The following is a 115343-nucleotide window of genomic DNA, read 5'->3' on the forward strand; positions in this document are numbered from 1 at the left end:
CACCGCCGGAAGGCGGACCCCCGGCCGAAGGCGAACCACCGACCGAAGGCAAGCCAACCGCGGAACGCCAGGCCGCAGCCAGAGACGAGGCACCGCCGGAAGGCGGACCCCCGGCCGAAGGCGAACCACCGACCGAAGGCAAGCCAACCGCGGAACGCCAGGCCGCAGCCAGAGACGAGGCACCGGCCGGAAGCAGGACGCCGCCCGAACACGGGACGCCGGCCGGAAGCAGCACGCCGGATGGAGACGGGGTGCCCGCGGCCGGAGACGGGGTGCCCGCGGCCGGAGTCGGAGGGGCGCCAGGGGTGATGCCGGGGGCGGGCGGCGCGGGATGGGAGGACGTTTCCCGGCCTGCCTTTCAGCCGCGTGTCATCCGTACCGCCCGGGACGCCGTCACCACCGCCGCGCTGTATCTGCGCTGGCTCGGCTACCGGGACATCCGGCGTGCCGACCAGCGGCCGCCGAGCGGCATCGGGCTCGCCGCCCACGGGCTCCTCGCCCAGGTGGACCCGACCGTCCGCCCCGCGGCGCCGCGGGACGTGGAGTGCCTGTGGCTGACGGCGATGACGGAGGACGCGGACTGCGTGTACTTCTCGCTGGCCGGCTACACGGACGACGCCCGGCTGCGCGCGGCCGCCCTGGCCGTCCCCCTGTTCGTGCTGGACCTCGCGGGCGTCCCCCAGCCGATGAACGACGCGGCGCAGGCCCTGCACACCCAGGGCGCACCGGAGCGGGGGACGCGGGCGCGGGACGGACGGACCTGAGGCCGGCCGGCCCCGGCTCAGCCGCCGTAGGTCTCCCGCAGTTCGATCTTGCGCACCTTCCCGGACACCGTCATCGGGAAGGAGTCGAGCAGCCGGAGCCTGCTCGGGATCTTGTAGTGGGCGAGCCGGCCCTCGCAGAAGGCGCGCAGGTCCGCCAGGGTGAGCGGGTCCGCGGGGTCCTGCGGGATGACGCAGGCGAGCACCTCCTCGCCGTACTTCTCGTGCGGCACCCCGACGACCTGGACGTCCTTGATCCGCGGATGGGCGTAAAGGAACTCCTCGATCTCGCGCGGGTAGATGTTCTCGCCACCCCGGATGATCATGTCCTTGGTGCGGCCGACGATCTCGACGTACCCGTCCTCGCGCATCGTCGCCAGGTCCCCGGTGTGCATCCAGCGGCCCGCGTCGACGGCCTCGGCGGTCTTCTCGGGCTCGTTCCAGTAGCCGAGCATCACGCTGTAGCCGCGGGTGCACAACTCACCTGCCGTGCCCCGGGGTTGAGTGACCCCCGTGGCCGGGTCGACGATCTTCACCTCCAGGTGGGGCAGCACCCGCCCGACGGTGGCCGTGCGGTGTTCGAGGTCGTCCTCGATGCGGGTCTGGAGCGAGACGGGAGAGGTCTCGGTCATGCCGTAGCAGATGGAGACCTCGGCCATGTGCATCTCGGCGACGACCCGCTTCATCACCTCCACCGGGCACGGCGAGCCCGCCATGATGCCGGTGCGGAGGGTGGAGAGGTCGTACGTCCGGAAGTCGGGGAGGTTCAGTTCCGCGATGAACATGGTCGGCACGCCGTACAGGGACGTGCAGCGCTCCCGCTGCACCGCCGCCAGCGTGGCCCCCGGTTCGAAGGACGGCGCCGGGATGACCACGCAGGCGCCGTGCGAGGTGGCCGCGAGGTTGCCCATCACCATGCCGAAGCAGTGGTAGAAGGGCACGGGGATGCAGATCCGGTCCTGCTCGGTGTAGGAGATCGACTCGCCCACGAAATAGCCGTTGTTGAGGATGTTGTGGTGGGAGAGGGTGGCGCCCTTCGGGAAGCCGGTCGTGCCCGACGTGTACTGGATGTTGATGGGGTCGTCGCAGGACAGCTCCGCGTACGGGGCGTCGCCGGTGCCCCGCGCGAGCAGCGCCTCCCAGCTCGGGTCGCCGATGTACACGGTCTCGCGCAGCTCGGGGCACCGGCCCCGGACCTCCTGCACCATCGCCCGGTAGTCGCTGGTCTTGTGGCCGGGGGAGGCGAAGAGCAGGCAGATCCCGGCCTGGCGCAGGACGTACTCGACCTCGTGGGTGCGGTAGGCCGGGTTGATGTTCACCATGATCGCGCCGATGCGGGCGGTGGCGTACTGCACCAGGACCCACTCCGGGCAGTTGACCGCCCAGATGCCCACCCGGTCGCCCTTGACGACCCCGGCGGCCACCAGCGCCTGCGCCAACTCCTCCACTGCCGCGCCGAACTGGGCGTACGTCCAGCGCCGCCCCGAGGGCACGTCGACCAGCGCCTCGCGGTCCGGCCAGGCGGCCACGGCCCGGTCGAGGTTGGCGCCGATGGTGTCGCCGAGCAGGGCGGTGGTGCCCGTGCCGTGCGTGTACGACTGCACAGACGGCTGCGACGGCTGGGCGGTCACCGGAAGTCCTCCTCGCGGTACTCGTTCGCGGAGCCCTCGGCCGTCGCCTCGCGCAGCTCGATGCGGCGGATCTTGCCGGAGACGGTCTTGGGCAGGGCTCCGAACTCCAGCCTGCGGATGCGCTTGTAGGGGGCGAGCACCTGGCGGGAGTGCTCGAAGACGACCTTCGCGGTGTCCGGGCCCGCCTCGTAGCCCTCGGCGAGGACGACGTACGCCTTCGGCACGGCGAGCCGCAGCTCGTCCGGGGCGGGCACGACGGCCGCCTCGGCCACCGCCTCGTGCTCCAGCAGCGCGCTCTCCAGCTCGAACGGGCTGATCTTGTAGTCGGAGGCCTTGAAGACGTCGTCCGCGCGGCCGACGTAGGTGAGGTAGCCGTCCGCGTCGCGGGCGGCGATGTCGCCGGTGCGGTAGTAGCCGCCCGCCATCGCCTCGGCCGTACGGTCCGGGTCGCCGTGGTAGCCGGTCATCAGGCCGACGGGGCGCTCGGACAGGTCGAGGGCGATCTCGCCCTCGGCGGCGCCGGGGGCGCCCGAGACCGGGTCGAGCAGTTCGACGCGGTATCCGGGGCTCGGGCGGCCCATGGAGCCGGTCTTGAGGGCCTGTCCGGGGCTGTTGGAGACCTGCACGGCGGTCTCGGTCTGCCCGAAGCCGTCCCGGACGGTGACGCCCCAGGCCCGCCGGACCTGCTCGATCACCTCGGGGTTCAGCGGCTCTCCGGCGGCCACCACCTCGCGGGGCGGGGTGCGCAGCCGGCCGAGGTCGGCCTGGATCAGCATCCGCCACACCGTCGGCGGGGCACAGAAGGAGGTCACCCCGTGCCGGTCCATCTCGGCCATCAGCCGGGTCGCGTCGAAGCGCGTGTAGTTGTGGATGAACACGGTCGCCTCGGCGTTCCACGGCGCGAACAGGTTGGACCAGGCGTGCTTGGCCCAGCCGGGCGAGGAGATGTTCAGGTGCACGTCGCCGGGTTTCAGGCCGATCCAGTACATGGTCGCCAGGTGCCCGATGGGGTACGAGGTGTGGGTGTGCTCGACCAGCTTGGGGCGGGCGGTCGTACCGGAGGTGAAGTACAGCATCAGCGGGTCGTCGGCCAGGGTCGGGCCGTCGGGCTCGAACGCGGCGGGCGCGTCGTACGCGTCCTCGTACGCCTCCCAGTCCGCCCCGGCCGCCTCCCCGACGGCTCCGCCTACCGCGATCCGCGTGTAACCGCCGGGCACCCCGGCGAACTTGGCGGCGTCCTCGGCCCGCGCGATCACGTGCCTGACCCGGCCCCGGTCCACGCGGTCACGCAGGTCGGCCGGGCCGAGCAGCGGGGTGGCCGGGATGACGACCGCGCGCAGCTTCATCGCGGCCAGCGCCGTCTCCCACAGCTCGGCCTGGTTGCCGAGCATGACCAGGATGCGGTCCTCGGCGGCGACGCCCCGCGCGCGCAGGTGGTTCGCGACCCGGTTCGAGCGCTCGGCCATCTCGGCCAAGGACAGTTTCGTCTCGCAGCCGTCCTCCTCGACGATGTGCAGCGCGGTCCGGTCGTTGCCGGCGGCGATCACGTCGAACCAGTCCAGCGCCCAGTTGAAGTGCGCGGGCCGCGGCCAGGCGAAGCCCTCGCAGGCGGTGGCATAGTCCTCGCGGTGCGCCAGAAGGAAGTCCCGGGCGTCGCGGAACACCTCAGTCACCGTGCTCATCACATAACTCCTTGCTGTTCCGGACCATTGCCGGGCGGCTCTCTGGCATCGTCTAATCCGTGATGCAGGTCTCACCACCCCCGAACGGGGGTGTGGGCGGCCGGAAGGACGGACCAGGTGACGGCGGACGCGGCGGGGGCAGTGGAGATCGGTGGCGCGCTGGCCCGGCTGCGCCGGACGACGGGGCTCCCGGTGGCCTTCGGCGGGCTGCTGGAGTCGGGGCGGCCGCAGATCCGGATCAGCGAGCTGAGCGGTACGCACACGGCGGCCCTGCGCGCGCTCGCGGTGACGTCCGGCAACGGGCTCGGCGGCAAGGCGGTGGCGCTGGCCCGGCCGTGCGCGGTGACGGACTACTCCAGCTCCCGGCAGATCAGCCACGAGTACGACGTCCAGGTGGCCGCCGAGGGCATCCGCTCGGTCGTCGCCGTGCCGGTGGTGGTACGGCGCCGGGTGCGCGGGGTGCTGTACGGCGCGCTGCGCTCGGTCCAGCCCCTCGGTGACCGCACGCTGGGCGCGGCCATGGCCGCCGCCCGGGACGTGGAGCAGGCGCTGGTGGTGCGGGACGAGGCGCGGGAGCTGCTGGCGGCGGCACGGGCGGAGCCGGCCGTGGCCGTCCGGGGCGCGGCCTGGGAGCAGGTGCGCGAGGCGCACGCGGCGCTGCGCGCGCTCGCGCCCCGGATCCCGGACCCCGGGCTGCGGGCGGAACTGCTGGACGCCTGCGGGCTGTTGACGGCATCGCGCCCGGCCGGCGGCGCGACTCTGGCGCCGCGCGAACTCGACGTGCTGTCCTGGGTGGCGGCGGGGGCCACCAACGCGGCCGTGGCCGAGCGGCTGGGGCTGCGCCCGGAGACGGTGAAGGGCTATCTGCGTTCGGCGATGCGGAAGCTCGGCGCCCATACACGAGGGGAGGCGGTGACCGCGGCCCGCAGGGCGGGGCTGCTGCCGTAGCCCGGCACGGGCGGCCGCGACAGCAGTAAACAAACCTTCCTATTCAATGGGAACGGCCTTGATTTTCCCCGAGCTTGCCCTTCTGTTATTTCCCTCACGACGACTTCCGGCCGAATTTCAGCGATCGTTGCCTAGAATTTGGCCCGGACACGCCACACGAGGGGAGCGGTGACCGTGCGACGGGACTTCCAGGAGCCTGCCAAGTGCCGTCCCGACCTGGTCATCGGCCGCGAGGAGCTGTTCACCGGTGCCCGGGACCAGCTCGCCTCGGGCGGCAGTGTGCTGCTCCACGGTCCCGCCGGAATAGGGAAATCGACCGTCCTGCGGGCATTGGCCGAGGAATACGGCGCCACCGCGCACACGGTCCTGCGCTGCTCGGCCACCGAGTCCGAATCCCATCTTCCCTTCCTGGCCCTGGCCGACCTCCTCGGTCTGGTCCTCGACGACGTCTCGCCGCGGCTGCCGGCCGCCCAGCGCACCGCCCTGGAGTCGGCCCTCACCGGCCGCGGCGAGTCCAGCCTCCAGCGCGACGGCCTCGCCCTGCGCCTCGCCGTGCTCTCCGCGCTGCGCGCGCTCGCCGCACGCGGCGGGGTCCTCGTGGTCGCCGACGACCTGCAGTGGCTGGATCCGGCCAGCGCCGAACTGCTCGGCTTCGCCGCCCGGCGCCTGGAGGGCACCCCGGTCCAACTCCTGTGCGCGGTACGCACCGAGGGCACCGGGAGCCAGGAGTACGACCGGCATCTGCGGGCCTGCCCGCCGGACACCCTCGCCGTCCGGCTGGGCGCGCTGACCCGCGCCCAGGTCGCCCAGCTGCTCGACCACCGGGGCCACGGCCACCTGCCCCGCTCCACCGTCCGCGAGATCCACCGCACCTCCGGCGGCAACCCGCTGTTCGCCCTGGAGCTCGGCCGCGCCCTCGCCGAGAGCCCCACCCCGCCCCGGCCGGGCGAGCCGCTGCCGGTGCCGACCAGCTTGCGCGCCCTGGTCCTCAGCCGCCTGGACATGCTCTCCGTGGAGGCCCGGCGCACCCTGCTGGTGGCCAGCGCCGGCGCGAGACCCACCCCGGCCCTGCTGCACGCGGCGGGCCGGCCCCACGCCGAGGCCGAATGCGCCCAGGCCGCCGAGCTGGGGCTGCTGGCCACCGAACCCGACGCCCCCGCCGTACGCTTCGCGCACCCGCTGATCTCCGCCGCGCTGTACGCCGAGGCGCCCGCCCCCGAGCGGCGGGCCGCGCACGCGGCGCTGTCCACGGCCGCCTCCGACCCGATCGAGCGGGCCCGGCACCTGGCGCTGGCCACCGTGGGCGCCGACCCGGAGGTCGCCGCCCGGCTCGCCGAGGCCGCCGCCCTCGCCCGGGACCGGGGCGCCCCCTCGGTCGCGGCCCAGCTGGGACTGCTCGCCGCCCGGCACACCCCGGCGGACGGCGCGCCGCGCCAGGAGGAGCGCCGGCTCCAGGCCGCCGAGGACGCCATCACCGCGGGCGAGATCGACCTGGCCCGTGACATCGCCCGCGAGGTGCTCGCCCGGGCGGCCGTGCCCGCCGACCGGGTGCGGGCCTGGATGATCGTCATCGACAGCGCCGGGCACACCATGGCCGAGGTGGACGCCGTCTTCCCGCAGGCCCTCGCCGACGCCGGCGACGACCCCCGGCTGCTGGCCCTGGTCCACTACCAGCTGGCCTGGCGGGCGCTGATCGTGGCGGGCGACTTCACCGAGGCCCGCGAGGCCGCCGCGCACGCCGCGGAGCTGGCCGCGCGCGGCCGGGAACGGCGCACCGAGCTGCTCGCGCTCGCCTTCCAGGCGCAGACCGAGACCCTGATGGGCCATCCGGAGGCGCCCCGCACCATCCAGCGGGCCCTGAAGGAGCCGCAGGACCCCCGGGTGACCTGGCACCACAACGGGGCGCTCAGTGCCCGGTTCCGCTGGCTGGTCATGGGCGACCAGCTGGTGGAGGCGCGAGCGACGGTCACCGCGCTGCTGCGCGAGGTGCGCCGGCGCGGCTCGGTGGAGAGCGAGGTGCACTTCCTGCGCGGCCTGGCCGAGACCGAGCTGCGCGCCGGGCACTGCGGGCGCGCCCTGGAGCTGGCCCGCGACAGCCTGCGACTGGCCCGGGACTCCGGGATCGGCGAGACCGCCTCGGCGATGCTGACCTCGCTCGCGGAGGCCTCCGGCGGCGATGTGGACCGGGCGCTCGCGCTCGCCCGGGAGGCGGTGCAGCACGCGGAGGAGGACGGCGACCAGATGTATCTCTCCCGGGCGCTGGGCGCGCTCGGGTACGCCCAGTTGGTGGCCGGGGACCCGGCGGGCACGGTGCGCTCGCTGCGCCGGGTGCGCCGGCTGGAGCTGGGGCTCGGCATCACCGACCCGGCGCGCGGCCGCTGGCAGGGCGACCTCGCCGAGGCACTGGTCCGAACCGGTGAACCGGCGGAGGCGCAGGACGTCATCGACGTGAGCCGCGAGCACGCCCTCAGGCTCGGCCGGGAGAGCGTCCTCGCCGTCCTGGACCGCTCCGAGGCGCTGGTGCGGGCCGCCCGGGGCGACCTGGAGGCGGCGACGGCCCAGCTGACGTCCGCTCAGGACCGGCTCGGCAAGCTCGGCTACGGGCTGGAGGAGGCGCGGGCCGCGTTCGCCCTGGCCCGGCTGCGGCCGCGACGCCCCGTGGGCGGCGCGGGCGGCTCAGGAGGCACGGCGCGGGGAGCGGGCGGGGCGGGCGGGGGCGGCCCGGCGGGGACGCGGAGCACGGGCGGCCCCGGGGGCGCAGGCGTTGCGGAGGGGGCCGGGGCGCGGCGCCAGCCGGCGGGCTTCGACGAGGCCACCCGGATGTTCCGCCGCTGCCGGGCGCTGCCCTGGCTGCACCAGGTGGACGAGGCCATGACCGCCCCCGAGCCGGATCCGGCGCCGGCCGCGGCGGACGCCCTGGACGCGCTCGGCGTGCTGGCCGCGATGGAGCGTCAGGTCGCCGCACTGGTCATGGAGGGCGCCACCAACCGGGAGATCGCCGCCCGGCTGTTCATCAGCGTCAAGACGGTGGAGGCGACGCTGACCCGGGTCTACCGCAAGCTGGGGATCCGGTCGCGGGTCGACATCGTCCGATTGGCGGCGGCTCACCGCGCGAAGTGACGACGTGGCCGGTTAACTGATGCCGACCGAGGGTTTTCCCTCACCCCACTCGCTAGGGGGTTCCCTCATTGGGAGCCGACGGATCCGGGTCCTAGCGTAAAGGGCGTGCCGCTCGCCCGGGCACACGGGGTCCGGTCCCGCGAACCCCGTACACCCCGCCCGTGCGACCCCCCACCGGTGCAACCCCCACTGAGGAGACTCATGTTCGGGCTCAGACGTGCCAGAAAGACGGCCGCGATCACGGTGGCCTGTGCCGCCGCCGCGGCGACCACGCTGCTCGCCTCCCCCACGGCGAGCGCGGCCCCGCAGCCCATCGTCGGCGGTACGGCCACCACGACGGCGGCGTACCCGTTCGTCATGCAGATCACGGACGCCTCCGGCAACCAGTTCTGCGGCGGCACCCTGGTGTCCGCCAACAAGGTCGTCACGGCCGCGCACTGCATGGCCGGCGAGTCGGCGAGCAGCGTCCGGGTGGTCGGCGGCCGGACCTTCCTGAACGGCACCGACGGCACGGTCAGCAACGTCAGCAAGATCTGGACCAACCCGAACTACACGGACGCCACGCAGGGCAACGACGTGTCCGTGCTGACCCTGGCGACGTCGATGCCGTACACCGCGGCGAAGTACGTGTCCGCCTCGGACACCGGGGTGTACGGGGCCGGTGCCTCGGCCCGCATCCTCGGCTGGGGCACCACCTCGGAGAACGGCAGCTCCTCCAACCAGCTGCGGACCGCGACCGTCCCGCTCGTGGCCGACTCCAGCTGCAAGAGCTCCTACGGTTCGGACTTCGTCCAGTCCGACATGGTTTGCGCCGGATACGCGTCCGGCGGCACAGACACCTGCCAGGGCGACAGCGGCGGTCCCCTGCTCATCGGGGGCGTCCTGGCAGGGATCACTTCCTGGGGAGAGGGGTGCGCGGAGGCCGGCTACCCGGGTGTCTACACCCGGCTGGCCACCTTCTCGGACCTCGTGACCGCGCAGGTCACCTCGTGACCGGGAAACCGGACACCTGAGCATCCCTCAGGTCGATGCCAGGGGGACGTTGCGAGCCACCACGAGCGGCCCGCAACGTCCCCCTCTCCACTGCCGTACGGCGTTGAGCCGCCGGGGGGCCGCTCAGCGCCGTACGACGGCCGTAAACCGAATCCCGGACACATCCCTCGATCGAGTGGTCCCGGCCCGTCTTCAGGGCGTCTCCCGGCCGACGGGTGCACCGACGTGGTCGCACACGGACTGGAGCCAGGTCAGGCCGTGGGTCAGGCGCAGGGAGTCCAGGTCCTTCAGCAGGGTGCCGAGGTGGCCGGGATGGGCGAGGTACTCGATCGTCGCCTCGGCGAAGGCGTCGCGCACCGAGGGCGGCATCGCGTCGGAGGCGTCGAAGCAGTGCACCGCGCGGTCGTCGAGGAGGGTCGCGGCCGCCGCCCGGTGCCAGTCGGCGCCCCGGGCGGCGGGGGCGGGCTGGGCGTCGGGGCTGACCGAGAAGCCCGACTCCCGGGCGTTCCAGGCGCGTTGGGCGTCGGCCGAGGCGAGGTAGCCGATCAGGGTGCGGGCCGGTGAGGTGTCGTGCAGCAGGGCGACCAGGTCGCCGGAGACCTCCCAGGCGTCCTCGGCCCTCGCCCCGGGGATCAGCCGGGCGGAGGGCTCGTACCGCCCGTCGGCCCGTTTCCAGACGTCTTGGTTGCGGATGAAGGACGCCTGGTGCTCCAGCGTGCAGCCGCGCGGCGTGCGGGTGACCGGCCCGGCCGCGTCCTGGTACGGCGTCTTCAGCGCCCGGCGCACCAGGGCCGGGTCCCCGCCCGCGCCGACGAGGCGGCCCCAGGCCGTCCAGGCCCCCTGCACCTGCGCGGACCGCCAGGGCAGTTCGCCGCGCGCCCAGCGCTGGTAGGCGTCCGGGCCGTACTGCTGGAGCAGGATGTCCTCGATCCAGTCGGTGCCGGGCCAGCCGCTGGTCGCCCCGGAGCCCATGCCGAGGCACCACTGCCCGGGCCGCCGCGCGGCCGCGGCGCGCTGCTGTGCGCTCAGGCCGCCCGGGTACCAGACGATGCTCTTCAGGTCGGCCTTGAGCGGGAACCAGTAGACGTGCCCGTCCAGCGGCGTGGTCCAGGACGCGCCGAAGCCGGACCGGGGCAGCAGGCCGTCGAGCGGCTTCAGCTGTCCCTGCCGGGCGTAGTCGGCGAGTTCGCCGGGTCCGGTCAGCACCACCACGTCGGGCGGGGTGCCGGCCTCGGCGTCGGCGCCGAGCACCTGGCTCTCGGCGGAGCTGCCCTGGTAGTCGACGTGGATGTGGTGCGTGCGCGCGAACGGGTCGAGGACCGTCTCGCGGAAGTTGCGCTCGTCCGTGCCGGTCCAGTTCGCCAGCAGGGTGACGGTCGGCTCCTGCCCGAGGGCGCGGACGCCGGCGGCGAGGCCCGCCGCCAGCAGGACGAGGCAGCCCGCCAGCACCGTGAGGGTGCGCACCCGGCGGCGGCGCGGGGCGGCGCCGGGTGCGCCAGCGGGCGTGGGGGCGGTGGCCGGCACGGGGCCGGTGTGCGGGGCGCTCACCGGGGCCTGAACCGGTAGTCGTCGATGTGCCGCCGCAGTCCCGTCTCGGCGAGGGCCATGAGCAGGATGCCTCCGATCAGGATCCACACCGCCGCCGACGCGCGGAAGCCGGTGTGGGCGAGGTACGAGGCGGTGTGCCGCCCCGCGTCGGTGATGAGCGGTCCGGACAGCGGGCGGTCGAGCAGGGCGCGGGTGTGCGCCATGCCCCGGTGCGTCCACGCGGTGAACAGCAGCGCGGTGACCACCCAGACCACGAGCAGGCCGCCCGCCGCGAGGAGCCCGCGGTTGAACCGGCGGCGGAAGCGGCGGCGCAGGAACAGCTGGGTCTCCAGCAGGGCCGCGGCGAGGACGAGGGTCAGCAGCAGGGTCATGGTCCAGCCGCACCACAGCAGCGGCCCGAAGCCGGTCTGGCGGTGCACCGTGGCACGCAGCTGGGCGCGCAGCGCCGTCAGCCGGGCCTGGATGCCGGAGCCCTCGTCCGTCAGGACGCTGGTGGCGTAGCTCAGGTAGGCCTCGCGCAACACGCTGCCGGCGGGCTGGAGTTGGGCCTGCTGGACCTTGACGGCGTACACGGTGATCAGCCCGGCGACGGTCTGCAGGGCCTGCCGGCCCGCCGGCCCGCCGATGTCGTCCCCGGCGGCGGCCGCGAGACTCTGCGCGGCGACCGAGATCTGCTTCTGGAAGTCGCTGGTCGGCGCCGCCGCACCGGCGTCCCGCTGGGCCTGGTCGAGCGCGTACAGGGCCGTGTCGAGGGACAGCACGGCCGGCGCACTGGCGGTGCGCAGCGGATCGGCGTCCCCGTGCACCCCTTCGTACGACAGGAACAGACACAGCGTCAGCAGCCCCGACAGGGCCAGCAGCAGACGATGGCGTACGGCGAGGTCGTGCGCCGTGGCGCTGACGGCCGCACCGGGGCGGCCGGTGTCGTACGGGGGCGTGAGGGGCACGGACGCCGGGGTCATGAGGGGGATCCCCGCAGGGGTCGGCCGCAGTCGCCGCCGCAGTAGGCGGAGTCGGCCGGGCCGAGCCACCCGCACTCCGGGCACTCGACGAGGTCCCCGGGCCCGGGGCCGCCCTGCGGCGCGAGGCCGGCGCCGGGCGGCGGGCCGGGGGCGGGCGGCTCGGGCGGGGTCGTCAGCGCGCTGGAGAGGATCAGGTGCTGCCAGTCCACGTCCTTCAGGCCGCTGCGGACCCGGCCCGTGCCCCGCCCCGCCCCGCCCTCTCCCCTCTCCTCGATGCGCCGCAGCGCGCCCACCAGCTGGGCGTCGTCCAGCTCGGCGGCCACCGCCAGCACCCGCGCCAGCGCACGGTCCGCCGCCGACCGGCCCTCGCTGCCGCGCAGCCACGCCCGGTAGGCCTCGGCCACGGCGCCCTCCACCTGCCGGTACAGCTCGCGCCGGCGCACCCCGGGATGCTGCCGGGAGGCGTCGAGCGGGTTGTCGGTCCAGCGCACCAGGACGGGCCTCGGCGGGGGCAGCCGCACCGGGCGCCCGGCCTCGGGCACGACGACCTCCACGGCGGCGAGCTGGAGGTCCTCGCCGGTCTCGCGGCCGGTCGGGTCGGCGCTCAGGACGGCCTGGAAGTGCCGTACTTCGTCGCCCCAGGCCCGGGTGACGTACTCGGTGCCGCGTCCGCCGGAGCCGGCGGCCGGGACGGCGGTCAGCTCCTGCTCGTTCGGCACCACCTGGGTGACCCGGCGGATCACCGTGCCGGGTGTGGGGGTCAGTCTGATGCGCAGCTCGGGTACCGCCGTGCCGAGCAGGTCCCGCATCAACTCCTCGTAGGCCGCGGTCAGTTCGGACACGTCGCGGACCGCTCCGGCCCGGCCGTGCAGCCGCCGGGTGATGCGCAGCAGCAGCTCGGCGTCCCAGTCGTCGCCGATGCCCCAGGCGTCGCAGACGAACCGGCCCTCGCACGCGTCCAGCGCGGTCTGCAGGGTCATGGCGGCCCGGTGGTCGTGCTCGTTGCGCCCGTCGGTCAGCAGCAGGACGTGCTTGACCGGGGCGCTCTGCCGCGTCAGCAGCCGGCGGGCGAGGTCGAGCCAGGTGCCGATGGCGGTGCCGCCGTCCGCGTCCAGGATCCGCACGGCCCGCTCGGCGGCGTCGCGTTCGGCGGGCCCGGCGACCGCCATCGGCGGGCCGCCGGGCCCGGGATGGACCACCCCGGCCCGGAACCGCCCGGAGAGCACGGCGAAGGGCGTGCCGTCGGGCAGCAGCCGGACCGCGGCGACGGTGGCGTCCTTCGCGGCGTGCAGCTTGGCGGCCGGGTGGAGCATGGAGCGGGAGGTGTCGACGATCAGCACCTCGGCGAGCGCGGGCCCCGCCCCGGGGCCGGCGGCGAGCCCCGCCGCGCCGTGGCTGCTGACGCCGATCTCCAGGATCGCGTGCATCTCCCGGCCGGCAACGCTCCCGGCCGTGGGCGGGGCGGCGGGCAGTTCCTTCTGCTGGCCGACCGCGAGCGTCACCTCGATCGGTCCGGGCACGGTCATCGTCGTCCCCCACGTGGTGGTCAGAAGGTGGTCGTCGGGCGGACCGCGTGGGCCAGGTCGAGGAGCCGGCCGTGCTGCGCGGCGGTGCGGGCCTGCGCGGCCAGCTGCCGGAAGGAGTGCTCCAGCAGGGCGCGCAGGGCGTCCTCGTCGCCGGGCCCGAGGACGTCCCCGGCGCACGTCTCGCCCCAGCCCGGCTCCGGCCGGCCGTACAGGGCGTGCTCGCGGACCTCGGCGGCCAGCCGGGCCCGGGACTCGCCGTCGGCGGCGCCGCCGTCCAGGCGCAGCTCGGGCAGCCGCCGGGCGGCGTCTGCCAGGTCGGCCGGCGAGGGCGGGCCGACGCGCAGGAGCCCGGCGCGGACGCGTACCGCCGCGATCCGGGCCGCGTCGTGGTGGCGGGAGGTGCCCGGTACGTCGTCGAGGACGTGCACGGCCGCGTCCCGGTCGCCGCGGGCCAGATGGCAGCGGGCCAGCCCGAACGCGGCGGCGGTGTGGGCGAAGTCCCGTTTCCACACGGCCTCGTAGAACAGCACGGCGCGGGCGAGGCACTGCCGGCGGACCCGCACGGCCTCGTCATCGGCCCCGGGCTCCGCCTCTTCCGGTGCTCCGGCTTCCGCTTCGGGTACGGCTGCCGCGTGTTCCGAGCAGTAGCCGAGGGCCAGTTTGGGGACGTACTCGCCGGGCAGTGCGCCGTACACGGCGTCGAAGTGGTTCCCGGCCTCGGCGACTTCGCCCCGGCTGAGGCGCAGGACGCCGCGGTGCCAGGCGATGCGCCAGTCGTGGGCGGCGGCGCGCTCGCCGAGCTGGGTCTCGGCCTCGGCGAGCCAGCTCTCGGCCTGCCGCTGCTCACCACGTCTGAGGTAGGCGCGGCACAGCCACAGCGCGGTCTCGGGGGTGCCGAGCCGGGCTTCGCGGGACCAGGCCAGGGCGACCTCGTCGGGGGCGTCGGGCGAGAACGTGTCCAGCAGCAGGGCGGCGCCGTCGTCGGGATCGGGCACCGGCTCCGGGAGGGCGCCGGCGACCTCGGCGGCGGAGGGCGGGGCGACGCCCAGTGGTCCGGGCCGTGCGCCGGGGCGTGCGGTCCAGTGGTCCAGGGCCGGGATCGCGCCGAGCCCCGCGTCGAGGCTGGCGCCGGCGGCGCGGAACCGGGTGGAGCTCTCCGGCAGCTGCTCGCCGAACTGGAGCGAGCGGAACTCCCGCAGCGCCTCCCACAGTTGGCGGGACATCTCGGCGGCCGAGCGGAAGCGGGCGGCGGGTTCGGGGTGGGTGGCGCGGTCGACGATCCGGCGGAAGGAGGCGGAGGCGAGCCCGCGGGCCGGTTCGGCGGCGCGGTGCAGGGCCTGGAGGGTCATGCCCACGGTGTAGAGGTCGCTGTCGACGTGCCAGCCGCGCCGGTCGATCTCCTCCTTGGGCGGGGCGAAGCCGGCCGTGTGGACGTAGGCGGAGGTGCGGTCGCCGATCGCGCGGACCGCGCCGAGGTCGATGACCTTGACCGCCCGGCCGAAGTGGATGACGTTGGCCGGCTTCATGTCGCAGTACAGCAGCCCGCGTTCGTGCATGTACTGGAGGGCGCCGAGGATCTTGCAGCCGTAGGTGAGGACGTGGTCGAGGCGGGGGCGGCCGTGGAAGATCCGCTCGGCGTCGTCGGCGTCGAAGAGCTGCTGGAGGGAGCGGCCGCCGATGTAGTCCATGACCAGGTAGCCGGTGGGCGGGCGGCCGGGGGCGCGGTGGTCGGCGTAGGTGATGATGCGGACGATGTCGGGGTGGTGCAGGGCGGTCAGGGAGCGGCGCTCCTCGACGGCGCCCAGGCGGGCGAGGGTGTCGTGGACGTCGATCCGGCCCTTGAGGACGACCCGGTGGCCGTCGGCGCGGGTGTCCTCGGCGAGATGGATCCAGCCGAGGCCGCCGCGGGCGAGACAGCCGAGGACCCGGTAGTGACCGGCGACCACGTCACCCTTGTCCAGCTGGGGCAGGAAGGAGTACGGCGTGCCGCAGCGGGGGCAGCGGCCGGTGGCGCGGGCGGGCTGGCCGCCGTAGCCGAGGCCGACGGTCATGGTGCAGCCGTTCGCTCCGCAGCGGCGGCCGCCGGTGGGCGGGCGGGGGTCGGCCACGAGCACGTCGTCCGGTACGGGGACCTCCGGCAGGACGACCAGGCCGTGCGGGTCGAGTTCCCCGACCCCGGCGACCGCGTGCACGGCGGGCGGTCCGGCGCTCTCCTCGGCGGCGGACGGCACCGGTCGCACGGCCCGCGCGGGCGGCTCGCCGGGCGCCTCGACGTGCCGGTGCCCGCAGGTGTCGCAGTAACCGGTCCCCATGATGTGCCCCGCGCAGCCGGGCCGGACGCATGAGATCACGACGTGCTCTCCTCTCCGGAGCGGGGGACACGGAGCGCCGGGCCCCGAATCCCGGGGTCGCCGTCGCCCCGCGCCGCGGCCGGGTCGCCCTGTGCCGCCGCCGGGGGCCCACCCCCGAGAACCCCGGCGGTCGGGCGGCCGGGCACCGGCCCCGGGTCGCCGGCCGGGCCGGCCGGGTTCCCGTGTGCCGTCACCGTGCCTCCGGCACCGGCACGGGCGCCGCCCGAACTGCCGTGCGCGGCATCCTGACCGTCCGGTTCCGGGCGGCCGGGTGCCGCGCCCGCGCTTCCAGGGGCCGGACCGCCCACTGCCCTGTCCTCCCGCCCCGGTCTCGCTCCCCGGTCCGTGGGGCGGGAGCCGTCCGGTGGCGGGGGCGGGGTGTCCCCCGGCCTCGCCGGGCTCCCCGGCGTGGGCGGCGAGCAGAACGTGATGAACCGTTCGACGGCCGCCTCGGCGCACTCGATGTCGCACGGTGTGTGCCGCAGTACGCGGAGCGCGTCCTCGTAGCGCAGGTACGCCTCCATGACCGGGTCGCCGGACTCGGCCCGCGCACCGGCCGCCCCCGGGGCACCGGCCGCTTGGGCCGTTTCCGCCGCCGTCGCGGCGCGCCGGCGGCACAGGGGCCACTCGGCGCTGACCCGGCCGAGGAGTTCCTCGCGGCGGTGGAGGCGGGTGTCGAGGTGGCCGATGGCCTGTTCCAGGCGTCGGCGGCGGCGCTCGGCGGCGTCCTCGAACGCGAACAGCTGCCCGGCGCGGCCGGGTTCGCGCTCGCTCTGCGGGGTGTGGGCGACCCACGCGCGCAGCATCCGGGTGCGCCGCAGGCCGCCGTCGGCCTGCTCGACCAGCCGCCGGGCGCCGGGGCCGGGCAGCACCCGGTCCCGGAGCCGGTCCAGGGCCGGGCCCAACTCCTCGACGATCCGGTCGAGTTCGCCGTGCAGCCGGACCCAGCGGTCGCGCAGCGGGCGGTCCACCAGCAGCTCGGTGGCGTGTTCGGCGTACTCCCCCTCGCGGCGGAAGACCAGCAGCAGCCGGGCCCCCTGGCGGGCGAGCCGGTCCAACAGGCCGAGCAGGGCGGCGGGTTCGGCGGCACGGTCGACGCCGACGAGGACCGCGGCGAGCGGGACGTGCAGCCCGCCGAGCCGTTCGGGCCGGGGGTCGTCGCGGATGCCGAGCCGGGCGGCGACGCGGTCCATGACCTCGGCGGCCGTGAGCCCGCCCGCGTCCAGGGCCAGGTCGTGGGCGCCGGCCGGGGGCACGGTCTCGGGCGGGTCCTGGCTGAAGACGCTGGTGTTCCGGTCGGTACGCAGCTCCCGGTCGGCGAGCGTGACGGCCCGGCCCAGGGTCCAGTCGCGGTCGCCGCGCTCGGGGACGACGGTGACCAGCACCGGCCAGCCCTCGCCGCGGAACCAGGAGGCGAGTTCGGTGGCGAACGGCACGTCGAGCGCGCCGGGCGCGTCCTGGGCGCCGGTGCGCAGCCGGGGGTCGACGGCCTCGGCGCCGTCGGCCCAGGCGGCGACCTGCGGCAGATGGCTGAGGATGGTCTCGGTGGGGCTCATGTAGCTGAAGGCGGAGGGGGTTCCCTCGTCCACGCTGAGGACGATGCCGATGACCCGGCCGGTCGCGTGGTCGACCACCGGGCCGCCGCTGAAGCCGGGTGCGGCCAGCTCACCGGGGGTCCGCGGGCGCAGTTGCACCTGGCTGTCGCGGCCCCGGGCGGCTTCCAGCGTGGCGCCGTGCCAGCGGCCGCCGTCGTCGCCGTCCGGGAAGCCGTACATGCTCACGGCTCCGTACGGCACGGCGAGCCGGTGGAGCCGGGTGGTGTGGCCGTCGGGCAGGCGTCGGTCCAGGCGCAGCAGGGCGAGGTCGCCGCTGCGATCGCCGAGGCCGTCCTCGCGCTGCGGCACGTGCTCGTCCTCGCGGACGGTGGCGGGTACGGCGTCCAGGCCGGGCACCGCGACCAGGCGGACGGCGTAGCGGCGGCCCGGCGCGACGACGTGCGCGGCGGTGAGCACGCGGTCCGGGGCGAGCAGCACCCCCGCACCGAGCACCTGTCCGTCCGGCGCCTCGATGCGGGCGATCCAGGACGGCATCCGTAACCGCGTCGTGACGGCTCGCTCCCCCGTGCGCGTCATGGCCTCCAAGTTACTCCGCGTACCGATCCACTCCTACTGGTGTGCACGGGGACGTTGCCGAGAGGCGGGGACCGGGACGAGCGAGGGGCTGTTCAGTGCGCGTGCAGCGCGGCCAGCACCTGCGCGTCGGTGAGCTGCTCGAAGTCCTCGTACCACTGCCCCACGGCGGCGAAGCCGGCCGGCCGGTGCGGGCAGAGGACCGTGTCGGCCTCGCCGGTGAGCGACTGGACCGAGTCGGGGGCGCCGACGGGTACGGCGAGGACGAGGTGGGCGGGCCCGCGGCGGCGGACGTGGCGCAGGGCCGCGCGGGCGGTGGCGCCGGTGGCCAGCCCGTCGTCGACCACGATCACCGTGCGTCCGGCCGGGTCGGGGGGCGGGCGGCCCGCGCGGTAGCGCTCCTCGCGGCGGCGCAGTTCCCGCCGCTCGCGTTCGACCGCCGGGGCCATGTACTCCTCGGTCAGACCGAGCATGTCGAGGGTGGCGGCGTCGAAGAGCGGCGGGTCGTCCGCGGCGAGCGCGCCGACGGCGAACTCCTGGTGGTGCGGCGCGCCGATCTTGCGGACGACGAGCACGTCCAGCGGGGCGCCGAGGGCGCGGGCGACCGGCTCGGCGACGGCGATGCCGCCCCGGGGCAGCGCGAGCACGAGGGGGTCGGCGAGGGACTCCCGCGCGCACAGGTCCACCAGCAGTCCGGCCAGTTCCCGCCCGGCCTCGGCACGGTCCCGGAAGCGCATGACTGGTCCTCCTCCGCGCAGCCCCCTACCCCTCCATGGTGCTACGACAGTGCGGACCGAGGCGCTTCGGTAAATATTTGGTTATACACCGCATGTATAGTCCTGGCATGCCTCTTTGGACCGACATGATCCCGACGACGAAGCGTGCCTCCCGCAAGACGCGCGCGAGCGCCCGAAGGTTGCGTCCCGCCGCGCTCGCCTCGGCGGCCGCCGCCCTGGCCCTCACGCTGTCCGGCTGCGCCCAGGTCGACGCGATCTCGCCGAGCACCGCGCGGGCCGCCGCGGCGAATGGGGCACCGGCGAAGCTCGGGACCGTCGACTGCCGTGAGGCCAAGTGCATCGCGCTCACCTTCGACGCGGGCCCCAGCGAGAACTCGGCGCGGCTGCTCGACATCCTCAAGGAGAAGAAGGTCCCGGCCACCTTCTTCCTGCTCGGCAAGAACCACATCGAGAAGTACCCGCAGCTGGTCAGGCGGATGGCGGCCGAGGGCCACGAGGTGGCGAGCCACACCTGGGACCACAGGATCCTCACCGAGATCTCCGACGCGCGGATACGGGACGAACTGAAGCGCCCGAACGACGCGATCGAGCGGCTCATCGGGCGCCGGCCCACGCTGATGCGCCCGCCGCAGGGCCGTACCGACTCCGACGTGCACAAGATCACCAAGGAGATGGGCATGGCGGAGGTGCTGTGGAGCGTGACCGCCAAGGACTACATGACCAACGACTCGGCGCTCATCACGAAGCGCGTGCTCGAACAGTCGTCGCGGGACGGGATCATCCTGCTGCACGACATCTACCCCGGCACCGTGCCCGCCGTGCCCGGCGTCATCGACGCCCTGAAGGAGCGCGGCTACGTCTTCGTGACGGTGCCTCAGCTGCTGGCGCCCGGCAGGGCGGAGCCGGGCGAGGTCTACCGCCCCTGACGTCCGTCACGGGCCCTCTACGATCCTGCCGTGCCGATCTTTTCCTTCACCCGCACGGCCCCGCTCCCCCTCGACGAGGCGTGGCGCCGGCTCACCGAGTGGCCGCGCCACGCCGACGCGGTCCCGCTGACCCGGATCAGCGTGCTCACACCCCCGCCGACCGGGACGGGCACGCGTTTCGTCGCCCGCTCCGGCCTCGGTGCGCTGGCCGTCGACGACGTCATGGAGGTCACCGTCTGGCGCCCGCCCGCCGGCGACCGCCCCGGTCTGTGCCGCCTGGAGAAGCGGGGGCGGGTGGTGTTGGGCTGGGCGGAGATCGAGGTCGCGCCGGGGCCGGGGGGTCGCAGCAGGGTGGTGTGGCGGGAGGAACTGCGGGTGCGGTTCGCCCCGCGGCTCCTCGACGGCGTACTGGAACGTGCGGCGACCGTGGTGTTCGGGCGAGCGGTCAACGAGTTGCTCCGACGGCCGTGAGCGGCGCGCGGTGTGCCCTCGCGCGTCCGGGGAACTCAGTCCTTCCGCCCCGTCACGGCCACCGTCACCCCGAGCCCGATCATGGTCAGTCCGCCGATCCCACCGACGGCGGACAGCCGTCGGGGCGAGCGCGCGAACCACTCCCGCGCGCCGGAGGCGACCAGCCCCCACACGCTGTCCGAGGCGAGCGCGATGGCGTTGAAGACCAGTCCGAGCAGCAGCATCTGCCCGGTGACGTGCCCCTGACGGGGATCCACGAACTGCGGCAGCACCGCGGCGAAGAACACCATCGTCTTCGGGTTGGCCACGCCGACGGCGAAGCCCTCCCCCAGGGTCCGCAGGGACCCGTGCCCGGGGCCGCCGCCCGGCTCCGCGAACGCGGCCCGCAGCGAACCCCGTCGGCGCCACGCCGTGACGCCCAGGTACACGAGATACGCGGCGCCCGCGAGCTTCAGGCCGGTGAAGACGGGCACCGAGCGCTCCACGACCGAGCCGACGCCGAGCGCGACGGCCGCGACGAGCGCGTACGCGCCGAGGGTGTTGCCGGCGACGGTGGTCAGCGCGGCCCGGCGGCCGTGCGCGAGGGCGCGGCCGACCACGAACAGCACGCTGGGGCCGGGCACCACGATGAGCAGGAGGGACAGCGCCGCGAAGGCGGCCAGCCGGTCGGTGGGCACCATGGCCCCATGCAAGCCGGGCCCGGCCCCGCCCCGCAAACCCTTTTGGCGCCGGCCGCTCAGGCCACCGAGCCGATGCGCACCGCCGGCCGGGACACCGGGTCGTGGTGGATCGGGGTGTGTGCGCCGGTCAGCGCGACGCCGCTGCCGCCGCGCCGGCAGGCGACGATCTCCGCGCCGATGGACAGGGCCGTCTCCTCGGGCGTACGGGCCCCGAGGTCGAGGCCGATGGGCGAGCGCAGACGGGCGAGTTCGAGTTCGGTGACGCCGACGTCGCGCAGCCGCTGGTTGCGGTCGAGGTGGGTGCGGCGCGAGCCCATCGCGCCGACGTAGGCGACCGGGAGCCGCAGGGCGAGCCGCAGCAGCGGCACGTCGAACTTGGCGTCGTGGGTGAGGACGCACAGCACCGTGCGGGCGTCGGTGTCGGTGCGCTCCAGGTACCGGTGCGGCCACTCGACGACGATCTCGTCGGCGTCCGGGAAGCGGGTGCGGGTCGCGAACACCGGGCGGGCGTCGCACACGGTGACGTGGTAGCCGAGGAACTTGCCGACGCGGACCAGCGCGGAGGCGAAGTCGATGGCACCGAAGACGATCATGCGGGGGGCGGGGACGGACGACTCCACCAGGACCGTGAGCGGGGCGCCGCAGCGCGAGCCCTGTTCGCCGATCTCCAGGGTGCCGGTGCGGCCCGCGTCCAGGAAGGCGACGGCCTCGGCGGCGACGGTGCGGTCCAGTTCGGGGTGGGCGCCGAAGCCGCCGTCGTACGAGCCGTCGGGGCGGACGAGGAGGGCCCGGCCCCGCAGCTCGGCCGGGCCGTCCACGATCCGCGCGACCGCCGCCGCCTCCCCACGGGCGGCGGCGGCCAGCGCGGCCGCGAGCACCGGCCGGACGGGACCGTCCGCCCGGACCGGTGTGACGAGGATGTCGATGATTCCGCCGCAGGTCAGGCCGACGGCGAAGGCGTCCTCGTCGCTGTAGCCGAAGCGTTCGAGCACGGACTCACCGTCCTGGAGCGCCTGCCGGCACAGCTCGTACACGGCGCCCTCCACACACCCGCCGGAGACCGAGCCGATCGCGGTGCCGTCGGCGTCCACCGCGAGGGCGGCACCGGGCTGGCGCGGGGCGCTGCCGCCGACGGCCACGACGGTGGCGACGGCGAAGTCACGGCCCTGCTCGACCCACCGGTTCAGCTCCTCGGCGATGTCCAGCATCTCTCGATCTCCTCACGGGGTTGGTTTCCCCGGGCGTCGGCCCGGCTAGTGGACGCCGAGCCAGGCCTCGACGGGATGAAGGGCGAAGTAGATCAGGAAGACGACCGTCAGACCCCACATGAAGGCGCCGATCTCACGGGCCTTGCCCTGGGCCGCCTTGATGGCGGTGTAGGAGATGACGCCCGCGGCGACACCGGTGGTGATGGTGTACGTGAACGGCATCAGGACGACGGTCAGGAAGACCGGGATCGCGGTGGCGCGGTCGGCCCAGTCCACGTGCCGGGCGTTCATCAGCATCATGGCGCCGATGACGACCAGGGCCGCGGAGGCGACCTCCTGCGGGACGATCGCGGTGACCGGGGTGAAGAAGAGGCAGGCCGCGAAGAACAGACCGGTGACGACGGAGGCGAGGCCGGTGCGGGCACCCTCGCCGACGCCGGTCGCGGACTCGATGAAGACCGTCTGGCCCGAGCCGCCCGCCACGCCGCCGATCGCACCGCCCATGCCGTCGATGAACAGCGCCTTGGACAGGCCGGGCATCCGGCCCTTGTCGTCGGCCAGGTCGGCCTCGGTGCCGACGCCGATGATGGTGGCCATCGCGTCGAAGAAGCCGGCGAGCACGAGGGTGAAGACGATCATGGCGACCGTCATCGCGCCGACCTTGCCCCAGCCGCCGAACTCGACGTGCCCGAGCAGCGAGAAGTCGGGCATCGACACGGCGCTGCCGTGCAGTTCGGGGGCGCCGTTGGCCCACTGCTTGGGGTCGATGACGCCGAGGCCGTTGAGGACCGAGGCGACGATCGTGCCGGAGACGATGCCGATGAGGATGGCGCCGGGGACGTTGCGGGCCTGGAGCATGAAGACCAGCAGCAGGGTGCCGGCGAAGAGCAGCACCGGCCAGCCGGTGAGCTGGCCCGCCGGGCCGAGGCTGAGCGGGGTCTCCGCGCCCTTGTGCACGAAGCCGGACTTGTAGAGTCCGATGAGCGCGATGAACAGGCCGATGCCCATGGTGATGCCGTGCTTGAGCGCGAGCGGGATGGCGTTCATGATCATCTCGCGCAGGCCGGTGACGACCAGCAGCATGATGACCACGCCGTACATCACGCACATGCCCATGGCCTGCGGCCAGGTCATGTTGGGGGCGACCTGCGAGGACAGCACGCCCGAGACGGACAGGCCGGCGGCGAGCGCGAGCGGCACCTTGCCGACGAAGCCCATCAGCAGCGTGGTGAACGCGGCGGCCAGCGCGGTCGCGGTGATCAGCGCCTTCTGGCCGAGCGTGTCGCCGTGGACGTCCTTGCCGGACAGGATGAGCGGGTTGAGCAGGAGGATGTAGGCCATCGCCATGAAGGTGGTGATGCCGCCGCGCACCTCACGCGCGACCGAGGATCCTCTTATGGAGATGTGGAAGTACCGGTCGAGCCAGGACCGTCCGGCCGGGACGCGGCTGCCGTCACCGGCGTCGTCGGCTGCGGTCCTGGGCTCCACTGACTGCTGGGTCATGGGCCAACTCCCAAGGTTCACAGGGGCACCCGTGCCATTCCTTGTCGGCACGAGATTTGGGATTGGACGACCCGGGGGACGGCCCGAGACGAACAGTGGGGGCCGGGGGGACGAAGTCCCCCCGGGAGAAAACCGGTTGGAACCCCGAAGGGTCAGGTCCCCGTGAGGTGCTCGGGCCGTACCGGAGTGCGGTTGAGCTCCAGCCCAGTCGCGTTCCGGATCGCCGCGAGGACGGCCGGGGTGGACGACAGGGTGGGGGCCTCGCCGATGCCGCGCAGCCCGTACGGGGCGTGGTCGTCGGCGAGTTCGAGGACGTCGACCGGGATGGTCGGCGTGTCGAGGATGGTCGGGATCAGGTAGTCGGTGAAGGAGGGGTTCCTGACCTTCGCCGTCTTCGGATCGACGATGATCTCCTCCATCACCGCGACGCCCAGGCCCTGGGTCGTACCGCCCTGGATCTGGCCGACGACGGAGAGCGGGTTGAGCGCCTTGCCGACGTCCTGGGCGCAGGCCAGTTCGATGACCTTGACCAGGCCGAGTTCGGTGTCGACCTCGACGACGGCGCGGTGCGCGGCGAAGGAGTACTGGACGTGCCCGTCGCCCTGGCCGGTGACCAGGTCGAAGGCCTCGGTCGGCCGGTGCCGCCACTCCGCCTCGATCTCGACGCTCTCGCCCTCCAGGACGTCGGCCAGGTCGCCGAGGACCTCGCCGCCGTCGGTGACGACCTTGCCGCCCTCCAGCAGGAGTTCGGCGGTCGCCCAGGCCGGGTGGTAGCTGCCGAACTTGCGGCGGCCGAGCTCCAGGACCTTCTCGCGGACGAGTTCGCAGGTGTGCTTCACGGCGCCGCCGGTGACGTACGTCTGCCGGGAGGCCGAGGTCGAACCGGCGCTGCCCACCTGGGTGTCGGCCGGGTGGATGGTCACCTGGGTGACGCCGAGCTCGGTGCGGGCGATCTGCGCGTGGACGGTGACACCGCCCTGGCCGACCTCCGCCATCGCGGTGTGCACGGTGGCGACGGGCTCGCCGCCGATGACCTCCATGCGGACCTTGGCGGTGGAGTAGTCGTCGAAGCCCTCGGAGAAGCCGACGTTCTTGATGCCGACCGCGTAGCCGACACCGCGTACGACGCCCTCGCCGTGCGTGGTGTTGGACAGACCGCCGGGCAGCTGCCGTACGTCGGCGCCCTCGCTGGACTCCCACTGGCGCTCGGGCGGCAGCGGCATCGCCTTGACGCGGCGCAGCAGTTCGGCGACGGGGGCCGGGGAGTCGACCGGCTGCCCGGTCGGCATGATGGTCCCCTGCTCCATGGCGTTGAGCTGCCGGAACTCCACCGGGTCCATGCCGAGTTCCTTCGCCAGCTTGTCCATCTGCGCCTCGTAGGCGAAGCACGCCTGGACCGCGCCAAAGCCGCGCATGGCGCCGCAGGGCGGGTTGTTGGTGTAGAGGGCGATGGCCTCGATGTCGACGTCGTCGATGACGTACGGGCCGACGGAGAGCGAGGAGGCGTTGCCGACGACCGCCGGGGAGGCGGAGGCGTAGGCGCCGCCGTCCAGGACGATCCGGCACTTCATGTGCGTCAGCTTGCCGTCGCGCGTGGCCCCGTGCTCGTAGTACAGCTTGGCCGGGTGGCGGTGGACGTGTCCGAAGAAGGACTCGAACCGGTTGTAGACGATCTTGACGGGCTTGCCGGTGCGCAGGGCGAGCAGGCAGGCGTGGATCTGCATCGACAGGTCCTCGCGGCCGCCGAACGCGCCGCCGACGCCGGCCAGCGTCATCCGCACCTTGTCCTCGGGCAGGCCGAGGACGGGCGCGATCTGGCGCAGGTCGGAGTGGAGCCACTGGGTGGCGATGTAGAGGTGGACGCCGCCGTCCTCCTCGGGCACGGCGAGACCGGACTCGGGGCCGAGGAAGGCCTGGTCCTGCATGCCGAAGGTGTACTCGCCCTTCACGATCACATCGGCGCGCCCGGCGGCCTCGTCCGCGTCGCCGCGGACGATCGGCTGGCGGTGCACGATGTTGGGGTGCGGGACGTGGCCCGAGTGGTGGTCGTCGCGGCCCTCGTGGACGAGGATCGCGTCCGGCGCGGTCGCGGAGGCCTCGTCGGTGATGACCGGGAGCTCCCTGTAGTCGACCTTGATCTTGGCGGCGGCGCGGCGAGCCGTCTCCGGGTGGTCGGCGGCGACGATCGCGACCGGCTCGCCGTGGTGGCGCACCTTGCCGTGCGCGAGGACCGGGGTGTCCTGGATCTCCAGGCCGTAGTTCTTCACCTCGGTGGGCAGGTCGTCGTACGTCATGATCGCGTACACGCCCGGCATGGCGAGGGCCTCGGAGGTGTCGATCGAGACGATCTCGGCGTGCGCGACGGTGGAGCGCAGGATCTGGCCCCACAGCATGTCCTCGTGCCACATGTCGGACGAGTACGCGAACTCGCCGGTGACCTTGAGGGTGCCGTCCGGGCGGAGCGTGGACTCGCCGATGCCGCCCTTGGTCTGCGAGCCCTGCGTGATCTTCGTAGGAGCGCCGTTGGTCGGCATGTCTGTCAGACCCCCTCGGACTGGCGGGCGGCCGCGAGGCGGACCGCGTCCATGATCTTCTCGTAGCCCGTGCAGCGGCACAGGTTGCCCGACAGCGCCTCGCGGATGTCCGCGTCGCTCGGGTTCGGGTTGCGCTCCAGGAGTTCGTCGGAGGCGACGAGCAGACCCGGGGTGCAGAAGCCGCACTGGACGGCGCCGGCGTCGATGAACGCCTGCTGGACGGGGCTGAGTCCGGTGCCCTCGCCGGTCTGCGAGTCGGAGGCGGGCTTGGCCTTCCACTGCTGGGCGTCCTGCAGCGTCGTACCGCAGGCACCCGTGCCGCAGGACCGCTCCTTGGCGAAGTCCGCGAGGCCCTCGACGGTCACGACGTCACGGCCCTCGACCTGGCCGGCCGCGACCAGGCAGGAACAGACCGGCACGCCGTCCAGGCGCACGGTGCAGGAGCCGCACTCGCCCTGCTCGCAGGCGTTCTTGGAGCCGGGCAGGCCGAGGCGCTCGCGCAGGACGTACAGCAGGGACTCGCCCTCCCAGACGTCGTCGGCCTCCTGCGGACGTCCGTTGACGGTGAAGTTGACGCGCATTACGCAGCTCCCTCAGATGCGCGGCGGGCGCCGCGGTACGACTCCCAGGTCCAGGTCAGCGTCCGGCGGGCCATGACACCGACCGCGTGGCGGCGGTAGCTCGCGGTGCCCCGGACGTCGTCGATCGGGTTGCAGGCGCCGGAGCACAGGTCCGCGAACTGCTTGGCGACCGACGGGGTGATGATCTCGCCGTTGTCCCAGAAGCCGCCTTCCTCCAGCGCGGCGTTCAGGAACTCCTCGGCGGCCTTGGCCCGCACGGGGGTGGGCGCGGCCGAGCCGATGCCGGTGCGCACGGTGCGGGTCTCGGGGTGCAGCGCGAGACCGAAGGCGCACACGGCGATGACCATGGCGTTGCGGGTGCCGACCTTGGAGTACTGCTGCGGGCCGTCGGCCTTCTTGACGTGCACGGCGCGGATCAGCTCGTCGGGCTGGAGCGCGTTGCGCTTGACGCCCGTGTAGAACTCGTCGATCGGGATGAGCCGGGTGCCGCGGGCCGCGGACTCCGCCTCGACCTCGGCGCCGGCGGCGAGGAGGGCGGGGTGGGCGTCACCGGCGGGCGAGGCCGTGCCGAGGTTGCCGCCGACGCCGCCGCGGTTGCGGATCTGCGGGGAGGCGACCGTGTGCGAGGCGAGCGCCAGGCCCGGCAGCTCGGCACGGAGATTCTCCATGATCCTCGTGTACGGGACGGAGGCACCCAGCCGTACGCTCTCCTCGCCGATCTCCCACTCGGTGAGCTCACCGATGCGGTTGAGGTCCAGCAGGTACTCGGGCCGGCGGTGGTCGAAGTTGATCTCGACCATCACATCGGTGCCACCCGCAATCGGCACAGCGGTGGGGTGCTCGGCCTTCGCGGCGAGCGCCTCCTCCCAGCTGGCGGGGCGAAGGAAGTCCATGACCGGCTCTCTTCTTCGTCTCGTGAGTCGTGCAGATTGAGCCAATCCGTGTGCGGCGGGCGCGGCTCGTTCATGTCCTGTTAACGCGGAGTGGACTCAGTACACCGCCCCGTACTCCGGCGGGGTCAGTCACCGAAACCATGAAGGAGTTGGCTGGCCACCACGGGCATCTTGTAGATTCGTATGAACGGAGGTCATCGGTAACCTCTCCGATTTCCTGGGGAAACGCAGGAAACGCTGCGGAGACTCCGGACTGCGCCCTGTACGGCCCGTGCCGGGCCCTTCCCGCGTCACCCTCCAAGATCCATCGTAGGTTTCGAGACACAAGAACGGCGGCGACGAGATGCGGCTGCGCGCACTTCTGGACACCGATGTGCTGGGGCTGCGGCTGCTCGGCGGCGAGGAGGAGCTGGACCGCTCGGTGCGCGGGGTCATGACGACCGACCTGCGCGACCCGAGCCGGTACCTCTCCGGCGGCGAGTTGGTGCTGACGGGCCTCGCCTGGCGTCGGGACGCCGACGACTCCGAACCGTTCGTCCGCATCCTGGTGCAGGCCGGGGTGGCGGCCCTCGCGGCCGGTGAGGCGGAGCTGGGCGATGTGCCGGAGGACCTGGTGCTGGCCTGCGCCCGGCACCGGCTGCCGCTGTTCGCGGTGCACGAGTCGGTGGCCTTCGCGACGATCACCGAGCACGTCGTACGGCAGGTCTCCAGCGAGCGCGCCGGGGACCTGGCGGCCGTGGTGGACCGGCACCGGCGGATGATGACCTCGGGCCCGGCGGGCGGCGGCCCGGACGTCGTCCTGGACCTGCTCGGCACCGACCTGGACCTGCGTGCCTGGGTGCTCTCCCCCACCGGCCGGCTGATCGCCGGCTCCAAGGAGGCGGGCCCCGGCCTGCCCGCCGAGACCTGCGCGAAGCTCGCCGCCGAGCACCTGGCCGCCACCCGCACCGGCCGGCGCGGCCCGCACCGGGTCCTGCTGGGCGGCGCCACGTACTCCCTCTTCCCGATCCGCTCCACCGGCCGCTCCCCGCAGGCCGCCCGCGACGTGCGCGAGACGGTCCTGTCGGACTGGCTGCTGGCCGTCGAGGCGGACGCGGGCGACTGGCCCGAGGAGCGCATGGACCTGCTCCAGGGCGTGACCCAGCTGATCGCGGTCGAGCGGGACCGCCGGGACGCGGCGCGCACGGTGCGGCGCCGGCTCGCCCAGGAGGTCCTGGAACTGGTCCAGACGGGTGCCGCGCCCGCCGAGATCGCGGCCCGGCTGCGCGTGGCCGCCCCGGTGCTGCTGCCCGGGCTCGGCGCGGCCCCGCACTGGCAGGTCGTGGTGGCCCGCGTGGAGTGGGACGGCGAGCAGGTCGAGGGCGGCCCGGTCGCCCAGTCGCTGCTGGAGGAGGTGCTGGTCGACCCGCAGGCCACGGGCCCGGAGCCGTCGGACCGGATCGCGGTCGCGCACACCGGCGACGAGGCGATCGCCCTGGTCCCCCTCCCGGCGGTCTCCACCGAGCACGACGGCTCCGAGACCGGGCTGCTCGCCGACGCCCTGCTGAAGGCCGTGCGCGAGCCGCTGTCGGCGGGCCTGGACGACGACGGGCGGCTCACCCTCGGCGTCAGCGCGGCCGTGCACTCGGCGGAGGGCCTGCGCGGCGCCCTGGAGGAGGCCCGGCACGCCCGCCGGGTGGCCGCCGCCCGCCCGGGCCGGGTCTGCGCGGCCGGCCACCAGGAGCTGGCCTCGCACGTCCTGCTGCTGCCGTTCGTCCCGGACGACGTCCGCCGCGCCTTCACGGCCCGGCTGCTGGACCCGCTGACCGACTACGACCGCCGCCACCGGGCCGAGCTGATCCCGACCCTGGAGGCGTTCCTCGACTGCGACGGCTCCTGGACCCGCTGCGCCACCCGGCTCCACCTGCATGTCAACACGCTGCGCTACCGGGTCGGCCGGATCGAGCAGTTGACGGGACGGGACCTCTCGCGCCTTGAGGACAAGCTGGACTTCTTCCTGGCCCTGCGGATGAGCTGAGGTCAGCGGGGGCGCGTGGGGGCAAGACACGCAAAAGCGGTCACGCCCGCACCCCACTACTTTGTGAAAACTTTCACCCACCCCCTTGGCCCGGCCCGTCGATCGGTGCTGGAATGCCGCCACCACTCAACAGCTCGATGGCGTGCTCGGGGAGGGCAACGTGGCGCACTCCGCCATGTCTGGCAACGGAACGACCGCCGGTGACGATCCGCTCCAGACCGCGGTGTGGCGGCTGCGCTCGCGGGCCTGCTGGGCGGACGCGGCGGCCCTGCTGCCGCACGACACGCCCGCGTCGGCCCTCCAGCGGGCCGCGCTGCTGGTCGAACGGTGTCTGTACACCGAGCGGGGCTGGGCGGAGGCGGAGGACGCGCTGCGTACGGCGGAGGCGCTCGCGCACACCGACGAGGAGCGCGGCGCGGCGGCCTGCGAGCGCGGCCAACTGGCCTACGCGGCAACACTGCACACGGTGCGCGACCGCGCGGACGAGGCGCGGGCGGCACTGGGCCGGGCGGCGGCGCTGATCCCGCCGGGCGGGGCGGGCCGGGCCCTGCTGGACTTCCGGCGGGGCCTGCTGGCCGAGAACCTGACGCGCTCCCCGCAGGCGGCCCGCGCGGCCTACCGCCGGGCCCACGCGGGCGCGACGGCCGACGCCGACCCGCTCCTGCTGTCCTTCACCTGGCGCCACCTGGCCGGACTCGCCCTGCGCGACGGCGAGTTGGCGGAGGCGCGGCACGGTTTCGCCGAATCCCTGCGGATCAGGGAGGAGTTGGGCTATCTGGTCGGCACGGCCCCGGCACTGGCCTCCCTGGCCGACGCGGAGTCCGAGCCGGAGGCGTCCCGGCTGCGGGAGGAGGCGCGCCGCCTGTTCCGCCTGCTGGGCGGCGTACCGACATGGCTGGCACGGCAGTTGGCCCCACCGGCGCCGGGGGTGGCGACGGCGTAGGGGGTACAGCCGCGTCGCCGGGTGAGGGCGCCCCCTGGGGGCGCGGGGCTGTACCGATACGCGGCTCCGCCGCGTGGGCGCGAACAGCCCCACCGGGCCGCACCCGGGGGACGGCACAACCCCCGCGGCGCTCACCCGCCCCGCTCAGCACGCGCCCGCGAAGTGCTCCGACACCAGCCCCCGCACCACGTCCACGTCCCCCGTGACCAGCGCCTCCAGCAGCGCCATGTGCTCCGCCGCGTCGGCGACCAGATACCCGCGCCCCTGCCGCACCGGCGGCCACTGGGAGCGGCGGTGCAGGTCGGAGGCGATGCGGACCAGCTGTTCGTTGCCGGACAGGGCGAGGAGCGCGGCATGGAAGGCCCGGTCGGACTCGGCGTACGTGGCCGGACAGCCGGCGGCCGCCGCGCGGACCGTCTCCTCCGCCAGCGGCCGCAGCTCGGCCCACCGCTCGGCCGGCACCGTACGGGCGAGCCGCAGCATCACCGGCACCTCGATGAGCCCGCGCACCTCCGCCAGCTCCGACAGCTCCCGCGCACCGCGCCGCACGACCCGGAAGCCCCGGTTGGGCACGACCTCGACCGCGCCTTCCTGGGCGAGCTGCTGCATGGCCTCCCGCACAGGCGTCGCCGAGACCCCGAAGCGCTCGCCGAGCACCGGCGCCGAGTACACCTCGCCCGGCTCCAGCTCGCCGGTCACGAGCGCGGTGCGCAGCGCGTCCAGGATCTGGCCGCGCACCGAGGAGCGCTGCACCGCGGCCCGGGACCCGGGTATCGGCGGCTCGGCGTGCGGGTGCTCACCGCGGGCGCCGGGCGGCACGTCCTCCCGCTCCCAGGTGCCGCCGGAGGGACCGGAGGGGCCGGAGACCTGCGCCACACGTGCCTGCGCGGGCACCCGGGCGCAGCCCTGGGTGCCCTGCTTCACGGGGTCCACGGGATCCTCCTGGCGGCTTGTCGGTACTTGGGCCATTAACGGCGGGTTGTCACCTGTCCGTCAAGCACCTTAGGCGCAGAACCCGGAGGGTCAAACCCACCGGCCCGCCGTCGCTGAATCGATACAGCCAGGCTCGCCTCGGTGTGATCAAGACGGCACGGCCCGTCCGCTAAGATCATCTACGGCAGCCCGGCCCCCCTTTCACAACCCCCTCACACGTCACGGGAACTTTCCGCGACACCATCCGTGCGGGTACTCTTATTCGAACTCAACTCCCGCCCCTCATGCGGCAGTTCGAGCAGAACGCCGTCCGTGGGCATCCCCTTGCACCTCCTTGGCGGCCTCTTGCCCCGAAACCCCCTGAGGGCCGTCGGGCGTGGGCCACTATGGCGGGCGTTACGCCCTATCCCAATGCAAGGGACCCCTGATGAAGCTGACCGACATATCGCTGAACTGGCTGCTTCCGGGCGCCGTACTGCTCCTGGGCATGCTGGCGGCGGTGGCGGTGCTCGCGCGCGGCAAGCGCTCCTCCGGGGAGAACGCGAGCACGGACGACTCCTGGGAGCGCAGCGAGGAGCGCCGCAGACGCAAAGAGGCCATCTACGGCACGGCCTCCTATGTGCTCCTGTTCTGCTGTGCGGCGGTCGCCGCAGCCCTCTCCTTCCACGGCCTCGTCGGCTTCGGCGAGCAGAACCTGGGGCTGACGGACGGCTGGCAGTACCTGGTGCCGTTCGGCCTGGACGGCGCGGCGATGTTCTGCTCGGTGCTCGCCGTGCGCGAGGCCAGCCACGGTGACGCGGCGCTCGGCTCCCGGATCCTCGTGTGGATGTTCGCCGCCGCGGCGGCCTGGTTCAACTGGGTGCACGCGCCCCGGGGCGCCGGCCACGCCGGTGCCCCCCAGTTCTTCTCCGGCATGTCGCTGTCGGCGGCCGTCCTGTTCGACCGCGCCCTGAAGCAGACCCGCCGGGCCGCGCTGCGCGAGCAGGGCCTGGTGCCGCGTCCGCTGCCGCAGATCCGCATCGTGCGCTGGCTGCGCGCCCCTCGCGAGACCTACAAGGCCTGGTCGCTGATGCTCCTGGAGGGCGTGCGCAGCCTCGACGAGGCGGTCGAGGAGGTCCGCGACGACAAGCGGCAGAAGGACGAGACGCGGCAGCGCCGGCGTGACCAGCAGCGCATCGAGCGCGCCCAGCTGAAGGCCATCAGCCGGGGCCACCGCGGCTTCGTCGGACGCGCCGGCCGCCAGGTCGAGGTCGAGGTGGGCGCCGTCGAGCGCGCCCCCGCCGAAGTCGCCGCGGAGCCTGCCATATCCGGCGCGGAGCAACTGCCCGTGCGCGCCCGACCCTCCCTGCAGCCGGTCCGCAGCGGATCTGAGCCGGTGACCGTCGACCTCACCGCGGAGGACGACACCATGGCACTGCCGCGCCTGGACTCCCTGGAGCGCAAGCTGAAGGACCTGGAGCAGCAGTTCGGCTAGGACGCCGTACGCCTGTTCCGGGCCGGGGGCGTGACCGTACGGGTCACGCCCCCGGCCCGTTGTGCACCGCCCGCGCGCTCACGCCGCCTCGGCGCCCAGTTCGAACCACACCGACTTGCCCACGCCGTGCGGCCGTACGCCCCAGGCGTCCGCGAGGGACTGCACCAGCACCAGGCCCCGCCCGTGGGTGTCCTCGTCCGTCTCCAGCCCCCGGGGTTCCGGTCTGCCGGCCACGAAGTCCCGTACCTCCACGCGCAGTCCGCCCGGCGCCACGACGGCCGTGAGGACCGCGTCGTCGTCGGTGTGGACGAGCGCGTTGGTGACCAGTTCGCTGGTGAGCAGTTCGGCGATCTCCGAGCGGCCGGGCTTGCCCCAGTGCCGCAGCAGTTCGCGCAGCTCCCGCCGGGCCTCGGGCACCGCCCGCAGATCCGCCCGCCCCAGCCTGCGCCGGAACCGGTGCGCGTGGTCCGTGGTGGTGCCGGCCTCTTCCCCCGTCGTGTCCGTGGCGGCCCCGACGACCATGGGACCGCCCCCTCGTGCCTGCCTCTTCATGACCCCCGCCCGCACGATGTCTGCCCCTGCCCCTCCTGGTCGAACACGTTCACGGGGGATGCTTGCCCAGCAGAAACCCGGGCAGTCCTGGCCCCCGCCCGAGGACCGCTGTTCGGCCACGGGCGCGGGGCGTGCGGTCCGCCCGGCGGGCCGTGCCGCACCCGCGTCCCCGCCTCCCGGTAGGGCGCCGGCCGCCACGGACGCCCCGGAACGGCCGGGCAGATGCGCCCGGCACCGGCCGTCGGCACCCCGTCACACCCCGTGAAACTGGCCGAAACCCGCCCCTCCGGTCGCCCTGAGGAGGCGGCCCAGGGGGGTGTCGTTCGGATCAGGCCGGCCGTGATGAACAGTGCGGTCCGGCCGACCCGAGCGGGGTCGTGGGGCCCCTCCCGCGCGAGCGAAGCCGAGCGCGGGGGAGTCGCCGACCGACGACAACGCGGCTGGGGGTGCCCCCTCCGGGGGAGCGCGTGCCAGGCGTCGCACGGCAGGCGGGAAGGTGACGACACCCTAGGGCCGCGGCACGTTGCGCAGGTTGGAGCGGGCCATCTGGAGCATCCGGCCGACGCCGCCGTCCAGCACGATCCTGGACGCGGACAGCGCGAACCCGGTGACCATCTCGGCGCTGATCTTCGGCGGGATGGACAGCGCGTTGGGGTCGGTGACGACGTCCACCAGCGCCGGTCCCCTGTGCTTGAAGGCGTCCCTGAGCGCCCCGGCGAGCTGCTTGGGCTTCTCCACCCGCACCCCGTACGCACCGCAGGCCCGCGCGACGGCGGCGAAGTCGGGGTTGACGTTGGTGGTGCCGTACGAGGGCAGTCCGGCGACCAGCATCTCCAGCTCGACCATGCCGAGGGAGGAGTTGTCGAACAGGACGACCTTGACGGGGAGGTCGTACTGCACGAGCGTGAGGAAGTCGCCCATCAGCATCGCGAACCCGCCGTCGCCCGACATCGACACCACCTGCCGGCCCCGGTCGGTGAACTGGGCGCCGATCGCCATGGGCAGCGCGTTCGCCATCGACCCGTGCGAGAACGAACCGATGATCCGGCGGCGCCCGTTGGGCGAGACGTAGCGGGCCGCCCACACGTTGCACATGCCGGTGTCGACGGTGAACACGGCGTCGTCGTCGGCGACTTCGTCGAGGACTGCGGCCACGTACTCGGGGTGGATCGGGACGTGCTTGTCGACCTTGCGGGTGTACGCCTTGACCACGCCCTCCAGCGCGTCGGCGTGTTTCTTCAGCATCCGGTCGAGGAAACGCCGGTCGGTCTTCTCCTTCACCCGCGGGATCAGACAGCGCAGCGTCTCGCGTACGTCGCCCCACACCGCGAGGTCGAGCCGCGAGCGGCGGCCGAGCACCTCGGGCCGTACGTCGACCTGCGCGATCCGTACGTCGTCCGGCAGGAAGGCGTTGTACGGGAAGTCGGTGCCGAGCAGGATCAGCAGGTCGCACCCGTGGGTGGCCTCGTAGGCGGCGCCGTAGCCGAGCAGGCCGCTCATGCCGACGTCGTACGGGTTGTCGTACTGGATCCACTCCTTGCCGCGCAGGGCGTGCCCCACCGGCGACTTGATCCGCCCGGCGAACTCCATCACCTCGGCGTGCGCGCCGGCGGTGCCGCTGCCGCAGAACAGGGTGACCCGGCCGGCCTCGTCGATCATCTCGGCGAGCGCGTCGATCTCGGCGTCGCCGGGGCGGACGGTGGGCCGGGAGGTGACGAGGGCGCTCTGCGCGGCCTTCTCCGGGGCCGGCTCGGCGGCGATGTCACCGGGCAGCGAGACGACGCTCACGCCGCTTCGGCCGACCGCGTGCTGGATGGCGCTCTGGAGCAGCCGGGGCATCTGCCGGGCGTTGGAGATCAGCTCGCTGTAGTGGCTGCACTCCTGGAAGAGCCGGTCGGGGTGGGTCTCCTGGAAGTAGCCGAGGCCGATCTCGCTGGAGGGGATCTGCGAGGCGAGGGCGAGCACCGGGGCCATCGAGCGGTGGGCGTCGTAGAGGCCGTTGATCAGGTGCAGGTTGCCGGGGCCGCAGGAGCCGGCGCAGGCGGCCAGCCTGCCGGTGATCTGCGCCTCGGCCCCGGCCGCGAACGCGGCGCTCTCCTCGTGGCGGACATGGATCCAGTCGATGGCGGAGTTGCGGCGCACGGCGTCCACGACGGGGTTGAGGCTGTCGCCGACCACCCCGTACAGACGGCGTACGCCGGCGCGGACGAGGATGTCGACGAACTGCTCGGCGACGTTCTGTTTGGCCATGCCTCCATACAGTCACAGGGCCGGCGCTCACGCCTCCCACACGGCCGCCGCCGTACGGTCGTCGGCGTAACCCTTCACCCGCACCTGGGTGTCCGCGAGGAACGCGGCGAGGCCGGGCGGGGTGCGACCGGACCAGCGGCGGGCCAGGTAGGAGCCGAGCGCGGGCTCGCCGCGCAGCGGTTCGGCCAGGCCGGCGCTGCACATCACGAGGGCGTCACCCGGCCGGGCGAGGCAGGCGCGGAAGCGGAACGGCTCGCGCGGCGGCTGCGGCGCCGGCTCGTACGGGCTCGGCGGGGTGGGGATGCCGAGGTCCATGGTGAACCGGTCGCCCTCGGACGTCAGGGGCACGGCGGTGTCGTCGTCCGGCGCGGGCTGCGGCTCGATGTCCTGCCAGACGCCGTCCCGCAGCCGGAACAGCCCTCCGTCGCCGACGCCGAAGAACACGCGCGTGCGGCAGTCCGGATCGCCCGGCAGCAGCAGACAGCGCAGGCTCGCCGTGTACTCCCCGGGGTCGACGCCCCGCTCGGCCGCGCTCGCCCGGAGCCTGCCGAGGCTGCGGTCGGCCAGCCGACCCAGCCCCGACTTCAGCTCGCCGCGCCGGGCCGCCCGGATGTCCTCCACCAGCCCGGGATGGCTGCGCCCCACGGCCCGCCCGATCCACCGGCACGCCTCGGCCGCCGCCAGATGCGCCCCCGGCGTGGCCCGCGCCCCGGTCGCCACCGCGACGAGCACCAGCGCCCGCTCCCCCGTCCCGAACCGCGCGGTGAGCACCGCGTCCCGCCGGGGCTCGCCCCGGAACCGCGCCGAGTCCCCCCGCAACGACACGGCCCGCAGCGTGCAGGCCCCGTACCGGGCCCCGTCCAGCACGGTGTCCGCGACCAGCTCCCCCAGCGCGTCGGGCTCGGCGACGGGCAGCGCGGTCGGCTCGGGGTCGTAGGTGGGCGGCCCGGAGCCCACGTAGTCGAGCGCGGAGGGCGGCGGGGGCGGGACCGCGAGTGAGGAGGAGTTCCGCACCGGTGACGGTTCCGGGGGCGCGGCGGCGGTGGCGGTGGCGGGCTGTTCGAGGGTGGCCGGGGGCCCGGTCGTGCGCTGCGCCGGCAGCGCGGGCTCCCGGGGTGCCCGGTCGTGCGCGCTCTCGGTGCCCCCGGTGCTCCCCGTGCCCCCTGTACGCGGTCCCGCCACCGTGTTCTTCGCGGAGGCGAAGCGGTCGTCCAGGGAATCGGGTGCCGTCGTGGGGCCCGTGTCCGCGGTGGAGTCGTCGTACAGCTGCCCCCACCAGTCGTCCTCGGGACGGGCGGGCCTTCCCCCCTGCTGGCTCATGCCGGTAATTGTCCACCGCGGGGGCCGCGGGGAAACGGGGCATCGGGAAATTCCGCCGCCCACGGCCACACCCGGCAGCGGGTCGGGTGAGGGGGTGAACTGCCGTACGAAAGAAGGCTGATGGCCGCCGGGCGGCCCCACCCCCCCACGGGAGGACCGCCCGGCGACGTCCGCGGTGGCCCGGCCCCGAATCCCCTTCGCGCGTCTCGCACACGTACGGGCCCGGGCCACGTTCCGCGCGACCGGGCCGGGTGGACGGCGCCGGTCGGATGGCCGGATTGTGGCTTGGTTTCCTGAGACGGGGCGGTGAATCGCGATCGCGACCACCTGCCCCAGGTGCTGCCACCTTGGCAGAGTCACCCGCACAGCGGCGATGATGTTCCGCGGCGGGTTTGCGCCGTGGCCGGTTTCCGCCAGGCCGGGCCCGCCGAGATGACGGGACCGTGGCGTGTGGTGGCGCGTGGGAGGGGCGAAGGCCGATGCTGGCAGCGATAGGGCTGGACGACACGCACGAGGCGGCGTACCGGGCGCTGGTGTCCGTCGGCGCGGCCGAGGTGGGCGATCTGGCGCGCCGTCTGACGCTGGCCGAGCCGGACACCGAGCGGGCGCTGCGCCGGCTGGAGCGGCAGGGGCTCGCCGCGCAGTCCCCGGCCCGGCCCGGCCGCTGGGTGGCCGCTCCGCCAGGGGTCGCGCTCGGCGCACTGCTCACCCAGCAGCGGCACGAACTGGAGAAGGCGGAGCTGGCGGCGGCCGTGCTCGCGCAGGAGTACCGGGCGGCGGCGGCCGAACCGGCGGTGCACGACCTGGTGGAGGTGGTGACCGGCGCCTCGGCGGTCGCCCAGCGCTTCCTCCAGCTCCAGCTGGGCGCGGCACAGGAGGTGTGCGCGCTGGTCACCGCCCGTCCCCAGGTCGTGTCCGGCATGGCGAACGAGGCTGAGGAGCGGGCGGCCGCGCGCGGGGTGCGCTACCGGGTGGTCGTGGAGCGCGCGGCACTGGACCTGCCGCACGCGGTGACCGAGCTGACGGCCGCCCTCGGCCGCGACGAGCGGGTGCGGGTGACGGACCGGGTGCCGACGAAGCTGGTCGTGGCCGACCGCTCGCTGGCGATGGTGCCGCTCACCTCGACGTCGGCGGAGCCGGCCGCGCTGGTGGTGCACGCCAGCGGGCTGCTGGAGCTGCTCGCCGGGCTGTTCGAGTCGGTGTGGCGGGAGGCGCTGCCGCTGCGCATCGGCGCGTCGGGGGCGGCCGAGGAGCGGCCGGACGGCCCGGACGGCACCGATCTGGAGGTGCTGTCGCTGCTGCTGGCCGGGCTGACCGACGCGAGCGTGGCGAAACAGCTCGATCTGGGCCTGCGCACGGTGCAGCGCCGGGTGCGGCGGCTGATGGAGCTGGCCGGTGTGACGACGCGGCTGCAACTGGGCTGGCACGCCTTCGAACGGGGCTGGGTCACCCGCTCCTGAGCAGCGCCCCGCGCCGCTGTCCCGGTGCGCGGTCCTGCCGTTCCGTGGCTTGTCCGGCACTCTGGGCAGATGGGAGTGTCGGAACTCCTGCTGGTCGGCGTGGTGATCGTGCTCGGCCTGTGCGGAGTGCTGGTGCCCGGGGTGCCGGGATCGTGGCTGGTGTGGGCCGCGGTGCTGTGGTGGGCGCTGACGGATCCGCAGCCGCTGGCCTGGTCCGTCCTGGTGGGTGCGACCGTCGTGCTGCTGCTGTCGCTGGCCGTGCGCTGGGCGCTGCCGCCGCGCCGGCTGCGGCAGAGCGGTGCCACGCCGCTGATGGGGGTGTACGCGGGCGGCGGGGCGTTCCTCGGCTTCGTCCTGCTTCCGGTGGTGGGCGCGCTGCCGGGCTTCATGGCCGGGATCTACCTGCACGAGCGGCTGCGCCTGGGCCGGCACGGCGAGGCGATGGCCGCGCTGCGTACGGCGATGCGCTCGGGCGGCTCCAGCGTGCTGGCCGAACTGTTCGCCTGCCTGCTGATCGCGGGCGCGTGGCTGGGGGCGGTGCTGTGGGGCTGACCGCGTTCGACGGCATGGCTCAGGCGGTCAGGGCCTTGAGGACGGTGTCGGCGACGGCGGCCATGCCGGTGTCGTTGAAGTGCAGGTGGTCGCCGGGGTCGTAGGCGGGCAGGATGCGGGCCTGGTCGTCGGGGTCGCGGACGGCGGCGTCGGCGTCGGCGACCGCGTCGAAGGCGCCGCCGGTGCGGATGAAGCCGTTCACCTGCTGCCGTACCGCCTCGCGGGCGTCGGTGTAGGCGGCGAAGCCGCGGAACGGGGTGAGGGTGACACCGATGACGCGGATGCCCCGGGCGTGGGCGCGGGCGACGAGCGTGCGGTAGGCGTCGGCGTAGGCGGTGACGTCGTCGGCGGCGGGGGTGCCCTTGATGTCGTTGATGCCCTCCAGGACCACCAGGACCCGTACGCCCGCGCGGTCCAGGGCGTCGGGGTCGAGCCGGGTGAGGGCGCGCGGCCCGACGCCGTCGTGCAGCAGCCGGTTGCCGGAGATGCCGGCGTTGAGGACGCCGTACCGGCCGGCCCGCAGCGTGGCGGCGAGCCGGTCGGGCCAGCGGTGGTTGGTGTCGGGGGTGGAACCGGTCCCGTCGGTGAGGGAGTCGCCGAACGCGGCGACGCTGCCGACGCAGTCGCCGAGGACGTCGACGCCGGTGACGTAGTACCAGCGGGTGACGGTGGCCGTGTAGTCGGTGCCGTCCTCGTCGGCGGCGCGGCCCGCGCCGTCGGCAGCCAGGTAGCTGGTCTGGAGGGCGGTCTGGTGGGTGGTCGCGGGGCCGCCGTCGCCGGGGGTGTACACGGTGACGAGGAGGTCTGCGGCGGCCGGGACGCGCAGCGGCACCGGGTCGGTGACCGTGTCCTGGCCCGGCGCCACGGTGACGCCCGGGGCGCCCTGGAAGGTGGCGGTGCGCAGCGTGCCGGGCAGGGCGTCCGCGCCGGCCGCCGCGCGCAGCGCGACGGTGACCGTGCCGAGGCTCAGGGGCGCGGTGCCGAACCGGTTGCTGAGCCGTACGCGCACCGCGTCGCCGCCGCAGCTGAGGTGGACGACGTTGCGGATGGCGGCGCCGGGCCGGGCCGCGGCGGTCCCGGACGGGGCGGTCTCCCAGCTGCCGGTCCACAGGGGCAGCGCCGCCGGCTGCGGGTGGGCGAGGGCCGGCGCCGCCAGGCCGGGCAGCACGGCCAGCAGCAGCACCGCGAGGATCCGTCCGACCTTGGCCATGTCTGCGCCCGCCTTCCCCGTGGCCCGTCGGAGGCGACCGTCCCACACGCCCGGCCCGTACCCCCCGCGGCGTGCACGGTGATCCACCCGCTCGGCGTAACAGGGCATGGCATCGGAACACGAGGGCGTCGGCGGCGCTAGGGAGGTGTCGTTTGGATCATCCCGGCGTCGCGGGCCCTGGCACGCGCTCCCCCAGAGGGGGCACCCCCAGCCGCGTTGTCGTCGATCGCCGACTCCTCCCACGCTCGGCTTCGCTCGCGCGGGAGGGGCCCCATCGCGTCGACTCACTCCTCCGCCTTGCGGCTGCACGCTCCCCCACTCTCGGCTTCGCTCGCGCGGGAGGGGCCCCCACGACCCCGCTCGGGTCGGCCGATCCGCACCGTTCGTCTCAGCCGGACCGATCCAGACGACACCCCCTAGCCGTGCAGCGCGCCCTCCAGGGTCAGCAGCAGGGCCTTGCGGTCGAGGCCGCCCGCGTACCCGGTCAGCGAGCCGTCCGCGCCGATCACCCGGTGACAGGGGAGCACGATCAGCAGGGGGTGGGCGCCGATCGCCCCGCCGACGGCGCGCACGGCCGCGCGGGAGGCGCCGATGCGCGCGGCGATCTCGCCGTAGGTGACCGTGCCGCCGTACGGCACCTCGTCCAGCGCGGCCCATACCCTCCCCCAAGCTCTCGGCTCTGTTCGAGCAGGGGGGACCCCCACTGCAACGCGGTGCCGTGTGCGGCCAACGGGAGCCGGAACGCGGTGAGTTCACCGGCGAAGTAGGCGCCGGGCTGGTCCGCGGCGGTGCGGAACGGCCCCGGGTCGCACCGCCACCCCTCCTCGACGCTCCGCCCGCCCTTCTGCCCGGGCACGGACAGCGAGGTCAGCGCCCCGTCCGCGGCGGCGGTGAGCGGCAGCGTGCCGACCGGGGAGTCGAGGCGCGTCCAGTACGTGTCGGCCATCAACCCAACTCCCCCGCCACGCACAGGTGTTGGACGGCGTACGACCGCCAGGGCCGCCAGGCGTCGGGGACCTCGGTGCCGGGCGGGGCGACGTCCGGATCGCCGAGGGCGCGGACGCGGACGGCGGCGACGGCGGCCGGCTCCATACCGGGCAGGGCGAGCAGGGCGGCCGCGGCGTCGTCCCGGTCGGCGCCCGCGTCCAGCCGCAGGGTGCCGTCGGCGAGGGCCGCGGCGAGCGCGCGCAGCGGACCGTCGGGCGCGGCCTCGGCGAGCACGGCGGGCTCCGGGAAGAGATGGGTCAGGCTGCCGCAGGGCGCGTCGAGCGCCTTGCCGTAGCGCCGCACCAGCGGCTCGGCGCCCGCCCTGCCCACCAGTGCGCGCACGGCGGGCTCCAGCGGGTCGACGGCGCCGGGCGAGCGCAGTCCGGGCCGGGCGGCGACGAGCGGGGCGAGCCGCGGGTCGGCGCCGAGCCGTTCGTCGACGGCGTACGGGTCGGCGTCGAGGTCGAACAGCCGCCGCAGCCGCTGCACCGCGGTCGTCAGGTCCCGGGGGTCGGTCAGGTGCAGCCGCGCGTCGAGCCAGCCGCCCGGCCGGGTGCCGGTGCGCGCCGCCCGGGTGCGCTCCTCGACGGCTGCGATCCCGGTGCCGTACGGCAGCCGCAGGGTGCGCCGGTAGGTACGGCCGCCCGGCGGGCCGCAGACCTCCTCGACCCCGGCGACCGCCTCGGCCGCCAGCTGGTCGAAGACCGCGGCGGCCTGGTACGGGCCCCGGTGGGCGAGCCGCAGCGGTATGCCGGCGCCGGGTGCGGCGCGGCGGCCGTCCCGGGCGCGGGGGGCGGCGGCGCGCACCTCGGTCGGTGTCGAGGCGTACACCTCCCGGACGGTGTCGTTGAACTGCCGCACGCTGGCGAACCCGGCGGCGAAGGCGATCTCGGTGACGGGCAGCCCGGTGGTCTGGAGCAGCACCCGCGCGGTGTGCGCCCGCTGGGCCCGGGCGAGCGCCACCGGTCCGGCGCCGAGTTCGGCGGTGAGCTGGCGCTGCACCTGCCGGGCGCTGTAGCCGAGCCGGGAGGCGAGCCCGGAGACGCCTTCGCGGTCCACGACGCCGTCGGAGATCAGCCGCATGGCCCGGCCGACCACGTCCGCCCGTACGTTCCACTCCGCCGACCCCGGCACCGCGTCCGGCCGGCACCGCCGGCAGGCCCGGAACCCGGATCCCTGCGCAGCGGCGGCCGTGGCGAAGAAGCGCACGTTGTGCCGCTTGGGCGTCACCGCCGGGCAGCTGGGCCGGCAGTAGATCCCGGTGGTCTCGACGGCGAAGAAGAACGCCCCGTCGAACCGCCCGTCCCGGCTGCGCACCGCCTCGTACCTGCTGTCCTCGTCCATCACGCCTTCCAGTGTGGGGCGGGGGGAGGAACGCGGCTAGCGGAAATCGGACGCGACGCTGCGGGCGTGGCTACTGGTACCGCGCCCGCTTGAGCTCCCTCGCCGCCCTGCCCTCGGCCTCCTTCCTGCGCCCGTGCCGCCCGCGCTCCGCGCGCACGCGTGCGTCGGTCTTGGCGACGATCCACCGGTTCTCGCGCATCAGCTTGCGGTAGCTCTCCAGCCGCCGCGCGGGCAGTTGCCCGCTGTCCACGGCGGAGCGGACCGCGCAGCCCGGCTCGGTCTCGTGCGCGCAGTCGTGGAAGCGGCACCGCCCGGCCAGCTCCTCGATCTCGGAGAACACCTGCCCGACCCCGCTCGCGGCGTCGAACAGGCCGACCCCGCGCAGCCCGGGCGTGTCGATCAGGACCCCGCCCGAGGGCAGGACGAGCAGATTGCGGGTGGTGGTGGTGTGCCGCCCCTTGCCGTCGACGTCCCGGGCGGCCCGTACGTCCATGACGTCCTCGCCCAGGAGGGCGTTGGCCAGCGTGGACTTGCCCGCGCCGGACTGGCCGAGCAGCACGGACGTACCGGAGCCGACGCGCGCGAGGAGCGCGTCGAGTCCGTCGCCGCGCAGGGCGCTGACGCCGAGCACGGGTACGCCGGGCGCGCTGGTTTCGACGTCGTGCACGAGGTGGGCGAGGGTGACCGGGTCCGGCACGAGGTCGGCCTTGCCGAGGACGACGACGGGCTGGGCGCCGGACTCCCAGGAGAGCGCCGACTTATGCAGCAGCGCCTCACCACTCGAACAGGACATGGCCAAGGCCAGGAACCGCTCGATCCGCCCGAGGTCCAGTTCGCCCGCGAGCGACACACAGATGACGACGTGATCGATGTTAGTGGCCAGCACCTGGCCGTCGGAACGCTTGGACGACGTCGAGCGCACGAAGGCGGTACGCCGTGGCAGCAGCATCCGCACGTATCGCGGGTCGCTGCCTTCGGGGTCGACGGCGACCCAGTCCCCTGTGCACACGACCTTCATGGGGTCACGGGGGACGACGAACTCGGTGTCGGCACGGACGGTGCCGGCCGGGGTGACGACGTCGCACTGGCCGCGGTCGACGCGTACGACGCGGCCGGGCAGGAGGCCCTGCTCGGCGTAGGGAGCGAACTCGGCTTCCCAGTCCTCGTCCCAGCCGTACGGGGCGAGAGGATGCGGGGAAGACGAGGACGAACTCACGAGAAAGGAGAAAGACAAGGGAGGACCCTTCACAAGGGTGGCCTCGGCGCCGCGCTCACGGGCGCGGGAGAAGAGTGAGGTCAGCCGGAGACCACGGAGGTGGACTGCATGAACTTCCGCATGCGGGCAACGCCCGTCTCAACGACAGCCATCGGTCACACCTCCCGTTCTCCACACGACTGACCGCGGCAGCCAGCGGCCACCGCGAGGAGCAGGCTCCACTGTAGGGGCGCTCCCTCTGCGGCACCACGGAATTTCCCCCGTCGTTCCTCGAGGGGACGGCCAGGCCGCCTCCGGTGGACGACGGGCTCGGCACCCCATGCGCCGTCGGCCTCCTGGAGTCGCGCCGTCAGCCCCCCCGGTCGTGAAGCGCCGCCATGACCGGCCCGGCTGCGGCCCGGAAACAGCGGAGACATGTGTCAGAGTGGAGAGGCGAGACGACGACGTCCGCGGGCGGAGGAGACAGGAGAGGACGTCCTGTCATGTCCATATATTTCGATCCCCACAGTTCGGCCATGGCCCGCTCTGTCCCCATCGACCGGCGGAGCGAGGAGTACGCGGACCTCTTTGGGCAGGCCCCGGTGATCTTCGCTGCGCTCAGCGGCCCGAGACACCTGCTGGAAGTGGCGAACTCGGCATTCTTCGAGGCCATGGGGTGCGACCGCGGGCGCGTCGGCGAGCCGGTCGGAGAGGTGATTCCGGAATTGGTTCCGCAGGGCGTCCTCGACCGGCTCGACGAGGTCTACCGCACCGGTGTCGCATACCGGGCCCGGGACGGGCGGCTGATGCTGGGAGAGCCGGGCCGGCAGCGGGAGGGGTTCTTCGACTTCACCTACGAGCCCCGTTGGGACGGGGCCGGCCGGATCGACGGGGTCGTGGTGATCGCGGTCGAGACCACCGCATACCACGACGCGCATCTCCTGGCCTCGGAGCAGCGCGTGTTGCTGGAGCAGATCGCACGCGACGCCCCTCTCGCCGAGATCCTCGACGGCATGGTTGCGGCAATCGAAGAGTTCTCCCCGGACATGATCGTTTCGGTACTGCTCGTCGATCCCGACGGACAGCACCTGCGGCACGGCACCGCCCCACACCTGCCCGACTTCTACAACGAGGCGATCGACGGGACACCCATCGCCGACGGTGCCGGCTCGTGCGGCACGGCCGCCTTCCGGCACGAACCCGTGATCGTCACGGACATCGCCACCGATCCCCTGTGGAAGGACTACCGCGACCTGGCACTGCGGGCCGGGGTCGCGGCGTGCTGGTCCACGCCGATCCAGGACGCGGACGGCCGGCTGCTGGGCACCTTCGCGATGTACCACAGCACCCCCAAGGCTCCTGCGGACAGGGATGTGAAGCTCAGCGTCGCGTTCGCACGCATAGCCGCGCTGGCCATCGAGCGCCACTGTGCGGTGGAGGCGCGGCGCGCCGCCCAGGAGCGTGAGAAGGCGGTCCGTGAGGATCTGGCCTTCCTGCTGGAAGCGAGCACCGCCATCACGGGCGAGACACACTATTCGGAGAGCCTGCAGTGCATGGCCAGGCTGACCGTTCCGGGCCTGGCGCCGCTGTGCGCCGTCCACGTGGTCGAGCGCGGACGGACCCGCCGCATCGCCGTCGCCGCCTCGACCCGGGAGGGGGAACAGCTCCTCTCCTCCCCCGCGCTGTGCGACGACGTGGACGCCGCCGTCGCCCGCGTGCTGGCCTCCGGCGCCATCGAGACGTCCCCCACGGGCAGCTCCTGCGCGCAGTTCGGCGTCACGGGTTACGTGTGCGTGCCGCTGGCCACCCGGGGCCGCACCTTCGGCACGCTGACTCTCCTGACCACCGCCCTGACTCTGGACGGCCACACGATCGCCCTGGCCCAGGAGCTCGCCCGCCGGGCCGCTTCGAGTGCCGACAACGCCCACCAGTTCACCGACCGCGTCCGGCTGGCCCACGACCTGCAGGCAGGCCTGTTGCCTCCCGAGTTGCCCAGAATTCCCGGCGTGACCTTGGCCGCCTCGTACCATCCGGCCGGGGAAGGACTCGACGTCGGCGGCGACTTCTACGACGTCTTCCCGCTGTCCGGCGACCGCTGGGCGTTCATGATCGGCGATGTGTCGGGGCGCGGCGCACTGGCGGCCACCACCACCGGAATGGTCCGCCACACCGCACGCGCCGCCGCCCGCCTCGGGAACGACCCGACCGCGGTGGTCACCGCCATCAACGACGCGTTGACGGCAGGCACCGCCGATGAGGACCAGTTCGTTTCACTTGTCTACGGCGAGCTGCGGCACTCCCCGTCTCGCCTCGCGCTCAACCTGATTCGAGCGGGCCACGTACCGCCCCTCGTGCGCCGGGCCGACGGCACGGTCGAAGAACTCCCGCAACCAGGCCTGCTGTTGGGCATCCGTCCCGACCCCGCCTTCTGCCCGTTCGACATCGACCTGCGCCCCGGCGACAGCCTGGTCCTGGTCACCGACGGCATCACCGAGGCCCGCTCCGCCGACGGCGAACTCTTCGGCGAGGACCGCCTGGCCGACGCGCTCGTCGTCGACCGGACCACGACACCCACCGCCCCCACCCTCATCGAGTCCATCACCGCTGCAGTCACAACGTTCGCAGGCAATGCCACCCTCGACGACCGGGCCGCGTTGGTTGTCACCGCCACCTGATGGTCGCGATGGCGCAGCAGCCATTGCCGCGCTCACAGCGCGCAGCGGGCAGGAAGTTCAGCCGGAGACCGCAGGTGGAGTGGATGAACTTCCGGATACGGGCAGCGCCCGTCACAGGCCGTGCTGGTCAAGGAGCGGGAGCTGTTCGCGGGTGGCGGGCCCGGGCACCCGGCCTTGGCCGCCGAGTCCTACGCGGGCATCACGCCATGGATGCGGGAGAGAGTGAAGACGCGATCCGCTTCGCGCAGGTGGCACCAGGCGTCGAGGTAGGGCGGGTCGAGTTGCAGGTCGCTGAGGGTGCGTACGGTCCGGTTGCCCGAGGTGGCGACGTACTCGACCGTGATGGCCGCACCGGTGTCGATGGCATGGGCGACCTGGCGGACGTCGCTGTACGACAGGTGCTTCGCGTATCCGGCGACGATCTCCTCGGTGTCCGTCGCGAAAGGCACCCCGCTGCCGAACGGGTCGGGTTCCGGTGCTGCCGGCGGTGCCTTGAGCAGCCGGTCAGCCAGGGCGTCCGTCCCGGCGTCGGTGGGCATGTCCGAGGCGCGGGTTGCGGTGGTCCGGGGGCCGCCCCTCCCGACGTTCCCTCGTGGGGGCGGGACGGCAGCGGCGGCCCTGTGCGGCAGGCGCTTTTCGACGCGTACCGTTCCCCCGGCGGTCTCGGCAACCGGGGCGTAGCCCGCAGCGCGGAGCGTGGCGAGAGTCGTCGCGGGTGGGCTGCTGCTGACCAGGACCGTCGGGGCGAGCTGCCGCAGGGCGAGCTTGGACAGTGCGCGGTGGGCGGCGAGTTCGGCCAGGAGTGCGGGTTCCTCGCCGTGGATGACACAGGCCGCGGGGGCGATGCGCATCCGTCCATGACCTCGTGCGGTGTCGGCGATGAGATAGGTCAGCGGCTGTGGCAGGGCCGTGGTGGAGCCGGCGGCCAGGTCGGCTGTGATGTCGTCCGGGGTACGGCCGGCGTCCAGGGCCCGGCGGATACTGCCGGCACTGAAGCGCCATACCGACGCCGTGCCACTGGTCTCCCGGTCGGCCATCGAATCCAGCAGCGCTGCGAGTCGCGCGGACGGGGTGCCGGTGACGACGGCGGTGAGGTCGGCGCCGATCCGGGCCGTCGTGGTCGCGGGGGGCAGCAGCCGCCGGGTCGTGATGGCGAGTTCTTCGTCGGCGTGGGCCGCCAGATGGACACCGAGCGGGGACAGCGCACCCCGTGCCAGCACGCCCAGCAGTTCGCCTTCGCGGATCACAGTGCTGAACGGTGCCGTGTCCTCGGGCGAGGCGTCGTCGGCGAGCGGACGGTGCCAGGCCACGAGCGGCCCCAGCTCCGAAGCGGCCTTCACACCCTGTCCTGCCGGAAGCCCCGCTGCCGCGGTGAGCAGCCCGTGGCGGGCCTGCAGACAGCCGTCGCAGTCAGGCGCACCGGCGAGCGCGGGAAGCGCCTTGTTGTCTTCGTCGCGCGCCCGGGTGGGGGTGAGCGGCAGGTCCCCCCATGCCCGGAGCAGTACGGCGAGTTGTTCTGCGGGCTCCTGCTCGGCCCAGGCGTCGTAAGCCTCGGTGGGAGGTACGCGATCGCCGTCGCGGGCCAGCAGCCCGGCGGCGTACGCGGTCTCCAGGGCGATGCGTACGACGGCGTCGTCCGCTTGGGCGGCCTTGCCGAGCCGGGCCAGTTCACGTGCGCCGATCCCGCCCGACTTCAGCCGGGTCGGCGGAGCGGTCGCGCACACCGAAAGGACGGAGGCGGCATGGGCCGCGAACGCGGTGGCTGCCGCCGCGGCCTCCCGCTCCACCGCCGAGGAGGTGATGGGCACCAACTGTGTGACGGGCGGCAGAGGTTCGAACGGAGCGTGCCAATCGGAGCCCCGCAGAGCCAAGGCCACCTCGACCGGCGTCCGGACGAACCCGTACCGGTGACGGTCCTGCAGCAGAAGCCCGCGGTCGAGGGCCCATCGGGCGCCTGGTTGGAGGTCGCGGGCAGGAGCCCCGAACGCGACGAACAGTGACTGACGCGGCGTGGACCTGGCACTCTGATCAAGCAACTTCCTTGTGGCCGCCGGTGCCTCCGCCACCAGCGCGGCGACTCGTTCCGCGTCACTGTGATGCTCCACGAGAGCCGCGAGTCGCTGCTGCTTGGTGCCGGGGGGCTTGATGCCCAGGACCGCCAGCATGCCGCGCAGTTCCTCCGAGGTGGCGCCGGCCAGCAGCTCTTCCAGCGGAGCGTCAAGCCCCAGGGGCGTGCTCCACGCCTGCCGCAAGGGCGTGGACATGCGGAGTGCCCCGTTGCCGTCGTGCCACACGAGCGCCCGATCCGACAGTTCCTCCAGGGTCGCGTCCAGCGCGTGTACCGCCGCGGCGGACGTCGCGCCGAGCAACTCCGCCAGGCTGTCCCGGGTCGCTCGGGCTCCCAGGGCGGCCAGGGCCTCGGCGGCCTGCAAGCACGGCAGCGTGAGTTGCGGCAGGACGAGTGCCACGGACCCCGGACGTTGGAGGCGGTCCGCCAGTTCCCCCACCGAGCGGGGCTCCGGCGAGGAGGCTGCGTCCTTCCGCATCGCGAGTACGCGTGCCAGGCGGGAGCCATCGAGTGCGCTCAGCCAAGTCGCAAGCGTCGATCGGGACTTCATGAGGGTGCACCTCGACGGGTAGGGGAGACCACCGGCGGGCCGAAGCGCTTCGGCACCAAGGTCAAGGATGGCGCAGTTCCATGATCGGCGGATGCCGTACGAAGACGGAGTCCGGGGCACCGCCCCGCCGCGGGCCCAGCCCGACGATACGGGCCGACGGCAGTAGAAGATCTGGCTACCCGCTCGCCGAAATATCCTTGATGGGGCGATATAAATGCAACCAAAACTGGAGCCGGCGCACGACGAGGAGCCGAGCCACAGTCGCGGCTCGGCTCCTCGTCTCGCCTGTTCAGGCGGCTGCGGAGGATACGAGATTCGAACTTGTGAGGGGTTGCCCCCCACACGCTTTCCAAGCGTGCTTCACCGCTGCGCAGTCGCGCCTCTCTCCCAGGCGAGGGCGAGGAAGCGCTCGACGCGGCCCAGGTCGAGTTCGGCGGCGAGGGACACGACGAGGACGGCGTGGTCGACGTCGGCGGCGAGGACCTGCCCCTCGGACCCCTTGGAGGAGGAGCGGACGAAGGCGGTGCGGCGGGGCAGATACGCCCGGACGTACCGCGGATCACCGCCGGGGCCGACGGCGACCCAGTCCGCCGTGCACACGACCTTCATCGGGTCGCGGGGCACGACGAACTCGGCGTCGGCGCGGACGGTTCCGTCGGCGGTGACGACGTCGCACCGGCCGCGGTCGACCCGTACGACCCGGCCGGGCAGCAGCCCGGCGGCGGCGTGGGAGTCGAACGCGCCGGCCCAGGCCTCGTCCCAGCCGAGGGGTGCCAGCGCGGTGAACACAGCGGAGGTGGAAGTCAAGGGAGACCCTTCACAAGGGTGGCCCCGGGCAGGCGCGCGGACGCGGTCGGATCAGCCGGTGGCCGCGGAGGTGGACTTGAGGAGTTCCTGGACGGGGGCAGAACCCGGCGCCGTGACAGCCATCGGTCGACACCTCCTCCTCTCTCTCGCACCGCTCGTGCGCACACCACCTCAACATGCGTGATCAATGCAGCCCCCGGGCGGGACCCGGCGTCAAAGCATTTGTTCAGCCGGCCGCGCAGGACGCCCCGTTGAGTGTGAAGCCGTACGGTGCCCGGTTCGCGTCCTGCCAGGTGGCGAGGAAGCCGAAGGACAGGGTGCCGTGCGCGGCGACGGTCCTGTTGTAGTCGGCGGCGGTGGCGGTGACGCGCGAGCCGTCCTGGTGGACGGTGGCGTCCCACATCTGGCCGACCCGCTGGCCGTCGTGGAAGCTCCAGGAGACCCGCCAGTCGGTGAGGGGCCGGTCGGTGGTGACGGTGACGGCGGCCTGGAAGCCGGCGGCCCACTGGTTGACGACGTCGTAGGCGACCCGGCAGGACGCGTCCGCGGACCCGGCGGCGCCGGACTGCTGCTCGGCCGTGGAGGTGCTGCCCTGCGGTTCGGGATCCGGCTGCGTACGGCCGGGGTTCGCCGCCGTACCGGTCGCGGAGGGGGTCGCGGACGGGCTGCCCGCGGTGGACGACGGCGGCGCGGCGGAACGGCTCGCGGAGCGGGAGACGCTGGGGTCGGCGACCGGCTGACGGTCGTCGCGGCCGCCGGCGGCCGTGTCGTCGCCGGAGCCCGAGCCGCCGAACGGCATCATCGACGCGCCGAGCGCGAGCGCCGACAGCACAACGGCGGCGACGAGCAGCCCGCCGCGCAGCGCCCGGCTGCGGCCGCCGCCCTCCTCGGTGTCACCGGGGTCCGCCTCGGCACCGGGGCGGCCGGCGCCGAGGCGGACCTCGGCGGCGCGCCGGCGGCGCTCCAGGTAGGCGAGGCCGCCCCAGCCGACGACCCCGCCGGCCAGCGCGGCGGGCAGTCCGCCGCCGTGCAGCCGCAGGCAGGCCGCGGCCTCGGCGCAGCGCACGCAGGTGGCGAGGTGCCGGGAGAGGTCGCCGGGGGTGTCGGCGACCGGCGAGCGGGTGACCGCGTCGAGCAGCCGGGCGTACGAGCGGCACTGCGCGTCCAGCGGGGTGTCCAGGTGGGCCCGGTGGCAGCGGTCGCGGAACAGGGTGCGGACCTGGTCGAGTTCGTCGCCGACGGTGGCCGGGTCGAGGCCCAGCCGACGGGCGACGACGGGCAGGGGCAGCGCCTCCACCTCGGCCAGCCAGAGCAGCGAGGCATCGGCCTCCTGCATGTCCCGCAGGCCCCGCAGGGCGATCGGCCTCTGCAGCGGCGGTCCCGAACAGCGGGCCGCCTGGCCGGAGTTGAGCCACAGCCGCAGCTCGGGGTCGAGCTTGTGCCCGTCACCGCCGGCCTCCCAGCCGGCGGCGGTGTCGCGTACGGCGGTGAGCAGGGCCGGGATCGTCGGCAGCCGGGCGCCGCGGCGGCCGGCGCCGCGCACATGGGTGCGCTCGGCCGCGCGGATCTCGCGCACGCCGAGCGCGAAGGCCTCGGTGGCCAGTTGATGGGCCGTCACGGACCCGGAGGTGCACAGGTCCGCGTAACTGAGCACCGCGTCCCAGCCCTCCGAGAACAGCGCGGCCTCGGTGGGGTCCTGGGGGGTCGGCAGGTCGGGCATGGGACTCCTGCATCCACGAGCGAGGTCAACTCTCCATAGGAGAAAGGGAGTTGCGTGGAACCCCGCGGCAGAGCACCGAGCCTTTCACGACCCCGACACAACTGACAAGCGGCCTGTTCACATCCGGTGACGCATGGTGGCGGGACGGATGCGCGTCGCGACGAACCCCGACTCCCGCCTCTGGTACGGACGCGGAGGCCGCATCACTCACCGCCCCGCCGGTTCGCTCGCGGGCTCGTCGGCGGCGGGCAGGCTGTCCATGAAGGAGCTGACCGAGAAGACCGCGCGGCCGGGTCCGGGCGGGCCGTAGCCGGGCGGCGAGGACAGGCCGAAGTCGTCCATCGTCTGCCGGTAGGCCTGGAGCAGCCGGATGTGGTACTCCAGCGGCGCGCCCTGCGGGTTGGCCTTGCCGAGCGGGGTGGTGGGCTCCGGGCACCAGGTGGTGAAGCGGGGCGTGATGCCGTGCGACATGAAGAAGCGCAGCCCCTCGGTGGTCGACGCGATGGCCTCGTCCACGGTCGTGAAGCCGAACGGCTCGGCCATCTCCACGCCTGCCACGAAGTTGGGGATCACGTTGCGCGGGCCGAACACCTCGGCGGAGTCCAGGATCCGCCGGTGCCACTCGTCGCGGCCGACGTAGCGCTCCTTGCCGGGGCAGTACAGCTCGAACAGCCTGCGGTCCCACACCTCGAAGTTGGGGTGGTAGATCTGCACGCCGTAGTCCTTGAACCGCTGCACGTCGTCGCGCGGCAGCGCCTGGGCGACGACCTTGCCGATCCAGCGGCCCGGGAAGCGCTCCTCGATGGCCTTGGCGTAGTGGCCGTAGAAGTCGGCCTCGTCGCGTCCGGAAACCGTTTTCGTAATGGCTCCGCCGGTGAGCGTGTACGCGGTGGACGCCTTCTGGGTGTCGTACCGGTCGATGATCTCCAGCGCCTCCAGGACCTCCTCCACGTCCTTGACGCCGGTGTACGGCCGCCCGGCCGCCTTGTGCTGGCGCCAGTTGTGGTTGATGTCGCAGTACTGGCACTCCTCCTTGGCGCCGAAGTACTGGCAGACCCGGAAGACGGTGAGGTAGATCAGGTAGCCCCACTGGATGGTCGGGGCGACCTCCATCACGGACTTCCCGTTGGACAGGGTGTGCCGGTAGTACTCCGGCATGGGCGGCACGCCGACGTCCGCGATCCGCCTGCCGTCGAGGTAGAGCCCGAGCAGTCCGTCCTCGTCGGCGGCGACCCGGTAGGGCGAGGCGGGGTTCACCCGTACGGAGACCACGGTGCGGCGCAGGTCGTACGGGCCGCCGGTGAGGATGATCTCCTCCGGGGGCCTGCGCAGCGCGGCCTCGCCCAGTTCGGGCAGGGTGCCGTGGTCGAAGGAGAAGATGAAGTACGACTTCGGCTTGACCTCGCCGCTCTCGTTGTCGCTGAGGGCGGACGGGTCGAAGGCGACGCCGCCGCGGAGCAGGTCCTCCTTGATGACGGCTTCCCGCGGCACCTGCGGGAACCGCTCCATCAGATCCTCGACCAGCGCGGTACGACTGCCCATCCGTCTGTCTCCTCCCGGTTCAGGCGTACGTGTCACACCGTATGCCCCCGCCCGGGGATCAGCCGTGCCGGGTCCCCGCACGCCGTGCGATGTGTTCCGGTACGGCGATGCCGGGCGGCAGTGCCGGGTCGGGCTGCGGGGTGCCCCAGCGCGGGGTCAGCGGCAGGACGCCGGCCCACAGTCCGAGGGCCGCATCGGGTCCGTCGCCGTCCTCCGGGGCGCCGGTGCGGATCTTGACGGAGGCCTCTTCCAGGCAGAGGGCGAGAAGGGTGGTCGCCGCGAGTTCCTTGCGGCTGGGCAGTCGGGCGTACGACCACTGCCCCGGTGCGGAGTGCTCGGTGAGCAGACGCAGGCCCTCCTGCTTCCGGTCGGGGTCGGTGACCTTGCGGGCGGTGCCGTGGATCATGGCGCTGCGGTAGTTGACGCCGTGCTCGAAGACGGACCGCGCGAGCACCAGTCCGTCGACGTGCGTGACCGTGACGCAGACCGGGGTGTCGCCGGCGAGGCTGCGGCCGGCCACCGACCCGTGGAGATACAGCCACCGCTCGTCCCGCCCGTACACGGTCGGCACGACGACCGGCCGTCCGTCCACCACCACGCCGAGGTGACAGACGAACCCGGCGTCGAGAACCGCCTCCAGCTCCGACCGCTCCAGCCTTCCCTGCTCGCGCAGCCGCCGGTGCCGGGTACGGTCGGTGACGGGCAGCCGGTCGGGCAGCGGTTCCTCATTCATGAACCGGAAAGTTACCGATACCGCAGAGAAAGAGCCAGCAATATTTCACATACATCGATCGCAACCGGTTACGGCAACGAAATCCGCAGACATCCTCGATGGTGGACCCTGCCTGATCATGGCGGATGAGAGGCTCGGCGGACACGCACTCTCCGGGAGGGACGCAACGGTGACAGGGACAGCCGGGACCGCGGGCACGGTCACCAACTGGGCGCGCACCATCACGTACACCGCTCGGGAGTTCCACCGGCCCCGCACGCCCGACGCGCTCGCGGCGCTGGTGGCGCACAGCGCGCGGGTACGGATGCTGGGCAGCGGGCACTCCTTCAACCGCATCGCCGACCCGGGCCCGGACGGCGTACTCCTCTCCACGGCCGGCCTGCCGGCGGTGACCGACGTCGACACGGCGGCACGCACGGTCCGCGTGTCCGGCGGCGTCCGCTACGCCGAACTCGCCCGCGCCGTCCACACACACGGCCTCGCCCTGCCCAACATGGCCTCTCTGCCGCACATCTCGGTGGCCGGCTCGGTGGCGACCGGCACCCACGGCTCCGGCGTCACCAACCGGCCGCTCGCCTCGGCGGTACGCGAGGTGGAGCTGGTCCGCGCCGACGGCGCGGCGGTGACGATCGGCCGGGACGACCCGCGCTTCGACGGCGCCGTGACCTCCCTGGGCGCGCTCGGCGTCGTCACCGCCCTCACCCTCGACCTGGAGCCGGCGTACGAGGTGGAGCAGCGGGTCTTCACCGAACTCCCGCTGGCGGGGCTGGACTTCGAGACGGTGGCGGCCGCCGGATACAGCGTGAGCCTGTTCACCGACTGGCGTGAGCCCGGCTTCCGGCAGGTGTGGGTCAAGCGGCGCACCGACGAAGCGGCCGTGCCCTTCCCCTGGGCCTCACCCGCGACCACCGCACTGCACCCGGTGCCGGGCATGCCCGCGACCCACTGCACCGGACAACTGGGTGTACCGGGACCGTGGCACGAGCGACTGCCGCACTTCCGGGCGGAGTTCACGCCGAGCAACGGGGAGGAGATCCAGTCGGAGTATCTGCTGCCGCGGTCGACGGCGGTGGAGGCGCTGTATGCGATAGACGGTATCCGGTCGACAGTATCCGGTGTATTGCAGACCTGCGAGGTGCGGACGATCGCCGCCGACACACAGTGGCTGAGCCCGGCCCACGGGCGGGACTCGGTGGCGCTGCACTTCACGTGGGTGCCGGACGAGGCGGCCGTCCTGCCCGTGGTGCGCCGGCTGGAGGAGGCGCTGGAGCCGTTCGGTCCGCGGCCGCACTGGGGGAAGGTGTACGAGATGCCGTCGACGGTCGTCCGTGGACTGTATGCACGTCTCCCCGACTTCCGCGCCCTGGCCCGCTCCCTGGATCCGGCCGGGAAGTTCACCAACGCGTTCGTCCGGAAGCTGCTCGACGAGTGATGCGACGAGCGACGCCCTCTCCACCCCCTGCTTCGTCCACCCCGAACTTCGCGGACCGCGACTTCTTCCACCCCCTTTCCTAACCCCTTGTCGAAAGGAGTCGGCAGCCCATAGCCTGACGCCCGCGCCGGTGCCGATGCCGCCCCGGCCGGGTCTGGACGGGATGGGAGGGGCCGCCGCGTGAAGCGCACATCGCGTGACATCCGCACCGCGAACCGCTACGAGGTGCTGCGCCAGATCATCGCCGAGTCTCCTACCTCCCGGCAGGAGTTGGCGGCCGCCACCGGACTGAGTCTGGCCACCGTCGCCACGCTGGTCGGCGAGCTGCTGGACCTGCGCATGATCACCGAGGTCGGATTCGAGGACTCGGCGGGCGGGCGGCCCCGGGGGCTGGTGGCCGTCAACGCTTCCGGCGGGGCGCTGATCGGGGTGGACATCGCGGAGACGTACGTCCATGTCGAGCTGTTCGACCTGGCGCTCGACGTGCTGGCCCGTGCCGACGAGGACATGCGGCCCGGCGAGAGCCGCCCGGAACAGGTGGTCGGCCAGGTCGCCGCCGCCGTCGGCGCGGTGATGGCGCAGGCCGGGGTCGAGGCGGCCCGGGTGCTCGGCGTCGGGGTGAGCGTGCCGGGCCAGGTGGACCGGGACAGCGGCGTCGCCGAGTACGCGCCCAACTGGGACTGGCACGACGTGCCGTTCCTCGATCTGCTCGCCGAACACATCGCGTATCCGCTGTACCTGGACAACCCGCTGCGCGCCTGCGCGGTGGCGGAGCTGTGGTTCGGGGCCGCGCGCGGCCGCGGCGACACGGTGGTGGTCAATCTGGGCACGGGCGTCGGCGCCGGTCTGGCGCTCGGCGGCGGGCTGCACCGGGGGGTGAGCAACAGCGCCGGCGAGTGGGGTCACACCACGCTGGTGCTGGACGGCCGGCTGTGCCACTGCGGCAACCACGGCTGTGTCGAGACCTACGTCGGCGCGCCCGGCATCATGCAGAATCTGCGCGAAGTGAGCCCGGACTCGCCGCTGTTGCACCCCGAGGACCAGACGGCCACCATCGACGCGCTGGCCCGCGCGGTCGCCGCGGGCGATCCGGTGGCGCTCAAGGTGGTCCGGGACACGGCCCGTTACCTCGGTGCCGGCATCTCCGATCTGATCAACCTGCTCAACCCCGAAGTGGTCGTGCTCAGCAGCTGGGTCGCCTCCCGGCTGGGCGCGCCGCTGCTCGACGAGGTACGCCGGGCCGTGGCCCGGCACGCGCTGCGCCGGCCGCTGGCCGCCACCGAGATCGTCCTGTCCCCGATCCCCACCGACCCGGTCTCCCTCGGCGCGGCCACGTTCGCGCTGGAGGGGGCCCTGCAGTCGGTCGGGCCGAGGCAGGGCACCGCCAAGAACACCACCAAAGGCACCACGAGAAGCACCGCCTCGCGCACCACCCTCGCAAGGAGCCGTACCGCACCGCCTTCATGACGACGGAAGGGATGCACGTGTCTCACCCCCGCAGGAGATCCCCGCTGCTCGCGGTCCCGGCCGCGCTGGCCTTCGGCGCCGCCCTCCTCACCTCCCCGCCCGCGAGCGCCACCAACGCCCCGGCGACCACCACCCCGGCCGCCGCCGAGGTCTCCCCGCACGCCGCCCAGACCATCGACGACATCGGCGCCTCGGGCGCCTGGTGGGTCAACGACCTGACGCACTTCGACCCGAAGGTGCAGGCCAGGGTCGCCCAACTCCTGTTCTCCCCAGAGGGGTTGGACCTCAGTTCGTACCGCTACAACATCGGGGGCGGCGGCACCGCCGTCACCACCGCGGCCCGCGCCGCCGAGGACTTCCTCAACGCCGACGGCTCCTACGACTGGAGCCGGGACAAGGGCGGCCGGACGTTCCTGGCGTACGCCGCGAAGTACGGGGTCAAGGACCTGATCGGCTTCGTCAACAGCGCGCCCGCCCGGTGGACGACCAACGGCCGGAGCTGCGGCGGGCAGTTGAAGGCCGAGAACGAGAGCGACTTCGCGAAGTACGTCGCCGACGTGACCGATCACTTCGCGCGCAAGGGCGTACGGCTGGACTACATCAGCCCGTTCAACGAGCCGGACAACAGTTTCGCCGACTGCGGTCAGGAGGGCATGCCGGTCCCGGTGGACCAGCGCGACGACATCGTGCGCGCGCTCGGCGCCGAGCAGCGGACCCGGCACCAGAAGACGTCGCTCATCGCGGACGAGTCCAGCAAGACCACGCAGTTCACGAGCGAAGTGCCGCAGTGGATGGCCCAGCCGGGCACCGCGCGGTACGTCGCCAGGCTGGCCCATCACACGTACGACGACCCGGACGACGGCCGGCTCGGCAATGTCTACGAGACGTCGAGGTCGGTCGGCAAGACCTCCTGGGCCACTGAGATCTGCTGCTTCGGCAAGGGCACGACGGGCTGGAACCAGGAGTACGACCCGACGATCGACAACGCCCTGCTGATGTCGCGGATCATCTACAAGGACTTCGCGACCTCCCACGACTCGGCGTTCCAGTGGTGGGTGGCGCTCGCGAGCGGGTACGGAACCAGCCCGACCGCGAAGAACGACCAGGGCTGGAACGACGGCTTGATCTACTACGACCCCGACTACGCGGCGAACGGCGACCAGCGGCTGTACTTCACCAAGCGGTACTACGCGCTCGGCCAGTACAGCAAGTTCGTCCGGCCGGGAGCGGTCGCGCACGACGTGACCGGGGCGCCGGACGGCGTGGAGGTGTCGTCGTACGACCGGGACGGGCAGTGGGTGGTCGTGGTGAACAACCACAACACGACCGACACCGCGCTGAACCTGCACTTCGCCAGCGCGGCCCCGGTGCGGGCGACGCAGGCGGTACGGACCTCCGCGAGCGAGGACTGGGCGAGGGTCGCGAGGCCCTCGGTGCGCGGCGGGACCGTGTCCGCGACGCTCGCGGCCCGTTCGATCACGACGTACGTCTTCGACCGGAAGCCACAGGGCGGCCACGGCGGTTCGGCGGTCACCGGGGCCCTGGCCGGCAGGCAGTCCGGCAAGTGCCTGACCGCCGACGCCTCGGGGGCCGCGATCGCCACGTGCACGGGCGCGGCGGACCAGGCGTGGTCGTACGACGCCGCCGGCACGCTGAAGGGTGCCAACGGCTATCTGACGGCGGGCGGTTCGGGACTGGAGGCGAGCGCCGCGGCCACGGGTGACGGCACCCAGCGCTGGCTGCTGAACGGCAACGGGCAGATCGTGAACGAGGCGTCGGGCAGGTGCCTCGACGTCAGCGGGCAGGCCACCGCGGACGGCAGCAAGGTCATCGTCTACAGCTGCAACGGCGGCGCCAACGAGGCCTGGTCCCGGCAGTAGTCCCCTCCGTCAGTCCGCACTCCCCCTGATCGAGGGCCGCCGGCCGCACCCCTGACCCGGCGGCCCTCATCTCCCCTGCCCCGACATTCCGTTCGTGATTCCGAACCAGATGCAACTCTTCGAACAGACTTCGTCCAACCCCTTGCCGAAGCCTTAGCCGAAGGTTAACGTCCCGCACCGCACCCTCCTTTTCACGCCATTGGGCCACCAGGCCGTCCGGCCCTCGGGCGCAGAGCCGCACACGCACGCCGCGCGCTGCATGCCACAAGCCGCAAGCCGCAAGCCGCCGCACCGAGCCGCCCGCCGTACTCGAAAGACAAGGACGTCAGCATGTCGGCACAGAGCAACAGCCACTGGGACCGCCGTTCGCTCCTCCGGGCCGCCGCCGGCCTGGCCGCCGCCGCCCCGCTCGCCGCGTGCGGCAGCAACAACGGGCGTGGGGGCGGCGGTTCGGGCAAGCAGCTCCAGCAGTACTTCCACGCGTACGGCGAGGCCGGTGTGGAGCAGGCCGTCAAGCGGTACGCGAAGGCGTACTCGAAGGCGAACGTGTCCACCCAGTGGATCACCGGCGCCGACTACGAGACCAAGCTCTTCGCCGCCCTGCTCACCCAGCAGGCGCCCGACGTCTTCGAGTTCCACCCGCAGATCCAGCTGGTCAAGAGCGGCCAGGTGGCGGACCTGACGGACATCATCGAGCCGGTCAAGGACGACTTCAACCCGGCCGACATCGCCTCGCACAGCTACGACGGCAAGATCTACGGCGTCCGCATGATCGACGACCCGCAGTTCCTCTTCTACCGCAAGTCGATGCTGCAGAAGGCGAACGTCGCGGTGCCGACCACCCTGGAGGAGCTGATCGAGGCCGCCGCCAAGCTCACCACCCCCAAGGTCAAGGGCCTCTTCCTCGGCAACGACCTGCACGCCATCGAGGCACCCCTGATCTGGTCCGCCGGCGCCGAGACCCTCACCGCGAAGAACGAGATCGGCTTCCACACCGACGGGGTCGTCGAGGGCCTGCGCCAACTGCGCAAGCTGTTCACCAGCGGCAGCCTGCTGCTGGACGCCCCGGCCGACTTCTGGGACCCGTCCGCGATCAGCCAGGGGCTGTGCGCGATCCAGTTCTGCGGCATGTGGGCGATGCCCGTGATGCAGAAGGCGCTCGGCGACGACCTCGGCGTCCTGCCCTTCCCGAAGGTCGGCAGCAAGGGCAGGCCGTCGGTCTACAACGGCGGCTGGTCGATGTTCGTCAACGCCAAGGGCGGCGACGTGGACGCGGCCAAGGAGTACGTGAAGTGGCTGTGGATCGACCAGAAGCAGTACCAGGAGGACTTCGCCACCTCCTACGGCTTCCACATCCCGCCGCGCACGTCGATCGCCGCCCGGGCCGACAAGCTCAAGTCGGGCCTGGCCGCCGAGGGAGTGAAGCTGTTCAACACCTACGGTCACTTCGACAACATCGGCTGGACGCAGGCCATGTGGAGCGCCTGGGACTCGGTCATCGCCGACTGCGTGCGCCAGGGCGGTGACCCGGAGGCCGCCCTCGACAAGGCCGGCAGGACGGTCGAGCGCGAGCTGAAGAAGCTCTTCGGATAGACCGGCGGACGGACTGCGACATGTCGACCACCACCACCCGCGGGATCGCCCGCCCCACCCCGGCCGGGACCTCCGGAGCCCGGCCGCGGCAGGCTCTCGGCGCGAACCGGACCCTCAACTTCTGGCTCTTCACCGGCCCGTTCCTCATCGGCCTGGTGATCTTCGTCTTCGTCCCCATCGTCTGGAGCGTCTGGCTCAGCTTCTACGACGCCCGCTTCACCGTCACCCCGAGCCACTTCGTCGGCCTCGACAACTACCGGCACATGCTGTCGAACAGCGACTTCACCGGATCCCTGGTGACGTTCACGGTGTTCGCCGCGTTCATCGTGCCGACCACCTGGGCGCTCTCCCTCGGCCTCGCCCTGCTGGTGCACCGGCTGCGCCTCCTGCGCGCCTTCTTCCGCTCGGTGTTCTTCCTGCCGACCGCGTGCAGCTATGTCGCCGCCGCGCTGATCTGGAAGATGTCCCTGTTCAACGGCGTCCGCTTCGGCCTGGCGAACACGGTCGTCGGCTGGTTCGGCGTCGACAACATCGCCTGGGTGTCCAACCCGAGCCCGCCCTGGTACTGGCTGGTCATCGTGACCGTACGGCTGTGGCTGCAAGCCGGTTTCTACATGATTCTCTTCCTCGCGGCCCTGCAGAACATCCCCGGCGAGCTGTACGAGGCCGCGGCCATCGACGGCGCCAGGCGCGGCTGGCAGACCTTCCGGTACATCACGCTGCCCCAGCTGCGCGCCACCACCACCGCGGTGATCCTGCTGCTGCTCATCGCCGCGTACCAGGCCTTCGACGAGTTCTACAACCTCATCACCACCCGCGCGACCTGGGGTCAGACGCCCCTGATGGTCCTGTACAAGACCGCCCTCGGCTCCAGTCAGGACTACGGCTCCGGCAGTGCCGGCGCGGTCATCCTGACCCTGCTGATCTGTGTCGTCACCCTGTTCCAGGGCAGGATCATGGGCTTCGGCCGGGGGGAGGAGTCCACGTGACCACGTCCGTACCCGAGGCCGGCGCGAAGAGCCGCCGTGCGCGGCGCGCCGGCGTCCTCGGCAACACCGGCCTCTACCTCGCCGTGAGCGTCGCCGCGGTGCTCTTCCTCGTCCCCTTCTATCTGATCGTCCGCAACGCCCTGTCGACGGACGCGGAGATCACGGGCGAGAACTGGCAGTTCTTCCCCAGCCATCTGCGGTGGGGCAACATCTCCGAGCTGTTCGACGACACGACGGTCGACTTCGCCCGGTCCCTGTGGAACTCGATGGTCGTCGCCGTCCTCATGACCGCCGGCATCCTGCTGATCTGCTCGCTCGCCGGCTACGGCCTCGCCCGCATCCCCTACCGGCACGCCAACAAGGTCTTCTACGCCGTCCTCGCCACGTTGATGGTGCCGACGGCCGTCACCTTCGTGCCCAGTTTCGTCCTGGTCTCGTCCCTCGGCTGGGTCGACAGCTACCGGGGGCTCATCATTCCGGGCCTGTTCAGTGGTTTCACCTGCTTCCTGTTCCGGCAGTACTTCCTCGGGTTTCCGAAGGAGCTGGAGGAGGCGGCGCGGGTGGACGGGCTCGGCTACTGGGGCGCGTACTGGCGGGTCGTCGTCCCCAACTCGCTGAACTTCTTCGCGGCGATGGCGACCATCACGTTCATCAACGGCTGGAACTCCTTCCTGTGGCCGCTGGTCATCGGCCAGGACCCGAGTGCCTGGACGGTCCAGGTCGCCCTGTCGTCGTACATGACCAACCAGACCGTGAACTACCACCTGATCTTCATGGCCACCGCCGTGTCCATCCTGCCCCTGCTGCTCGTGTTCCTCTTCCTTCAGCGCTGGCTGGTGCAGGGGATCGCGCAGACCGGTATCAAGGGCTGAGCGAGGAGAACGATGTCTTTCCGCACCACCGCTGAAACCGCTTACGTCGAGGACGTCTCCCCGGGCTCAGGCGCACTGCCGCCACGCGCCTGGTACGCCTCCTCCGACTCCATGTCCCTTTCGCTGAACGGAAGTTGGCGCTTCCGGCTGGCGCAGACGGCCGACGCCGAGGACGACTCCTTCGCCGCCGAGGGCTACGACGCCGGTGACTGGGCCGAGGTCTCGGTCCCCGGCCACTGGGTCCTCCAGGGCGGTGGTGCCTTCGGATCCCCGATCTACACCAACCACCTCTATCCGTTCCCGGTCGACCCGCCGCGTGTGCCGACCGAGAACCCGACCGGCGACCATCTGCGCGTCTTCGACCTGCCAGCGGACTGGCCGGACCTCGCCGAGGGCGGCGCGGTGCTGCGCTTCGACGGGGTGGAGTCCTGCGCCCGGGTGTGGCTGAACGGCACGGAGATCGGCGAGTTCAAGGGCTCGCGGCTGCCGCACGAGTTCGCGGTCGGCAGTCTTTTGAAGACTGTAGACAATGTACTGGCGGTCCGCGTCCACCAGTGGTCGGCCGGCTCCTATCTGGAGGACCAGGACCAGTGGTGGCTGCCGGGCATCTTCCGTGACGTCACCCTGCTGCACCGCCCGGCGGGCGCCGCCGCCGACTTCTTCGTCCACGCCTCCTACGACCATCTCTCCGGCACCGGCACCCTGTGGGTCGACTCCGACGTGCCCGGCCGGGTCACCGTGGCGGACCTCGGCATCGACCTCGCGACCGGCGAGAGCGTGACCGTGCCGGTCGAGCCGTGGTCGGCGGAAGTGCCGCGGCTGTACACGGGCGAGCTGGCCACCGAGGGCGAGCGGGTGCCGCTGCGCATCGGGTTCCGTACCGTCGAGCTGTCGGACGGCCTGATCAAGGTCAACGGCAGGCGGGTCCTGTTCAAGGGCGTCAACCGGCACGAGTGGCACCCGGACCACGGCCGCGCCCTCGACCTGGCGACCATGCGCGAGGACGTGCTGCTGATGAAGCGGCACAACATCAACGCCGTGCGCACCTCCCACTACCCGCCCCACCCGGCCTTCCTCGACCTGTGCGACGAGTACGGCCTGTGGGTGATCGACGAGTGCGACCTGGAGACCCACGGCTTCACCGAGCAGGGCTGGCGGGACAACCCCGTCGACGACGACCGCTGGACCCCGGCCCTGCTGGACCGCGCCTCCCGCATGGTCGAGCGGGACAAGAACCACCCCTCCGTCGTCATCTGGTCCCTCGGCAACGAGGCCGGCACCGGCCGCGGCCTGACCGCGATGGCCGAGTGGATCCGCAACCGCGACGCCTCACGCCTCGTGCACTACGAGGGCGACATCGACTGCCGTGACACGGACATGTACTCCCGCATGTACGCCTCCCACGCCGAGGTCGAACGGATCGGCCGGCGCCTGGACGGCGGCACCCGCAAACGCCGCGAACTCCCCTTCATTCTCTGCGAGTACGCCCACGCCATGGGCAACGGCCCCGGCGGACTCGCCGACTACCAGCGACTGTTCGAGACGCACGAGCGGCTCCAGGGCGCGTTCGTCTGGGAGTGGATCGACCACGGCATCACCCACCCGGGGCTGGGCTACGCCTACGGCGGCGACTTCGGCGAGGAACTGCACGACGGCAACTTCGTCTGCGACGGCCTGCTCTTCCCGGACCGGCAGCCCTCCCCCGGGCTGGCCGAGTTCAAGAAGGTGATCGAACCGGTCGGCATCAGCGGCACCGCCGGCGACGGCACGGTCCGGATCACCAACAAGCAGGACTTCGCCGGCCTGTCGGCGCTCGCGTTCTCGTGGTCGTACGAGGTCGAGGGGGAGCCGGTGGGGTCCGGCACGCTGACGGTGCCCGCGCTGGCGCCCGGCGAGTCCGCCGACGTGAAGCTGCCCGCACCGCCGGCCACGGCGCCGACGGGCGAGGCCCACTGGACGGTCCGCGCGGTCCTCGCCGCCGAGACCCCGTGGGCGCCGAAGGGCCACGTCGTCGCCTGGGGCCAGGTCCCGGCCTCGCCGCGCCGCGTGCCGTCGGTCGCGCCGACCGCCCGCCCGGTGCCGGGCGCCGGGGTGATCACCCTCGGCCCCGGCACCTTCGACGCCCGCACCGGCACCCTGACCGCGATCGGCGACGTGCCGGTCACCGGTCTGCGGCTCGACGTGTGGCGGGCCACCACCGACAACGACGACGGCGCCGCCTGGCAGAGCGACACGCGCTACGGCCTGCGGTGGCGTCAGCTGGGTCTGCACCGGATGCGGCACCGGCTGGACGCGGTGGAGGCCGGCGAGGCCGCGCTGACCGTGCGGACGCGGGTGGCACCGGCGGCGGCGGAGGTCGGACTGTCGACGGTATACCGCTGGACGTCCGATGGAGACAGTCTACGGTTGACTGTATACACGACCCCCGAGGGCGACTGGCCCGTCCCGCTGCCCCGGCTCGGCGTCCGCCTCGGCCTGTCGGCGGCCGACGAGGTGCGGTGGTTCGGCGGCGGGCCCGGTGAGGCGTATGCAGACACCAGGATGGCGTCGACGGTCGGCCGTTGGCAGTCGACTGTGGACGGTATGCAGACGCCGTACGTCCGTCCGCAGGAGAACGGCGCCCGGATCGACGTCCGCTGGGCGGAGCTGGGCGGTCTGCGCATCGAGGGCGACCCGGAGTTCCTCCTCACCGTCCGCCGCTGGACCACCGAGCAACTGGACGCCGCCGCCCATCGCACGGACCTCACGCCGGGCGGCACTGTCTGGGTGAACCTCGACCACGGTCAGCACGGCATCGGCTCGCAGTCCTGCGGACCGGGCCCGCTGCCGCAGTACCACCTGCGGGCCGAACCGGCGGAGTTCTCCTTCGTGTTCTCACGGACCAGTTGACGCGCGGCTCCACGTCCCCCGAAGTCCGGCACCCTCCTCCCTCCGAACCTAGGCCTCCTAGGATATAACCTGGGTATCCAAGGAGGAGGGGTCGGACGATGGCGCGCGCAGGGCTCAGTACCGAGCGGTTGATCGCGGCGGCGGCCGAACTCGCCGACGACGTGGGCTTCGAGAAGGTCACCCTGTCCGCGCTGGCCCGCCGTTTCAGGGTGCGGGACGCGAGTCTGTACTCGCACGTCAGGGGCCTTGCGGACCTACGGACCCGGCTCGCGCTGCACGCGGGCGGCGAACTGATCGAGCGGATCGCCGCGGCCGTGGCGGGCCGGGCGGGCAAGGACGCGCTGGCCGCGTTCGCGGGTGCCTACCGCGCCTATGCCCTGGAGCACCCCGGCCGGTACGCGGCCACCCAGATCCGCATCGACCAGTCCCTGATCACCGACTCCCCCGCGATGCGCCGCACGGCCGAGATCACCTACGGGATGCTGCGCGCCTACGGCCTGGACGAGCCCGATCTGACCGACGCCGTACGTCTGTTGCGCAGCACGTTCCACGGCTACTGCGCCCTGGAGTCCGCGGGCGGCTTCGGCGCGGCCCGCGAGGTGCGGGCCTCCTGGGACAAGGCCGTGGAAGCCCTGCACCTCGCCCTCACGCACTGGCCCCGGGAGACGAGGAACGATGGCTGAATCCCCGCACCACGATGTCACGGGCAGTGGTCCCGTCCTGCTGATCGTGCCGGGCGGGGCCGGGCACCCCATGGGGTTCGGGCCGCTGACCGAGCGGCTGGCGCGGCGCTTCACCGTCGTGACGTACGACCCGCTGGGGCTCGCCCACGGGCGGCTCGGCCTGCCGGTGCCGGACCAGCGTCCGGCGGACTGGAGCGAGGGGGCGCACCGGCTGCTGCAGGCCGTGCTGCCGCCGGGCGAGCGGGCGTATGTGTTCGGGACCAGCTCCGGCGGGATCGCCGTACTCGACCTGGCCGCCCGGCACCCGGAGCGGCTGGCGGGAGTGGTGGCGCACGAGCCGCCGTGTGTGACGGTGCTGCCGGACGGGGCGGAGCGGCGGGCCGAGTTGCTCGCGCAGTTCGACGGGGCCGGGCGGCCACCCGCCGAGGGTGAGTCGGCGACCCCGATGGGCGTCTTCCTCGCGCACGTCCTGCGTCCCTTCACCGCTCACGTCCCGGCCGTCCCTGCCGCCGGGGCCCGTCTCACCCTCGCCGCCGGGGCCGGCTCACGCGGCCAACTTCTCTACCGGACCGGTGAGTTGCTCGCCGACCGGCTCGGCGGCTCCTTCGTCGAGTTCCCGGGCGGGCATCTCGGCGCCCTCGATCACCCCGAGGAGTTCGCCGGCCTGCTCACCGCGACATTCCTGTCCGGCGCGCACACCTCGGCGTAGGACGGCGTCGTACCGCCCGGCACCCGGCCGGCCGCGATGTCGGCCACCGCGTCCAGCGCCGCCCCCAGCGCCCGCCGATAGAGGAGCGATCCGAGGCTGACCCGGGCGACGCCGAGGTCGGCGAGGTGACAGACCGTGGGGCCGGTGGGCGAGTAGAGGATGTTGAGCGGGGTGTCGAGGTGCCGGACGAGGCGGCGGATGCGGTCCGGGTCGGTCAGCCCGGGTACGAATACCCCGTCGGCGCCCGCCTGTTGGTAGGCGTCGAGGCGGTTCAGCGTGTCCTTCCCGACGGTGTCACTGTCACCGTCGTCGCCGTCGCCGTCGCTGTCGCCCAGCCAGTACGTGTCCGTGCGGGCGTTGACGAACAGGCCGGGCACGGCGGCCTTCACCGCCGCGATCTTCGCGGCGTGCCGGTCGGCCGGTCCGAGCGCGTCCTCAAGGTTGATGCCGACGACACCGACGGACCACAACTGGCGGGCCAGTTCGGCGACTTCGTCGGGGTCGTCGGAGAAGCCGTCCTCCGCGTCGACGGAGAGGAGATACGGCTCCGAGCCTAGTGTGAGGGCCAGCGCCAGGGTCTGCTCGCGGGTCGCGCCCCGGCCGTCGGGCAGTCCGGCCGCCGCCGCGACGGCCAGGCTGGTCGTGCCGATCGCCGGGAACCCCCGGGCGGCGAGCGCGGCGGCCGAGGCGTGGTCCCAGGCGTTGGGCAGCAGCAACGGCTCGCCCGGGCGGTGGTGCAGCGCGGCGAACGTGGGTGCGGTCGCGGTCACGGTGGGCTCTGCGGTCATGGGACCACGCTAGGCGCCGGACACTTCGGCGTGCGCCGAACGACGGGCGACGTCCGCCGGGCCATGGACGCCGTCCGCCGCACGAGGAGCGGTGCCCCGATGCGTCGCGGGACCTGGGGCGCCCCGGTTCCGGTCGGGACGCCCCAGGCGTTCATCCCACCCGCACCAGACCCTCGGGCACCAGGCGCCGGGCCACGAGCGCGTCGCGGACGAGGCCCGCGAAGACGGTCGCGCCGTGCACGGAGGTGTGGGTGTTGTCGCGCTTCTCGTCGTAGAGGTAGATCGCCTTGGAGCCCTTCACGCCCAGGGACTCCACCAGCGCCTTGGTCCGCGCCGTGAGGTCGATGAGGGCCGCGTGCTCGGTGGCGGCGACGGAGCGCATGATCGCCGGGAGGTCGACGCCGAGGCCGTTGACCAGCAGGGCGGTGCCGTTGTCCAGGGTGCCGTCGGCGTTGAACCAGCGCCGCACGATCGGGGTGACGAGCACCGGCTCGCCGCCCTGGGCCCGGATGCCCGCGACCATGGTCTCCAGATTGGTCCGGTAGGTGGCCTCGTCGGTGGTCTTGTCGTTGTGGGCGAGCTGGACCAGGACGAGGTCGCCGGGGCGGATCAGCGGCCGGACCGTGTCCCACAGCCGCGGATCGGCCAGGTAGCCAACCGTACTCTCGCCGGAGGCCGCGTAGTTGGCGACCGAGAGGCCCGTGTGCAGGTACTGCGGGAGCTGCTGGCCCCAGCCGGAGTACGGGGCGGCGGGCTGGTCGCAGACGGTTGAGTCGCCGATCAGGATGATCTGCCGGGCGTGCCGGGCCGGGGTGACCCTGATGCCGGCGAGGGCGGGGGCGGAGCCGCCGAGCGCCAGGTCGAGGCCGGGGGTTCCGGCGGGGCCGGTCGGCTCGCCCTCGGGGGTGCGGACGTTCACGGTGAAGCCGCGGGTGACCCGCGCACCGGCCGCGACGGCGGTCTCCGGGAGCAGGGAGCGCCGGGTCTCGCCGGTGATGGCCGTGCTGGAGGCCGTCGCGGCGCCGAGCCGGACGGTCACGTCGTAGGTGCCCGGCGGGACGTCGAAGTGGCAGCCGGTGTCCGTGCAGTTCTCCGGGCCGAGCGGCCGGGGCCCGGGACGGGCCTGGGCGGGGGCTGCCGCCAGGGTCGCGCAGAGGGTGGCCGTGACCGCGGCAAGTACGGCGCCGCGCACGGCGTTGAAACGTCTCACCCGTGGCCTCCGCGGCGATCGGCAAGGTCCGGCTCGTGGACCGTACCGCTCATGGGCAAGCGCTTTCTAGATCTTTTACCGAATTCACACGGTTGCCAACCGCAAGGCAGCGAAAGCCCTTTCGCGGAAACGATTCAACTGTCACCCTGCCTCACACCCGCACTGCCCGGACCTCCCGAAGGAGACACCCCCATGTCCGGAATCCCGAACGGCAGGGACGACGTGAACGGCACGGACGGCGCGAGCGCCGCGGACGGCGTGAGCGGAGCGGTCAGCCGCCGTGCGTTCGTCGTCACCGCCGCGGCCGCCGCCGGTACGGCGGCCCTGGCCGGACCGCCGGCCCCCAGCGCGTCGGCGGCGGGCTTCGGCTGGAGCGACGACGGCTCGAACTACGTCGTCGACACCGGCGCGAGCCTCGTCTTCAAGGTCAGCAAGACCAACGGCGACCTGACCTCGCTGGTGTACAAGGGCACCGAGTACCAGGGCTACGGCGGCAAGAACTCCCACGTCGAGTCCGGCCTCGGCACCTCCGCCGTGACACTGCAGCAGTCCGGCTCGACCATCTTGATCTCCGTCGCCCACGGCACCCTGCGGCACTACTACGCGGCCCGCAGCGGCGAGAACAACATCTACCTGTGGACGAACAAGGCCGACTCCTCGGTCACGGCCACCCGGTACATCGTGCGCGTACGGGCGGGCCTGTTCCTCAACGACGAGCCGGACTCCTACACCTACACCACCAGCACCGTCGAGGCCTCGGACGTCTTCGCCAAGTCCGATGGCCAGACCCGTTCCAAGCACTACTCGAAGCACCGCGTCATCGACTACGACTGCATCGGCTGGACCACCGGCAGCGTCGGCCTGTGGATCGTCCGCAGCAACCACGAGAAGGCCTCCGGCGGCCCGTTCTACCGCTCGCTGCTGCGCCACCAGAGCGCCGACGGCGGCGGGCTGTACGAGATCCTCCACTACGGCGAGAACCAGACCGAGTCCGAGCGCTTCGGCCTCCAGGGCCCGTACGTCATCGCCTTCACCGACGGTGGCGCGCCCTCGTCCACGCTGTACCACGGCACCCTCACCACGTCGTGGGCCGACTCGCTCGGCATCTCCGGGTACGTCGCCGACGGCGGCCGGGGCCGGGTGGCCGGTGTCGGCATCAGCGGGCGGGACACGGCGTACACGTACACGGTCGGGCTCGCCAACACCTCGGCACAGTACTGGGGGACGGCACGGGCGTCGGACGGGTACTTCTCGGTATCCAGAATCCTGCCGGGTGTATACACGCTGACTGTCTACAAAGGCGAGTTGGCTGTATACAGTACACAGACGACCGTATCCGCAGGCGCGACGACCACCCTCAACACGATCGCGATCCCGTCGTCCAACGACCCGTCGAACGCGAGCGCGGTCTGGCGGATCGGTTCCTGGGACGGTACGCCGAGCGGGTTCAAGAACGCGGACCTGATGACGTACGCGCACCCCTCGGACGTACGGGCGTCCGCCTGGACGGGCAATGTGGTGATCGGCAGCGGCACCGAGACGTCCGCCTTCCCCTGCTACCTGTGGAAGGACGTCAACAGCGGCCTGATCGTGTACTTCAGGCTGACCGCCGCGCAGGCCGCGGCCGCGCACACCCTGAGAATCGGTGTGACGACGGCCTACGCCAACGGCCGGCCGCAGGTCACGGTCAACGATTGGACGTCGCCCGTCCCCTCCCCGCCCACGCAGCCGAGCACCCGGTCCCTGACGGTGGGCTCCTACCGGGGCAACAACTGCACCTTCGCCTACAGCGTCCCGGCCAGTGCGTGGCTCACGGACACCAGCCGGTACAACGTGCTGAAGATCAACGTGGTGAGCGGTTCGGGGACGACGGGATATCTGAGCGCGGGCACGGCGATCGACGCGATCGATCTGCTGGCCTGACTGTGCCGGCCTGAACGCGCAGCTCCGAGCCGGCCGATTCGTCGTCAGGTTCCGCGTGTCCACTGCTGGTTCGTGCCCCCGTTGCAGGTGTAGGTGATCAGGGCGGCGGAGTCGGCGGTGGACGCGCCGGACACGTCCAGGCACTCGCCGGTCGTGCGGGCCTTGATGTTCACGTACGAACCCGTGGTGACGACCGACCACTGCTGGGCGGTGGCTCCGGTGCAGTTCTCCTGCGTGACGTTGCTCGCGTTCTCCTGGAGGCACAGCGAACTGCCCCGGCCGAGCAGGGAGTAGTAACCGTTTCCGAGGTCCTTGAACCACCATTTCTGGTTGGTGCCGCCGTTGCAGGTGTACTGGCCCACGGCGACGCCCTGCCACAGGGACTGGTTCGGCACGTCGGCGCACTTGGAGCTGTGCCGGGCGATGACCGTGTGGTACGTGGCGCTGGTACCGGTGATCGTGCCGGCGGCGGTGTCGACGGTGATCTCCGGGGACCAGGACATCGACATGGACGTGGCGGCCGGGAAGGTCAGCGGCAGCCAGACGTACCGGGAGTCGTCGACCGTGCCGCCGAAGGAGTTGCCCCAGCGGTCGCCCATGTACAGGTACGAGGTGCCCGAACTTCCCTGGACGGGAAGGACGTAGGCGGTCTGCGAGCCGTATGCCGTGGAGTCGCCGACGTTGCTCCAGGAGGTCCAGGGGCCGGCCAGGGAGGTGGCGGTGGCGTACTGCTGCTGGTTGGGGCTCCAGCCCGTGGCGCCCGACGTCAGCATGAAGTAGACGCCGTTGCGCCTGAACAGGGCCGGGGCCTCGCGGTGTCCGCCGGGCCAGGGGCTGGCGACCAGGCTGTCGATGCCGGTGTAGTCGGCGGTGAGCCGGTAGATGTTCAGGTCGTAGTTGTCGTTCGCGGACGAGACCAGGTAGGCGGTGCCGTCGGTGTCGACGAACGTGGTCATGTCCCGGGACTGGTACCCGCCGAGCGGCTGGAAGCTGCCCCGGTAGGTGTAGCCGCCGTCGACGGTGGAGGAGACGGCGACGGCGACCCGGGCCTGGGTGTAGTCGACCCCGTTCTCCTTGTGCATCCACATCACGAACATGCCGGTGGCGGCGTTGTAGACGACCTTCGGCCGCTCGATGTAGGCGGTGGACAGTTCCGGGGCGGAGGACTGGGTGAGGACGTGGGCGCGGAACTCCCAGTTCCTCAGGTCGGTGGAGCGGTAGGCGTCGACGGAGCGGAAGGTGTTGTCGCTGTTCCTGTCCTCGCCGAACCAGTAGTAGTACGAGCCGGCCTTGATGACGCCGCCGCCGTGGGCGTGCAGGACGCTGCCCGAAGTGTCCGTGAACTGCGTGCCGTTGGTGATCGTCTGCGGTGCCGCCTGCGCGGGTCCGGCCGCCGTCAGTGCCGCGGTGAGGGCGCAGCACAGGGCGAGCAGGAGGGCGTACACGCGTCTCATCTCACGCACTCTCCTTCACGGTGTCGGCGACGGGCACGCCGAAGTCCGGGGTGCCGTCGGGTTTCCAGCCGAGCTTCTGGATCCGGGTGTGCCGGTTGGGATCGTTCAGGGGGTCGCCGGTGATCTCCTTGTAGGGGCGGGCGTGGTAGACCAGCACGTCGCTGCGGCCGTCCTCGGCGACGGTGAAGCAGTTGTGGCCGGGGCCGTACTGGTGGGTGGTGGCGTCGCTGGTGAAGGCCGGTACGGGTGACTTGGTCCAGCTGCGGGCGTCCATCGGGTCGCTGCCGGCGTCGGCGGTGAGCATGCCCATGCAGTAGTGGTGGTCGGTGGCACTGGCCGAGTAGGTGAGGAAGATGCGGCCGTTGCGCTGGAGGACGTACGGGCCCTCGTTGACCTTGTAGCCGACGCACTCCCAGTCGAACTCCGGGGTGGACAGACGTACTTGGCGCCCGGTGAGGGTCCAGGGGTTGTCCATCTGCGAGATCCACAGTGCGGTGTTGTTGTCCATGCCGGGCTCGTGCTGCGCCCAGACCAGGTAGCGGGTGCCGCGGTGCTTGAAGGTGGTGGCGTCGAGGGAGAACGTCTCCCAGGCGGTGCGGATCTGGCCTCGCTCGGTCCATGTCCCCGTGAACGGATCGTGGTTGGCGTTCTCCAGCACCCAGATGCGGATCGCCCACACGTCCTCGGCGGGGGCCGAGGCGAAGTAGATGTACCACTTGCCGCCGATGCGGTGCAGCTCGGGGGCCCAGATGTGCGCACCCATGGGGCCGGTGGCGTGGGCCCGCCAGATCACGGACTCGGCGGCGGTGGCGAGGCCGTTCAGGGTGCGGGAGCGGCGCAGGATGATGCGGTCGTACTCGGGGACGGTGGCTGTGAAGTAGTAGTGGCCGTCGGTGTGCCGGGTGATGTGCGGGTCGGCGCGTCGGCGGACCAGGGGGTTCAGGTAGGGGGCCGTCTTCCCGGTGGCATGGGCGGGGGCCGCGTGGGCCGTGCCGGTCGTGGTGGCGAGGGCGCCCGTGGCCAGCGCGGCACCCTTCAGCACCAGTCGGCGGCTGGGGACTTCGGGCCGGGCGTGGTCACGGCTCATGCGGACTGCCTCCGTAAGCACTGTCTGGTATTTCGTACAACATCTGTGATACCGAACGCCGAAAAGGTAAGGGCGAGCCCCTGTGGGGTCAATGGGTCCGGCGCGAGGAAGGCGAACGCCGATCCCCTTATCCGGTACCGGAGTTGGGCCGCTGTGCAGTTCGGCACCGGAAGGACCGCTTCACCGTGCAAACAGGTCCTTCGCGCGGCCCGCAGCCGTCATAGGTTCTGGTCCGCCTTGCGCCGGATGTACAGGCGGACAGTCTGAGCGTCCACACCTGTCTCCAGGGGGACGGCGGCAGCACCCTGCAGTCCGACGCGGACACCCTGTCGCTGACAAGAGAAGAGAAGCCGTGAGGACATCAGTGAGGACGCCCCGCGTCACGAGACTTGGGGTCGCGCTCGCCGCGACCGTGATCGCCCTGGCCGGTTCGCCGGGCCAGGCCGCGTCGGCGACGACAACAGCAACGACAGCGACAACGGCAACGGCACCCCCCGGTCATGCCGCCGCTCCCGCCGCGGGCACCGCCGCCACCGCGAAGGGTTTTCGCCTCGACGGGGTCCGACTGCGGGTCTCTTCCAGGGACCTTCCGGCGGTACCGTTCGCCGTGAGCGCCCCAGGGGACTCGTCCCAGAGTGCCTCGGCCACCACGATGACCCCCTTCACGAACGTCGCCATCACCACCGTCCCGTTCGGCACGACCCTGCCGGGCAACCCCGGCCTCGGCGCGGCCTCGGCCGCCGAAGCCGCCCACTGGCAGCGGCAGTTGGCCTTGGCGCAGGGCGGAGTCCCGCACAGGGCCGCAAGCATCTCCGCCTTCGGACAGAAGGCGACCGGCACATACACGCGGCCGCGCGTGTCACTGGACCGGTCCGGCCCCTCCGCGATCGACCGGTACACCTGGGTGCTCGCGGCAGGCAACCGGCTGTGGGTGATCCGGGCCGAGAAGGACCACCGTTACGCGAACGCTTCGACCTTCGCGCACGACCTGGTCATCTCCTCACCCGATCCCGACGCCCCCACCACGATGTCCTCCACGTCGTCCAGCACCTTGTCCACGGTGGCACACCCCACAGCGCATGCGAGCGCGCACACCACCGTCCGGACGAGGGCGCACACGAGCGCGCACACGGCCGCGCCCGAGAGGGCGAACGCCGGGGTTCCCGGCATCGGGTCCACGCCGTCCTGGTGGAGCGGCGACTGCGACGTCAACCACGCCCACGGCGAGAAGATGCAGAACTCCTGGGAGGGGTTGGAGTCCTGCGGCAACTTCAGCGGCGGCAGGTCGCACGGGACCGAGTACACGACGTACTTCGGAGGCAGCAGCGCACCGGTCGAGGAGTTCCAGTGCGTGGAGCTCGCCACCCGCTACGCCTATCAGGCATGGGGTGTCCCACCCCAGTTCGTCGGGCACGGCTACAACTTCGCCAACGCCTACGACGGCCTCACCGACCGGGCCAGCGGCAAGAAGCTCGTCATGTACGGGCACGGTAAGCCCTACACCGCCGCCGAACTGCCCCAGGTGGGCGACGTCATCAGCTCCGGCGACGTCTCCGCGTACAACGGCGACGGCCACGTCGGCATCGTCGTCTCGGCCGCCTACGACAGCAGCCACTCCGCGACACTCAAGGTGATGGACGAGAACTTCAACCCCGGAGGCAGCAACACCATCGTCGTGTCCAACGGCGTCGTCCACCCGTTCCCCCACATGGTCGGCGTCAGCTGGCTCCACGACCCGGCGGGTGGCACACCCCCGCCATCAGCGGCGCCGTCGCTGACCGTGCACGGCATCAGCAACGGCCAGGCCCTGACCGGCCCGGTCACGCTGACCGCCAGCGTCGACAACAACACCGGCGACGGGAAGGAGGACCTGGCCCACGAGCACTACTACATCGACGGCACCGTGATCGCCGGAACCGACGGTGCCGGCGAGGGCAGCCTCGGCGGACCGCCGTCGGGGTCGACGTCACCCGGGTACGACTGGACCCTCGACCCGCTGAAGCACACGGGCAGCAGCACCAAGGTGGCCTCCTGGACGGTGCCGGCGAACCTTCTGACCCCAGGTGTGACGCACCAGATCTGGGCCGACGGGACCAACGGCGCCGGGGAGACCGGTACTTCGGCGAAGATCGGCTTCACTGTGCCGAGCGGCCCGGAGCCGTCCGTGCTGACGTACACGGGTGCGAGGACCGCTGACTATCACGACGCCTTCACCGCGTCCGCCGGCCTGACCAGCGGTGGGAAACCCCTCACCGGCGCGACCGTCTCGTTCGCGCTCGGCGACGGCGGCCCCGGCCGGACCTGCTCGGCGACCACCGACGCCAACGGCTCGGCGAACTGCCGGCTCACCCCCGGCCAGGCGGCGGGCCCGACCACACTGACCGCCCGCTACACGGGCGACGACCGGACGCTGCCGAGCCACGCGACCACGGCGTTCACCATCACGCGCGAGGAGACCGACCTCACCTACACCGGGCCGAACCATCTCGCCGACGGCGGGCCGGCAACGCTGTCCGGCGTCCTGCGGGAGGACGGCGCGGCGCCTGTCGCCGACCGCCCGGTGACCATCGTCGTCGGCAGCGGCGCCGCGCAGCAGAGCTGTGCCGGCACCACCGACGGATCCGGCACCGTGTCCTGCACCGTCCCGACACTCAACCAGCCGCTGAACGACACCGCGACCCTGCCGGTCACCGCCACGTTCGCCGGCGACCCGTTCCACCGTGCGTCCACCGGCCCCGCCACGGCCCGGCTGGAGTACTTCACCGGGCGGGCGTTCGGCCTGTCCGCGCAGGTCAACGCGCTGCTCCTGGCGTTGAAGGTCCCACCGACGCCGGACACCGGCGCGATCCGCACCGCGCAGCCGAGCAGGACCACCACCCCGTGCACCGCGACCTTGCACACCCTGCTGGTCAACGCGGCCGCGCTGTGCGCCGACGGGAGCACCACCTGGAAACCGGGCACGGTCACGACGACCGCGTCGCTGCAGCAGACCACGATCGGGCTGCCGGGCCTGCCGCTGATCGGACTGAGCGGCGTCACCTCGACGTCGGTCAGCACGTGCACGGGGTCGCACGGCGGCGCCACGATGAAGCTGACCGTCGCCGGCGTGCCGGTCACCGTGCCGACCGCACCGAACAGCGTGATCAAGCTGGCCGGCGGAGCCGAACTGATCGTCAACGAGCAGGTGCCGGCACCCGGCGCGGACCACGGCCTGACCGTCAACGCCGTACACCTCGTCGCCCTCGGCGGCCTGGCCGACGTCGTTGTCGCATCCAGCACCAGCGGCGCACACAACTGCGCCTGATACCCGTTCGACAGGGGCCAGGGGTACGGCACACGCGTGTCGTAGCCCTGGCCCCGCTCCGCGGCGGGCGGTCCGAGGCCGACTCCGGCAGGGGCCGCCGGCCGTTGGGCACGCACCCGGCACCGGCCATGTGCTTCGCGATCGCCCGCTCCCGCCGATCAGTCGGTGCACGGCTCGCCCGCGAGGAGTGGTCGGGGACCGTCGTGGCGGTTCCGGGGAGGGCCGGACGAGGGAAGGAGCATGACCGGGACGAGAGGCGCTCACCTACTGGACATGGCTGCCCGGCACGGCTCCGCTTCGACTAGCGTCATGTCATGACCAGCAGCAACACCTCCCCCAGCCTCGCCGACGCCCTCGCCGCCGGGACGGTCGTGCTCGACGGCGGCATGTCCAACCAGTTGGAGTCGGCCGGGCACGACCTGAGCGACGAGCTGTGGTCGGCGCGGCTGCTGGCGGAACGCCCGGACGCGGTGGCCGAGGCGCATCTCGCCTACTTCCTGGCGGGCGCGGACGTCGCGATCACCGCCAGCTACCAGGCCACCTTCGAGGGTTTCGCCCGGCGCGGCATCGGCCACGACGAGGCGGCGCGACTCCTCGCGCGGAGCGTGGACCTGGCCCGTACTGCCGCCCGGCGGGCCGGGGATGCGGGCGTCGCGCGGCCGCTGTGGGTGGCGGCCTCGGTCGGACCGTACGGGGCGATGCTCGCGGACGGCGCCGAGTACCGGGGCCGGTACGGGCTGAGCGTGGACGAGCTGGAGCGCTTTCACCGGCCGCGCATGGAGGTGCTGGCCGGCGCCGGGCCGGACGTCTTCGCGCTGGAGACGGTTCCCGACGCCGACGAGGGCGCCGCGCTGCTCCGGGCGGTGCGCGGGCTGGGGGTGCCGGCCTGGCTCTCGTACACGGTCGACGGTACGCACACGCGTGCCGGGCAGCCCCTGGAGGAGGCGTTCGCCCTGGCCGCGGAGGTGGACGAGGTGATCGCGGTGGGCGTGAACTGCTGCGCCCCGCAGGACGTCGAGCCCGCGACGGAGATCGCGGCCCGGGTCACCGGCAAGCCGGTCGTGGTCTACCCCAACAGCGGAGAGGCCTGGGACGCGGAGGCGCGGGCCTGGACGGGACGGTCGAGGTTCGCCGCCGAGCAGGTGAAGGCGTGGCGGGACGCGGGTGCGCGGCTCATCGGGGGGTGTTGCCGGGTGGGGCCGGAGGCGATCGCGTCGATCCGACAGGCGTTGGCCTCGGCCTAGCGACCGGACGGCGTCGCTTGACGGGCCGGTGATCCGGGCGGACCGCGGGGTGCTGCGAGCCGTGTGGGAGATGGAGTGCGTGGCCGACGCGCGCGCGAGGGCCGTCGCCGGGGTGGGGACGGCGACGGCTGCGGGATGAGGGCGGGTGGCTACGGTCGACAGTCACCTGACGACCGTGGACAGTCGTCAGTCGACGGACGACAGTCGACAGTCGACTGCGGACGATCCACTCGGCCACCGACGACTGCGGACAATCCACCGGCGACCGCAGACTGTCGACCGCAGACTGTCGACCTCAGACCGCCGACAATCACCGCCGCCGCGCCCCCACCGAGCGCCTCAATCGTCGTACCGCCGCTGCCCATTCGGCGCCGGGGGCTCGGATCTCCGCGGTGGGGCCGGGTTCCGGGGCAGCGGGGGCGGGGGCGGTCGACCAGAGGGCGACTTCCGTATCTCGTGGACCGTATGCGGTATACGGTCCACCGTCGCCGAAGATCCGCACCGGGTGGGACGTGTCCCAGGCCTGCCAGCCCGGGTCGCCCGTCGTCGCGAAGCGTACCCAGGCCGTGTGCATCTCCGTGCACAGGTCCGGCGGGGCGCCTTCTCCGGCCAGTTTTCTGGATTCGGGGGCGGCGCCGGTGTCGAAGACGAAGCCCAGTTCCAGGGCGTGGCAGGCGCCGAGGCCGGGGAGGCCGGAGGGCCAGGCGAACTCGTAGAGGTGACAGGTGCCGGGGCGGGCGTCGGCGAGGCGGTGCAGTGGGACGCGCAGCAGGTGGTCGGTGACCATCTGGCCGACGATCTCGGCGGTGCCGGCGTCGGGGTTCAGGGCGCGGTAGCCGCGGGGCACCTCGTGGCCGGCGTGGCAGCGGGCCATGGCGCCGGCGAGGACGACGGGGCCGAGGCGGTCGATCCGTTCCAGCAGGCCGCCGGGGACGAGCCAGAGCCGGTACTCGTCGCGTGTCCAGCCCATGAGGAGGTCGACGCCGCGGGCCGCCTCGCCGTCGACGAGCGCTTCCAGCGGGTCGCGGGGTACGAGGTCGCCGTCCACCACGATCCCGAAGGCGGGTCCGCCGAGGACCGGGCTGCTGAGCCGGCCGACCTCGGCCTGGGTGCGCAGCAGCAGATCGCGGTCGACGGCGGCGAAGGCTTCGGCAGTGGCGGGGATCTTCAGCCGGTTGGCCATGCGGCGCACCATGCGCCGTACCTTGTCGCGGTCGAGGATCTCGGGCGGGCCGCTCTGCAGGACCGCCCGCCGGACGAGGCCCTGGCTCTGGGGGGCGGCGAGCAGGGCGCCGGCGCTGATGGCGCCCGCCGACTGGCCGCACAGGGTGATGCGGTCCGGGTCGCCTCCGAAGGCGCCGACGGTGTCGTGGACCCAGCGCAGTGCGGCGAGTTGGTCGCGCAGGCCGGGGTTGGGGGGTGCGTCGGGGAAGAGGCCGTAACCTTCCACGCCCAGGCGGTAGTTGACGGAGACGCAGACGACGCCGTCGCGGGCGAATGCGGTGCCGTCGTAGACGGGTACGGCGGAGGATCCTCTGGTCAGGGCGCCGCCGTGGAGCCAGACCAGGACGGGGAAGCGGGCGTCGGGGTCCGGGTCGGGGGTCCAGACGTTGAGGTTGAGGCAGTCCTCACCGGGGATCTCGGGGTCGGACAGGTACTGGGCGAAGGCCTCGGAGTACGGCGGTTTCGGCGCGGTGGGTCCGAAGGCGCCGGCGTCGCGTATGCCGTCCCAGGGTTCGGGCGGCTCGGGTGGGCGGAACCGTCGGGGGCCGAAGGGCGGGGCGGCGTACGGGATGCCGCGGAACACGGCGACGCCGTGTTCGTACCGGCCGCGTACGGTTCCGTACGCCGTCCTGACCTCGGGGTTCGTCCGGTCTGCCGTCATCGCCCACCAGCCCTTCGCCGTGCACTCGTGCACCGTGCAACAACAGAGCACCACAGGCGCGTCCGGTATTCCGGCGCACGGGTGCGCGGGAGGGCCGTTCGGGCGATCCGGGTACGTTGAGTGATGAGTCTATTACTTGGCGTACATCAGGGTGCCGAAGCCGAGCTGGTCGTAGCCGCCGCTGGTGGAGCCGTAGTTCCCGCCGCCGCCCTCGGGGGCGACGAGGTCGTCGTACATGGCCGAGATGCACTTGTCGTCGAGGTGCAGGCGGCGGTTGTAGTGGAGGTGGAGCATCGCCCAGACGGGGCGGAGCCGGCCGCGGGAACCGGAGCCGATGACGGTCTGCGACCGCTGGGCGCAGTTCCGGCCGCTGCCCCAGGTGTAGGTGGTGTAGGGGACGTCCTGGCCGGTGTTGTACTTGGCGACGTACTGGGCGGCTTTCATGAAGCGGCGGTCGTCGTAGGAGTAGAGGTCGTCGCCTTGGTTCCAGGCCATTTCGCAGACGGCGCCCATCTGGCCCATGCCCATGACGGTGTGGCCTTGGTCGCGGCCGGACTCCTGCCACTGGCCGAGGGCGTAGCCGTCGCTGTCGGTGTAGAGGTACGGCACCGCGTGCTTGATGGAGCCGTTGCCCGCGCCGGATTTGAAGTAGGTGACGGCCTGGTCGTAGGTGGTGGCGTCGTCGTTGAGGATGCCGATGGCCAGGATGGAGGCCATGGTGCACAGGTCCCAGTTGGCCCAGTAGTTGGTGATGCAGGCGTCGTTGTGTCCGGTGAGGAACTGATTGTTGAGCGGGTAGAAGACGTTCGCCATCATCTCCTGGAAGGCGGTGAGGTCGAACGGGGTGTAGTCCCGCATGAGTTCGGCGGCATTGGCGAACTCCCAGCCGTAGATGCCGGCGGCGAGGAAGCGGTCGGCGTTGCCGGTGAGGGTGGTCAGGGTGGACGACCAGGCGTTGAGGATCCTGGCGGCGCATGCGGCGTCGGCCTCGGTGCCGCCGACCTTCCAGCGCAGGGCGTTCTGGTAGGCGGCGGCGATGTCGTTGTAGACGATGCCGTAGTTCTCGCCGGTGCCGCCGCGGATGATCGTGGCCTGGGGGTTGGGGGTCCAGGTGGAGGCGGAGTGGGGGTTGGCGGCCAGTTTGTTCCAGCCGGACAGCCAGGGGTCGGTGCCGGCGGCGACCCTGATCTTGGCGCGGTTGATGTCGCAAGTGACGTGACCTGCCACGCCAGTTGACCGATCCGGTGATCTGCGGCTTCGTCCCGGACCCCTCCCTGGTCCGCGCCGGCGACGGGTGCCGCCGGCGACCAGGTCCTTCGAGCGGTTCCCGACGATCCCGGTCCACCGCTCCCTCGACCTGGCCCACTGGGCGTACGCGAGCCACGTCGAGGCTGGGGCCCCGGGCGGCTCGCCGGCCGGGGTGCCGGACTCGGTCGGGATCCGGGCACCTCGCCGAGCTGGGACGGCGCACTGTTCTGGGTGACGTACGCGGTGGTGCGTCCGGTCGGCACGCCGAACTTCGCCACCGGGACACCTACGTCAGCACGCCCGGGGACGTCGCCGGAGCGTGGACGGCCTCGCGCCGGGTCCCGTCCCGCGGTTTCGACCCGGCCCCCGTCCACGACGAGGACGAGGACGAGGACGAGGCGCGCCGGGCGGCTGTGGTGGACGTCGAGGCCGGTGCGCCGCTCACCCCGGGGTCGGCGTCGAGCGCGGCGAGGCCCGGTTCCGGTACGCCGCGCTCGGCACCGGCCGCCCGGTCGGCCCGCCGCTGGACCTCACCCGGCTCTTCGACGACCACGGCTCCCGGCTGCGCTTCACCGGTGCCATGGCCGCGATCCACACGGTGAACCTCGTGGACGCCTCCGTCACGGCGGACTTCACCGGCTTCCGGCTCGACCAGCGCTCCGCAGTGAGTGAGCTTTCCTCGGCCGTTCCGACATCGCCTCGACGATGTTCGGAGTTTCGAAAGTGTTGACTGCTGCCATCCCGTGAATTCCCGCGTCTTCACGTCGTGTTGACGCACATCTATCGTAGGAAGCGCTTTCTGCACGGTCGGTGGGCAGGTCGTGGAAGCAGCGTTGGTCGCAACTTTCGGGGCCCGATGGCGGGCTGGAGAGGCGGTTTCCTGTGGTCCGTGCGGGGAGTGCGAGCGTGGCGGCCGGGCCGACGCTGGCGGTGGTGGCGCGCGAGGCGGGGGTCTCGGTGCCCACCGCGTCGAAGGTGGTCAACGGCCGCGAGGACGTGGCGCCGGAGACCCGCCGCCGGGTCACCGAGGCGCTGGACCGGCTCGGCTATGTGCGCCGCCCCCGCTTCGACGCGACGAAAGCACCGGGTTTGGTCGACCTGGTGGTGCACTCGCTGGACAGCTCCTGGTCGGGCGCCGTGCTGCGCGGCGTGGAGGCGGCGGCGCACGAGGCGGGCCTGGAGGTGGTGGTCTCGGCCGGCCCGAACCGCACCCGGGGCAACCGGCGCGAGCGCGGCTGGCTGGACAAGCTGACCGCTCGCGGCTCCTCGGGCGTGCTGTTCAACCTGGCGGAGCTGTCCCCGCCGCAGTACGCCTGGCTGGACCACCATCGCATCCCCTATGTGCTGCTCGACCCCGCGCACGAGCCGCCGGCCGGGGTGGTGTCGGTCGGGGCGGCCAACTGGCAGGGCGGGGTGAGCGCGGCCGAGCATCTGCTCGCGCTCGGCCACCGGCGGATCGCCGTGATCGCCGGCCAGCGGCGCACGACGGGCACCGGCGCACGGGTGGCCGGATACCGTTCCGCGCTCGCCTCGGCCGGGGTGCGGCACCGCGCCGAGTACGTGCGGCACGCCGGATACGACGAGGCCACCGCCCGACTGCGCACGCACGAGCTGCTGGACCTGCCCGAACCGCCGACCGCGGTGTTCGTGTGCTCGGACCGGATGGCCCTCGGGGTGTTCGCCGCGCTCGCGGAACGGGGGGTGCGGGTGCCGGACGACATGAGCGTCGTGGGCTTCGACGACCTGCCCGAGGCCCGCTGGGTCGCCCCGGGCCTGACCACCGTGCGCCAGCCGGTCGGCGAGATGGCGGCGACAGCGCTGCGGCTGCTGGTGCGGATGATGCACGGCGAGCGCCCGGAGGGCACCCGCACCGAGTTGTCCACCCGGCTGGTCCGGCGCGGCAGCACGGCCGCGCCGCCCGTCTCGCGGCCAACTCCGTGACACAGCACGCCCGTTCGAGCACAGGCCGGTGACCGCGCCGCAGCCGAGATCGTTTCTCCGGCATGAACCTCACCCTGCGCGCCGTGGCCTTCCTCGCGGCGCCCGCCGTGGCCCTCGCCGCCGCCTACGGCACGGCCCACGCCGCCTGCCGGACGCTCGCCCCCGGACAGCACCGCGCCGCCGTCGCCACGCCCGGCGACGAGCACGCTCCGAAGGAGGACTTCGAACGCTCCGAGAACGGCCGCCCCGGCCTCGGTGAGGACTGAACCGGCCGGTGCCCGCCAAGCACCGGGCCGGCCCGGCCCCGGCGAGCGGCAGGGCCGCACCACGGTGGCGGCCGGGCGGCTCCCCGGTGGCTCAGTTCTGCCAGACCTCCCGGTGGTCGCTTCTGCCGCCGACCAGGGCCTCGATCGCGTCCACGGCGCTGCCGTCGTGGTCGCTGCCGGCCGTGCCCCTGCCGGTCTGGACGTTCGCCGTACGGTCGACCTCCAGCCAGGAGTCGGCACGGGAGTTGTCGATGACGGTGATCAGGCTGTCGGACGCGGCCGCGGGCGCCGCGCCGACGGCGGCCATCGCGGCGGCGAGGACCACCGCCCGCCTGAGCCCGGCCACGGCACCGCTCACACGCCCACGCCCTCGGAGGTGAGCCGCTCGGGAGCGATGTTGCGCTCCAGCAGGCTGGTGGAGGCCTTCACGCCGATGCCGCTCGCGGGGTCCACCTCGGGCAGCCGGCCGTCGGCCGCCTTCAGGTCGCCGAGTGCGCAGTCCACCGCCTCGTGCGCCGCGAACAGGCACGGAGTGCTGTAGATCGCCACGTCCACGCCGAGATCGCTCAGTTCGCCGAGGGAGAGGCGGGGCGACTTGCCGCCGGCGATCTGGTTGAACAGCAGGGGCTTGTCCCCCACGACCGTGCGGATGCGCTGGATCCATTCGACGCTGCGCACCCCGTCGACGAGGACCACATCGGCGTCGGTGGCGGCCAGCCGCTCGGCACGGTGCAGGATGTCGTGCTCGTCGGTGGCGTCCGTCCGGGCGACGACGACCAGGTCCTTGCGGGCCTCCAGAACCTTGTTCAGCTTCTCCAGGTACTCCCCCAGCGGCAGCACCTGCTTGCCGTCGGCGTGCCCGCAGCGGCGAGGCCGCTTCTGGTCCTCCAGGATCACCCCGGAGGCCCCGATGCGCTCCAGCCCCTCGACCACGTGACAGGCGACCTCGGGGTCGACGTAGCCGTCGTCGATGTCCACCAGCAGGTGGTGGTGCGGGAACGCGCCCCTCAGCCGCTGCACGAAGCCCACCATGTCGGGCCAGGCGATGAAACCGATGTCCGGCAGCCCGTAGTACGACGCCGCGAATCCGAAGCCCGAGACGAACATGCCGTCGTAGTGCTTGGCCGCGATCGACGCCGAGTACATGTCGTACACGCCGATCAGGGGTGTGGTCCCGGGCCCGGCGATGCGCTCGCGCAGCTGGTTTCCGTAGGTCAAGGTCCGGCTCCTTCTATGGGTGGGTGACGCGGAGCGGTCGGGCTACGCGTTCGACGCTCTTTACTAAAACCAAAGCTTCTCTAGATACTCACATGACCTTCCATGTACGCGAGCTTTACTCACCCCAATGGCGGAGTCGATTCACCGCAGAAACGTTGCTCGGGGGTGCGGAGCCGCCCAACTTCCTTGAAGCACGCACCCGGTGACCGTGGCCTCGAAGGCGGGAGGCTTGTGGGTGCACGGCTCGTCTTCTGCGTGGGTGGCCGATTTCTTCAAGACCGGCGGGCAGTGTCTTCCTACGGTGGACTCATGACTGCACGATTCGCCGTGATCGGGCTGGTGGCCTCCGACCTGGCCGCCTCGCTCGCCTTCTACCGCCGCCTCGGGCTCGTCTTCCCGCCCGGGTCCGAGGAACAGCCGCATGTCGAGGCCGAGTTGCCCGGCGGGCTGACGCTCGCACTGGACACCGAGGAGACCATTCGCTCCTTCCACTCCCGCTGGCGGCGGCCCCAGGGCGGCGGGCGCGTGGGGCTCGCCTTCCGCTGTGACTCCCCCGCCGAGGTCGACGCCGTGTACGAGGACCTCGTCGGCGCCGGACACCACGGGGAACTGAAGCCGTGGGACGCCTTCTGGGGGCAGCGGTACGCCACCGTGCACGACCCCGACGGCAACAGCGTCGACCTGTTCGCCCCGCTACCCGCCGCCGAGTAGCTCCCCGAGCGGCCGGCCTGCCAACTCCCGTACCTCGCGGGCGAGATGAGGCTGGTCCGCGTATCCCGCGCGGATCGCCGTCTCGACGTACGGCAGCCCGGAGCGGGCCAGCGCCAGCGCGCGTTGCAGGCGCAGGATGCGGGCCAGGGTTTTGGGCCCGTAGCCGAACGCGGTCAGGCTGCGGCGGTGCAGCGTGCGGGCCGCGAGACCGAGTTCGGCGGCCGTCGCGGACACCGGGCGGCCCTCGTCCAGGCGCTCCACCAGCCGGTGCAGCAGCGGGTCGGGGGCCTGCGCCCGCGCGGCCGCGGCCAGGGCGATCTCCTCCAGTGCCGTCGCAGGGTCGGGCGCCGCCTCGATGCGCTCGCGCAGCCGGCGGACCCGGGCGGCGGGCCAGAGATCCGCCAACTCCACGCGCAGGTCGCGCAGTTCGTACGCGGGTACGCCGAGGAGGGTGGGCGCGGTGCCGGGGAAGAAGCGGATTCCCGCCCAGGCACGGCCCGGGCCCTCGGGGGCGTAGGGGCGGGTGTCGGGTCCCGCGACCAGCAGCCGCCCCTCGCTCCACAGCAGGTCCATGCAGCCGTCGGGGAGCACCGCCCCGTTTCCGGATCTGCTCGGGGTGTGCGTCCAGACGACGGCGCCGGTCAGCCGGGAGGCCCGCTCCGCGTACACACGTGCCAGCCTACGTCGCCCACGGCGCCCGGCACGGTGCTGGGCGGCCGGGGCGATGCTCCGCCGGTGGGCTCAGGATCCGCGGTGGGCGCAAGCTCCGGCGGTGCCAGTGCCAGTGCCAGTGCCAGTGCCAGTGGCGGTGCCAGTGGCGGTGGCGGTGGCGGTGGCGGTCAGCTCGGGCGCCCGGTCCCGGGGAGCGCCGCCGCCGGGGTGCGTATGCCGGTGGTTTCGGAGCCGGGGGCGCCGAGCAGCGGGAGACCGTGGCGGGTGCGGAAGCGGCGCGCGTAGGCGGCGGTGGCCACGGCCGTCAGGGCCAGCAGGGACAGGGACGCGACGCGGGTGAGCAGGGGCACCGTGTCCGTGGGCAGCGTGGCGGCGGCGAGGGTGCCGAGGCCGCCGTCGAGCAGTTGCTCGGCGCCCCAGGCCAGGGTGAGGACGCGCAGGGCCCGGCGGAACTCGGCGGAGCCCTGCCAGAAACCGGCCCGCGCCCGGGCCGTCGGCCCCCGGTGCAGCCGCTGCCCCAGCTGGAAGGCGAGGGGCCTGCGGGTGAAGCCGGTGCCGAGCACCCAGATGCCGACCACGAGGGACAGCGCCGCGTCCTTGAACAGCAGGACCCGGGGACCGCCGCCGAGCAGGGTCACCAGCGCAGCGGCGCTCAAGAGCACCGTGAAGAACAGGTCCACCCCGTCGATCCGGCGGTGCCGGACCGCGCCGTACAGCAGACGCAGCGCGGGAGGTGCTCCGCTGAGCAGCAGCGCCGGAGCCTGGCCGGCACCGAGAGCGCGGGCGGCGTAGAAGACGACGAGCGGCAGCACGATGTCGAGGGCTGTTCCGAGGAGCGGCCCGTAGCCCGTGCCACCGGCCCGCGGCCCTGCCCGCGTCCCTGTCTTCGGCCCGGTCACCACCTCGGTCGCCGTGCCCGGCGCTGTGTTCGCCGCTGTGCCGGTTTCCGGCCGTCGTGCGTGCCGCGTCGCGTCCGCCATGTCCCGCACCTCCGCCGTCCCCTACGCCTTCTCGCCGGCCCGGATGCCGCTGCCGACCCGCGGAGAACGCTAGGCCCGAGGCGGTGCCGGGCGGATCGGAGCAGGGGTGGAGAGGCGGGTGGAGATCACCAGGACCGCGCCCCTTAAGGGACCCGCGCATCACAGGACGCTCGGCGCCGCTCAGACGCCCACTGCCGCGGCTGCCCGCCCCGCCCGGTGCTCCTGGGGGCTCACGCCGTAGACGCGCTTGAAGGCGGTGGAGAGGGCGAACGCGCTGCCGTAGCCGATCTGGCGGGCGATCGTGTCCAGGGTGAGGTCGGTGTCGCGCAGACGGTCGGCGGCGAGGGCGAGCCGCCAGCCGGTCAGGTAGGCCATCGGGGGTTCGCCCACGAGGCCGGTGAAGCGGCGGGCGAGGGCCGCGCGGGACACCCCGGCCTCGGCGGCGAGCGCGGCCACCGTCCACGGGTGGGCGGGATCGTCCTGGAGCAGGCGCAGCGCGCGGCCGACGACCGGGTCGGCCAGCGCCCGGTACCAGGCGGGGGCGGCCGCCTCCGGGCGGGAGAACCAGACCCGCAGGGCGCTGATGAGCAGCAGGTCCAGCAGGCGGTCCAGGACGACCTCCTGGCCCGGTGCGTCGCGGACGATCTCCTCCCCGAGCAGAGGCGTGAGCGGACAGTCCCACACGTCGGCGGGCAGGGTCAGCAGGGGCGGCAGGGCGTCGAGGAGACGGCCGTGGATCTCGCCGCGCATCAGGTAGGTGCCGATGAGCATGACCGTGGCTGCGTCGGGGCGGTCGCCCCAGGTGCGGACGCCGAGGTCCATGGAGCCGTTGAGGGAGGTGCCGTCGGGGCAGCGGCACTCGCCGCCGGGCAGGACGAGCGCCTGCGGTGCGGTGCCGGACGTGTCGCCGGCGGTGTACGGGTCGGGGCCGCGCGTGATCGCGAGGTCTCCCGGGCCGAGCCGCACCGGCACGCCGTCCGCGTCCGGGGTGATCCAGCAGGTGCCGCGTGCCATGAGCATCACGGTCAGCGGTGCCTCGTCCGCCACGCGGACGGCCCACGGCGGGTCGAAGCACGCCCGGATCATGAAGGCGCCACGCGCGCGTGGGCCGTCCAGCAGGCCTGCGAGTGCGTCCATGAAGGCAGCGTAGACGCCCGCTTATGGGAGTGAGCGGATCGGCGATGTTCCCTGGCGGGGCAGGGCAGTTGACTGACGGGCATGACCCAGAACACGGAACACGCGGAACACACGGATCGCACGAAGGTGTCGACGGTCGTCGTGACGGGGGCGTCCGGCCGTGCGGGGAGCCGGGTCGCGGCGGCGGCACGGGCGGCCGGCCTGACGGTCCGTGCCGCCACGCGCGCGCGTGGCTTCGACTGGCAGGACCGGTCGACCTGGGAGGCCGCGCTGCGTGGCGCCGACGCGGCTTATCTGGTGTACCCGCTGGACGTCGGTGCGCCGGACGCCCCCGAGGCGGTCGGCGGGCTCGCGCGGGAGGCGGTGCGGCTGGGCGCACGGCGGCTGGTGCTGCTGTCCGCGCGGGGTGAGGAGCAGGCCCGGCCGACGGAGCGGGCGCTCGCGGAGTCCGGGGCCGAGTGGACGGTCGTACGAGCTGCGTGGTTCGCGCAGAACTTCAGCGAGGGGCCGCTCGTCGAGGAGATACGGGCGGCCGGGGAGCTGGTGTTTCCGGGCGGAGCGGTGCGGGAGCCGTTCGTCGACGTGCGGGACGTCGCGGACGTCGCGGTGGCGGCGCTCACCGGCGGCGAGTGCTACGTGGGACGGACGCTGGAGGTGTCCGGGCCGCGGCTGCTGAGCTTCGGCGAGGCGGTCGCGGAGATCGCGGCGGCGACGGGACGGGAACTGGCGTATCGGGCGGTGTCGGCCCGCGACTACGGCGAGCGGATGGCCGCGTTCGGACTGCCGCCCGAGGAGGTGGAGTTCCTGGTCGAGCTGTTCGCCTCCCTGCTCGACGGCCACAACGCCCACTTGTCCGACGGCGTACGGCAGGTGCTGGGGCGCGAGCCACGGGACTTCGGTGACGTCGTACGGGAGGCCGCGGCGGACGGCGTGTGGAAGCCCTGAGCGGACTGGGAGGGCCGCCGCCTGCCCCCCCCGGCCCCGCCGCCTGCCCCCTGCCCGCCTGCTCTCCGGCGCGCTCCTCACTGCCCCTGCGGCGGCGCGCTCCCCGGCCCGTGTCCGCGCCCGTGGCCATGCCCCTGCCCCTCCCCCTCCCCCTGCCCCTGCCCCTGCCCCTGCCCCTGCCCCTGCCCCTGCCCCTGCTCCTGCCCCTGAGGACCCTGATCCTTCCCCGGACCCTGGCCCTTGTGCGGTTCCCCGCTCCCGTTGTGGGCATGGTGGTGGTGCGGGTTCTTGGCGTGGGTGCGCAGCCGGGCCGTGACGTCCTCCGGGGGGAGGAAGCGCGACCAGCGTTCGGGGAACTCGGAGGGCATCTCGGGGTCGTCGGGGTCGGTCTCGCGGGCCGCCGACGCCCAGGCGACGTACTCGGCGACCTGGGTTTCGCGGACCCGTTCGTTCGCCTCGCGGGCGGCGGCCGTGGCGGCGGCGGGCCAGACCCGGTCGATCGCCGCGTTCACGGCCGCGCCGACGAGGACGGCGAAGGCCGAGACGCCGATCCACAGCAGGACGGCGACGGCCGCGGCGAGGGAGCCGTAGATGGTGGCGCCCTCGATGGTGTGCACGAGGTAGATGCGCAGCAGGAAGCTGCCGAGGACCCACATGGCCAGGGCGACGAGGGCGCCCGGGACGTCCTCGATCCACGGCGAGCGGACCGGCACGGACACGTGGTACAGCGTCGTCAGGAAGGCGATGGACAGGAGGATGACGACAGGCCAGTACAGGACCTGCACCAGCGTCTCCGACCAGGGCACCACCCGCACCACGGCGTCCGGGCCCGCCACCATCAGCGGCAGTGCCACCGAGCCGATCAGCAGCGCCACGATGAACAGCAGGAACGACATCATGCGTGTCTTGACGATGCCCCGGACGCCGTCGAGGCCGTACATGACGGTGATGGTGTCGATGAAGACGTTCACCGCGCGGGAGCCGGACCACAGGGCGAACACGAAGCCGATGGAGATGATGTCGGGGCGGCCGCCCTTCATCACGTCGTGCAGTATCGGCTGGGTGATGTCCTTGACGCCCTTGTCGGACAGGACCGTCCGCGAGGCGTCGAGGATGTTGGTCTCCAGGCTCTGGATGCTGTGGGCGCCGGTCCAGGTGTCGACGTAGGCGAGCAGTCCGATGAGGCACAGCAGCAGGGGCGGCACGGACAGCAGCGTGAAGAACGCGGCCTCGGCCGCGAGGCCCAGGATGCGGTACTCCACGCAGGAGTTGACGGTGTCCTTGAGCAGCAGCCAGGCGGTCCTGCGCTTGGAGACGTTCCGGTAGAGGGCTCTGGCCCGGTGGAGGCGACCGGCGGGCCGCGTGGGGGGTTCACTTGCTGGCTGCACGACCCAAAGGTATCCGCAGCACCGGACCGGCCTCACCTTCCGGCCCGGTCGACCACGCTCCCCGGCCCGGTTGATCGGCCTCTGTCCCCCCGGTACGGGCCGCTGTGCCACGCTGGAGGCCATCACCAGCACCGTCCCGGATAGGTTCGCGATCATGGCAGGCACCTCCACCCACACCGTGACGAACCAGCCGCCCCCGCTGGCCGGATACGACGTGTTCACCGCCGACCGGGCGCTCGTGGCGGCCGTCGAGCGCCACACCGGTCCGGACGTGCTGGACGAGGTGAGCGAGGAGCTGTCCGTGCTGGGCCGTGCCGCCGGCTCGGCGCAGGTGCAGGAGTGGGGGGCGCGGGCGAACGAGAATCCGCCCCGGCTGCGCACTCATGACCGGTACGGCCACCGGATCGACGAGGTCGACTTCGACCCGGCCTGGCACCGGCTGCTCGGCAAGGGGGTGGGGGCGGGGCTGACGGCGGCCTGGACGCGGCCCGCGGGGCACGTGCGCCGGGCGGCCGCCTTCCTGGTCTGGACCCAGGTCGAGGCGGGCAACTGCTGCCCGTTGTCGATGACCCACGCGGCCGTGCCCGCGCTGCGGGCCGATCCGGAGCTGGCGGCGGAGTGGGTGCCGCGGCTGACGTCGACGGTCTACGACCGTGAGCTGCGGCCCGCCGCGCGGAAACCCGGCGCCCTTTTCGGCATGGCCATGACGGAGAAGCAGGGCGGCAGCGACGTACGGGCGAACACCACCGAGGCCCGGCCCCTCGCCGAGGCCGGGACGTACACGCTGACCGGGCACAAGTGGTTCTGCTCGGCGCCGATGTCCGACGGTTTCCTGGTGCTCGCGCAGGCCCCCGGCGGGCTGACCTGCTTCCTCGTGCCCCGGGTCCTCGCGGACGGCGTCCGGAACGTGTTTCTGCTCCAGCGGCTGAAGGACAAGCTGGGCAACCGGTCCAACGCCTCCGCCGAGGTCGAGTTCGACGGGACCTGGGCTCGCCGGGTCGGCGAGGAGGGGCGCGGGGTGCGGACCATCATCGACATGGTCGCCGCGACCCGGCTGGACTGCGCGCTCGGCTCGGCGGGACTGATGCGGCAGGCGGTGGCACAGGCCGTGCACCACTGCGCGTACCGGGAGGCGTTCGGCGCCGCGCTGATCGACAAGCCGCTGATGCGCAACGTCCTGGCCGACCTCGCCCTGGAGTCCGAGGCCGCGACCACGCTCGCGTTGCGGCTGGCGGCCGCCCACGACGACGGGAGCGAGCAGGAGCGCGCCTTCCTGCGGCTCGCGGTGCCGGCCGCCAAGTACTGGATCACCAAGCGCTGTACGCCCGTCGCGGTGGAGGCCGCGGAGTGCCTGGGCGGCAACGGTTACGTCGAGGAGTCCGGGCTGCCCCGGCTGGTGCGGGAGTCGCCGCTGAACTCCGTCTGGGAGGGCGCGGGAAACGTCCAGGCGCTGGACGTGCTCCGGGCGCTGCAGCGCGAGCCGGGTGCGCTGGACGCCTGCCTGACCGAGATCGGCCGCGCCCATGGCGCCGACCACCGGCTGGACCGGGCGGTGAAGGACCTGTTCACCGAACTCGCCGACCTGGACGGCGTCGAGGCCCGCGCCCGCCGCCTGGTGGAGCGTCTCGCGCTGGTCCTCCAGGGTTCTCTCCTGGTCCGTCACGCCCCACCGGAGGTCTCCGACGCCTTCTGCGCTTCCCGTCTCGGCGGCGACCACGGAGCGAGCTTCGGCACCCTGCCGACGGGCCTGGACCTGACGGCGATCGTGGAACGAGCGCGTCCCGTGCCGTGAAAAGGGCGCCGACGTGGGGCGCGACGCCGGCCGACCCTCCCGAGGGACGGGGTGGTGCTGCGCCGACACGGCACCACCCCGGGGGTCAAGTCTCGGCCACCTTCGATAAGTTCACCAGGGTTGCAAGGGGTTGCAACTTGTTGGCTCACGTGTGCGGAGTATGCGCCTCCGCCATACGTCTCGGGGCAGTATGTGGGGGCGCAGCCGGGCCGGAAACCGCCGCCGAGCCGGCTTGACATGCGTGTTCGAAGACCTTTTCCGGGCCCCTTCGGGCCCTTTTCCCGGGAGGACCCCAGTGGTGAACCCGCCGATGAACGTGGCGCGCCTGGCCGCCGTGGACGCGGCGCAGGCGGCGCGCGTGCTGAACGAGGTGCGCGAGGCCACGCTCGCCGGTCACCGTGCGCGGATCGCGCCGCGGCCGGTGATCGAGCAGTCCTGGGGGCGCATGCTGCGCAGCGGCGTGGACCCCGACCACGACTTCCGGTCGGGGCTGCTGCCGTCGGACGAAGTGCGGCGCCGGCGCGAGGAGTCGCCGCTGCGGCACGTGCTGCCGGTGTTGCGCGAGGGTCTGCTTTCGGTCGCGGACGTCGCCCAGCACATCATGGTCGTCGCGGACGCGGAGGGACGGGTGCTGTGGCGGGAGGGCGCCCCGCCGGTGCTGCGCAAGGCGGACGGCCTCGGTTTTGAACTCGGCGCGGACTGGCGTGAAGACGTCGTCGGCACGAACGGCGTGGGCACCCCGGCGGTGGTGCGCCGGCCCGTACAGGTCTTCGCCGCCGAGCACTTCGTACGCTCCCACGCCTCCTGGACGTGTACGGGCGCGCCGATCACCGACCCCCGGGACGGCCGGCTGATCGGTGTCGTGGACGTCAGCGGCCCGCTGGAGACGATGCATCCGGCGACGCTGGCCTGGGTGGACTCGGTGGCCAAACTGGCCGAGGCGCGCCTGCGGGAACTGCATCTGGACTCGCTGGAACGGCTGCGGGCGGTGGCGGCTCCGCTGCTGGCCCGGTTGGACGGCCGGGCGCTGGTGGTGGACCGCGACGGCTGGTCGGCGGCGGTGTCCGGGATGCCGTACGTACGGCGGGTCGCGCTGCCCAAGTCGCTCGCGCCGGGCCTGCGGTGGCTGCCCTCGCTGGGTTCGTGCGCGGTGGAGCCGCTGGCCGGGGGCTGGCTGCTGCGGGCGGCGGACGAGCCCGCGGCCACGGCGACCCGGCTCGTGCTGGACCTCGCCAGGCCCTGGCGCAGCACGCTGACGGTGAGTGGTTCGGCTGGGTCCTGGTCGCGTGAACTCAGTCCCCGGCACGCGGAATTGATCTATCTGCTCGCCGAGCACCGTTCCGGCCGGGGTGCGGCGGCGCTCGCCGGGGACCTGTTCGGGGATCCCTCACGCACGGTGACGGTGCGAGCCGAGATGTCGCGGATCCGGCGGTACCTCGGGGAACTTCTCCAGCATCGACCGTATCGTTTCCGCGAGGACGTGGAAACGGCGGTGTTGCTCCCCGACGACCCTCGTGACCTGCTGATTTCTTCGACGGCGCCGGCGATCTCGCGTCGCCGGACGACTCTCGGAGGCACACGGCCCGCCGCCCCTTGACGATGTCCTGCGCGTAATTGCGGGGTCTTCGCCCTGCGCGGGCCGTTACTGCCGTAGCATCCTGTCAGGGCCTCCCCGGCTGCGCCAGGCGTCAACGTACGGACCACCAGGCACAGTTGGCCCGCCTCGGCCCGTACCGGGCCACCGAGGCACCTCGGAGGCGAAGGAGCCCTGAAAGAGGGGACGAGATGAAGCATCGCGGCAGACACCGCCGGCGCAGACGCGGCGCCGCGCTGCGCGCGGTCCTGGCCGGGACCGCGCTGGCGCTCACCGCGGCCGCGACCCTGATCAGCGCCTCCCAGGCGGATGTCACCGACAGCCCCGGCGCGCTCAAGCCGCTCTCCTCCCCCGCCGACACCGGTCGGCTGCGCCTGCAGGAACATCTCGTCCCCGCCGGCACCCTGGACCGGCTGTCCGCGTCGATGGGCACCCCGGTCGGCGTGGCCGACGTCCTCGCGAGCGCCGACCGCGACATGAACGAGTCCGCCCGCTGCTCCTCCGCCGACCGCTCCTCCCTGCCCGTCGCCCCGGCCGTCGCCCGCGCCTACTGCTGGGACCCGGCGGATGCCGCGACCGCCTGGCGGCCGGCATCGGTGACGACCTCCGGGGACGCCGACGACGACGGCGTCTGGGGCACGCACCGGGTGCTCCTCGCGGGCTGGACCCACAGCACCACCGCCGGCCGCGCCGCGGAGCGCGGCCTCGCCCGGGTCGCCTTCGTGAACGCCGACGACCCCGCCCGCCTCACCTACCGCTGGGTGCTGCTGGTGGTGCCGGTCGACGGCGGCCGGAACTACCGGGGCCTGGTCTCCGGGGTCTCCGGCATGGTCTGGTACCAGGACAAGCTGCTGGTCACCGCGAGGAGCGGCGGCGCCGACGCGCTCTATGTCTACGACCTCGACCGCATCCAGCGCACCGACGTCGACGGGCCCGCGATCGGCCGGGTGCCCGGCGGCTGGTCCGCGGACGGCTACCGGTACGTGATGCCCGCGGTCGGCTCCTACCGCTTCACCGCCGGGCGCTGCGCCGCCGACGGGCCGCCGTGCGCCGGCGCGCTCGCCCTGGACCGGAGCACGGCTCCCGACAGCCTGGTCGCCGCGGAGTGGACGGCGCCCGGCGGCGATCACCCGGCCCGGCTGTGGCGGTACGCCTTCAGCACGGATCCCGGACGCGGCGGGCTGCTCGCCACGGACGCCGCGGGCGGGGTGAACGCGGTGGAGGAGTACCGGACCCGGGCGGCCGGGATCCGGGGCGTGCTGTCGTACCGGGAGCCCGGCGCGACCCGTCCGTCCTGGTATGTGGGACGCCTGCCCGGCTCGCGGGACGGACACGGCGGGCTGTGGCGGCAGGACCTCACGGGTGCGAGGGCGGCCCAGTGCGGGGCGGACGCCTCGCACCGCTGCTGGGCCGAGGAGGCGGGCTCGCTGTCGTACTGGCAGGAGACCGGCGAGGTCTGGTCGCTGTCGGACCGGATGCTCTTCGCCCTGCCGCTGGCCGACCTGGACCGCTCGTCGGACTGATCCCGCACCCCGGATCCGCGGCGGCGGGCCGCTGCCGGAGTGAGCTCCCCCCTCGCCGCACGCGGGGTGACCAGGTCGATCGACAGATCCGCGGCGGGATGATTCCCTGGCCCGCATGAGCAGCGTCCCCGTCACCACCTGGTCCCTGGAGCAGACGTCCCCGGCCGATCTCCTGCCCGCCGCCGCACCGGAGGGCGACGACGTCCGGATCGTCCGCGCCGCGGCCCCCTCCCCCGAGTTCAGCCGCTTCCTGTACGCCTCGGTCGGCGGCGACATCCGCTGGACCGACCGGCTGAGCTGGCCGTACACCGTGTGGCAGGAGTACCTGTCGCGGCCCGGGGTGGAGACCTGGGTGGCCTACGACCGCGGTACGCCCGCCGGTTACGTGGAGCTGGCGGCACAGGACGAGGGCGTGGTGGAGATCGTCTACTTCGGGCTGATCCCCGCCTTCCGCGGCCGGCGCATCGGCGGCCATCTGCTGTCGTACGGCACGGCCCGCGCGTGGGACCTGGCGGAGCGGTGGCCGGGGCGGGCGCCGACGAAGCGGGTGTGGCTGCACACGTGCAGCAAGGACGGCGAGTTCGCCATGGACAACTACCGGCGGCGGGGCTTCACGCTGTTCGACACGAAGGTCGAGCTGGAGCCGGAGACGGCGACGCCCGGTCCGTGGCCGGGGGCGTACCCCGCCTGAGCCCGTCCGGCGCCCGTACCTCCGCATACCCGGCCCGACCTGCCGGGACAAGCCTTCGGCGGCGCATGTGAGCGACGACACCCGTGTTCCATATTTCGGGACAAGGATGTCCGCATGATGGATAAAGCTGGACTGTGTCCAGATCGCCGTGACACGCTTCCGTCATGTCTGGAACTGGAATTGCCTTGGTGAGTCGGCGGCACGTCGACCTCGGCCGCATGTCCAGCGCCATCTGTCCGGCGAGCTGAGCCCACCAGCACCGCCGCACTTCCCCGCACCTGATTTCTGCCGCGCAATGCCGCGCGAGCATGCCCGCATGCGCGCTCATGCGCAGGTCAGAGCCCCTTCCCGTCTGTCCCGAAGGACGTAGAACCATGGCCGCCACCCCACAGAACCCCGCCGCCTCCGCGCCGCGCCGCAAGGTGAGCCGTCACCGCGGCGAGGGTCAGTGGGCCGCGGGGCACTTCACCCCGCTCAACGGGAACGAGCAGGTCAAGAAGGACGACGACGGTCTCAATGTGCGGACACGCATTGAGACGATCTATTCCAAGCGCGGTTTCGACTCGATCGACCCGAGCGATCTGCGCGGCCGGATGCGCTGGTGGGGTCTGTACACCCAGCGCAAGCCCGGGATCGACGGCGGCAAGACCGCGGTGCTGGAGCCGGAGGAGCTGGACGACCGCTACTTCATGATGCGGGTGCGCATCGACGGCGGCGCCCTCACCACGCGGCAGCTGCGCGTGATCGGCGAGATCTCGCAGGAGTTCGCGCGCGGCACCGCCGACATCACCGACCGGCAGAACGTCCAGTACCACTGGATCCAGATCGAGAACGTGCCCGAGATCTGGGAGCGGCTGGAGGGCGTGGGCCTGTCCACCGTGACCGCCTGCGGCGACACCCCGCGCGTGATGATCGGCTCCCCGGTGGCGGGCATCGCCGAGGACGAGATCATCGACGCCACCCCGGCGCTGGAGGAGATGAAGCGCCGGGTCCTGAACAACCCGGCGTACTCGAACCTCCCCCGCAAGTTCAAGACGGCCATCTCCGGCTCGCCGCTGATGGACGTCGTGCACGAGATCAACGACGTGGCCTTCGTCGGCGTACGGCACCCCGAGCACGGCCCGGGCTTCGACGTCTGGGTCGGCGGCGGTCTGTCCACCAACCCCAAGCTGGGCGTGCGGCTCGGCGCCTGGGTTCCGCTGGAGGAGGTCGCGGACGTCCACGAGGGCGTCGTCTCGATCTTCCGTGACTACGGCTACCGACGGCTGCGCAACCGCGCCCGGCTGAAGTTCCTCGTCGCGGACTGGGGCGCGGAGAAGTTCCGTCAGGTGCTGGAGGACGAGTACCTGGGCGGGCGCAAGCTGATCGACGGGCCCGCCCCCGAGCAGCCGGCCCAGCAGTGGCGCGACCACATCGGCGTGCACCGGCAGAAGGACGGCCGGTTCTACGTCGGTTTCGCCCCGCGGGTCGGCCGGGTCGACGGCGCCACGCTGACGAAGATCGCCGACCTCGCCGAGGCGCACGGCTCCGGCCGGGTCCGCACCACGGTCGAGCAGAAGATGATCGTCCTCGACGTCGACGAGGACAAGGTCGAGTCGCTGGTCGAAGGGCTCGACGCGCTGGACCTCACCGCCCGGCCGTCCTCCTTCCGGCGCGGCACCATGGCCTGCACCGGCATCGAGTTCTGCAAGCTCGCGATCGTCGAGACCAAGCAGCGCGGCTCGACGCTGATCGACGAACTGGAGCGCCGTCTGCCCGACTTCGACGAGCCGCTCACCATCAACCTCAACGGCTGCCCGAACGCCTGCGCCCGGATCCAGGTCGCGGACATCGGCCTCAAGGGCCAGCTGATCCTGAACGACCGGGGCGAGCAGGTCGAGGGCTACCAGGTGCACCTCGGCGGCGCCCTCGGTCTGGAGGCCGGCTTCGGCCGCAAGGTGCGCGGCCTGAAGGTCACCGCGGAGGAACTGCCCGACTACATCGAGCGGGTGCTGAAGCGCTTCCAGGCCGAGCGCGAGAACGGCGAGCGGTTCGCCGCCTGGGCCGTCCGCGCCTCCGAGGAGGCACTGTCATGAGCGAGCGCGCCGCGCCTTTCTACTGCCCCTACTGCGGTGACGAGGACCTGCGGCCGCACGAGGAGGGTCACGGCGCCTGGGAATGCGGGGCGTGCAACCGCGCATTCCAGCTGAAGTTCCTCGGGCTGCTGGCCCGGGGACTCCAGCGAGCCGACCACGGAGGGGACGAGCGGATATGACGACGGCTCAGGACCAGCGTACCGCCGAGGAGTTGAAGGCGCTCGCCGAGCAGGCGGGCCGGGACCTGGAGGACGCCTCCGCGCTGGAGATCCTCCAGTGGGCGGTGGACATCTTCGGCCCCGGCTTCTGCGTCACCTCGTCCATGGAGGACGCGGTGGTCGCCCATCTCGCCTCCCGGGTGCGCAGGGGCGTGGATGTCGTCTTCCTCGACACCGGCTACCACTTCGAGGAGACCATCGGCACCCGGGACGCCGTCGAGGCCGTGATGGACGTCAACGTCATCACGCTCACCCCGAGGCAGACGGTCGCCGAGCAGGACGCCGAGTACGGACCGAAGCTGCACGACCGCGACCCCGACCTGTGCTGCGCCCTGCGCAAGGTGCGGCCGCTGGAGGAGGGCCTGAAGGGCTACCGGGCCTGGGCGACCGGCCTGCGCCGCGACGAGTCCCCGACCCGGGCGAACACCCCGGTGGTCGGCTGGGACGAGAAGCGGCAGAAGGTCAAGATCTCCCCGATCGCCCGCTGGACGCAGGACGACGTGGACGCCTACGTCGCCGAACACGGCGTCCTCACCAACCCGTTGCTGACGGACGGCTACGCCTCCATCGGCTGCGCCCCCTGCACCCGCCGGGTCCTCGCGGGCGAGGACGCGCGGGCCGGCCGCTGGGCGGGCCGCGCCAAGACCGAGTGCGGACTGCACGGATGACGAACGACTCGAACGACTCGAACGACTCGACCCAGGAGAACCACGTGACGACCGGAGCCACCGTCTGGCTCACGGGTCTGCCGAGCGCAGGCAAGACCACCATCGCGTACGAGCTGGCCGGCCGGCTGCGCGGCGAGGGCCACCGCGTCGAGGTGCTCGACGGCGACGAGATCCGCGAGTTCGTCTCGGCCGGCCTCGGCTTCAGCCGCGCGGACCGGCACACCAACGTGCAGCGCATCGGCTTCGTCGCCGAACTGCTCGCCCGCAACGGCGTCACGGCGCTGGTGCCGGTGATCGCGCCGTACGCGGACAGCCGGGAGGCGGTGCGCAAGCGGCACGCCGAGAACACCACGCCGTACCTGGAGATCCACGTGGCGACCCCGGTCGACGTGTGCAGCGTCCGCGACGTGAAGGGGCTGTACGCCAAGCAGGCCGCGGGCGAGCTGACCGGGCTCACCGGGGTCGACGACCCCTACGAGGAGCCCGAGACCCCGGATCTGCGGATCGAGTCGCACCACCAGACCGTGCAGGAGTCCGCGGCTTCCGTGTACGCCCTGCTGAGCGAGAGGGGACTGCTGTGAGCGACGCGCGCGCGGCCACTCAGCCGCAGCCGACGACAGTGGCCGCACCTCTGCGCCGCGCGAGCGGAGATGGGGGTGCCCCCGGACGGAGTCTGGGGGAGAACGAAAGGGGCGCAGCATGACGACGGTCGCCACGGTGAAGGACGGTACGGGCAGCCCGTACGCCCTGTCGCATCTGGACGCGCTGGAGTCCGAGGCGGTGCACATCTTCCGTGAGGTGGCGGGCGAGTTCGAGAACCCGGTGATCCTGTTCTCCGGGGGCAAGGACTCCATCGTCATGCTGCACCTGGCGCTGAAGGCGTTCGCGCCGGCCGCGGTGCCGTTCTCGCTGCTGCATGTGGACACGGGACACAACTTCCCGGAGGTCCTTGAGTACCGGGACCGTGTGGTGGCCGCCCATGGGCTGCGCCTCCATGTGGCCTCCGTCCAGGACTACATCGACCAGGGTGTGCTGAAGGAACGTCCCGACGGCACTCGTAACCCGCTGCAGACGCTGCCGCTGACGGAGAAGATCCAGAGCGAGAAGTTCGACGCGGTCTTCGGCGGCGGGCGCCGTGACGAGGAGAAGGCGCGCGCCAAGGAGCGGGTGTTCTCGCTGCGCGACGAGTTCTCCCAGTGGGACCCGCGCCGCCAGCGCCCCGAGCTGTGGAATCTGTACAACGGCCGGCACGCCCCGGGCGAGCACGTCCGGGTCTTCCCGCTGTCCAACTGGACCGAGCTGGACGTGTGGCAGTACATCGAACGCGAGGGCATCGAGCTGCCGCAGATCTACTTCGCGCACGAGCGCGAGGTGTTCGCGCGCTCCGGCATGTGGCTGACCGCCGGTGAGTGGGGCGGTCCGAAGGACGGCGAGAGGGTCGAGAAGCGGCTCGTGCGCTACCGGACCGTCGGTGACATGTCCTGCACCGGTGCCGTCGACTCCGACGCCACCACGCTGGACGCCGTGATCGCCGAGATCGCCGCCTCCCGGCTCACCGAGCGGGGCGCGACCCGCGCCGACGACAAGCTGTCCGAGGCCGCGATGGAAGACCGCAAGCGCGAGGGGTACTTCTAGCCATGAGCACGACCACGACCGAGGCGCTCTCGGCCACCACCCTGCTGCGGTTCGCCACCGCCGGCTCCGTCGACGACGGCAAGTCCACCCTGGTGGGACGGCTGCTGCACGACTCCAAGTCGGTCCTCGCCGACCAGCTGGAGGCCGTGGAGCGTGCCTCCGCGAGCCGCGGCCAGGACGCGCCGGACCTCGCCCTGCTCACCGACGGCCTGCGCGCCGAGCGGGAGCAGGGCATCACGATCGACGTGGCGTACCGCTACTTCGCCACGCCCCGGCGCCGGTTCATCCTGGCCGACACGCCCGGCCATGTGCAGTACACGCGGAACATGGTCACCGGCGCCTCCACGGCCGAGCTGACGGTGATCCTCGTCGACGCCCGCAACGGCGTGGTCGAGCAGACCCGCCGGCACGCGGCGATCGCCGCGCTGCTGCGCGTGCCGCACGTGGTCCTCGCGGTCAACAAGATGGACCTCGTCGCCTACGAGGAGGCGGTGTTCGCGTCGATCGCCGAGGAGTTCACGGCGTACGCGACCGAGCTGGGCGTCCCCGAGGTCACCGCCATCCCGATCTCGGCGCTCGCCGGTGACAACGTGGTGGAGCCGTCCGCGAACATGGACTGGTACGGCGGCCCGACCGTCCTGGAGCACCTGGAGACCGTGCCGGTCAGCCATGACCTGGCGCACTGCCACGCCCGGCTGCCCGTGCAGTACGTGATCCGGCCGCAGACCGCCGCACACCCGGACTACCGGGGCTACGCGGGCCAGATCGCGGCCGGCACCTTCCGGGTCGGCGAACAGGTCACGATCCTGCCGTCCGGCCGGACCACGAGGATCTCCGGCATCGACCTGCTGGGCGAGCCGGTCGACGTGGCATGGACGACGCAGTCGGTGACCCTGCTGCTCCAGGACGACGTCGACGTCTCGCGCGGCGACCTCATCGTGCCGACCAAGGACGCGCCGGCCACCACCCAGGACGTGGACGCGACCGTCTGCCACGTGGCCGACGCGCCGCTGACCGTCGGGCACCGGGTGCTGCTCAAGCACGGCACCCGCACGGTCAAGGCGATCGTGAAGGACATCCCGTCCCGACTCACGCTCGACGACCTGTCCCTGCACCCGCACCCGGGACAGCTCGTCGCCAACGACATCGGCCGGGTGAAGATCCGTACCGCCGAGCCGCTGCCGGTCGACTCCTACGCCGACTCGCGCCGCACCGGCTCCTTCATCCTGATCGACCCGGCCGACGGCACCACGCTCACCGCGGGCATGGTCGGCGAGTCGTTCGCGGCCCCGGAACCGGTCAAGGACCGGGCCGACGAGGACGGATGGGACTTCTGACCATGAACTCCCCCGACGTGTACTCGACGTTCGCCAAGGAGGGCGGCCGCGTCGGCAGCGGCGCCCTCGGCAGCGGGCAGGGCGGAGTGGCCCGATGTGTGCGCTGACGTACGCGCACCGCTTGCGCGCCCTCACCCCCCACCGCCGTAGACGAAAACCTGCCGACCTCCCGGCCACGACCTGAGAGCCCGTGACCGCCGGGCCTCCGAGAGGAACACCTCCCGTGCCTGCAACAACCGCCTTCCGCCGCAGCCTTGCGGTGATAGCCACGCTCCCCCTCCTCACCCTCGCCGCCTGCGGTTACGGATCCACGGCGCACAAGGAAGACACCGCGAAGGTCGCCGCCGGCGCGAAGAAGATCGACGGACTCGGCTCCGTCAGGATCGGCTACTTCGGCAACCTGACCCACGGCACCGCACTGGTCGCCCGTCAGCAGGGCATCTTCCAGAAGGAACTGGGTGCCACCACGGCGGACTACGCGCTCTTCAACGCCGGTCCGTCCGAGATCGAGGCACTGAACTCCGGGTCCATCGACATCGGCTGGATCGGCCCCTCCCCCGCGATCAACGGCTACACCAAGTCGGACGGCAAGAGCCTGAGGATCATCGGCGGTTCGGCGTCCGGCGGGGTGAAGCTGGTCGTGAACCCGAAGAAGATCACGTCCCTCAAGGACGTCAAGGGCAAGAAGATCGCGACCCCGCAGCTGGGCAACACGCAGGACGTGGCGTTCCTCAACTGGATCGCGGAGCAGGGCTGGACGGTCGACGCGCAGAGCGGCAAGGGCGATGTGTCGGTCGTGCGCACCGACAACAAGGTGACCCCGGACGCCTTCGCGAACGGCTCGATCGACGGCGCCTGGGTGCCGGAGCCGACCGCGTCGAAGCTGGTCGCCGAGGGTGGCAAGGTGCTGCTGGACGAGTCGTCGCTGTGGCCGGACAAGAAGTTCGTGATCACGAACATCATCGTGCGGCAGTCGTTCCTGAAGGAGCACCCGAAGGCGGTCGAGGCGGTGCTGAAGGCCTCGGTCGAGGCCAACAAGTGGATCAACGCCAACCCGGACCAGGCGCAGGCGGCGGCGAACAAGCAGCTGGCGGAGGACTCCGGCAAGGCGCTGCCGGCGAAGGTCCTGGACCCCGCGTGGAAGTCGATCCGGTTCACCGACGACCCGCTGGCCGCCACGCTCGACACCGAGGCGCAGCACGCCGTGAAGGCCGGTCTGCTCAAGCAGCCCGACCTGAAGGGCATCTACGACCTCACGATCCTCAACAAGGTTCTCAAGGCCGAGGGCGCGAGCACGGTCGACGCGGCCGGTCTCGGCACGAGCTGACGCAGGTCTCGACCGGTCCCCAGGAGGTGACGACCATGGCCACGACCTTCGCCAAGGCCGCCGAAACGACGCAGTACGCGGCGCGTCTTGAGCATGTCTCGAAGTCTTTTCCGACTCCGGGCGGGCAGCAGCTCGTGCTGGACGACATCAGCCTCGATGTCGCTCCGGGCGAGTTCGTCACCCTCCTGGGGGCCTCGGGCTGCGGCAAGTCCACGCTGCTGAACCTGGTGGCGGGGCTCGATCGGCCCTCCGCCGGCGCCATCACGACGGACGGGCGTCCGGCCCTGATGTTCCAGGAGCACGCGCTGTTCCCGTGGCTGACCGCGGGCAAGAACATCGAACTCGCCCTGAAGCTCCGGGGAGTCGCGAAGCCGGAGCGGCGCGAGCGGGCCGAGGAGCTGCTCGCTCTGGTCCGGCTGAAGGGCGCGCACGGCAAGCGCGTCCACGAGTTGTCGGGCGGCATGCGGCAGCGGGCCGCGCTGGCCCGCGCGCTCGCCCAGGAGAGCAACCTGCTGCTGATGGACGAGCCGTTCTCGGCGCTGGACGCCATCACCCGGGACGTGCTGCACGACGAGCTGACCCGGATCTGGGCGGAGACGGGCCTGTCCGTGCTGTTCGTCACGCACAATGTGCGCGAGGCGGTCCGGCTCGCCCAGCGGGTCGTGCTGCTGTCCTCGCGGCCGGGCCGGATCGCGCACGAGTGGAGCGTGGACATCCCGCAGCCGCGGCGCATCGAGGACGCCCCCGTCGCCGAACTGTCCCTTGAGATCACCGATGTACTGCGGGGGGAGATCCGCCGTCATGGCCAGCACTGAGACGACACCGGCCCAGGACGCGCCGGGCCAGGACGCCGGGAGCGTCGAGGCGGGCCTCGACGCGCTGGAGACCACCACCACGGGCCGTCCGCCGTTCCGGCAGACGTTCGTGAACAAGATCCTGCCGCCCATCGTCGCCATCGCGGTGGTCCTGGCGGTGTGGGCCCTGCTGTATCCGGTCGTGAACAACCCGACCAAGCTGCCCTCGCCGGCGGCCGTCGGCGGCGCCTTCAAGGAGGCCTGGCTCCAGGGCACGCTGCTCGGCTACATCTGGACCAGCGTCTCGCGCGGTCTGCTCGGCTTCGCGCTGGCCCTGGTCATCGGCACCCCGCTGGGGCTGCTGGTGGCCCGGGCGAAGTTCGTGCGCGCGGCCATCGGCCCGATCCTGTCCGGTCTGCAGTCGCTGCCGTCGGTGGCGTGGGTGCCGCCGGCCGTGATCTGGCTGGGCCTGAACAACTCGATGATGTACGCGGTGATCCTGCTCGGTGCGGTCCCGTCGATCGCCAACGGTCTGGTGTCCGGCGTCGACCAGGTGCCGCCGCTGTTCCTGCGGGCCGGCCGCACGCTGGGCGCGACGGGTCTGAAGGGCGTCTGGCACGTGACGCTGCCCGCCGCGATGCCCGGCTACGTGGCGGGGCTCAAGCAGGGCTGGGCGTTCTCGTGGCGTTCGCTGATGGCCGCCGAGATCATCGCGTCCTTTCCCGATCTGGGTGTGGGCCTCGGCCAGTTGCTGGAGAACGGCCGCAACGCCAGCGACATGGCCATGGTGTTCGAGGCCATCCTGCTCATCCTGTTCGTCGGCGTCGCGATCGACCTGCTGATCTTCAGCCCGCTGGAGCGGTGGGTGCTCCGCAGCCGCGGTCTGCTGGTGAAGGGCTGAGATGCGCGCCCCGGTCCTTCTCGTCATCGCCCACGGCAGCCGCGATCCGCGGCACGCGGCGACCGTGCACGCGCTGGTGGAGCGGGTGCGGTCGCTGCGTCCGGGGCTGCGCGTGGAGACCGGGTTCCTGGACTTCAACGTGCCGTCGGTGCACGGGGTGCTGGAGTCCCTGGCGGCGGAGGGGGTACGGGACGTCGTCGCCCTGCCGCTGCTGCTGACGCGCGCCTTCCACGCGAAGGCCGACATCCCGGCCGTGCTGCGGGACGCCCCTGCGCGGCTGCGGATCCGGCAGGCGGACGTGCTCGGCCCGTCGCCGCTGCTGCTGTCCGCACTGGAACGGCGGCTGTACGAGGCGGGGTTGACCCCCGCCGACAAGTCCTCGACCGGGGTCGTGCTGGCCTCGGCGGGGTCCTCCGACCCGGAGGCGATCGCAGTGATCGCAGACATCGCGCGGGAGTGGCGGCACACCGGTTGGTGCGCCGTGCGGCCTGCGTTCGCCTCCGCGTCCCTGCCGCGCACCGAGGACGCCGTCGCCGAACTGCGGGCCCTCGGCTGCGCGCGGGTCGCCGTCGCGCCGTACGTCCTGGCCCCCGGCTTCCTGCCGGACCGCATCGCGCGGGGCGCGGCCGGAGCGGACGTACGGGCGCGGGTGCTGGGTGCCGCGCCGGAGGTGGCGCGGGTGCTGCTGGAGCGCTACGACGCGGCCCGCCGGCCGGCGCTGGCGGCGCTGGGCGCCTGAGCGCACCGGCCGGCGGGGAGGGCACCCGGCCCCGTGGGGGCGGGGCTCCGGCGGGTCACAGGCCGAGGTCTTCCAGGAGTCGCTGGGTGAAGGTGAGGCTGGCGGTGCCGGCGCCCGCCCGGATGGCGATCTCGTTCAGCGAGGAACGGATCCGGCCCAGGTTGGGCGGCAGGCCGTCCTCCGCGGACTGCTCGAACTGACGCTGGATGATCACGCCGTACTCGGCGATGCCCGGGTATTCGGCGTGCAGCGCGGCGGTGAGCCGCTCCGCGACGGCCATGAGGGTCTCCAGATCCGGCGGTGTGCCGTCGCCGAGGCTGATGCGGCCGCGGCCGCCGTAGCCGTAGGTGGTCATGTCCTGGCCTCGCTTCTGGCCCGCAGGGGCCGTGAGGGGAGCTTGAGTGAGGGGGAGGGACCGCTGACGTTACCGACGTCGCGGGGGCCCGTCGGACGGGCGGCAGGCCGGGCGGTCACGGTAGTGCGGAGTGGGCCGAAAATCGCCACCCATCCGGGTGATCGGTATCCGTTGACCGGGCCCTGCGGGCCGGGGACACACGGGGGGCCGGGCGCGTGGCGCGGGGTGGGTGCCGCGCTGTGCGCGGTGCCGGTGCTGTGCGCCCCGCTCATCCGTCCCCTCGCTCCGTTCCGCTCCGGCCGTTGCTTCCCTCCGGCCGTTCACGCTGTCGACCCTAGGGACAAGCCGATGATTTTGTCGCGAGGTTCGCGGAGCCGGGCCACCGCGGGGTGAAGACGTGGTACAAGGCCTCCGGGTCCGGCGCTCCCCTGTGACGTCGGACCCGGTGGCTCTTCGTTCTGCGCCGGGTGCGGCCCGCGTGTCACAGGTGTGGGCGGACTCCGGGCGCCTCAGCGGCGTTTATCGGCCAACTGGCGTCCGGGTCAGTCGAAGCGGAGGGAGCCGGTGCGGGTGCGCTTGAGTTCGAACAGGTCGGGGTGGCGGGCCAGCACCCGGAAGCTGTCGAAGAGTTCGGCCGCCTCGGCGCCGCGCGGAACGGCGCGCAGCACCGGTCCGCACCGTGCCGTCGGCGTGCAGGGTGGGCGTGCCGACGTAGCCGCCCGTCTCCGGCTCGGTCCCAAACTCGTGGCTGCGGCGCACGGCTTCGTCGTACGCCGGTCGTGCGCGGCGGCCGCGAGGCCTGCGGGGAGCCCGGGTTCGGCCGGCGACTCGGCGACGACCGTGTCGAAGTCCTCGATGCCGCGCTCGTGGATCCGGGTGCCGAACGCGGTGCAGAGACCGCGCAGCACCTGCTCGCCGTGCCGCTCGGCCGCGGCCACCGCGACCCGCACCGGGCCGATCGAACGGCCCGCCAGATCCCGGTACCAGTCGGGGAGTTCGTCGCCGGGGTTGTGCAGGTACAGGCTCATCGCCCGGAACCGGAGGTCGAGCGGGCGCAGCCGCTCGACCTCCGGCAGCCGGCGGGAGGTGATCCAGGCGAAGGGGCAGGCCGGGTCGAAGAAGAAGTCGACGCGGGTGCGGGCGGGTTCGGCGGCGCCGACGGCCGGGGCGGAGGCGGGGCCGGAGCGGGGGCGGTGGCGGTGTCGCTGTGCGTCATGACAGTGACGCCAGTCGGTCATTGGTGCCCGGTCCCGGCCGATTCACCTCTCCCTTTCATGGTCCAATCGGCGCGCCCTTCCCGTCCTCGACCTCGTCCGCCCTGCGCACCAGCTCGGCGACCGGCATCGAGCCGGCGGCCCGGTGCTCGCGGGCGAAGCGGCCCGCGAGGCGCTGGAGCAGTTCGTTCAGCGGGGTCGGTACGCCGTGCAGCCGGCCGAGCAGGACGATCTCGCCGTTGAGGTAGTCCGCCTCGATGGTGCCGGTGCCGCGGGCGAGGGACTGCCAGGAGGAGCCGCCGCCGCGCGGGGCGCCGTCCAGCGGCACCAGGGTCACCTTGTCGCCGCGCGCCGCGCGCTGTTCCTCCGCGCTCGCGTGCGCGATACCGGCGGCGTCGAGTACGGCCTCGCCCTCGGCGCGCACGCGCGCGAGCAGGGCGTGTGCGGCCTCGTCGGCGGCGGGGCCGCACAACGCCTCGAAGGCGGTGCCGAGGTTCCAGAGCAGCTTCGCGTACTGCCAGCGGGCCACGTCCGGCACCACGGGCGCCTCGAAGCGGGCGTCCGCGAGGTCGGCGGCGATACGGCGGGCGGTGTCGTCGGTGCCGTGCGGCAGGCGGCCGAGGTGCAGGACACCGGTGAGCGGGCGGCCGGCGGCGGAGACGACACCGGGCTCCACGAAGGCCGAGGGCAGCCAGACGCAGACGCCGTACACGTGCCGGAAGCGGCGCAGTGCGAGCCGCCCGCCCTCCACGCCGTTCTGGAGGGACACGAGCGGCAGCCTCCGCGCCGCCGTACCGCCGCCCGCGACGGGCACGTCGGCCCAGGTCTCCAGCGCGGCGACGGTGTCCTGCGTCTTCACGGCGAGGAGGAGGACGTCGTCGGCGCGCAGCTCACCGAGCGGGCCGGGCCCGTCGACGACGGGCAGCCGGTGCCTCGACTCTCCTTCCGGGACGAGCAGCCGGAGCCCGTGTGCGGCGAGCTCCGCGAGGTGCCTGCCGCGGGCCACGAGGACGACCTCACGCCCGGCCTGGGCGAGCCGCCCGCCGACGCTTCCGCCGACCGCTCCCGCCCCGATGATGATGTAGCGCATGGGGCGAGCCTCGCACACGCGTGCCCGGCCGCGTCACGCCGGTGGTGCCGTCAACTCCACCAGTTTCACCACGGTGTTCCAGTTCCGGCTGGTGGCGATCAGCCCCTTGGTCGGGCGGGTGCGGGCGAGTGTCTCGGCGAGCTTGGAGCGGCCCAGACCGTCCGGGGCGTACAGGTACAGACAGCGGTCGCCGAGCCGGAACTCCTCGGGGAGGTGGGCGCTTCGGTCGATCCCGGCGTAGCGCTCCGCGGTGACGGGCGCGGAGAAGTACGTGACGTGCAGTTGCTTCGGCGCGAGGTCGGCGGCCGGGAACGGGCAGGCCTCGGCGACGGCCTTCAGATAGGCGTGCTCGCGCACGAGCACGTCGACGGGGAAGCCGAAGCGCTCCTCGATCGCCCGGCTCAGCTGCGCCGCCAGCGACTCCTCGTCGCCCTGTTCCGATCCGAACACGGCCTGGCCGCTTTGCAGATAGGTCTGTACGCCCGTGTGGCCGAGGCCGGTCAGCAGGGCGCGCAGGTCGGCCATGGGCAGCTTCTTGGCGCCGCCGACATTGATGCCGCGCAACAGCGCCGCGTAGGTCGTCATCGGGCCAGCGTAGAACGGCCGTCGTGCCCCGTGGGGGTGGGCACGACGGCCGGCCCGCACGAGGCGGACTGCGCGAAACTCTGGCCGATGGGCGGGTGCCGGAGCAACCTCTCCACGCAGCTGTGACTTGTTCAACAAGCTTCTGTAATCACAAACCTGTGCGCTGACCGCGGAACGGACATCCCTCGTTCCACGCCGCCTGTCCCTGTGCGCCGGCGCGTCGGGCCAGCTCCGCCTCGATGAGGTCGGCCGCCCGGCGGGTGCCGCCCTCCTGGGCCGTCTCGGCCTGGAGCGCCCTCAGACGGCGGGCCACCTCCGGGTCGTCCACCAGGGCGAGGGCGGCCTCGCGCAGGCGGTCGGCGGTGGCCTCCTCGGTGTCCAGCCGCCGGGCGACGCCGAGCGCCACCAGCATGTCGGCGTTGCCGAACTGGTCGACGGCCTGCGGTACGGCGATCATCGGGGTGGCCGTGGCGAGGCCCTCCTGGCTGCCGCCGGCGCCCGCGTGCGTGACGAACAGGTCCGCCTGCTTCAGGATCGCCAACTGCGGTACCCAGTCGCGCACTTCGACATTGGCCGGTACGTCGCCCAGGTCGGCGGCGGAGACATGGCGGCCGACCTGGAGCACCAGGTGCCAGCCGGGCAGGTCCCCGAAGGCGCGGACGCACGCGCGGTAGAACCCGGGCTGCTTGGTGAAGGCCGAGCCCAGGGACACCAGCGCGACCTTGTCCACGCCGGCCGGCCGCTGCCAGTCGCCCTGGCCTGCGCGGTCGCCCTGGCAGGCGCCGACGAAGGTGTGGACCCGCTCGTCGACCCGGTCGGCGTTCGGCTGGAGGGCCTTCGGGAACAGCACGATCGAGCGGTCTGGGCGTCCGGCGAACGGGTCCGGGTGCTGGTTGATCCCGTTCTCCTTCAGCCAGGCCTCGAACCGGGCGTAGTACGCCTGCCCGCGCGCCGTCTTCCTGGGCTCCGCCCACATCGGCTCGGCGACCTCCTTCTCGTACCCCTCCCAGGCGACGAGGTTCGGCGAGAGGGAGATCGCCGGGACGCCCCAGCGGTGGGCGAGGACGCGGGCCGGATAGGAGGCGATGTCGTGCAGCACGAGGTCGGGCTCGTCGCCTGCGTAGGCCTCGATGAGCTGGGGAAGCGCCTGGACGGCGTCCGCGAGGAACGGCTCCACGTTGTCCAGGAGCGTCGTCCCCCAGGCCGACGGGTCGGCGCCGGGTGCGGGCAGCGTGGAGGTGTACGGGACGGGCCGGGCCCCGGTCTCGGCCACCTTCTCGGCGAACACCGGGGGGATGGCGTACGTGACCCGGTGGCCCCGGGCGACGAGTTCCCGGATCACCTCCAGGCTGGGGTTCACGTGGCCGTGCTGGGCGATCGAGAACACGGCGATGTGTGCGGAGCTGGTCATGCCCCAGAGGCTAGACGAGACGTTACGTCTCGCCCAAGTGGTTTTCCCGGCCCGGAGACGAGGTCGCACAGGGTCTCGTCGAGGATGCCGGCGTCCGGGTTGTATACGAGCCGTCCCAGCGGGTCCTGGAAGTTCAGGGCGCCGGTCCAGCGGGTGGCCCGGGTGCGGCCCGACTGGGCGTCGGTGAACGCCCGGGGACGCGTCGAGGGACCGCGCACCCGGCCCGGCACGCCACCCGACCTGTGCGAATGCGAGACTGACCGGGGAGATCCGACCGCACGGAGGCACGATGGACGAGGGACGGGCACGGGACGTACTGGCCGCGGCGGGGGTGCTGCCGGGTCGGGCCGGGGACGCGCGGCTGCTCGCCCTCGGGGAGAACGCGGTCTTCGCCGCCGGCGACCTGGTGGTGAAGGTGGGCCGGGACGCCGAGTTGCTGGAGCGAGCACGGCGCGAGCTGGACATCGCCGGCTGGCTGGCCGAGGCGGGCGTGCCGGCGGTGCGGGCGGCCGAGCCGGAGCCGCGGCTGACCGAGGGGCACCCGGTGACGGTGTGGCACCGGCTGCCGGAGCCGGTACGGCCCGCCGAGCCGCGCGATCTGGCGGAGCTGCTGCGGATCGTGCACGCGCTTCCCTCTCCTCCCTTCGCCCTGCCGCCGCGCGAGCTGCTGGGCGGTGTCGAGCGCTGGCTGCGGCTCGCGGGGGACGCGATCGACCCCGAGGACGCTGCCTACCTCCGCACGCGCCGGGACGGTTTCGCGGCGGCCGCGGCCGCGCTGACGCCCCATCTGCCGCCGGGCCCCGTCCACGGCGACGCCCTGCCCCGCAATGTGCACATCGGGCCCGACGGACCGGTCCTGGTCGACCTGGAGACCTTCTCCGCCGACCTGCGCGAGCACGATCTGGTGGTCATGGCCCTCTCCCGCGACCGGTACGGGCTGCCCGCCGAGGCGTACGACTCCTTCACCGAGGCGTACGGCTGGGACGTACGGGATTGGGCGGGCTGCTCGGTCCTGCGCGGCGCCCGGGAGACGGCGAGCTGCGCCTGGGTGGCCCAGCACGCCGCGAGCAACCCGAAGGCACTGGCCGAGTTCCGCAGGCGGGTGGCGTCACTGCGGGACGGGGACGAGTCGGTGCGCTGGTATCCGTTCTGAGCGTGCCGCAGCAACGACCGCAGCGTGTCGCGGGGTTGCCGCGGGGCTGATCGCTACGCGGGGCGGCTCTCGGCCAACTCCCGCAGCGGCCAGGCCCCGTCCACCACGGCCTCCGCATCCCCCTTGCGGCGCAGGAACGCCTGGAAGTCCGCCGCCCACTGCGCGTACCACTCGATCTGGCGGCCGTGCAGGTCCGCCGGGCTCAGGGACGCGATCTTCGGGTGGCGGTCGGCTATCGCGCCGGCCAGGCGGGCCGCGGCGAGGGCATCGGCCGCGGCCTCGTGGGCCCGGTCGAGGACTATGCCGTACTCGGCGGAGACCGCTTCCAGGTTTCGCTTGCCGCGGCGGTAGCGGTCGGCCCAGCGGTCGATCGTGTAGGGGTCGACGACCGGGGCGGGCGGGGTGCCGCCGAGGCGGTCGGCGAGGGACGGCAGGCCGTGGCGGCGCAGTTCGGCCGAGAGCAGGGTGAGGTCGAAGGCCGCGTTGTAGGCGACGACCGGGACGCCCGCCTTCCAGTACCCGGTCAGGGCCTCGGCGAGGGCGTCGGCCACCTGGTCGGCGGGCCGGCCCTCGGCCGCGGCGCGCGCGGTGCTGATGCCGTGCACCGCCACCGCGTCGGCCGGGATCTCCACCCCGGGATCGGCCAGCCACTCCCGGCGCCCCACGGGCTCCCCGGCCCTGACCTCGATCACCGCCCCGGTGACGATGCGTGCCTCGTGCGGATCCGTGCCGGTCGTCTCCAGATCGAAGCCGATCAGCAGCTCACGGTGCCAGCCCATGGCGGCCCCCCTTCTCGGTGGTGCTTTCCCCCAGTGGTCTCCACCCTCGCACGCGGCACTGACAATCCGAGGACGGGATTCCGCTTACCCCGACGGACAGTTCAGGACACAGGACGCGAATCCGCCCAGGACAGCTCGAATTCCTCGCGGTATGTCGGGAAGAGCCCGGCTTCACTGACGTCGTCCGACTTCACCAGCTTGCTGCCGTTGCGCAGCACGAGCACCGGCGACTCCATCCCCCGGGCGCCACGCAGATAGGACTGCACCACGGCGATGCCGTCGGCGCCGTCCCCGTCCACCAGGTAGGCGGTGAAGCGGGGCGTCTCGTCGTACACCTGGATCTCGAAGGCGCCGGGGTCGCGCAGCCGGGAGCGCACCCGGCGCATGTGCAGGATGTTCATCTCGACCGAGCGGCTCAGCTCGCCCCGCTTCATGCCCAGTTCGCGCTCGCGGCGCTTGACCGCGCTGGAGGCCGGGTTGAGGAACAGCAGCCGTACCCGGCAGCCGGACTCGGCGAGGCGGATCAGGCGGCGCCCGGAGAAGTTCTGCACCAGCAGGTTGAGGCCGATGCCGGTGGCGTCGAGGCGGCGGGCGCCGGCGAAGAGGTCCTCGGCGGGGAACTGGCGCATGAGCCGCACTCGGTCGGCGTGGACGGCGACCACGTCGGCATACCGGTCGCCGACCAGGTCCTCGACCGCGTCGACGGGCAGCCGGCGCGCGGAGGGGACGTCCCCGCCCGCGCCGAGCATCTCCAGGAGGCGGGCCGAGGCCCGCTCGGCCTGGCTCAGCACCGTCTCGGACAGGGCCCGGTTGCGGGAGACGACGTTGCGGGTCACCTCCAGTTCGTCCAGGGCGAGTTCGAGGTCGCGGCGCTCGTCGAAGTACGGCTCGAAGCACGGCCAGTGCTGCACCATCAGCTCGCGCAGCTGCGGCAGGGTCAGGAAGCTGAGCACGTTGTCGTCGGCCGGGTCGAGCAGATAGCCCTTGCGGCGGCTGACCTCGCGGACGGCGACCGCGCGCTGCACCCACTCCTGCCCGGCGGGTCCGGCCGCGGCGACCACCCAGTCGTCCGCGTGGACGGGTTCGTAGATGGGGCGCAGCACGGCGGCCACGACGGCGCGCAGCCGCTGTTCGACGAGGTTCAGCCAGATGTAGGCCCGGCCGGCCCGCTGGGCGCGGGTGCGCACCTCGCGCCAGGCGTCGGCGCCCCAGTCCAACTCCGGCCCGATGGAGCCCGCGTCCATCGGCCGGGCCAGGGACACCGCGCCGGGCGGGACGTCTGTGGAGTTCCCCTCGTGACCCTCGTCACCAGGGGGCAGCTCCAGCCCTCCCGAGCCCACCCGTGCACCGCCTTCCGCGCCCCGGGGCCTTCCCCGTCCCAACGATCAAGGAAGGGTACTCCGGGAGCGGTAGGGGTTGCAGCCGGATGGACAGGTCGGTTGTCCAACTGTTTTCCTCAACCCGGCCTGTGCCGACGGCCATTCGACGGCCCTGTGTCACGGGGAGTGAGCGGATTCATAGCGGGGACGGTCCGCGGGGTGGCGGGCGGGGCCCACCCGAGCTCCGTCAGCGCTGGTGAGCGGCACCGCGGTGGATGCCGGGGCGCCGCGCGCCCGCTCCGGGGGCAGGTGAGGTTTCGTTACTTTCGGGAGACTCGGGGGCCGTCACGGCCCCGGGCGGGCGGATCACCTGTCAGAGTCGTGTGCATGCAGGTCTGGCCTGGACAGGCGTATCCGCTCGGCGCCACCTACGACGGCGCCGGAACCAACTTCGCGGTCTTCACGGAGGCCGCGGACCGAGTAGAGCTGTGTCTGCTGCACGACGACGGCTCGGAGACGGCGGTGGAACTGCGCGAGAGCGACGCGTTCGTGCGGCACGCGTACGTGCCGGGCGTGATGCCGGGACAGCGCTACGGGTTCCGCGTGCACGGCCCGTACGACCCCGCGCGCGGGCTGCGCTGCAACTCCGCGAAGCTGCTGCTCGACCCGTACGCGAAGGCGGTCAGCGGCTCGGTCCGGTGGGGCGAGGAAGTGTACGGCTACCACTTCGGCGCTCCGGAGCGGCGCAACGACCTGGACTCGGCGCCGCACACCATGACCTCGGTCGTGATCAATCCGTACTTCGACTGGGCCGACGACCGGCCGCCGCGCACCGAGTACCACCACACGGTCATCTACGAGGCCCATGTCAAGGGCCTGACCATGCGTCACCCTGGGTTGCCGGAGGAGCTGCGCGGCACGTACGCCGCGCTGGCCCACCCCGCGGTCATCGACCATCTGACCGGGCTCGGGGTGACGGCTCTGGAGCTGATGCCCGTACACCAGTTCGTCAACGACCACCGGCTGGCCGACCTGGGCCTGAGCAACTACTGGGGCTACAACACGATCGGCTTCTTCGCCCCGCACAACGCGTACGCCTCCTGGGGCGACCGCGGACAGCAGGTGCTGGAGTTCAAGTCGGCGGTCCGGGCGCTGCACGAGGCCGGGATCGAGGTCATCCTGGACGTGGTCTACAACCACACGGCCGAGGGCAACCACCTGGGCCCGACGCTGTCGTTCAAGGGCATCGACAACCCGTCGTACTACCGGCTCGCCGAGGATCCGCGCTACTACACGGACACCACCGGCACCGGGAACTCGCTGCTCATGCGGTCCCCGCACGTGCTCCAGCTGATCATGGACTCGCTGCGCTACTGGGTCCTCGAGATGCACGTCGACGGCTTCCGCTTCGACCTCGCGGCGACACTGGCCCGGCAGTTCCACGAGGTGGACCGGTTGTCGTCGTTCTTCGACCTGGTGCAGCAGGACCCGGTGGTCTCCCAGGTGAAGCTGATCGCCGAGCCGTGGGACGTCGGCGAGGGCGGCTACCAGGTGGGCAACTTCCCGCCGCTGTGGACCGAGTGGAACGGCAAGTACCGCGACACGGTACGGGACCTGTGGCGGGGCGAGCCGCGGGCGCTCGCGGAGTTCGCCTCCCGGCTGACCGGGTCCTCCGACCTGTACCAGGACGACGGCCGCCGCCCGCTGGCCTCGATCAACTTCGTCACCTGCCACGACGGTTTCACGCTGCGCGACCTCGTCTCGTACAACGACAAGCACAACCACGCCAACGGCGAGGACAACCGGGACGGCGAGAGCCACAACCGGTCGTGGAACTGCGGGGTCGAGGGCGAGACCGACGACCCGGACGTGCGCGCGCTGCGCGCGCGGCAGCTGCGGAACTTCGTCGCCACGCTGATGCTGTCCCAGGGCGTGCCGATGATCAGCCACGGCGACGAGTTCGCGCGCACCCAGCAGGGCAACAACAACGCATACTGCCAGGACAACGAGCTGTCGTGGGTGCACTGGCCCGGCACCGCCGACGGGATCGGGGAAGCCGCCGGTGACGGGGCCGGTGACGGGCACGAGGCCGGGTGGCTGCTGGAGTTCACGCGCGCGATGGTGTGGCTCCGGCGGGACCACCCGGTGCTGCGGCGGCGGCGCTTCTTCCACGGGCGGCCGGTGGAGGGCACGCACGACGCCCTCTCCGACATCGCCTGGTTCACCCCGGAGGGCGCCGAGATGACACAGCGGGACTGGGACTCGGCGCGGGCGTCCGCGCTGACGGTGTTCCTCAACGGCAACGCCATCTCCGAGCCCGGCCCGCGCGGGGAGCGCGTCACCGACGACTCCTTCCTGCTGATGTTCAACGCCTCCCCGGAGGCGCTGGAGTTCCTGGTGCCGGTCGACCACGGCCGGCAGTGGCAGGTGGTGGTCGACACGGCCCGCCCGGAGGGGGTGCCACCGGGCGGCGGGGCGAAGGTCGGGGCGGGCGACCGACTCACCCTGCCCGACCGCAGCCTGACGGTGCTGCAGCGGCCGGCCTGACGTCGGGGGTGGGTGGCGCTCAGGAGGACGTGCGGGCCGGTACGTCGTCCGCGCGCGCGTGTGCGGCGTGTTCGGCCCGTCCGGCGTGGGTCGTCGGACGGGCCGTCAGGGCGATCACGAGGGTGAGCGCGGCCGACGTGCTCGCCACGGCGAAGGCCGCGACGG

Annotated in this window: 90 protein-coding genes and 3 pseudogenes (1 of these 93 running past the window's edge); 45 read left to right on the plus strand and 48 right to left on the minus strand. The window is 72.7% G+C overall.

Annotated elements, in window-relative coordinates:
- Window positions 1-347: 347 nt before the first annotated feature.
- Window positions 348-764 (plus strand): annotated as a pseudogene (locus ACZ4MF_RS12785) (hypothetical protein); the annotation flags it as partial.
- A gap of 17 nt (window positions 765-781) precedes the next feature.
- Here ACZ4MF_RS12785 and ACZ4MF_RS12790 read toward each other — a convergent pair.
- Together ACZ4MF_RS12790 and ACZ4MF_RS12795 are read right to left on the minus strand one after the other, a co-directional pair.
- Window positions 782-2365, minus strand: coding sequence for an AMP-binding protein (locus ACZ4MF_RS12790; protein WP_467492297.1), 1584 nt, complete (start codon window positions 2363-2365; stop codon window positions 782-784).
- 23 nt (window positions 2366-2388) lie between these two features.
- Complete coding sequence (locus tag ACZ4MF_RS12795) at window positions 2389-4074, minus strand: AMP-binding protein (RefSeq protein WP_467492041.1); 1686 nt, start codon at window positions 4072-4074, stop codon at window positions 2389-2391.
- A gap of 117 nt (window positions 4075-4191) precedes the next feature.
- On the opposite strand from ACZ4MF_RS12795, the gene ACZ4MF_RS12800 reads away from it, so the two are divergent.
- From ACZ4MF_RS12800 to ACZ4MF_RS12810, 3 genes are all read left to right on the plus strand, one after another.
- Window positions 4192-5022, plus strand: coding sequence for a helix-turn-helix transcriptional regulator (locus ACZ4MF_RS12800; protein WP_467492042.1), 831 nt, complete (start codon window positions 4192-4194; stop codon window positions 5020-5022).
- 168 nt (window positions 5023-5190) lie between these two features.
- Complete coding sequence (locus ACZ4MF_RS12805) at window positions 5191-8142, plus strand: helix-turn-helix transcriptional regulator (RefSeq protein ID WP_467492043.1); 2952 nt, start codon at window positions 5191-5193, stop codon at window positions 8140-8142.
- 201 nt (window positions 8143-8343) lie between these two features.
- On the plus strand, window positions 8344-9135 hold the full coding sequence (locus tag ACZ4MF_RS12810) for a S1 family peptidase (RefSeq protein ID WP_467492044.1): 792 nt from the start codon (window positions 8344-8346) through the stop codon (window positions 9133-9135).
- A 192-nt stretch (window positions 9136-9327) separates the two neighbouring features.
- Here ACZ4MF_RS12810 and ACZ4MF_RS12815 read toward each other — a convergent pair whose 3' ends face one another.
- From ACZ4MF_RS12815 to ACZ4MF_RS12840, 6 genes are all read right to left on the minus strand, one after another.
- Window positions 9328-10659, minus strand: coding sequence for an extracellular solute-binding protein (locus ACZ4MF_RS12815; protein ID WP_467492045.1), 1332 nt, complete (start codon window positions 10657-10659; stop codon window positions 9328-9330).
- A gap of 20 nt (window positions 10660-10679) precedes the next feature.
- The gene (locus tag ACZ4MF_RS12820; protein WP_467492046.1) at window positions 10680-11645 is read right to left on the minus strand and encodes a hypothetical protein; all 966 of its coding nucleotides are present in this window, start codon (window positions 11643-11645) and stop codon (window positions 10680-10682) included.
- Window positions 11642-13171, minus strand: a complete 1530-nt coding sequence (locus ACZ4MF_RS12825; RefSeq protein ID WP_467492047.1) for a VWA domain-containing protein — start codon at window positions 13169-13171, stop codon at window positions 11642-11644. The genes ACZ4MF_RS12820 and ACZ4MF_RS12825 overlap by 4 nt, the downstream gene beginning before the upstream one ends.
- Before the next feature lie 20 nt (window positions 13172-13191).
- A complete protein-coding gene (locus ACZ4MF_RS12830; protein WP_467492048.1) occupies window positions 13192-15522 on the minus strand; it encodes a tetratricopeptide repeat protein in 2331 nt (776 codons plus the stop codon).
- A complete protein-coding gene (locus tag ACZ4MF_RS12835) occupies window positions 15519-17654 on the minus strand; it encodes a trypsin-like peptidase domain-containing protein (RefSeq protein WP_467492049.1) in 2136 nt (711 codons plus the stop codon). Before ACZ4MF_RS12835 ends, ACZ4MF_RS12830 begins: the two co-directional genes overlap by 4 nt.
- Window positions 17655-17746: 92 nt before the next feature.
- Window positions 17747-18388, minus strand: coding sequence for a phosphoribosyltransferase (locus ACZ4MF_RS12840; protein ID WP_467492050.1), 642 nt, complete (start codon window positions 18386-18388; stop codon window positions 17747-17749).
- A gap of 107 nt (window positions 18389-18495) precedes the next feature.
- Between ACZ4MF_RS12840 and ACZ4MF_RS12845 the strand changes: the two genes are divergently transcribed.
- Window positions 18496-19314 carry a polysaccharide deacetylase family protein gene (locus ACZ4MF_RS12845; RefSeq protein ID WP_467492051.1) on the plus strand — a complete coding sequence of 273 codons (819 nt, stop codon included), beginning with the start codon at window positions 18496-18498 and terminating at the stop codon, window positions 19312-19314.
- A gap of 30 nt (window positions 19315-19344) precedes the next feature.
- Entirely contained in the window at window positions 19345-19785 is a 441-nt protein-coding gene (locus ACZ4MF_RS12850; protein WP_467492052.1) for an SRPBCC family protein, read from the plus strand.
- Window positions 19786-19820: 35 nt separating this feature from the next.
- Here the strand turns inward: ACZ4MF_RS12850 and ACZ4MF_RS12855 are convergent, their stop codons facing one another.
- The 6 genes from ACZ4MF_RS12855 to ACZ4MF_RS12880 all read right to left on the minus strand — a co-directional run bounded on the left by ACZ4MF_RS12855 (window position 19821) and on the right by ACZ4MF_RS12880 (window position 27184).
- A complete protein-coding gene (locus ACZ4MF_RS12855) occupies window positions 19821-20465 on the minus strand; it encodes a LysE family translocator (protein WP_467492053.1) in 645 nt (214 codons plus the stop codon).
- Between the two features lie 56 nt (window positions 20466-20521).
- A complete protein-coding gene (locus ACZ4MF_RS12860; RefSeq protein WP_467492054.1) occupies window positions 20522-21673 on the minus strand; it encodes an XdhC family protein in 1152 nt (383 codons plus the stop codon).
- 45 nt (window positions 21674-21718) lie between these two features.
- Entirely contained in the window at window positions 21719-23176 is a 1458-nt protein-coding gene (locus ACZ4MF_RS12865) for an NCS2 family permease (protein WP_467492055.1), read from the minus strand.
- Between the two features lie 152 nt (window positions 23177-23328).
- Window positions 23329-25710 (minus strand): xanthine dehydrogenase family protein molybdopterin-binding subunit, encoded by a 2382-nt coding sequence (locus tag ACZ4MF_RS12870; protein ID WP_467492056.1) that lies wholly within the window; start codon window positions 25708-25710, stop codon window positions 23329-23331.
- A 5-nt stretch (window positions 25711-25715) separates the two neighbouring features.
- Window positions 25716-26291: a (2Fe-2S)-binding protein gene (locus tag ACZ4MF_RS12875; protein ID WP_467492057.1), complete on the minus strand. Its 576-nt coding sequence runs from the start codon at window positions 26289-26291 to the stop codon at window positions 25716-25718.
- Window positions 26291-27184 carry an FAD binding domain-containing protein gene (locus ACZ4MF_RS12880; RefSeq protein WP_467492058.1) on the minus strand — a complete coding sequence of 298 codons (894 nt, stop codon included), beginning with the start codon at window positions 27182-27184 and terminating at the stop codon, window positions 26291-26293. Before ACZ4MF_RS12880 ends, ACZ4MF_RS12875 begins: the two co-directional genes overlap by 1 nt.
- A 343-nt stretch (window positions 27185-27527) precedes the next feature.
- Here ACZ4MF_RS12880 and ACZ4MF_RS12885 point away from each other — a divergent pair, with 343 nt between their 5' ends.
- On the plus strand, window positions 27528-29201 hold the full coding sequence (locus ACZ4MF_RS12885) for a PucR family transcriptional regulator (RefSeq protein ID WP_467492059.1): 1674 nt from the start codon (window positions 27528-27530) through the stop codon (window positions 29199-29201).
- Window positions 29202-29376: 175 nt separating this feature from the next.
- Complete coding sequence (locus tag ACZ4MF_RS12890; RefSeq protein WP_467492060.1) at window positions 29377-30144, plus strand: hypothetical protein; 768 nt, start codon at window positions 29377-29379, stop codon at window positions 30142-30144.
- A gap of 144 nt (window positions 30145-30288) precedes the next feature.
- On the opposite strand, the gene ACZ4MF_RS12895 is transcribed toward ACZ4MF_RS12890, so the two are convergent.
- Complete coding sequence (locus ACZ4MF_RS12895; protein WP_467492298.1) at window positions 30289-31068, minus strand: GntR family transcriptional regulator; 780 nt, start codon at window positions 31066-31068, stop codon at window positions 30289-30291.
- A gap of 436 nt (window positions 31069-31504) precedes the next feature.
- On the opposite strand from ACZ4MF_RS12895, the gene ACZ4MF_RS12900 reads away from it, so the two are divergent.
- Complete coding sequence (locus tag ACZ4MF_RS12900) at window positions 31505-32551, plus strand: DUF2637 domain-containing protein (protein ID WP_467492061.1); 1047 nt, start codon at window positions 31505-31507, stop codon at window positions 32549-32551.
- 78 nt (window positions 32552-32629) lie between these two features.
- Here the strand turns inward: ACZ4MF_RS12900 and ACZ4MF_RS12905 are convergent, their stop codons facing one another.
- The 3 genes from ACZ4MF_RS12905 to ACZ4MF_RS12915 form a co-directional block, all read right to left on the minus strand.
- Window positions 32630-33073 (minus strand): ATP-binding protein, encoded by a 444-nt coding sequence (locus tag ACZ4MF_RS12905; RefSeq protein WP_467492062.1) that lies wholly within the window; start codon window positions 33071-33073, stop codon window positions 32630-32632.
- Between the two features lie 537 nt (window positions 33074-33610).
- Window positions 33611-35353, minus strand: coding sequence for a pyruvate dehydrogenase (locus ACZ4MF_RS12910; protein WP_467492063.1), 1743 nt, complete (start codon window positions 35351-35353; stop codon window positions 33611-33613).
- 27 nt (window positions 35354-35380) lie between these two features.
- Window positions 35381-36673, minus strand: coding sequence for a protein phosphatase 2C domain-containing protein (locus tag ACZ4MF_RS12915; protein ID WP_467492064.1), 1293 nt, complete (start codon window positions 36671-36673; stop codon window positions 35381-35383).
- A 479-nt stretch (window positions 36674-37152) separates the two neighbouring features.
- On the opposite strand from ACZ4MF_RS12915, the gene ACZ4MF_RS12920 reads away from it, so the two are divergent.
- Entirely contained in the window at window positions 37153-38133 is a 981-nt protein-coding gene (locus ACZ4MF_RS12920; RefSeq protein ID WP_467492065.1) for a helix-turn-helix domain-containing protein, read from the plus strand.
- Between the two features lie 69 nt (window positions 38134-38202).
- Window positions 38203-38685 carry a DUF456 domain-containing protein gene (locus ACZ4MF_RS12925; RefSeq protein WP_467492066.1) on the plus strand — a complete coding sequence of 161 codons (483 nt, stop codon included), beginning with the start codon at window positions 38203-38205 and terminating at the stop codon, window positions 38683-38685.
- A gap of 19 nt (window positions 38686-38704) precedes the next feature.
- Here the strand turns inward: ACZ4MF_RS12925 and ACZ4MF_RS12930 are convergent, their stop codons facing one another.
- The 4 genes and pseudogenes from ACZ4MF_RS12930 to rsgA (ACZ4MF_RS12945) all read right to left on the minus strand — a co-directional run bounded on the left by ACZ4MF_RS12930 (window position 38705) and on the right by rsgA (ACZ4MF_RS12945) (window position 43460).
- Window positions 38705-39895, minus strand: a complete 1191-nt coding sequence (locus ACZ4MF_RS12930; RefSeq protein WP_467492067.1) for a GDSL-type esterase/lipase family protein — start codon at window positions 39893-39895, stop codon at window positions 38705-38707.
- A gap of 416 nt (window positions 39896-40311) precedes the next feature.
- Window positions 40312-40841, minus strand: a pseudogene (locus tag ACZ4MF_RS12935) (methylated-DNA--[protein]-cysteine S-methyltransferase).
- Window positions 40841-42226, minus strand: a complete 1386-nt coding sequence (locus ACZ4MF_RS12940) for a bifunctional transcriptional activator/DNA repair enzyme AdaA (RefSeq protein ID WP_467492299.1) — start codon at window positions 42224-42226, stop codon at window positions 40841-40843. The pseudogene ACZ4MF_RS12935 and the gene ACZ4MF_RS12940 overlap by 1 nt, the downstream one beginning before the upstream one ends.
- A 70-nt stretch (window positions 42227-42296) precedes the next feature.
- Window positions 42297-43460 carry a ribosome small subunit-dependent GTPase A gene (gene rsgA, locus ACZ4MF_RS12945; protein WP_467492068.1) on the minus strand — a complete coding sequence of 388 codons (1164 nt, stop codon included), beginning with the start codon at window positions 43458-43460 and terminating at the stop codon, window positions 42297-42299.
- A 497-nt stretch (window positions 43461-43957) separates the two neighbouring features.
- On the opposite strand from rsgA (ACZ4MF_RS12945), the gene ACZ4MF_RS12950 reads away from it, so the two are divergent.
- Entirely contained in the window at window positions 43958-46096 is a 2139-nt protein-coding gene (locus ACZ4MF_RS12950) for a SpoIIE family protein phosphatase (protein ID WP_467492069.1), read from the plus strand.
- Between the two features lie 188 nt (window positions 46097-46284).
- On the opposite strand, the gene ACZ4MF_RS12955 is transcribed toward ACZ4MF_RS12950, so the two are convergent.
- From ACZ4MF_RS12955 to ACZ4MF_RS12975, 5 genes and pseudogenes are all read right to left on the minus strand, one after another.
- A complete protein-coding gene (locus ACZ4MF_RS12955) occupies window positions 46285-48714 on the minus strand; it encodes a helicase-associated domain-containing protein (protein WP_467492070.1) in 2430 nt (809 codons plus the stop codon).
- Between the two features lie 375 nt (window positions 48715-49089).
- A pseudogene (gene rsgA / locus ACZ4MF_RS12960) lies at window positions 49090-49521 on the minus strand (GTPase RsgA); the annotation flags it as partial.
- A 226-nt stretch (window positions 49522-49747) separates the two neighbouring features.
- Window positions 49748-51241: a cellulose binding domain-containing protein gene (locus ACZ4MF_RS12965; protein WP_467492071.1), complete on the minus strand. Its 1494-nt coding sequence runs from the start codon at window positions 51239-51241 to the stop codon at window positions 49748-49750.
- 207 nt (window positions 51242-51448) lie between these two features.
- A complete protein-coding gene (locus ACZ4MF_RS12970) occupies window positions 51449-52783 on the minus strand; it encodes a radical SAM protein (protein WP_467492072.1) in 1335 nt (444 codons plus the stop codon).
- A gap of 58 nt (window positions 52784-52841) precedes the next feature.
- On the minus strand, window positions 52842-53516 hold the full coding sequence (locus ACZ4MF_RS12975; protein ID WP_467492073.1) for a pyridoxamine 5'-phosphate oxidase family protein: 675 nt from the start codon (window positions 53514-53516) through the stop codon (window positions 52842-52844).
- 169 nt (window positions 53517-53685) lie between these two features.
- On the opposite strand from ACZ4MF_RS12975, the gene ACZ4MF_RS12980 reads away from it, so the two are divergent.
- From ACZ4MF_RS12980 to ACZ4MF_RS13020, 9 genes are all read left to right on the plus strand, one after another.
- On the plus strand, window positions 53686-54948 hold the full coding sequence (locus tag ACZ4MF_RS12980) for an FAD-binding protein (protein ID WP_467492074.1): 1263 nt from the start codon (window positions 53686-53688) through the stop codon (window positions 54946-54948).
- 180 nt (window positions 54949-55128) lie between these two features.
- Window positions 55129-56415, plus strand: coding sequence for an ROK family transcriptional regulator (locus ACZ4MF_RS12985; protein WP_467492075.1), 1287 nt, complete (start codon window positions 55129-55131; stop codon window positions 56413-56415).
- 11 nt (window positions 56416-56426) lie between these two features.
- The gene (locus ACZ4MF_RS12990; RefSeq protein WP_467492076.1) at window positions 56427-58295 is read left to right on the plus strand and encodes a glycoside hydrolase; all 1869 of its coding nucleotides are present in this window, start codon (window positions 56427-56429) and stop codon (window positions 58293-58295) included.
- Between the two features lie 330 nt (window positions 58296-58625).
- Window positions 58626-59888 carry an ABC transporter substrate-binding protein gene (locus tag ACZ4MF_RS12995; RefSeq protein WP_467492077.1) on the plus strand — a complete coding sequence of 421 codons (1263 nt, stop codon included), beginning with the start codon at window positions 58626-58628 and terminating at the stop codon, window positions 59886-59888.
- A 20-nt stretch (window positions 59889-59908) separates the two neighbouring features.
- Window positions 59909-60877 (plus strand): carbohydrate ABC transporter permease, encoded by a 969-nt coding sequence (locus ACZ4MF_RS13000; RefSeq protein ID WP_467492078.1) that lies wholly within the window; start codon window positions 59909-59911, stop codon window positions 60875-60877.
- Complete coding sequence (locus tag ACZ4MF_RS13005) at window positions 60874-61749, plus strand: carbohydrate ABC transporter permease (protein ID WP_467492079.1); 876 nt, start codon at window positions 60874-60876, stop codon at window positions 61747-61749. Before ACZ4MF_RS13000 ends, ACZ4MF_RS13005 begins: the two co-directional genes overlap by 4 nt.
- 12 nt (window positions 61750-61761) lie before the next feature.
- A complete protein-coding gene (locus tag ACZ4MF_RS13010) occupies window positions 61762-64638 on the plus strand; it encodes a glycoside hydrolase family 2 TIM barrel-domain containing protein (RefSeq protein WP_467492080.1) in 2877 nt (958 codons plus the stop codon).
- A gap of 98 nt (window positions 64639-64736) precedes the next feature.
- Window positions 64737-65321, plus strand: a complete 585-nt coding sequence (locus ACZ4MF_RS13015; RefSeq protein WP_467492081.1) for a TetR/AcrR family transcriptional regulator — start codon at window positions 64737-64739, stop codon at window positions 65319-65321.
- On the plus strand, window positions 65314-66030 hold the full coding sequence (locus ACZ4MF_RS13020) for an alpha/beta fold hydrolase (RefSeq protein ID WP_356021922.1): 717 nt from the start codon (window positions 65314-65316) through the stop codon (window positions 66028-66030). Before ACZ4MF_RS13015 ends, ACZ4MF_RS13020 begins: the two co-directional genes overlap by 8 nt.
- Here ACZ4MF_RS13020 and ACZ4MF_RS13025 read toward each other — a convergent pair.
- Both ACZ4MF_RS13025 and ACZ4MF_RS13030 read right to left on the minus strand, forming a co-directional pair.
- Window positions 65964-66818: an isocitrate lyase/PEP mutase family protein gene (locus tag ACZ4MF_RS13025; protein ID WP_467492082.1), complete on the minus strand. Its 855-nt coding sequence runs from the start codon at window positions 66816-66818 to the stop codon at window positions 65964-65966. The two genes, ACZ4MF_RS13020 and ACZ4MF_RS13025, sit on opposite strands and share 67 nt — an antisense overlap.
- 151 nt (window positions 66819-66969) lie before the next feature.
- Window positions 66970-68028 carry a rhamnogalacturonan acetylesterase gene (locus ACZ4MF_RS13030; RefSeq protein ID WP_467492083.1) on the minus strand — a complete coding sequence of 353 codons (1059 nt, stop codon included), beginning with the start codon at window positions 68026-68028 and terminating at the stop codon, window positions 66970-66972.
- Between the two features lie 192 nt (window positions 68029-68220).
- On the opposite strand from ACZ4MF_RS13030, the gene ACZ4MF_RS13035 reads away from it, so the two are divergent.
- The gene (locus ACZ4MF_RS13035) at window positions 68221-69951 is read left to right on the plus strand and encodes a rhamnogalacturonan lyase B N-terminal domain-containing protein (RefSeq protein WP_467492084.1); all 1731 of its coding nucleotides are present in this window, start codon (window positions 68221-68223) and stop codon (window positions 69949-69951) included.
- Window positions 69952-69995: 44 nt separating this feature from the next.
- On the opposite strand, the gene ACZ4MF_RS13040 is transcribed toward ACZ4MF_RS13035, so the two are convergent.
- A complete protein-coding gene (locus ACZ4MF_RS13040; protein WP_467492085.1) occupies window positions 69996-71405 on the minus strand; it encodes an RICIN domain-containing protein in 1410 nt (469 codons plus the stop codon).
- Window position 71406: 1 nt separating this feature from the next.
- On the minus strand, window positions 71407-72492 hold the full coding sequence (locus tag ACZ4MF_RS13045; protein ID WP_467492086.1) for a glycoside hydrolase family 43 protein: 1086 nt from the start codon (window positions 72490-72492) through the stop codon (window positions 71407-71409).
- Window positions 72493-73099: 607 nt separating this feature from the next.
- On the opposite strand from ACZ4MF_RS13045, the gene ACZ4MF_RS13050 reads away from it, so the two are divergent.
- Window positions 73100-75796: a choice-of-anchor P family protein gene (locus tag ACZ4MF_RS13050; RefSeq protein WP_467492087.1), complete on the plus strand. Its 2697-nt coding sequence runs from the start codon at window positions 73100-73102 to the stop codon at window positions 75794-75796.
- Window positions 75797-76110: 314 nt separating this feature from the next.
- Complete coding sequence (gene mmuM / locus ACZ4MF_RS13055; protein WP_376286531.1) at window positions 76111-77040, plus strand: homocysteine S-methyltransferase; 930 nt, start codon at window positions 76111-76113, stop codon at window positions 77038-77040.
- Window positions 77041-77350: 310 nt separating this feature from the next.
- Here the strand turns inward: mmuM and ACZ4MF_RS13060 are convergent, their stop codons facing one another.
- The 3 genes from ACZ4MF_RS13060 to ACZ4MF_RS13070 form a co-directional block, all read right to left on the minus strand.
- Window positions 77351-78925: a carboxylesterase/lipase family protein gene (locus tag ACZ4MF_RS13060; RefSeq protein ID WP_467492088.1), complete on the minus strand. Its 1575-nt coding sequence runs from the start codon at window positions 78923-78925 to the stop codon at window positions 77351-77353.
- Window positions 78926-79057: 132 nt separating this feature from the next.
- Entirely contained in the window at window positions 79058-80152 is a 1095-nt protein-coding gene (locus ACZ4MF_RS13065) for an alginate lyase family protein (protein ID WP_467492089.1), read from the minus strand.
- Between the two features lie 307 nt (window positions 80153-80459).
- The gene (locus ACZ4MF_RS13070) at window positions 80460-80768 is read right to left on the minus strand and encodes a hypothetical protein (protein ID WP_467492090.1); all 309 of its coding nucleotides are present in this window, start codon (window positions 80766-80768) and stop codon (window positions 80460-80462) included.
- Window positions 80769-81055: 287 nt separating this feature from the next.
- Between ACZ4MF_RS13070 and ACZ4MF_RS13075 the strand changes: the two genes are divergently transcribed.
- Together ACZ4MF_RS13075 and ACZ4MF_RS13080 are read left to right on the plus strand one after the other, a co-directional pair.
- Window positions 81056-82114: a LacI family DNA-binding transcriptional regulator gene (locus ACZ4MF_RS13075; RefSeq protein WP_467492091.1), complete on the plus strand. Its 1059-nt coding sequence runs from the start codon at window positions 81056-81058 to the stop codon at window positions 82112-82114.
- 62 nt (window positions 82115-82176) lie between these two features.
- The gene (locus tag ACZ4MF_RS13080) at window positions 82177-82380 is read left to right on the plus strand and encodes a hypothetical protein (RefSeq protein ID WP_467492092.1); all 204 of its coding nucleotides are present in this window, start codon (window positions 82177-82179) and stop codon (window positions 82378-82380) included.
- Between the two features lie 91 nt (window positions 82381-82471).
- Here the strand turns inward: ACZ4MF_RS13080 and ACZ4MF_RS13085 are convergent, their stop codons facing one another.
- Window positions 82472-82738: a hypothetical protein gene (locus ACZ4MF_RS13085; protein ID WP_467492093.1), complete on the minus strand. Its 267-nt coding sequence runs from the start codon at window positions 82736-82738 to the stop codon at window positions 82472-82474.
- Entirely contained in the window at window positions 82735-83598 is an 864-nt protein-coding gene (locus ACZ4MF_RS13090) for an isocitrate lyase/PEP mutase family protein (RefSeq protein WP_467492094.1), read from the minus strand. Before ACZ4MF_RS13090 ends, ACZ4MF_RS13085 begins: the two co-directional genes overlap by 4 nt.
- Window positions 83599-83907: 309 nt before the next feature.
- On the opposite strand from ACZ4MF_RS13090, the gene ACZ4MF_RS13095 reads away from it, so the two are divergent.
- Window positions 83908-84309 (plus strand): VOC family protein, encoded by a 402-nt coding sequence (locus ACZ4MF_RS13095; RefSeq protein WP_467492095.1) that lies wholly within the window; start codon window positions 83908-83910, stop codon window positions 84307-84309.
- Here ACZ4MF_RS13095 and ACZ4MF_RS13100 read toward each other — a convergent pair.
- From ACZ4MF_RS13100 to ACZ4MF_RS13110, 3 genes are all read right to left on the minus strand, one after another.
- Entirely contained in the window at window positions 84292-84978 is a 687-nt protein-coding gene (locus ACZ4MF_RS13100; RefSeq protein WP_467492096.1) for a helix-turn-helix domain-containing protein, read from the minus strand. The genes ACZ4MF_RS13095 and ACZ4MF_RS13100 overlap by 18 nt on opposite strands.
- A 170-nt stretch (window positions 84979-85148) precedes the next feature.
- A complete protein-coding gene (locus ACZ4MF_RS13105; RefSeq protein ID WP_467492097.1) occupies window positions 85149-85961 on the minus strand; it encodes a VC0807 family protein in 813 nt (270 codons plus the stop codon).
- 180 nt (window positions 85962-86141) lie between these two features.
- Entirely contained in the window at window positions 86142-87098 is a 957-nt protein-coding gene (locus ACZ4MF_RS13110; protein WP_467492098.1) for an AraC family transcriptional regulator, read from the minus strand.
- An 81-nt stretch (window positions 87099-87179) separates the two neighbouring features.
- Between ACZ4MF_RS13110 and ACZ4MF_RS13115 the strand changes: the two genes are divergently transcribed.
- Window positions 87180-88043, plus strand: a complete 864-nt coding sequence (locus ACZ4MF_RS13115; protein WP_467492099.1) for a Rossmann-fold NAD(P)-binding domain-containing protein — start codon at window positions 87180-87182, stop codon at window positions 88041-88043.
- Window positions 88044-88120: 77 nt separating this feature from the next.
- On the opposite strand, the gene ACZ4MF_RS13120 is transcribed toward ACZ4MF_RS13115, so the two are convergent.
- A complete protein-coding gene (locus ACZ4MF_RS13120; RefSeq protein ID WP_467492100.1) occupies window positions 88121-89431 on the minus strand; it encodes a YihY/virulence factor BrkB family protein in 1311 nt (436 codons plus the stop codon).
- Window positions 89432-89585: 154 nt separating this feature from the next.
- On the opposite strand from ACZ4MF_RS13120, the gene ACZ4MF_RS13125 reads away from it, so the two are divergent.
- The 15 genes from ACZ4MF_RS13125 to ACZ4MF_RS13195 all read left to right on the plus strand — a co-directional run bounded on the left by ACZ4MF_RS13125 (window position 89586) and on the right by ACZ4MF_RS13195 (window position 104725).
- The gene (locus ACZ4MF_RS13125; protein ID WP_467492101.1) at window positions 89586-91223 is read left to right on the plus strand and encodes an acyl-CoA dehydrogenase family protein; all 1638 of its coding nucleotides are present in this window, start codon (window positions 89586-89588) and stop codon (window positions 91221-91223) included.
- A 310-nt stretch (window positions 91224-91533) separates the two neighbouring features.
- The gene (locus tag ACZ4MF_RS13130; RefSeq protein ID WP_467492102.1) at window positions 91534-92820 is read left to right on the plus strand and encodes a GAF domain-containing protein; all 1287 of its coding nucleotides are present in this window, start codon (window positions 91534-91536) and stop codon (window positions 92818-92820) included.
- 188 nt (window positions 92821-93008) lie between these two features.
- Complete coding sequence (locus ACZ4MF_RS13135; protein ID WP_467492103.1) at window positions 93009-94340, plus strand: hypothetical protein; 1332 nt, start codon at window positions 93009-93011, stop codon at window positions 94338-94340.
- Window positions 94341-94455: 115 nt separating this feature from the next.
- Window positions 94456-95031: a GNAT family N-acetyltransferase gene (locus ACZ4MF_RS13140; protein ID WP_467492104.1), complete on the plus strand. Its 576-nt coding sequence runs from the start codon at window positions 94456-94458 to the stop codon at window positions 95029-95031.
- Between the two features lie 164 nt (window positions 95032-95195).
- Window positions 95196-95279: a putative leader peptide gene (locus tag ACZ4MF_RS13145; RefSeq protein ID WP_309486338.1), complete on the plus strand. Its 84-nt coding sequence runs from the start codon at window positions 95196-95198 to the stop codon at window positions 95277-95279.
- Window positions 95280-95405: 126 nt separating this feature from the next.
- Complete coding sequence (locus tag ACZ4MF_RS13150; protein WP_467492105.1) at window positions 95406-97106, plus strand: nitrite/sulfite reductase; 1701 nt, start codon at window positions 95406-95408, stop codon at window positions 97104-97106.
- On the plus strand, window positions 97103-97285 hold the full coding sequence (locus ACZ4MF_RS13155) for a hypothetical protein (protein ID WP_365871853.1): 183 nt from the start codon (window positions 97103-97105) through the stop codon (window positions 97283-97285). The genes ACZ4MF_RS13150 and ACZ4MF_RS13155 overlap by 4 nt, the downstream gene beginning before the upstream one ends.
- Window positions 97282-97992: a phosphoadenylyl-sulfate reductase gene (locus ACZ4MF_RS13160; RefSeq protein WP_467492106.1), complete on the plus strand. Its 711-nt coding sequence runs from the start codon at window positions 97282-97284 to the stop codon at window positions 97990-97992. Before ACZ4MF_RS13155 ends, ACZ4MF_RS13160 begins: the two co-directional genes overlap by 4 nt.
- On the plus strand, window positions 97989-98573 hold the full coding sequence (gene cysC / locus ACZ4MF_RS13165) for an adenylyl-sulfate kinase (RefSeq protein WP_467492107.1): 585 nt from the start codon (window positions 97989-97991) through the stop codon (window positions 98571-98573). Before ACZ4MF_RS13160 ends, cysC begins: the two co-directional genes overlap by 4 nt.
- Window positions 98574-98691: 118 nt before the next feature.
- Window positions 98692-99627, plus strand: coding sequence for a sulfate adenylyltransferase subunit CysD (cysD, locus tag ACZ4MF_RS13170; protein ID WP_467492108.1), 936 nt, complete (start codon window positions 98692-98694; stop codon window positions 99625-99627).
- 2 nt (window positions 99628-99629) lie between these two features.
- The gene (locus tag ACZ4MF_RS13175) at window positions 99630-100964 is read left to right on the plus strand and encodes a sulfate adenylyltransferase subunit 1 (RefSeq protein ID WP_467492109.1); all 1335 of its coding nucleotides are present in this window, start codon (window positions 99630-99632) and stop codon (window positions 100962-100964) included.
- A gap of 223 nt (window positions 100965-101187) precedes the next feature.
- Complete coding sequence (locus ACZ4MF_RS13180; protein ID WP_467492110.1) at window positions 101188-102291, plus strand: aliphatic sulfonate ABC transporter substrate-binding protein; 1104 nt, start codon at window positions 101188-101190, stop codon at window positions 102289-102291.
- A 35-nt stretch (window positions 102292-102326) separates the two neighbouring features.
- Window positions 102327-103106 carry an ABC transporter ATP-binding protein gene (locus ACZ4MF_RS13185; protein WP_467492111.1) on the plus strand — a complete coding sequence of 260 codons (780 nt, stop codon included), beginning with the start codon at window positions 102327-102329 and terminating at the stop codon, window positions 103104-103106.
- Window positions 103093-103986 carry an ABC transporter permease gene (locus ACZ4MF_RS13190; protein WP_467492112.1) on the plus strand — a complete coding sequence of 298 codons (894 nt, stop codon included), beginning with the start codon at window positions 103093-103095 and terminating at the stop codon, window positions 103984-103986. The genes ACZ4MF_RS13185 and ACZ4MF_RS13190 overlap by 14 nt, the downstream gene beginning before the upstream one ends.
- A gap of 1 nt (window position 103987) precedes the next feature.
- Window positions 103988-104725, plus strand: coding sequence for a sirohydrochlorin chelatase (locus ACZ4MF_RS13195; RefSeq protein ID WP_467492113.1), 738 nt, complete (start codon window positions 103988-103990; stop codon window positions 104723-104725).
- Between the two features lie 55 nt (window positions 104726-104780).
- On the opposite strand, the gene ACZ4MF_RS13200 is transcribed toward ACZ4MF_RS13195, so the two are convergent.
- The 5 genes from ACZ4MF_RS13200 to mgt form a co-directional block, all read right to left on the minus strand.
- Window positions 104781-105080, minus strand: coding sequence for a hypothetical protein (locus ACZ4MF_RS13200; RefSeq protein ID WP_467492114.1), 300 nt, complete (start codon window positions 105078-105080; stop codon window positions 104781-104783).
- Window positions 105081-105622: 542 nt separating this feature from the next.
- Window positions 105623-106318: a mycothiol-dependent nitroreductase Rv2466c family protein gene (locus ACZ4MF_RS13205; RefSeq protein ID WP_467492115.1), complete on the minus strand. Its 696-nt coding sequence runs from the start codon at window positions 106316-106318 to the stop codon at window positions 105623-105625.
- A gap of 34 nt (window positions 106319-106352) precedes the next feature.
- Window positions 106353-107384: a ketopantoate reductase family protein gene (locus ACZ4MF_RS13210; protein ID WP_467492116.1), complete on the minus strand. Its 1032-nt coding sequence runs from the start codon at window positions 107382-107384 to the stop codon at window positions 106353-106355.
- Window positions 107385-107417: 33 nt separating this feature from the next.
- Complete coding sequence (locus tag ACZ4MF_RS13215) at window positions 107418-107969, minus strand: DUF1697 domain-containing protein (protein WP_467492117.1); 552 nt, start codon at window positions 107967-107969, stop codon at window positions 107418-107420.
- A 148-nt stretch (window positions 107970-108117) separates the two neighbouring features.
- On the minus strand, window positions 108118-109380 hold the full coding sequence (gene mgt / locus ACZ4MF_RS13220) for a macrolide-inactivating glycosyltransferase (RefSeq protein WP_467492118.1): 1263 nt from the start codon (window positions 109378-109380) through the stop codon (window positions 108118-108120).
- 289 nt (window positions 109381-109669) lie between these two features.
- Between mgt and ACZ4MF_RS13225 the strand changes: the two genes are divergently transcribed.
- Window positions 109670-110533 carry a phosphotransferase enzyme family protein gene (locus ACZ4MF_RS13225; RefSeq protein ID WP_467492119.1) on the plus strand — a complete coding sequence of 288 codons (864 nt, stop codon included), beginning with the start codon at window positions 109670-109672 and terminating at the stop codon, window positions 110531-110533.
- Between the two features lie 53 nt (window positions 110534-110586).
- Here the strand turns inward: ACZ4MF_RS13225 and ACZ4MF_RS13230 are convergent, their stop codons facing one another.
- Together ACZ4MF_RS13230 and ACZ4MF_RS13235 are read right to left on the minus strand one after the other, a co-directional pair.
- On the minus strand, window positions 110587-111312 hold the full coding sequence (locus ACZ4MF_RS13230; RefSeq protein ID WP_467492120.1) for an exonuclease domain-containing protein: 726 nt from the start codon (window positions 111310-111312) through the stop codon (window positions 110587-110589).
- Window positions 111313-111413: 101 nt separating this feature from the next.
- Window positions 111414-112652 carry an SAV2148 family HEPN domain-containing protein gene (locus ACZ4MF_RS13235; protein ID WP_356021846.1) on the minus strand — a complete coding sequence of 413 codons (1239 nt, stop codon included), beginning with the start codon at window positions 112650-112652 and terminating at the stop codon, window positions 111414-111416.
- Window positions 112653-113018: 366 nt separating this feature from the next.
- Between ACZ4MF_RS13235 and glgX the strand changes: the two genes are divergently transcribed.
- Complete coding sequence (gene glgX / locus ACZ4MF_RS13240; protein WP_467492121.1) at window positions 113019-115178, plus strand: glycogen debranching protein GlgX; 2160 nt, start codon at window positions 113019-113021, stop codon at window positions 115176-115178.
- Window positions 115179-115197: 19 nt separating this feature from the next.
- On the opposite strand, the gene ACZ4MF_RS13245 is transcribed toward glgX, so the two are convergent.
- Window positions 115198-115343, minus strand: the 3' end of a protein-coding gene (locus ACZ4MF_RS13245) for an MFS transporter (RefSeq protein WP_467492122.1). It continues 1675 nt past the right edge of the window; 146 of the gene's 1821 nt are visible here — the last part of the coding sequence; the start codon falls outside the window, past its right edge; its stop codon occupies window positions 115198-115200.

It is taken from the genome of Streptomyces sp. NPDC025793 (assembly GCF_055558375.1).

Coding starts and splice junctions, on each gene's coding strand:
- ACZ4MF_RS13210 (WP_467492116.1), bottom strand. CDS start 107,384: ATGCGCTACATCATCATCGGGGCGGGAGCGGTCGGCGGAAGCGTCGGC.
- ACZ4MF_RS12990 (WP_467492076.1), top strand. CDS start 56,427: ATGCACGTGTCTCACCCCCGCAGGAGATCCCCGCTGCTCGCGGTCCCG.
- ACZ4MF_RS13215 (WP_467492117.1), bottom strand. CDS start 107,969: ATGACGACCTACGCGGCGCTGTTGCGCGGCATCAATGTCGGCGGCGCC.
- ACZ4MF_RS12795 (WP_467492041.1), bottom strand. CDS start 4,074: ATGAGCACGGTGACTGAGGTGTTCCGCGACGCCCGGGACTTCCTTCTG.
- cysD (WP_467492108.1), top strand. CDS start 98,692: ATGACGACGGTCGCCACGGTGAAGGACGGTACGGGCAGCCCGTACGCC.
- ACZ4MF_RS13190 (WP_467492112.1), top strand. CDS start 103,093: ATGGCCAGCACTGAGACGACACCGGCCCAGGACGCGCCGGGCCAGGAC.
- ACZ4MF_RS12910 (WP_467492063.1), bottom strand. CDS start 35,353: ATGGCCAAACAGAACGTCGCCGAGCAGTTCGTCGACATCCTCGTCCGC.
- ACZ4MF_RS13195 (WP_467492113.1), top strand. CDS start 103,988: ATGCGCGCCCCGGTCCTTCTCGTCATCGCCCACGGCAGCCGCGATCCG.
- ACZ4MF_RS12900 (WP_467492061.1), top strand. CDS start 31,505: ATGAAGCTGACCGACATATCGCTGAACTGGCTGCTTCCGGGCGCCGTA.
- ACZ4MF_RS13130 (WP_467492102.1), top strand. CDS start 91,534: ATGAACGTGGCGCGCCTGGCCGCCGTGGACGCGGCGCAGGCGGCGCGC.
- ACZ4MF_RS13230 (WP_467492120.1), bottom strand. CDS start 111,312: ATGGGCTGGCACCGTGAGCTGCTGATCGGCTTCGATCTGGAGACGACC.
- ACZ4MF_RS13025 (WP_467492082.1), bottom strand. CDS start 66,818: ATGACCGCAGAGCCCACCGTGACCGCGACCGCACCCACGTTCGCCGCG.
- ACZ4MF_RS12950 (WP_467492069.1), top strand. CDS start 43,958: ATGGCCCGCTCTGTCCCCATCGACCGGCGGAGCGAGGAGTACGCGGAC.
- ACZ4MF_RS13125 (WP_467492101.1), top strand. CDS start 89,586: ATGGCAGGCACCTCCACCCACACCGTGACGAACCAGCCGCCCCCGCTG.
- ACZ4MF_RS13155 (WP_365871853.1), top strand. CDS start 97,103: ATGAGCGAGCGCGCCGCGCCTTTCTACTGCCCCTACTGCGGTGACGAG.
- ACZ4MF_RS12975 (WP_467492073.1), bottom strand. CDS start 53,516: ATGAATGAGGAACCGCTGCCCGACCGGCTGCCCGTCACCGACCGTACC.
- ACZ4MF_RS12845 (WP_467492051.1), top strand. CDS start 18,496: ATGCCTCTTTGGACCGACATGATCCCGACGACGAAGCGTGCCTCCCGC.
- ACZ4MF_RS13000 (WP_467492078.1), top strand. CDS start 59,909: ATGTCGACCACCACCACCCGCGGGATCGCCCGCCCCACCCCGGCCGGG.
- ACZ4MF_RS13095 (WP_467492095.1), top strand. CDS start 83,908: ATGACTGCACGATTCGCCGTGATCGGGCTGGTGGCCTCCGACCTGGCC.
- ACZ4MF_RS12875 (WP_467492057.1), bottom strand. CDS start 26,291: ATGCGCGTCAACTTCACCGTCAACGGACGTCCGCAGGAGGCCGACGAC.
- ACZ4MF_RS13115 (WP_467492099.1), top strand. CDS start 87,180: ATGACCCAGAACACGGAACACGCGGAACACACGGATCGCACGAAGGTG.
- ACZ4MF_RS13145 (WP_309486338.1), top strand. CDS start 95,196: ATGTCTGGAACTGGAATTGCCTTGGTGAGTCGGCGGCACGTCGACCTC.
- ACZ4MF_RS13040 (WP_467492085.1), bottom strand. CDS start 71,405: ATGAGACGCGTGTACGCCCTCCTGCTCGCCCTGTGCTGCGCCCTCACC.
- mmuM (WP_376286531.1), top strand. CDS start 76,111: ATGACCAGCAGCAACACCTCCCCCAGCCTCGCCGACGCCCTCGCCGCC.
- ACZ4MF_RS13035 (WP_467492084.1), top strand. CDS start 68,221: ATGTCCGGAATCCCGAACGGCAGGGACGACGTGAACGGCACGGACGGC.
- ACZ4MF_RS13135 (WP_467492103.1), top strand. CDS start 93,009: ATGAAGCATCGCGGCAGACACCGCCGGCGCAGACGCGGCGCCGCGCTG.
- ACZ4MF_RS13185 (WP_467492111.1), top strand. CDS start 102,327: ATGGCCACGACCTTCGCCAAGGCCGCCGAAACGACGCAGTACGCGGCG.
- ACZ4MF_RS12920 (WP_467492065.1), top strand. CDS start 37,153: ATGCTGGCAGCGATAGGGCTGGACGACACGCACGAGGCGGCGTACCGG.
- ACZ4MF_RS12885 (WP_467492059.1), top strand. CDS start 27,528: ATGCGGCTGCGCGCACTTCTGGACACCGATGTGCTGGGGCTGCGGCTG.
- glgX (WP_467492121.1), top strand. CDS start 113,019: ATGCAGGTCTGGCCTGGACAGGCGTATCCGCTCGGCGCCACCTACGAC.
- ACZ4MF_RS13175 (WP_467492109.1), top strand. CDS start 99,630: ATGAGCACGACCACGACCGAGGCGCTCTCGGCCACCACCCTGCTGCGG.
- ACZ4MF_RS13205 (WP_467492115.1), bottom strand. CDS start 106,318: ATGACCGACTGGCGTCACTGTCATGACGCACAGCGACACCGCCACCGC.
- ACZ4MF_RS12940 (WP_467492299.1), bottom strand. CDS start 42,226: ATGGACGAGGACAGCAGGTACGAGGCGGTGCGCAGCCGGGACGGGCGG.
- ACZ4MF_RS13060 (WP_467492088.1), bottom strand. CDS start 78,925: ATGACGGCAGACCGGACGAACCCCGAGGTCAGGACGGCGTACGGAACC.
- ACZ4MF_RS12905 (WP_467492062.1), bottom strand. CDS start 33,073: ATGGTCGTCGGGGCCGCCACGGACACGACGGGGGAAGAGGCCGGCACC.
- ACZ4MF_RS12915 (WP_467492064.1), bottom strand. CDS start 36,673: ATGAGCCAGCAGGGGGGAAGGCCCGCCCGTCCCGAGGACGACTGGTGG.
- ACZ4MF_RS12835 (WP_467492049.1), bottom strand. CDS start 17,654: ATGACGCGCACGGGGGAGCGAGCCGTCACGACGCGGTTACGGATGCCG.
- ACZ4MF_RS12870 (WP_467492056.1), bottom strand. CDS start 25,710: ATGCCGACCAACGGCGCTCCTACGAAGATCACGCAGGGCTCGCAGACC.
- ACZ4MF_RS12965 (WP_467492071.1), bottom strand. CDS start 51,241: ATGCCCGACCTGCCGACCCCCCAGGACCCCACCGAGGCCGCGCTGTTC.
- ACZ4MF_RS12930 (WP_467492067.1), bottom strand. CDS start 39,895: ATGGCCAAGGTCGGACGGATCCTCGCGGTGCTGCTGCTGGCCGTGCTG.
- ACZ4MF_RS12865 (WP_467492055.1), bottom strand. CDS start 23,176: ATGACCCAGCAGTCAGTGGAGCCCAGGACCGCAGCCGACGACGCCGGT.
- ACZ4MF_RS13010 (WP_467492080.1), top strand. CDS start 61,762: ATGTCTTTCCGCACCACCGCTGAAACCGCTTACGTCGAGGACGTCTCC.
- ACZ4MF_RS13150 (WP_467492105.1), top strand. CDS start 95,406: ATGGCCGCCACCCCACAGAACCCCGCCGCCTCCGCGCCGCGCCGCAAG.
- ACZ4MF_RS12995 (WP_467492077.1), top strand. CDS start 58,626: ATGTCGGCACAGAGCAACAGCCACTGGGACCGCCGTTCGCTCCTCCGG.
- ACZ4MF_RS12855 (WP_467492053.1), bottom strand. CDS start 20,465: ATGGTGCCCACCGACCGGCTGGCCGCCTTCGCGGCGCTGTCCCTCCTG.
- ACZ4MF_RS13140 (WP_467492104.1), top strand. CDS start 94,456: ATGAGCAGCGTCCCCGTCACCACCTGGTCCCTGGAGCAGACGTCCCCG.
- ACZ4MF_RS13105 (WP_467492097.1), bottom strand. CDS start 85,961: ATGGCGGACGCGACGCGGCACGCACGACGGCCGGAAACCGGCACAGCG.
- ACZ4MF_RS12955 (WP_467492070.1), bottom strand. CDS start 48,714: ATGAAGTCCCGATCGACGCTTGCGACTTGGCTGAGCGCACTCGATGGC.
- ACZ4MF_RS13225 (WP_467492119.1), top strand. CDS start 109,670: ATGGACGAGGGACGGGCACGGGACGTACTGGCCGCGGCGGGGGTGCTG.
- ACZ4MF_RS12970 (WP_467492072.1), bottom strand. CDS start 52,783: ATGGGCAGTCGTACCGCGCTGGTCGAGGATCTGATGGAGCGGTTCCCG.
- ACZ4MF_RS13160 (WP_467492106.1), top strand. CDS start 97,282: ATGACGACGGCTCAGGACCAGCGTACCGCCGAGGAGTTGAAGGCGCTC.
- cysC (WP_467492107.1), top strand. CDS start 97,989: ATGACGAACGACTCGAACGACTCGAACGACTCGACCCAGGAGAACCAC.
- ACZ4MF_RS12880 (WP_467492058.1), bottom strand. CDS start 27,184: ATGGACTTCCTTCGCCCCGCCAGCTGGGAGGAGGCGCTCGCCGCGAAG.
- ACZ4MF_RS12890 (WP_467492060.1), top strand. CDS start 29,377: ATGTCTGGCAACGGAACGACCGCCGGTGACGATCCGCTCCAGACCGCG.
- ACZ4MF_RS12840 (WP_467492050.1), bottom strand. CDS start 18,388: ATGCGCTTCCGGGACCGTGCCGAGGCCGGGCGGGAACTGGCCGGACTG.
- mgt (WP_467492118.1), bottom strand. CDS start 109,380: ATGACCAGCTCCGCACACATCGCCGTGTTCTCGATCGCCCAGCACGGC.
- ACZ4MF_RS12825 (WP_467492047.1), bottom strand. CDS start 13,171: ATGACCGTGCCCGGACCGATCGAGGTGACGCTCGCGGTCGGCCAGCAG.
- ACZ4MF_RS13045 (WP_467492086.1), bottom strand. CDS start 72,492: ATGAGCCGTGACCACGCCCGGCCCGAAGTCCCCAGCCGCCGACTGGTG.
- ACZ4MF_RS13110 (WP_467492098.1), bottom strand. CDS start 87,098: ATGGACGCACTCGCAGGCCTGCTGGACGGCCCACGCGCGCGTGGCGCC.
- ACZ4MF_RS12860 (WP_467492054.1), bottom strand. CDS start 21,673: ATGCTGGACATCGCCGAGGAGCTGAACCGGTGGGTCGAGCAGGGCCGT.
- ACZ4MF_RS13020 (WP_356021922.1), top strand. CDS start 65,314: ATGGCTGAATCCCCGCACCACGATGTCACGGGCAGTGGTCCCGTCCTG.
- ACZ4MF_RS12810 (WP_467492044.1), top strand. CDS start 8,344: ATGTTCGGGCTCAGACGTGCCAGAAAGACGGCCGCGATCACGGTGGCC.
- ACZ4MF_RS12820 (WP_467492046.1), bottom strand. CDS start 11,645: ATGACCCCGGCGTCCGTGCCCCTCACGCCCCCGTACGACACCGGCCGC.
- ACZ4MF_RS13015 (WP_467492081.1), top strand. CDS start 64,737: ATGGCGCGCGCAGGGCTCAGTACCGAGCGGTTGATCGCGGCGGCGGCC.
- ACZ4MF_RS13200 (WP_467492114.1), bottom strand. CDS start 105,080: ATGACCACCTACGGCTACGGCGGCCGCGGCCGCATCAGCCTCGGCGAC.
- ACZ4MF_RS13080 (WP_467492092.1), top strand. CDS start 82,177: ATGAACCTCACCCTGCGCGCCGTGGCCTTCCTCGCGGCGCCCGCCGTG.
- ACZ4MF_RS12925 (WP_467492066.1), top strand. CDS start 38,203: ATGGGAGTGTCGGAACTCCTGCTGGTCGGCGTGGTGATCGTGCTCGGC.